The 115,343-nt window shown below is 50.4% G+C and carries 111 protein-coding genes, 1 tRNA gene and 3 pseudogenes (2 of these 115 running past the window's edge); 64 read left to right on the forward strand and 51 right to left on the reverse strand.

What is annotated here, in order from left to right; translation table 11 throughout:
* On the reverse strand, positions 1-204 hold the 5' portion of the coding sequence (gene rpmB / locus FHS77_RS06680) for a 50S ribosomal protein L28 (protein WP_184221587.1). It extends 93 nt beyond the left edge of the window; 204 of the gene's 297 nt are visible here — the first part of the coding sequence; its start codon is at positions 202-204; its stop codon lies off the left edge, out of view.
* Positions 205-550: 346 nt separating this feature from the next.
* Here rpmB and FHS77_RS06685 point away from each other — a divergent pair, with 346 nt between their 5' ends.
* Positions 551-1,339 (forward strand): DUF3108 domain-containing protein, encoded by a 789-nt coding sequence (locus FHS77_RS06685; protein WP_184221589.1) that lies wholly within the window; start codon positions 551-553, stop codon positions 1,337-1,339.
* A gap of 99 nt (positions 1,340-1,438) precedes the next feature.
* On the forward strand, positions 1,439-2,269 hold the full coding sequence (gene yddG, locus FHS77_RS06690) for an aromatic amino acid exporter YddG (protein ID WP_210307060.1): 831 nt from the start codon (positions 1,439-1,441) through the stop codon (positions 2,267-2,269).
* Here yddG and FHS77_RS06695 read toward each other — a convergent pair.
* Positions 2,264-2,689, reverse strand: a complete 426-nt coding sequence (locus FHS77_RS06695) for a MerR family transcriptional regulator (protein WP_184221593.1) — start codon at positions 2,687-2,689, stop codon at positions 2,264-2,266. The genes yddG and FHS77_RS06695 overlap by 6 nt on opposite strands.
* 71 nt (positions 2,690-2,760) lie before the next feature.
* On the opposite strand from FHS77_RS06695, the gene FHS77_RS06700 reads away from it, so the two are divergent.
* Positions 2,761-5,208 carry a heavy metal translocating P-type ATPase gene (locus FHS77_RS06700; protein WP_184221595.1) on the forward strand — a complete coding sequence of 816 codons (2,448 nt, stop codon included), beginning with the start codon at positions 2,761-2,763 and terminating at the stop codon, positions 5,206-5,208.
* 65 nt (positions 5,209-5,273) lie between these two features.
* Here FHS77_RS06700 and FHS77_RS16210 read toward each other — a convergent pair whose 3' ends face one another.
* The 6 genes from FHS77_RS16210 to dapF all read right to left on the reverse strand — a co-directional run bounded on the left by FHS77_RS16210 (position 5,274) and on the right by dapF (position 10,927).
* The gene (locus FHS77_RS16210) at positions 5,274-5,759 is read right to left on the reverse strand and encodes a hypothetical protein (protein WP_246431248.1); all 486 of its coding nucleotides are present in this window, start codon (positions 5,757-5,759) and stop codon (positions 5,274-5,276) included.
* Positions 5,760-5,769: 10 nt separating this feature from the next.
* The gene (gloB, locus tag FHS77_RS06710; protein ID WP_184221597.1) at positions 5,770-6,540 is read right to left on the reverse strand and encodes a hydroxyacylglutathione hydrolase; all 771 of its coding nucleotides are present in this window, start codon (positions 6,538-6,540) and stop codon (positions 5,770-5,772) included.
* Between the two features lie 84 nt (positions 6,541-6,624).
* Positions 6,625-7,281, reverse strand: coding sequence for a septation protein A (locus FHS77_RS06715; protein WP_184221599.1), 657 nt, complete (start codon positions 7,279-7,281; stop codon positions 6,625-6,627).
* Positions 7,278-8,636: a signal recognition particle-docking protein FtsY gene (gene ftsY / locus FHS77_RS06720; RefSeq protein WP_184221602.1), complete on the reverse strand. Its 1,359-nt coding sequence runs from the start codon at positions 8,634-8,636 to the stop codon at positions 7,278-7,280. The genes FHS77_RS06715 and ftsY overlap by 4 nt, the downstream gene beginning before the upstream one ends.
* A gap of 45 nt (positions 8,637-8,681) precedes the next feature.
* A complete protein-coding gene (gene mtaB, locus FHS77_RS06725; protein ID WP_184221604.1) occupies positions 8,682-9,980 on the reverse strand; it encodes a tRNA (N(6)-L-threonylcarbamoyladenosine(37)-C(2))-methylthiotransferase MtaB in 1,299 nt (432 codons plus the stop codon).
* Positions 9,980-10,927, reverse strand: a complete 948-nt coding sequence (dapF, locus tag FHS77_RS06730) for a diaminopimelate epimerase (protein ID WP_184221606.1) — start codon at positions 10,925-10,927, stop codon at positions 9,980-9,982. The genes mtaB and dapF overlap by 1 nt, the downstream gene beginning before the upstream one ends.
* Before the next feature lie 327 nt (positions 10,928-11,254).
* On the opposite strand from dapF, the gene FHS77_RS06735 reads away from it, so the two are divergent.
* From FHS77_RS06735 to lpdA, 10 genes are all read left to right on the forward strand, one after another.
* Positions 11,255-11,806: a protease inhibitor Inh/omp19 family protein gene (locus FHS77_RS06735; RefSeq protein ID WP_184221608.1), complete on the forward strand. Its 552-nt coding sequence runs from the start codon at positions 11,255-11,257 to the stop codon at positions 11,804-11,806.
* Positions 11,807-11,921: 115 nt separating this feature from the next.
* Entirely contained in the window at positions 11,922-13,079 is a 1,158-nt protein-coding gene (gene zapE, locus FHS77_RS06740; protein WP_184221610.1) for a cell division protein ZapE, read from the forward strand.
* 948 nt (positions 13,080-14,027) lie between these two features.
* The gene (gene mdh, locus FHS77_RS06745) at positions 14,028-14,990 is read left to right on the forward strand and encodes a malate dehydrogenase (protein ID WP_184221612.1); all 963 of its coding nucleotides are present in this window, start codon (positions 14,028-14,030) and stop codon (positions 14,988-14,990) included.
* Positions 14,991-15,089: 99 nt separating this feature from the next.
* Positions 15,090-16,286, forward strand: coding sequence for an ADP-forming succinate--CoA ligase subunit beta (gene sucC, locus FHS77_RS06750; protein WP_184221614.1), 1,197 nt, complete (start codon positions 15,090-15,092; stop codon positions 16,284-16,286).
* A 3-nt stretch (positions 16,287-16,289) separates the two neighbouring features.
* Positions 16,290-17,192 carry a succinate--CoA ligase subunit alpha gene (gene sucD, locus FHS77_RS06755; RefSeq protein ID WP_184221616.1) on the forward strand — a complete coding sequence of 301 codons (903 nt, stop codon included), beginning with the start codon at positions 16,290-16,292 and terminating at the stop codon, positions 17,190-17,192.
* A gap of 269 nt (positions 17,193-17,461) precedes the next feature.
* Positions 17,462-20,452: a 2-oxoglutarate dehydrogenase E1 component gene (locus FHS77_RS06760; RefSeq protein ID WP_184221618.1), complete on the forward strand. Its 2,991-nt coding sequence runs from the start codon at positions 17,462-17,464 to the stop codon at positions 20,450-20,452.
* A 57-nt stretch (positions 20,453-20,509) separates the two neighbouring features.
* Complete coding sequence (gene odhB, locus FHS77_RS06765) at positions 20,510-21,736, forward strand: 2-oxoglutarate dehydrogenase complex dihydrolipoyllysine-residue succinyltransferase (protein WP_184221620.1); 1,227 nt, start codon at positions 20,510-20,512, stop codon at positions 21,734-21,736.
* A gap of 82 nt (positions 21,737-21,818) precedes the next feature.
* Positions 21,819-22,469 (forward strand): LysE family translocator, encoded by a 651-nt coding sequence (locus FHS77_RS06770; RefSeq protein ID WP_184221622.1) that lies wholly within the window; start codon positions 21,819-21,821, stop codon positions 22,467-22,469.
* A gap of 114 nt (positions 22,470-22,583) precedes the next feature.
* Complete coding sequence (locus FHS77_RS06775; protein WP_246431260.1) at positions 22,584-23,090, forward strand: hypothetical protein; 507 nt, start codon at positions 22,584-22,586, stop codon at positions 23,088-23,090.
* Positions 23,091-23,207: 117 nt separating this feature from the next.
* A complete protein-coding gene (gene lpdA, locus FHS77_RS06780; protein WP_184221626.1) occupies positions 23,208-24,614 on the forward strand; it encodes a dihydrolipoyl dehydrogenase in 1,407 nt (468 codons plus the stop codon).
* Positions 24,615-24,692: 78 nt separating this feature from the next.
* Here the strand turns inward: lpdA and FHS77_RS06785 are convergent, their stop codons facing one another.
* Together FHS77_RS06785 and FHS77_RS06790 are read right to left on the reverse strand one after the other, a co-directional pair.
* Complete coding sequence (locus FHS77_RS06785) at positions 24,693-25,604, reverse strand: TraB/GumN family protein (RefSeq protein ID WP_184221628.1); 912 nt, start codon at positions 25,602-25,604, stop codon at positions 24,693-24,695.
* Positions 25,605-25,778: 174 nt separating this feature from the next.
* Positions 25,779-26,735 carry a tyrosine recombinase XerC gene (locus FHS77_RS06790; RefSeq protein WP_184221630.1) on the reverse strand — a complete coding sequence of 319 codons (957 nt, stop codon included), beginning with the start codon at positions 26,733-26,735 and terminating at the stop codon, positions 25,779-25,781.
* Between the two features lie 161 nt (positions 26,736-26,896).
* Here FHS77_RS06790 and rimM point away from each other — a divergent pair, with 161 nt between their 5' ends.
* From rimM to FHS77_RS06840, 10 genes are all read left to right on the forward strand, one after another.
* On the forward strand, positions 26,897-27,469 hold the full coding sequence (gene rimM / locus FHS77_RS06795; RefSeq protein ID WP_184221632.1) for a ribosome maturation factor RimM: 573 nt from the start codon (positions 26,897-26,899) through the stop codon (positions 27,467-27,469).
* An 8-nt stretch (positions 27,470-27,477) separates the two neighbouring features.
* Positions 27,478-28,179: a tRNA (guanosine(37)-N1)-methyltransferase TrmD gene (gene trmD, locus FHS77_RS06800; protein WP_246431249.1), complete on the forward strand. Its 702-nt coding sequence runs from the start codon at positions 27,478-27,480 to the stop codon at positions 28,177-28,179.
* Positions 28,179-28,535, forward strand: coding sequence for a DUF4260 domain-containing protein (locus FHS77_RS06805; protein WP_184221636.1), 357 nt, complete (start codon positions 28,179-28,181; stop codon positions 28,533-28,535). The genes trmD and FHS77_RS06805 overlap by 1 nt, the downstream gene beginning before the upstream one ends.
* Positions 28,536-28,752: 217 nt before the next feature.
* A complete protein-coding gene (rplS, locus tag FHS77_RS06810; RefSeq protein ID WP_184221638.1) occupies positions 28,753-29,190 on the forward strand; it encodes a 50S ribosomal protein L19 in 438 nt (145 codons plus the stop codon).
* Between the two features lie 431 nt (positions 29,191-29,621).
* The gene (gene leuC, locus FHS77_RS06815; RefSeq protein ID WP_184221640.1) at positions 29,622-31,031 is read left to right on the forward strand and encodes a 3-isopropylmalate dehydratase large subunit; all 1,410 of its coding nucleotides are present in this window, start codon (positions 29,622-29,624) and stop codon (positions 31,029-31,031) included.
* 220 nt (positions 31,032-31,251) lie between these two features.
* Positions 31,252-31,710 carry a GNAT family N-acetyltransferase gene (locus tag FHS77_RS06820; protein ID WP_184221642.1) on the forward strand — a complete coding sequence of 153 codons (459 nt, stop codon included), beginning with the start codon at positions 31,252-31,254 and terminating at the stop codon, positions 31,708-31,710.
* 329 nt (positions 31,711-32,039) lie between these two features.
* The gene (gene sdhC / locus FHS77_RS06825) at positions 32,040-32,438 is read left to right on the forward strand and encodes a succinate dehydrogenase, cytochrome b556 subunit (protein WP_184221644.1); all 399 of its coding nucleotides are present in this window, start codon (positions 32,040-32,042) and stop codon (positions 32,436-32,438) included.
* Between the two features lie 12 nt (positions 32,439-32,450).
* Positions 32,451-32,834, forward strand: a complete 384-nt coding sequence (gene sdhD, locus FHS77_RS06830; protein ID WP_374786217.1) for a succinate dehydrogenase, hydrophobic membrane anchor protein — start codon at positions 32,451-32,453, stop codon at positions 32,832-32,834.
* 8 nt (positions 32,835-32,842) lie between these two features.
* A complete protein-coding gene (gene sdhA, locus FHS77_RS06835) occupies positions 32,843-34,699 on the forward strand; it encodes a succinate dehydrogenase flavoprotein subunit (protein ID WP_184221648.1) in 1,857 nt (618 codons plus the stop codon).
* A gap of 15 nt (positions 34,700-34,714) precedes the next feature.
* Positions 34,715-35,494, forward strand: a complete 780-nt coding sequence (locus FHS77_RS06840) for a succinate dehydrogenase iron-sulfur subunit (protein ID WP_184221650.1) — start codon at positions 34,715-34,717, stop codon at positions 35,492-35,494.
* 279 nt (positions 35,495-35,773) lie between these two features.
* On the opposite strand, the gene FHS77_RS06845 is transcribed toward FHS77_RS06840, so the two are convergent.
* On the reverse strand, positions 35,774-37,030 hold the full coding sequence (locus FHS77_RS06845; RefSeq protein ID WP_184221652.1) for a ubiquinone biosynthesis hydroxylase: 1,257 nt from the start codon (positions 37,028-37,030) through the stop codon (positions 35,774-35,776).
* Positions 37,031-37,241: 211 nt separating this feature from the next.
* Here FHS77_RS06845 and tesB point away from each other — a divergent pair, with 211 nt between their 5' ends.
* The 7 genes and pseudogenes from tesB (at position 37,242) to FHS77_RS06875 (ending at position 43,724) form a co-directional block, all read left to right on the forward strand.
* Entirely contained in the window at positions 37,242-38,138 is an 897-nt protein-coding gene (tesB, locus tag FHS77_RS06850) for an acyl-CoA thioesterase II (protein ID WP_184221826.1), read from the forward strand.
* A 152-nt stretch (positions 38,139-38,290) separates the two neighbouring features.
* The gene (locus tag FHS77_RS06855) at positions 38,291-39,340 is read left to right on the forward strand and encodes a glycosyltransferase family 2 protein (protein WP_343060964.1); all 1,050 of its coding nucleotides are present in this window, start codon (positions 38,291-38,293) and stop codon (positions 39,338-39,340) included.
* A gap of 175 nt (positions 39,341-39,515) precedes the next feature.
* A pseudogene (locus tag FHS77_RS16480) lies at positions 39,516-40,092 on the forward strand (DNA translocase FtsK 4TM domain-containing protein); the annotation flags it as partial.
* Between the two features lie 236 nt (positions 40,093-40,328).
* A pseudogene (locus tag FHS77_RS06860) lies at positions 40,329-42,014 on the forward strand (DNA translocase FtsK); the annotation flags it as partial.
* Complete coding sequence (locus FHS77_RS06865; RefSeq protein ID WP_184221658.1) at positions 42,004-42,165, forward strand: hypothetical protein; 162 nt, start codon at positions 42,004-42,006, stop codon at positions 42,163-42,165. The pseudogene FHS77_RS06860 and the gene FHS77_RS06865, both read left to right, overlap by 11 nt.
* Positions 42,143-42,805, forward strand: coding sequence for an outer membrane lipoprotein carrier protein LolA (locus FHS77_RS06870; protein WP_374786218.1), 663 nt, complete (start codon positions 42,143-42,145; stop codon positions 42,803-42,805). Before FHS77_RS06865 ends, FHS77_RS06870 begins: the two co-directional genes overlap by 23 nt.
* 115 nt (positions 42,806-42,920) lie before the next feature.
* Positions 42,921-43,724 (forward strand): exodeoxyribonuclease III, encoded by an 804-nt coding sequence (locus FHS77_RS06875; protein ID WP_184221662.1) that lies wholly within the window; start codon positions 42,921-42,923, stop codon positions 43,722-43,724.
* A 19-nt stretch (positions 43,725-43,743) separates the two neighbouring features.
* Here FHS77_RS06875 and FHS77_RS06880 read toward each other — a convergent pair whose 3' ends face one another.
* Positions 43,744-44,532, reverse strand: a complete 789-nt coding sequence (locus FHS77_RS06880) for a class I SAM-dependent methyltransferase (protein WP_184221664.1) — start codon at positions 44,530-44,532, stop codon at positions 43,744-43,746.
* A gap of 43 nt (positions 44,533-44,575) precedes the next feature.
* Positions 44,576-44,773, reverse strand: a complete 198-nt coding sequence (locus tag FHS77_RS06885; RefSeq protein WP_246431262.1) for a hypothetical protein — start codon at positions 44,771-44,773, stop codon at positions 44,576-44,578.
* Between the two features lie 321 nt (positions 44,774-45,094).
* Here FHS77_RS06885 and aqpZ point away from each other — a divergent pair, with 321 nt between their 5' ends.
* Complete coding sequence (gene aqpZ / locus FHS77_RS06890; protein WP_184221668.1) at positions 45,095-45,781, forward strand: aquaporin Z; 687 nt, start codon at positions 45,095-45,097, stop codon at positions 45,779-45,781.
* Positions 45,782-45,819: 38 nt separating this feature from the next.
* Here the strand turns inward: aqpZ and FHS77_RS06895 are convergent, their stop codons facing one another.
* The 5 genes from FHS77_RS06895 to hemC form a co-directional block, all read right to left on the reverse strand.
* Complete coding sequence (locus FHS77_RS06895; RefSeq protein ID WP_184221670.1) at positions 45,820-46,293, reverse strand: tellurite resistance TerB family protein; 474 nt, start codon at positions 46,291-46,293, stop codon at positions 45,820-45,822.
* Between the two features lie 20 nt (positions 46,294-46,313).
* Entirely contained in the window at positions 46,314-47,906 is a 1,593-nt protein-coding gene (locus FHS77_RS06900; RefSeq protein ID WP_184221672.1) for a heme biosynthesis HemY N-terminal domain-containing protein, read from the reverse strand.
* Positions 47,907-47,917: 11 nt separating this feature from the next.
* Positions 47,918-49,375 carry a COG4223 family protein gene (locus FHS77_RS06905; protein WP_246431251.1) on the reverse strand — a complete coding sequence of 486 codons (1,458 nt, stop codon included), beginning with the start codon at positions 49,373-49,375 and terminating at the stop codon, positions 47,918-47,920.
* Between the two features lie 85 nt (positions 49,376-49,460).
* The gene (locus tag FHS77_RS06910) at positions 49,461-50,198 is read right to left on the reverse strand and encodes a uroporphyrinogen-III synthase (protein ID WP_246431252.1); all 738 of its coding nucleotides are present in this window, start codon (positions 50,196-50,198) and stop codon (positions 49,461-49,463) included.
* Positions 50,199-50,215: 17 nt separating this feature from the next.
* Positions 50,216-51,142, reverse strand: coding sequence for a hydroxymethylbilane synthase (gene hemC, locus FHS77_RS06915; protein ID WP_184221675.1), 927 nt, complete (start codon positions 51,140-51,142; stop codon positions 50,216-50,218).
* Between the two features lie 108 nt (positions 51,143-51,250).
* Between hemC and tsaD the strand changes: the two genes are divergently transcribed.
* The 9 genes from tsaD (at position 51,251) to FHS77_RS06960 (ending at position 58,605) form a co-directional block, all read left to right on the forward strand.
* Positions 51,251-52,363: a tRNA (adenosine(37)-N6)-threonylcarbamoyltransferase complex transferase subunit TsaD gene (gene tsaD, locus FHS77_RS06920; protein ID WP_184221676.1), complete on the forward strand. Its 1,113-nt coding sequence runs from the start codon at positions 51,251-51,253 to the stop codon at positions 52,361-52,363.
* On the forward strand, positions 52,360-53,346 hold the full coding sequence (locus FHS77_RS06925) for an NAD(P)H-dependent glycerol-3-phosphate dehydrogenase (protein WP_184221678.1): 987 nt from the start codon (positions 52,360-52,362) through the stop codon (positions 53,344-53,346). Before tsaD ends, FHS77_RS06925 begins: the two co-directional genes overlap by 4 nt.
* 15 nt (positions 53,347-53,361) lie before the next feature.
* Entirely contained in the window at positions 53,362-53,652 is a 291-nt protein-coding gene (locus FHS77_RS06930; RefSeq protein ID WP_184221680.1) for a YciI-like protein, read from the forward strand.
* 106 nt (positions 53,653-53,758) lie between these two features.
* A complete protein-coding gene (locus FHS77_RS06935) occupies positions 53,759-54,190 on the forward strand; it encodes an EVE domain-containing protein (RefSeq protein WP_184221682.1) in 432 nt (143 codons plus the stop codon).
* Between the two features lie 3 nt (positions 54,191-54,193).
* Entirely contained in the window at positions 54,194-54,889 is a 696-nt protein-coding gene (locus FHS77_RS06940) for a class I SAM-dependent methyltransferase (RefSeq protein ID WP_184221685.1), read from the forward strand.
* A 282-nt stretch (positions 54,890-55,171) separates the two neighbouring features.
* Entirely contained in the window at positions 55,172-55,855 is a 684-nt protein-coding gene (locus FHS77_RS06945; protein ID WP_184221687.1) for a response regulator transcription factor, read from the forward strand.
* Between the two features lie 34 nt (positions 55,856-55,889).
* A complete protein-coding gene (locus tag FHS77_RS06950) occupies positions 55,890-56,351 on the forward strand; it encodes a Crp/Fnr family transcriptional regulator (RefSeq protein ID WP_184221689.1) in 462 nt (153 codons plus the stop codon).
* A 204-nt stretch (positions 56,352-56,555) separates the two neighbouring features.
* A complete protein-coding gene (hisC, locus tag FHS77_RS06955) occupies positions 56,556-57,665 on the forward strand; it encodes a histidinol-phosphate transaminase (protein ID WP_184221691.1) in 1,110 nt (369 codons plus the stop codon).
* Between the two features lies 1 nt (position 57,666).
* Positions 57,667-58,605 (forward strand): prephenate/arogenate dehydrogenase family protein, encoded by a 939-nt coding sequence (locus tag FHS77_RS06960; protein WP_184221693.1) that lies wholly within the window; start codon positions 57,667-57,669, stop codon positions 58,603-58,605.
* Between the two features lie 69 nt (positions 58,606-58,674).
* Here FHS77_RS06960 and FHS77_RS06965 read toward each other — a convergent pair whose 3' ends face one another.
* Positions 58,675-59,691, reverse strand: a complete 1,017-nt coding sequence (locus FHS77_RS06965; RefSeq protein WP_184221695.1) for a DUF2125 domain-containing protein — start codon at positions 59,689-59,691, stop codon at positions 58,675-58,677.
* 124 nt (positions 59,692-59,815) lie between these two features.
* Here FHS77_RS06965 and FHS77_RS06970 point away from each other — a divergent pair, with 124 nt between their 5' ends.
* From FHS77_RS06970 to FHS77_RS06980, 3 genes are all read left to right on the forward strand, one after another.
* The gene (locus FHS77_RS06970) at positions 59,816-60,346 is read left to right on the forward strand and encodes a gamma-glutamylcyclotransferase (RefSeq protein WP_184221697.1); all 531 of its coding nucleotides are present in this window, start codon (positions 59,816-59,818) and stop codon (positions 60,344-60,346) included.
* A 132-nt stretch (positions 60,347-60,478) separates the two neighbouring features.
* Positions 60,479-60,769 carry a YggT family protein gene (locus FHS77_RS06975; protein ID WP_184221699.1) on the forward strand — a complete coding sequence of 97 codons (291 nt, stop codon included), beginning with the start codon at positions 60,479-60,481 and terminating at the stop codon, positions 60,767-60,769.
* The gene (locus FHS77_RS06980) at positions 60,739-61,077 is read left to right on the forward strand and encodes a DUF167 family protein (RefSeq protein WP_343060963.1); all 339 of its coding nucleotides are present in this window, start codon (positions 60,739-60,741) and stop codon (positions 61,075-61,077) included. The genes FHS77_RS06975 and FHS77_RS06980 overlap by 31 nt, the downstream gene beginning before the upstream one ends.
* Positions 61,078-61,150: 73 nt before the next feature.
* Here the strand turns inward: FHS77_RS06980 and ppa are convergent, their stop codons facing one another.
* The 5 genes and pseudogenes from ppa to ftsE form a co-directional block, all read right to left on the reverse strand.
* On the reverse strand, positions 61,151-61,681 hold the full coding sequence (ppa, locus tag FHS77_RS06985; RefSeq protein ID WP_184221701.1) for an inorganic diphosphatase: 531 nt from the start codon (positions 61,679-61,681) through the stop codon (positions 61,151-61,153).
* A 154-nt stretch (positions 61,682-61,835) separates the two neighbouring features.
* On the reverse strand, positions 61,836-62,636 hold the full coding sequence (locus FHS77_RS06990) for a lysophospholipid acyltransferase family protein (RefSeq protein WP_184221703.1): 801 nt from the start codon (positions 62,634-62,636) through the stop codon (positions 61,836-61,838).
* A 153-nt stretch (positions 62,637-62,789) separates the two neighbouring features.
* Positions 62,790-63,422 (reverse strand): annotated as a pseudogene (locus FHS77_RS06995) (YdcF family protein); the annotation flags it as partial.
* 115 nt (positions 63,423-63,537) lie between these two features.
* On the reverse strand, positions 63,538-64,536 hold the full coding sequence (locus FHS77_RS07000) for a cell division protein FtsX (protein WP_184221707.1): 999 nt from the start codon (positions 64,534-64,536) through the stop codon (positions 63,538-63,540).
* On the reverse strand, positions 64,529-65,188 hold the full coding sequence (gene ftsE / locus FHS77_RS07005; RefSeq protein ID WP_184221708.1) for a cell division ATP-binding protein FtsE: 660 nt from the start codon (positions 65,186-65,188) through the stop codon (positions 64,529-64,531). Before ftsE ends, FHS77_RS07000 begins: the two co-directional genes overlap by 8 nt.
* A gap of 364 nt (positions 65,189-65,552) precedes the next feature.
* Here ftsE and hpt point away from each other — a divergent pair, with 364 nt between their 5' ends.
* The gene (gene hpt / locus FHS77_RS07010; RefSeq protein WP_184221710.1) at positions 65,553-66,092 is read left to right on the forward strand and encodes a hypoxanthine phosphoribosyltransferase; all 540 of its coding nucleotides are present in this window, start codon (positions 65,553-65,555) and stop codon (positions 66,090-66,092) included.
* Positions 66,093-66,280: 188 nt separating this feature from the next.
* Here hpt and FHS77_RS07015 read toward each other — a convergent pair whose 3' ends face one another.
* From FHS77_RS07015 to argH, 4 genes are all read right to left on the reverse strand, one after another.
* Positions 66,281-68,836: a TIGR02302 family protein gene (locus FHS77_RS07015; RefSeq protein WP_246431254.1), complete on the reverse strand. Its 2,556-nt coding sequence runs from the start codon at positions 68,834-68,836 to the stop codon at positions 66,281-66,283.
* A 195-nt stretch (positions 68,837-69,031) separates the two neighbouring features.
* A complete protein-coding gene (lysA, locus tag FHS77_RS07020) occupies positions 69,032-70,297 on the reverse strand; it encodes a diaminopimelate decarboxylase (RefSeq protein ID WP_184221714.1) in 1,266 nt (421 codons plus the stop codon).
* A gap of 36 nt (positions 70,298-70,333) precedes the next feature.
* Positions 70,334-70,525 carry an LPS translocon maturation chaperone LptM gene (lptM, locus tag FHS77_RS07025; protein WP_184221716.1) on the reverse strand — a complete coding sequence of 64 codons (192 nt, stop codon included), beginning with the start codon at positions 70,523-70,525 and terminating at the stop codon, positions 70,334-70,336.
* Positions 70,526-70,605: 80 nt separating this feature from the next.
* Positions 70,606-72,006 carry an argininosuccinate lyase gene (gene argH / locus FHS77_RS07030; protein ID WP_184221718.1) on the reverse strand — a complete coding sequence of 467 codons (1,401 nt, stop codon included), beginning with the start codon at positions 72,004-72,006 and terminating at the stop codon, positions 70,606-70,608.
* A 64-nt stretch (positions 72,007-72,070) separates the two neighbouring features.
* Here argH and tlpA point away from each other — a divergent pair, with 64 nt between their 5' ends.
* Positions 72,071-72,742: a thiol:disulfide interchange protein TlpA gene (gene tlpA / locus FHS77_RS07035; protein WP_184221720.1), complete on the forward strand. Its 672-nt coding sequence runs from the start codon at positions 72,071-72,073 to the stop codon at positions 72,740-72,742.
* 10 nt (positions 72,743-72,752) lie between these two features.
* On the opposite strand, the gene FHS77_RS07040 is transcribed toward tlpA, so the two are convergent.
* Positions 72,753-73,235 (reverse strand): YaiI/YqxD family protein, encoded by a 483-nt coding sequence (locus FHS77_RS07040; protein WP_184221722.1) that lies wholly within the window; start codon positions 73,233-73,235, stop codon positions 72,753-72,755.
* 143 nt (positions 73,236-73,378) lie between these two features.
* Between FHS77_RS07040 and FHS77_RS07045 the strand changes: the two genes are divergently transcribed.
* Positions 73,379-74,245, forward strand: a complete 867-nt coding sequence (locus FHS77_RS07045; RefSeq protein ID WP_184221724.1) for a DMT family transporter — start codon at positions 73,379-73,381, stop codon at positions 74,243-74,245.
* 24 nt (positions 74,246-74,269) lie between these two features.
* Here FHS77_RS07045 and FHS77_RS07050 read toward each other — a convergent pair whose 3' ends face one another.
* Positions 74,270-75,133 carry a YihY/virulence factor BrkB family protein gene (locus FHS77_RS07050; protein WP_184221834.1) on the reverse strand — a complete coding sequence of 288 codons (864 nt, stop codon included), beginning with the start codon at positions 75,131-75,133 and terminating at the stop codon, positions 74,270-74,272.
* A gap of 158 nt (positions 75,134-75,291) precedes the next feature.
* Here FHS77_RS07050 and FHS77_RS07055 point away from each other — a divergent pair, with 158 nt between their 5' ends.
* The 7 genes from FHS77_RS07055 to FHS77_RS16370 all read left to right on the forward strand — a co-directional run bounded on the left by FHS77_RS07055 (position 75,292) and on the right by FHS77_RS16370 (position 80,229).
* The gene (locus FHS77_RS07055) at positions 75,292-76,131 is read left to right on the forward strand and encodes an SDR family oxidoreductase (protein ID WP_184221726.1); all 840 of its coding nucleotides are present in this window, start codon (positions 75,292-75,294) and stop codon (positions 76,129-76,131) included.
* 33 nt (positions 76,132-76,164) lie between these two features.
* The gene (locus tag FHS77_RS07060; RefSeq protein WP_184221728.1) at positions 76,165-76,362 is read left to right on the forward strand and encodes a twin transmembrane helix small protein; all 198 of its coding nucleotides are present in this window, start codon (positions 76,165-76,167) and stop codon (positions 76,360-76,362) included.
* A 3-nt stretch (positions 76,363-76,365) separates the two neighbouring features.
* A complete protein-coding gene (locus FHS77_RS07065) occupies positions 76,366-76,944 on the forward strand; it encodes a cob(I)yrinic acid a,c-diamide adenosyltransferase (protein WP_184221730.1) in 579 nt (192 codons plus the stop codon).
* 247 nt (positions 76,945-77,191) lie between these two features.
* Positions 77,192-77,941 (forward strand): electron transfer flavoprotein subunit beta/FixA family protein, encoded by a 750-nt coding sequence (locus FHS77_RS07070; protein ID WP_184221732.1) that lies wholly within the window; start codon positions 77,192-77,194, stop codon positions 77,939-77,941.
* A gap of 24 nt (positions 77,942-77,965) precedes the next feature.
* A complete protein-coding gene (locus FHS77_RS07075) occupies positions 77,966-78,895 on the forward strand; it encodes an electron transfer flavoprotein subunit alpha/FixB family protein (protein ID WP_184221734.1) in 930 nt (309 codons plus the stop codon).
* A 94-nt stretch (positions 78,896-78,989) separates the two neighbouring features.
* Positions 78,990-79,865, forward strand: coding sequence for a 3-hydroxybutyryl-CoA dehydrogenase (locus FHS77_RS07080; RefSeq protein WP_184221735.1), 876 nt, complete (start codon positions 78,990-78,992; stop codon positions 79,863-79,865).
* A gap of 235 nt (positions 79,866-80,100) precedes the next feature.
* Positions 80,101-80,229: a hypothetical protein gene (locus FHS77_RS16370; RefSeq protein ID WP_281383579.1), complete on the forward strand. Its 129-nt coding sequence runs from the start codon at positions 80,101-80,103 to the stop codon at positions 80,227-80,229.
* 83 nt (positions 80,230-80,312) lie between these two features.
* Here the strand turns inward: FHS77_RS16370 and cysK are convergent, their stop codons facing one another.
* From cysK to FHS77_RS07105, 5 genes are all read right to left on the reverse strand, one after another.
* Positions 80,313-81,311, reverse strand: coding sequence for a cysteine synthase A (gene cysK, locus FHS77_RS07085; RefSeq protein WP_184221737.1), 999 nt, complete (start codon positions 81,309-81,311; stop codon positions 80,313-80,315).
* A gap of 237 nt (positions 81,312-81,548) precedes the next feature.
* A complete protein-coding gene (locus tag FHS77_RS07090; RefSeq protein WP_184221739.1) occupies positions 81,549-81,974 on the reverse strand; it encodes a DUF1178 family protein in 426 nt (141 codons plus the stop codon).
* A gap of 18 nt (positions 81,975-81,992) precedes the next feature.
* A complete protein-coding gene (locus FHS77_RS07095; RefSeq protein WP_184221741.1) occupies positions 81,993-82,829 on the reverse strand; it encodes a carbon-nitrogen hydrolase family protein in 837 nt (278 codons plus the stop codon).
* 11 nt (positions 82,830-82,840) lie between these two features.
* The gene (gene grxC, locus FHS77_RS07100; RefSeq protein WP_184221743.1) at positions 82,841-83,104 is read right to left on the reverse strand and encodes a glutaredoxin 3; all 264 of its coding nucleotides are present in this window, start codon (positions 83,102-83,104) and stop codon (positions 82,841-82,843) included.
* Between the two features lie 75 nt (positions 83,105-83,179).
* Positions 83,180-83,986 carry a double zinc ribbon domain-containing protein gene (locus FHS77_RS07105; RefSeq protein ID WP_184221745.1) on the reverse strand — a complete coding sequence of 269 codons (807 nt, stop codon included), beginning with the start codon at positions 83,984-83,986 and terminating at the stop codon, positions 83,180-83,182.
* Positions 83,987-84,067: 81 nt separating this feature from the next.
* Between FHS77_RS07105 and FHS77_RS07110 the strand changes: the two genes are divergently transcribed.
* Positions 84,068-84,973 (forward strand): class I SAM-dependent methyltransferase, encoded by a 906-nt coding sequence (locus FHS77_RS07110; protein WP_184221747.1) that lies wholly within the window; start codon positions 84,068-84,070, stop codon positions 84,971-84,973.
* 1 nt (position 84,974) lies between these two features.
* On the opposite strand, the gene FHS77_RS07115 is transcribed toward FHS77_RS07110, so the two are convergent.
* The 5 genes from FHS77_RS07115 to FHS77_RS07135 form a co-directional block, all read right to left on the reverse strand.
* The gene (locus FHS77_RS07115; RefSeq protein ID WP_184221749.1) at positions 84,975-85,205 is read right to left on the reverse strand and encodes a hypothetical protein; all 231 of its coding nucleotides are present in this window, start codon (positions 85,203-85,205) and stop codon (positions 84,975-84,977) included.
* Positions 85,206-85,313: 108 nt separating this feature from the next.
* Positions 85,314-85,730: an 8-oxo-dGTP diphosphatase MutT gene (gene mutT / locus FHS77_RS07120; RefSeq protein WP_184221751.1), complete on the reverse strand. Its 417-nt coding sequence runs from the start codon at positions 85,728-85,730 to the stop codon at positions 85,314-85,316.
* Between the two features lie 53 nt (positions 85,731-85,783).
* The gene (locus FHS77_RS07125; RefSeq protein ID WP_184221754.1) at positions 85,784-86,569 is read right to left on the reverse strand and encodes a GNAT family N-acetyltransferase; all 786 of its coding nucleotides are present in this window, start codon (positions 86,567-86,569) and stop codon (positions 85,784-85,786) included.
* A 31-nt stretch (positions 86,570-86,600) separates the two neighbouring features.
* Complete coding sequence (gene argJ / locus FHS77_RS07130; RefSeq protein ID WP_184221756.1) at positions 86,601-87,842, reverse strand: bifunctional glutamate N-acetyltransferase/amino-acid acetyltransferase ArgJ; 1,242 nt, start codon at positions 87,840-87,842, stop codon at positions 86,601-86,603.
* A 214-nt stretch (positions 87,843-88,056) separates the two neighbouring features.
* Positions 88,057-88,980: a peptidylprolyl isomerase gene (locus FHS77_RS07135; protein WP_184221758.1), complete on the reverse strand. Its 924-nt coding sequence runs from the start codon at positions 88,978-88,980 to the stop codon at positions 88,057-88,059.
* A 301-nt stretch (positions 88,981-89,281) separates the two neighbouring features.
* Between FHS77_RS07135 and secA the strand changes: the two genes are divergently transcribed.
* From secA to FHS77_RS07155, 4 genes are all read left to right on the forward strand, one after another.
* Positions 89,282-92,008: a preprotein translocase subunit SecA gene (secA, locus tag FHS77_RS07140; RefSeq protein WP_184221760.1), complete on the forward strand. Its 2,727-nt coding sequence runs from the start codon at positions 89,282-89,284 to the stop codon at positions 92,006-92,008.
* Between the two features lie 211 nt (positions 92,009-92,219).
* Positions 92,220-93,503, forward strand: a complete 1,284-nt coding sequence (locus tag FHS77_RS07145; protein WP_184221762.1) for a GNAT family N-acetyltransferase — start codon at positions 92,220-92,222, stop codon at positions 93,501-93,503.
* Between the two features lie 93 nt (positions 93,504-93,596).
* Positions 93,597-95,210, forward strand: coding sequence for a phosphoethanolamine transferase (locus FHS77_RS07150; RefSeq protein ID WP_184221764.1), 1,614 nt, complete (start codon positions 93,597-93,599; stop codon positions 95,208-95,210).
* Positions 95,211-95,474: 264 nt separating this feature from the next.
* Positions 95,475-95,559: transfer RNA gene (locus FHS77_RS07155), tRNA-Leu, on the forward strand.
* A 143-nt stretch (positions 95,560-95,702) separates the two neighbouring features.
* Here FHS77_RS07155 and FHS77_RS07160 read toward each other — a convergent pair.
* From FHS77_RS07160 to FHS77_RS07205, 10 genes are all read right to left on the reverse strand, one after another.
* Positions 95,703-96,527, reverse strand: coding sequence for a creatininase family protein (locus tag FHS77_RS07160; protein ID WP_184221766.1), 825 nt, complete (start codon positions 96,525-96,527; stop codon positions 95,703-95,705).
* A gap of 17 nt (positions 96,528-96,544) precedes the next feature.
* Positions 96,545-97,933, reverse strand: a complete 1,389-nt coding sequence (locus FHS77_RS07165) for an amidase (protein ID WP_184221768.1) — start codon at positions 97,931-97,933, stop codon at positions 96,545-96,547.
* 30 nt (positions 97,934-97,963) lie between these two features.
* Complete coding sequence (locus FHS77_RS07170; RefSeq protein ID WP_184221770.1) at positions 97,964-98,938, reverse strand: ABC transporter ATP-binding protein; 975 nt, start codon at positions 98,936-98,938, stop codon at positions 97,964-97,966.
* Positions 98,935-99,957 (reverse strand): ABC transporter ATP-binding protein, encoded by a 1,023-nt coding sequence (locus FHS77_RS07175; RefSeq protein WP_184221772.1) that lies wholly within the window; start codon positions 99,955-99,957, stop codon positions 98,935-98,937. The genes FHS77_RS07170 and FHS77_RS07175 overlap by 4 nt, the downstream gene beginning before the upstream one ends.
* A complete protein-coding gene (locus FHS77_RS07180; protein WP_184221774.1) occupies positions 99,954-100,820 on the reverse strand; it encodes an ABC transporter permease in 867 nt (288 codons plus the stop codon). Before FHS77_RS07180 ends, FHS77_RS07175 begins: the two co-directional genes overlap by 4 nt.
* Complete coding sequence (locus tag FHS77_RS07185) at positions 100,820-101,770, reverse strand: ABC transporter permease (protein ID WP_184221776.1); 951 nt, start codon at positions 101,768-101,770, stop codon at positions 100,820-100,822. Before FHS77_RS07185 ends, FHS77_RS07180 begins: the two co-directional genes overlap by 1 nt.
* 137 nt (positions 101,771-101,907) lie before the next feature.
* Complete coding sequence (locus FHS77_RS07190) at positions 101,908-103,386, reverse strand: ABC transporter substrate-binding protein (RefSeq protein ID WP_184221778.1); 1,479 nt, start codon at positions 103,384-103,386, stop codon at positions 101,908-101,910.
* 38 nt (positions 103,387-103,424) lie between these two features.
* Complete coding sequence (locus FHS77_RS07195) at positions 103,425-104,171, reverse strand: glucose 1-dehydrogenase (RefSeq protein WP_184221780.1); 747 nt, start codon at positions 104,169-104,171, stop codon at positions 103,425-103,427.
* 31 nt (positions 104,172-104,202) lie between these two features.
* A complete protein-coding gene (locus FHS77_RS07200; protein ID WP_184221783.1) occupies positions 104,203-105,660 on the reverse strand; it encodes an aldehyde dehydrogenase family protein in 1,458 nt (485 codons plus the stop codon).
* Positions 105,653-106,330, reverse strand: a complete 678-nt coding sequence (locus FHS77_RS07205) for a GntR family transcriptional regulator (protein ID WP_184221784.1) — start codon at positions 106,328-106,330, stop codon at positions 105,653-105,655. The genes FHS77_RS07200 and FHS77_RS07205 overlap by 8 nt, the downstream gene beginning before the upstream one ends.
* Positions 106,331-106,664: 334 nt before the next feature.
* On the opposite strand from FHS77_RS07205, the gene FHS77_RS07210 reads away from it, so the two are divergent.
* Complete coding sequence (locus FHS77_RS07210) at positions 106,665-107,552, forward strand: DMT family transporter (protein WP_246431255.1); 888 nt, start codon at positions 106,665-106,667, stop codon at positions 107,550-107,552.
* Positions 107,553-107,565: 13 nt separating this feature from the next.
* Here the strand turns inward: FHS77_RS07210 and ubiG are convergent, their stop codons facing one another.
* Positions 107,566-108,315, reverse strand: a complete 750-nt coding sequence (ubiG, locus tag FHS77_RS07215; protein WP_184221786.1) for a bifunctional 2-polyprenyl-6-hydroxyphenol methylase/3-demethylubiquinol 3-O-methyltransferase UbiG — start codon at positions 108,313-108,315, stop codon at positions 107,566-107,568.
* Positions 108,316-108,502: 187 nt separating this feature from the next.
* Between ubiG and FHS77_RS07220 the strand changes: the two genes are divergently transcribed.
* The 5 genes from FHS77_RS07220 to FHS77_RS07240 form a co-directional block, all read left to right on the forward strand.
* Entirely contained in the window at positions 108,503-109,753 is a 1,251-nt protein-coding gene (locus FHS77_RS07220; protein ID WP_184221788.1) for an aspartate kinase, read from the forward strand.
* A gap of 189 nt (positions 109,754-109,942) precedes the next feature.
* On the forward strand, positions 109,943-112,213 hold the full coding sequence (ptsP, locus tag FHS77_RS07225; protein ID WP_184221790.1) for a phosphoenolpyruvate--protein phosphotransferase: 2,271 nt from the start codon (positions 109,943-109,945) through the stop codon (positions 112,211-112,213).
* 107 nt (positions 112,214-112,320) lie between these two features.
* Positions 112,321-113,394: a peptide chain release factor 1 gene (gene prfA / locus FHS77_RS07230; protein ID WP_184221792.1), complete on the forward strand. Its 1,074-nt coding sequence runs from the start codon at positions 112,321-112,323 to the stop codon at positions 113,392-113,394.
* The gene (prmC, locus tag FHS77_RS07235; RefSeq protein ID WP_246431256.1) at positions 113,391-114,263 is read left to right on the forward strand and encodes a peptide chain release factor N(5)-glutamine methyltransferase; all 873 of its coding nucleotides are present in this window, start codon (positions 113,391-113,393) and stop codon (positions 114,261-114,263) included. Before prfA ends, prmC begins: the two co-directional genes overlap by 4 nt.
* Before the next feature lie 316 nt (positions 114,264-114,579).
* On the forward strand, positions 114,580-115,343 hold the 5' portion of the coding sequence (locus FHS77_RS07240) for a DUF4167 domain-containing protein (protein WP_184221794.1). The gene runs 196 nt beyond the window's last position; 764 of the gene's 960 nt are visible here — the first part of the coding sequence; it begins with the start codon at positions 114,580-114,582; the stop codon falls past the right edge of the window.

Genomic DNA, 115,343 nt, shown 5'->3' on the forward strand with positions numbered 1-115,343 from the left:
GAATGCATCAAGGCCACCGCGATGTTCTACTGAACGCAGAGCATTGGCGGAAACACGCAAACGGAAGCTCATGCCCATTGCGTCGGACATCAGGGTTACGTTGCAAAGGTTTGGCAAAAAGCGGCGACGCGTCTTGTTGTTCGCGTGGCTGACGTTGTTGCCGTATTGGACCGCTTTACCGGTCAATTCACAAGCGCGGGACATTTTGGTCTCACCTTCAAAATTCTGTTTCTCAAGGCCCCGACCTGAATGCCCGAACTAATGCACATCACAGCGTAAAACTGCTGCTGGCGCGCGATATCGGACAGGCGGCCTAAAGGGAAAGTTGCGTTTCTATAGTGTCCGGAGCGCAAACAGTCAAGTCGCTTTGCAACGTCAAGGCTATTTTGCTTGGTCTACCTTGCCACAAAAGATCGGCTTAACGCTCTTTATGCGGCATAAGTTAACGAAACATAACTTTGCCTGTTTTACCTGTTTCAGCTCTCAATACAAGTTTTAAAGGATAAAATTGCTGCAAATATGGTCTGAATCACCGCTCGGAGGCCTGTTCATGATGAAAATGAAGTTTTTATTGGCAGGGTTTGTTGCTGGCATTAGCCTGATTTCGCAAAGTGCAGGCGCACTTGCTGATGATATTTATACCACCCAATATAGAATCTCTGTAATCGGTTTAACGATTGCGCGTGCCAATACTCAAACGCATATCGGGCAAAATTCTTATCGTTTGAAAGGTGATTTTGCCAGTTCGGGAATCGCTCGTATATTTGATCAGACAGATGGAACTTTATTGATTGCCGGCAAAGTCAACAAAAGCGGCTTTCTGCCCGATTCTTATCATTTGCAATATCAGCATAAGAAAAAGGCCAAATCGACCAGCATAAGTTTTAGCAACGGGCAGGTGACAGGTACCGAAAATTCGCCACCGGTGAAAAAGCGCGATCCTTGGGTGGAGCTAACCCCTGCACAGCTCAAAAACATCACCGACCCGATTTCAGCGATGATGATCAGGGCCAAATCCCCGCAGGATGTTTGTGCGCAAGCTCTAAGAACCTTTGATGGTCAGACACGGGCTGATTTACGTTTGTCTTATACGGGCAAGGGCAGATACACCACACTGGGCTTTAAAGGTGAAACAGTGGAATGTACGGCGCGTTTTGTGCCGGTTGCCGGTTATCAAAAGGACAAAGAATCAATTAATTATCTGGCCAATAAGAGCCGGATCAGTATAAGTTTTGCCACACTGGGAAATTCAGGCATTTATGCTCCGGTTGAGGCGCGAATTGGCACAAAAATAGGAACAGTTAAAGTTTCAGCCATGCGTTTTGAAAAAATAAACTGACCGCAAGCCAGCAAGCTGAATAAGCTGGTCAGGGGAAGCGGTCAGGGGGATTGAACGGGAGGGGATGTGGCAACACTGGTTGGCTTTGCAGCCATTATTATGTGGGCTTTGCTCGCTTTATTCACGGCTGGGTCAGGTCAGGTGCCGCCATTTCAGCTTTCTGCAATGACTTTTGCAATTGGTGCTTGTCTGGGCATTCTATCATGGATCTGGCGACCACAAGCGATTAAAAAACTTTGCCAGCCCGCAATTGTGTGGCTGGTGGGCGTGGTCGGGTTGTTTGGCTATCATTTTTTATATTTCACTGCTTTGCGCAATGCACCGCCGGTGGATGCCAGCTTGATTGCTTATCTCTGGCCGCTGCTGATTGTGGTCGGCTCGGCATTGATGCCGGGTGAAAAGCTTAAATACTATCATATTGCCGGAACGCTGCTCGGGCTTGGTGGCATGGTGCTGGTGGTGACCAAAGGCGGCGGGGTGGGCTTTGAGGCGCGTTACGGTTTTGGCTATCTGATGGCAGCCCTTTGCGCGGTGACATGGGCCACTTATTCGTTGCTGTCACGCCGTTTCAAACAGGTGCCGACCGATGCTGTCACAGGCTTTTGTATGGCAACAGCATTATTGTCTTTATTGTGTCATTTGTTGTTGGAGCAAACCGTATGGCCGGAAACGACCGGCCAATGGATTGCTATTGTGGGCTTGGGGCTTCTGCCGGTGGGCGCTGCCTTTTATGCATGGGATTACGGCGTTAAGCGCGGCAATATTCAGGTTTTGGGCGCTGCCAGCTATGCAGCCCCTTTATTATCCACGCTTGTGTTGATTGTGGCAGGGGCGGCAGAGCCAAGCTGGCGTATTCTGGCTGCTTGTTTGCTCATTACGGCCGGTGCGGTTCTGGCGGCAAAGGATATGATTTTTAAACGAAAATCATAAAGCCTGATGGTGAATGCACTCGTCATGATTGCTTAAAACTTCAATGACGCGGCATTCATCCACGCGGCCATGGGCGCAGCTTTCCAGCATTTTTTGCAATTCTGCTCTTAAAGCCGTGAGTCTGACAATGCGTTTTTCGACATCAATCAGCCTTTCACGCGCCAGCTGATCGGCGACCGTGCAAGGCTGATCAGGGTTATCCTGTAATTGCAGCAAAGCGCGGATGGCATCGACTTCAAAGCCGAGCTCACGCGCATGTTTGATGAAAATCAGACGGCGGATATCAGCCTGCTCATAAAGACGACGATTGCCTTCACTGCGCTCAGGAACAGGAATGAGGCCGGACTGCTCGTAATAGCGGATTGTCGGCACTTTGACGCCGCTGCTAGCTGAAACTTCGCCAATGGTGAAATTTGTCATCTTTTGCTCTTGCTCCTCTAGTCACTAGAGGAAGTAAGCTGTTCTCAATTAAGATTCAAGGAGCAGTCATTATGGCAGGGGATTCGAGCGGAAACAGCCAGCAAATCCGCTATCAGATTGAAGGTATGGATTGTGCATCCTGCGCAACCAAAATTGACACAGCCGTGCGCCGCGTTGAAGGCGTGGAAGATGTTTCGGTATCGGTGACCAGTGGGTCGATGAAGGTCAGCTATCTGGGTGACCGCGATGCAGAAATTATCAAAAAAGTGCAGAGTCTTGGCTATAAAGTCAGCCGTGATGCACCACAGACAAATAATGTGACTGAAAAACGCTTTCAGATTGAAGGCATGGATTGCGGCTCTTGTGCCGGCAAGGTGGAAACAGCAATGCGCCGCATTAAAGGCGTTGAGGCGGTTTCTGTGTCGGTCACCAATGGTTCAATGACGATCAGCACCGCGGCTAACCTTGATGCTGAGATCATGAAAAAGGTGCAAAGCCTGGGCTATAAAATTGCTCTGGCTGATACATCGCTTGCCGAAGTAAAAACACAGGCGCATTGTCACGACCACGACCACGACCACGACCACGACCACGACCATGGTGATGGGCATGGTCACTCTCATGCCGCAGCACCTGTTGCGGTGGTGGTTAAAAAAGCGCCGCCAAAATGGTGGCAGACAGCCAAAGCTAAGCTGATGTTTATCAGTGGTGGCGGTTTGGTTGGTGCTTATATTATTGGCCTTATTTATCCGTCTGTTGCACTTTATGCATTTCTGGCTGCCATGCTTTTGGGACTGGTGCCGATTGCCCGCCGTGCAGTGATGGGCGCATTAAACGGCACGGTGTTTTCTATCGAGATGCTGATGACGATTGCTGCTATTGGCGCGATCTTTATCGGCGCTGCAGAAGAAGCCGCAGCCGTTGTGTTTCTCTTTCTGGTGGGCGAATTGCTGGAAGGTGTGGCTGCTGGTAAGGCACGAGCCAGCATCCAATCTTTGAGCGATCTGGTGCCAAAAATCGCCTATCTGGAGCAGGGTTCCGGTACTGTTGAAGTGCCTGCCGATCAATTGCAGCCAGGTGAGACGATTGTTGTGCGGCCGGGGGATCGTATTCCGGCGGATGGTGAAATTATCGCTGGTGAAAGTGCCATTGATGAAGCACCTGTCACCGGTGAAAGCACGCCGGTTAATAAAGGTGAGGGTGAAAATATCTTTGCCGGTACGATTAACGGCGATGGCGTTTTGCGTGTGCGTGTCACTGCCGCTGCGGCTGACAACACCATTGCCCGTGTGGTGAAACTGGTGGAAGAGGCACAGGATGCCAAAGCGCCGACCGAGCGCTTCATCAATCGCTTTTCTACTTATTATACGCCGGGCGTTGTGGTGGTTGCAGCTTTGGTGGCACTCATTCCGCCGCTGTTTTTTGGCGGAAACTGGAATGAGTGGGTCTATAAAGGTCTGGCAATTTTGCTGATCGGTTGCCCTTGTGCATTGGTGATTTCAACACCGGCGGCAATTGCCGCTTCGCTTTCATCGGGCGCTAAGCGCGGCTTGTTGATGAAGGGTGGCTCGGTGCTGGAAACCATCGGTAAAATCACCGCCGCAGCTTTTGATAAGACCGGAACACTGACCGAAGGCAAGCCTAAGGTGACCGATGTGGTTGCCGGTGCGCTGCCGGAAGATGATGTGCTTAGCTTGGCGGCTGCCCTTGATGCAGGCTCAAGCCATCCGCTGGCCATTGCTATTGTCAGCGCCGCCGAAGCGCGTAACCTGACATGGCCGGACGTGATGCAAGGCAAGGCGATTGGCGGCAAGGGTGTTGCAGGTCAGGCGCAGGGTATGGAACTGTTCTTAGGCTCGGCCAAGGCAGCACGCGCTCAGGCCACAATGAGCGATGCGTTTGCAGCAAAGCTCACAGCACTCAACGATGATGGTAAAACTGTCTCTGTGCTGGTTGCTGACGGCAAAATCGCTGGTGCGATTGCTATGCGTGATGAGCCGCGTGCCGATGCGATTGCCGGTCTGAAGCGTTTGAATGCTTCAGGTATCCGCACCGTCATGCTGACCGGTGACAATCGCCGCACGGCGGAAGCTGTCGGACGTGATATCGGCATTGAAGTGCGGGCTGAATTGCTGCCGGAAGACAAGCAGAAGATCATTGCCGGCTTGCAAAAAGAAGGCCTGATCATTGCCAAAGTGGGTGACGGTATCAATGATGCGCCAGCACTTGCGACGGCTGATGTGGGCATTGCGATGGGCGGCGGCACGGATGTGGCGCTGGAAACTGCCGATGCGGCTGTCTTACATGGCCGTGTGTCGGATGTGGCGGAGATGGTGGAGCTTTCCAAGCGTACCATGCGCAACATTTATCAGAACATCACGATTGCCCTTGGGCTGAAGGCGGTATTTTTGGTGACAACCGTGCTGGGGATTACCGGTCTCTGGCCTGCTATTTTGGCTGATACGGGCGCAACCGTTCTGGTAACCATGAATGCGCTGCGGCTCTTGCGAGCCCGCTGATACTCTGAATATGACCATGAAAAAGCCGTCCTGAATAGTTTTCAGGACGGCTTTTTTGTCGGAGCTTATTCGCCCAATAATTGCAGGATACGTTCCTGATAGGTCTTGGCAAATTCCACATGTTCCGGATTGATGTCCTTGAGTTCATCAACCATTTGTTCTTCGTCTTCAGCCTCGGCACCTGCCAGCCCGCTCATCAGGGCAAAATATCCGGTGATATAATCACTGGCCGAAAGTTCGTGCTGATTGAGAACAGCCATAATCTCCGGCTTGGCTTCAACGCCTTTAATCAGCATGGCAATGGTTGGTTCCACTTCGCTGTCAGGTTCTGGCATAGCGGATTGGTCAAGTCCGCTCAGCGATGTTTGTACCGCTTCCATTTTGCTCAAGAATTCAGGTGTCAGTTTAAATGCATTAACCTCGGCCGGAACAGGCGGCGGAGCCACTTCAGAAAAGCTTTGTGCCTGTGCCGTTAAAGGCAGAGCGGTCATGCTGGTTGTTGTCAGAGTAAGGGCTGTGAAAACATGAAGCAGGAATGATTTTTTCAACATGATATGTCTCTTAAAAATTATCTTTTAAAGCGCGGATGCGGGTAAAAACCTGCTCATCACTCGCATCCGTCAGCGAAAGACGGGCACGGATTTGCCTATCGGATGCGCGCAGGAAAGGATTGGTCGCCAGTTCCCGTGCTATGCTTGTCGGCAATGTCAGCTGATCATTGGCGCGCAGGTGCGTGATTTCGGCAGCGCGTTGTTGCAAGGCTTCATTGTCGGGATCAATAGTCAATGCGAAACGGGCATTGCTGGCGCTATATTCATGGCCGCAATAAATGGCCGTATCGGCGGGAAGGGCGCTTAAAACTTTCAGAGACCGGAACATTTGCTGAGGTGTGCCTTCCAGCAAGCGCCCGCAACCAAGCGAGAATAATGTGTCGCCCGTAAAGGCTACTTTCGATTGCGGAATATAGTAAGAAATTTCGCCTTTGGTGTGGCCGGGGGTGCTGAGCACCTGCACTTCAAACTGGCCGAACCGGAAATTGTCACCATCATTTAAAGTCACATCAATTTCAGGGATTTTATCACTTTCCGCATGCGGGCCATAAATTTTCAGGCCGTATTTTTGCTTGAGAGCAAAATTGGCTTCCACATGATCATAGTGGTGATGGGTGGTGAAGATATAATCCAGCATCCAGCCGCGCCGTTCAAGGGCTGCCAATATCGGCGCTTCTTCCGGTGCATCAATGGCAGCGGTCAGATTATTGACCGGATCATGGATCAGCACGCCGATATTATCGCTGCGGCAGATGAATTGTTCGATTTCGAGTACGCCCATTTCCATCTCCCATAAATATCTTTCAGCGGCTCACCTGAACCGCTGAAATCTGACAAGCCGAAATGGCTAATCTGTGGCGAAAGTTTAGTTTTTCGCTTCTTCGGGCAGCGTATGTTTTTGAATGAGCGGCATTTGGAACAAGGTGAATAAAACCGTGATCGGCATAATGCCCCAAACTTTAAACCACACCCATGTGTCGGTGGAAAAACCGCGCCATACCACTTCGTTGACAACGGCCAAAAAGATAAAAAATACACCCCAGCGAAGCGTCAGCTTGCGCCAGCCTTCGGCATCCAGCTTGAATGCGGAGGCAAAAACATAGCCGAGCAGCGATTTTCCAAAGGCCAGACCACCCAGCAAAATCACACCAAAAAGGGTGTTGACGATGGTCGGTTTCATTTTGATGAAAGTGTCATTGTGGAGGTAAAGGGTGAGAGCACCAAAAACCAGCACTACAATACCCGATACTAATGGCATCACCGGCAGGCTGCGGGTGAGCGCCCATGAAATGGCCAGCGCAATAATGGTTGCGCCCATAAACAAAGCTGTTGCCATAAAGATCGGTTCGCCGATGGAGGCTAAAACAGGGAATTTTTCCCGTAGCATCTCACCGCGTGCATTGGTAAAGAAAAACACCATCAAAGGGCCGATTTCCAATGCCAGTTTCAGCAATGGGTTGATGTCGCTTTTTTCTTTGCCGGATGTTTGCGAAGGATCGCGTTCAAAAATTGGCTGGTTCATGACGCTACTCCTGCAATCGCTTTGGCAAAATCTTTGGCGGCAAATGGTTCAAGGTCATCAATACCTTCACCAACACCAATAAAATAAACGGGTAATTTATGTTTGGCGGAAATTGAAACCAGAATACCGCCGCGTGCCGAGCCATCCAGCTTGGTCATGACAAGACCGTTGACGCCTGCGATATTCTTGAAAATCTCTACCTGATTAAGGGCGTTTTGGCCGGTGGTGGCATCCAGCGTTTGTAACACTGTGTGTGGTGCTTCCGCATCATGTTTGCTGAGCACACGTACTATCTTGGCAAGCTCGTCCATCAGCTCGGCCTTGTTTTGCAAACGACCGGCGGTGTCGATAATCAGCACATCGCTGCCAGCTTCTTTGGCTTTTTCCCATGCGTCATAGGCAAGCCCTGCCGCATCGGCGCCAAGTTTGGAGGAAACAACCGGCGAGCCGGTGCGCTCACCCCAAATATGGAGCTGTTCAATTGCTGCTGCACGGAATGTATCACCGGCAGCCAGCATAACTTTCAAGCCGCCAGCGGTGAGTTTTGCGGCCAGTTTGCCAATCGTGGTGGTTTTGCCGGTGCCGTTAACACCCACGACCAAAATCACATGCGGCTTGTGCGACAGATCCAGTTCCAATGGCTTGGCAACAGGTGTCAGCACTTTTTCAATTTCCGCGCCCATGATCGCGCGCACTTCATCGGTGGAAACATCTTTGCCGTAGCGGCTGGCAGAGAGTGCATCGGTCACGCGCATGGCTGTTTCAAGGCCGAGATCAGCCTGAATCAGCACATCTTCCAGCTCTTGCAATGTATCATCATCAAGTTTGCGCTTGGTAAAAATGCCGCCGATGGAATCGCTTAAATTGCTGGAAGAGCGTGCCAGACCTTGGCGTAGGCGCTCATACCATGAGAGCTTCTTTTCAGGTTCCGCGACTGGCTCGGGCAAGTCTTGCTTGACGGCAACTGCTTTGCTGACCTGCACTTTGAGCGGCTTTGTTGCTGCTGGTGCTGGTGGTGCTGCTGGGGCAACCGGTGTAGGCGCAGGGAGTGGTGTTGGTTCAGGCTGTGGCTCTGGGGCTGCTTCAGCCACAGGTTCTTCGGCCTGAGGGGCTATCGCTTCAATAATAGCTTCCGGCGCGCCAGCTTGAGGCTCCTCTTCTATGTTTTGCTCAGGCTCGCTGACAACAGGGGCAGGGGCAACATCTTCTTCTGTCGGGTCTGGCGCAGGAGCAGCAGCCGGTTCTTCAACAGCCTCCGCATCTTCTGCAACAACACGATCATCGACTTGTTCTTCAACAAGTTCAGCCTCCTTCTTGCCGAAGGAAAACATTTTTTTGATAAAGCCGATTGCCATGGTCTGTCTTTTTCTTGTTCTGTTGAAGCTGCTGTTTCACTCTGTTTAAAGAGTGCTGGTCAGCAGCTTATCTTTATCATGCCCGATAATGCGGCGCTCAATGATTTTACCCGGTACATTTTCGGCATCATCTGCCGTAAATGCTGCCATGGTGAAGCCTTCTGTGCGACCGATACCAGCCTGTCCGTTGACGCTTTCCCGTTCAATCAGCAATTTCTGCACACTGCCGTCCAAAGCCTTCAAATGCGCAGCATAAGCACGATCTGCCTCTCCGCGCAAACGTGCAGCACGTTCTTTGACGATATCGCGCCGCACCTGCGGCATTCTTGCAGCCGGTGTGCCCTCACGCGGGCTATATGGAAACACATGTAAATGGGTGAGGCCGCAATCTTCAACGATCTTCATTGAATTTTGGAACATTGCTTCAGTTTCGGTCGGAAAACCGGCAATAATATCGGCACCAAAGACAATATCAGGACGGATTTGGCGTACAGTTTCGCAAAACTGAATGGAATCATCACGCAAATGACGACGTTTCATGCGCTTTAAAATCATATCATCGCCTGATTGCAAGGACAGATGCAGATGCGGCATCAGGCGGCTTTCATTGGCAAGTGCTTCCATCAGATCATCATCAGCTTCGATCGAGTCAATGGAAGAAAGACGCAGACGCTGCAAATCCGGCACTTGAGAAAGAACGGTTTTGACCAGTTTTCCAAGGCGTAAATTGCCTGGTAAATCAGGGCCGTAAGAGGTCATGTCAACGCCGGTGAGTACCACTTCCGCATAGCCATTATCGACCAGACGCTTGACCTGATCAACCACACCACCCATCGGCACCGAGCGGGAATTGCCGCGGCCATAAGGAATGATGCAGAACGTGCAGCGGTGGTCACAACCGTTTTGCACCTGCACAAATGCACGCGCCCGACCTTCAATGGCATCAACCATATGGGAGGCAGTTTCGCGCACTTCCATAATGTCGTTGACGCGGACTTTTTCAAACTGGTTGACGCCAAAATCCGGCAACATGCGATAGGAATTGGATTTCAGCTTTTCTTCATTGCCGAGCACCATGTCCACTTCGCCCATTGCGGCAAAGTTTTCTGCTTCTGTTTGTGCGGCACAGCCGGTGACGATAATACGTGCTTCCGGATTTTCGCGCCGTGCTTTGCGGATGGCTTGGCGTGCCTGACGCACAGCCTCGGAGGTAACGGCGCAGGTGTTGAAAATAATCGCGCCGTCTTTCAGCTCGCCTAAGCCCGCAGCATCGGCCTCGCGTTTCATCACTTCGGATTCATAGGTATTGAGACGGCAGCCAAAAGTTACGATTTCTACAGCCATTACACAGTACCTTTATTCGTCAATTTGCCAAAACGGCCAGAGGGTGAAGGAGCATCTGAGGATTGCTCATCTTTCTTCCCCTGATCACTTTTCCAGTGGCCGGTTTGCGGATCAAAAAGGCCGGAGAATTCCCATTCTGCAGGCCCTGTCATGATAATATGATCATCATCGCGCCATTCTACGGTTAAATCACCGCCCGGCAGATGCATTGTTACATATTGTTTTGTTTTATTTGTTATGACAGCACAGACGGCTGCTGCACAGGCCGCAGAACCGCAGGCGCGCGTCAATCCGGCACCACGCTCCCATGTGCGTAAATGAATGTCGTGCTCTGATGTTACTTGCGCAATCGAAACATTGACGCGCTGCGGAAAGAGCGGGTCATTTTCAATGATCGCACCAAATTGTTCTAATCGGTAAGACCAGACATCCTGATCAACCCAGAAGATGATATGCGGGTTGCCGATAGAGGCAAGAGACGGCATTTGCAGGCCGTATTTTTCACGCAAATCATTAAATATATCAGCTTGTGCAGTATCGCCGATATCTAGGCTTAACGGCAGATCCTGCCAGCCAAAGCGTGGAGTGCCCATATCAACGCTGATTTGAGTTCCGTCCAGCATTGCGGCGGTCAAAATGCCGGCAAGCGTTTCAAAGGTGAAATTTGTTTGCCGGGTTTCAGCATGGAGTGCCTGCACCACGCAGCGCGTGCCATTGCCGCAAGCTTGTGCCTGGGTGCCGTCACAATTGATAATCTCGATATAGTGATCGGTGTTTTCTGTGCGGGCATCATGAATGGCCATAATCTGATCAAACCGGGTGGCAGCATCCTGCGCCAGATAAACGGCAGCAGCCGGCGTGATGCGATCATCACGTCCGCGCATATCGGCAACAATAATTTGATTGCCTAATCCGTTCATTTTGGCAAAAGGTGCCATCTTGTTCATTTAGATTTCCGGTTTGATGATGAAAACAGGCTTCTATATGGGGGAAAAGACACGAAATTGCCAGTGTCTTGAACAGGCTTTGCGTGGATTGCGCTGACTGATTCTGCGATAAATGCGCTTCTTGAGTGTAAAAGTAGCGTTTTCAGCTTTTTAAGTGTGGCTGTTAAGCCCCAGTCTGTTTTAAAAAAGGCGATATGGCGGTTCAGCAACCCTGCCGCCTTAAAAAATCCATCAACAATGTTGCATTTTTATCTTATGCCTATTTTATTAGTAACTTGTAGATTATGGCAGGTGGAATAACATTCCTCTGACGCAATGGAGATCCGTATGGGAATTTCAAAAGCTAGCTTGCTCACTGTTGCAGTCGCGGGCATCCTGATGGCCGGTTGTCAAAGTTCCCGGTTTGATAATCAGAATTCAAGCTATCCGGCAGCACCATTGCGACCTGCACCTGCGGGCACTGTGCAAAAGCAGCCTTTGACACCTGCTAATCCGGATCAATTCCCGACTGCGCCAACAACCGGTATGGACGGTAATGTGAATGCAGGTCAGCCGGAAGGTGGCCAGCAGGTAGCAAGCCTGCCACCGGAAACCGCACCAACTCTCACCGCTGGCAGTGTTGCTGGTGTGTGGAATGCAAATCTCGGCGGGCAGAGCTGTAAGATTGCAACGCCGCAGACCAAATTTGGTCAGGGTTACCGCGCAGGTCCGCTGCGTTGCCCGGGCGAATTGGCAAGCCTGACCTCTTGGGCAGTGAGTGGCAAACAGCTTACTCTTTATAATGCAAATGGCGACACCGTTGCTTCGCTTTACTCGAGCGGTGCAAGCCGTTTTGACGGCCAGACATCCAGCGGTCAGCCGCTGAGCTTGTCTCGTTAATGATTGGCTTGGCTATTAAGCTTTAAGACAAAATTGCAGATATATGAATGGGGCACTGATCAGGTGCCCTTTTTCTTAAATTCTGTAGATGTGCAGATAGGATGATGATTTAGATATGTCGTTTGATGGCAATTTGAAGGCTTTCCCTTCTGTACGTGAGCACTATGAAGCTATGGTTCTGGCCGGTGATGTGGATAAAGATCCGGCTCAGCTTGAGTTGACTGATCTTTACGATCAGCTGATTAACGCTATTTGCAACAAGCGATTATCGCGCAAGTCGAGTGCGCTGGGGTGGTTGTTCGGGCGTAATAAACAGACGCAAAGCATCATTCATGGGCTTTATGTCCATGGTGAAGTCGGGCGCGGCAAAACCATGCTGATGGATATGTTCTTTCAGCTTTTGCCGATTGAACGCAAGCGCCGTGCGCATTTCAATGATTTTATGGCCGATGTGCATGATCGTATTCATGCCCATCGTCAGGCATTTAAAAACGGCACCACCAAAATTGAAGACCCGATCCTGCCGGTTGCTGACGCTTTAAGCGAGCAGGCTTGGGTTTTGTGCTTTGACGAATTTACCGTCACCGATATTACGGATGCGATGATTTTGTCGCGTTTGTTCGCGGCACTTTTCGAGCGCGGCGTGGTGCTGATTGCCACCTCCAATGTGGCGCCGGATAATCTTTATCGCAATGGCTTGAACCGTCAGCTCTTTTTGCCGTTTATCACTTTGCTGAAGCAATATGTACGCGTGATCAATTTGGATTCACGCACTGATTATCGTCTGGAAAAGCTTGATCTTCAGCCGGTCTATCTTTCGCCTTTAAGCAGTGATGCCGACAGGCAGATGGATGAGGCATGGGAGGCGCAGAAAGCAGGTGCAAAGGAAGAGCAGGCGATTATCCGTATTAAAGGGCGTGAAATTATTGTTTCACGCAGTGTTGCAGGTGCAGCGCGGTTTTCCTTTAATGAATTATGCGCCAAACCGCTGGCTGCTGCGGATTATATTGCCATTGTCAGCCAGTTTCCGACGATTTTTCTCGATCATGTGCCGGTGCTGGACTTGGCAAGACGGAATGAAGCCAAGCGCTTCATTTTGTTGATTGATACTTTATACGATCATCACGCAAAATTGTTTGTCTCAGCAGAGGCGGCGCCTGAGAAGCTTTACATTGCGCGTTCGGGAACGGAAGCTTTTGAATTTGACCGCACCGCTTCACGTTTATTTGAAATGCAGAGTGCAGAATATCTGGCGGCCGTGGAGCCTGCTTGATCTGGAATTTTGAGCTGATTTGCGCTTAACAACAGGGTGAGCGGGCTGGGTCTGTCGCCGGTTGTGATTTTGTGATAACTGCTCTATTCTAATAAATGAAAGCTGCAAAAGAGCCGGTAAAAACGGCTTTTGTGGCTGATTGTTGAGGTCGTGAATGATCGGGCAGAGCGATTGCATTAATACTGAACTGATCAGTCGCTTCATTGCCGATAATACCGCAGTTTTTAAAGACAAAAACCGGTTTCATATTTGTCTTATAAAACTGCTCTAATGCTTTCGTAGAACTGGAATTCTTTCCGGTTTTATCGGATGCAGGCACTTGTGTTGGTGGATGCGCTGCTTGAATGAGGATTGAAAGCAGGGACTACCGGTTTAAATGTATAAAGTCACAAGGTGATGCCGCGGGATTTTATACGGGAGTTGAGGTTGATCAGGCTGGAGAATAATTCCTTAAATTTGGATTAGTTTAAGGTAAAATTATGCTCTGATTTTAAAGTATTAGAGCGACCTTTATGTGCCAAGTCCGGCACATGGCGGTCTAATGCCTGAACGGGAATATCGCATGATTTTTTGTGCGTATTGCCGGATTAAACTTGGGAGGTTTGAGCAATTCGAAGATCTGCTAACAGCATGAAACAGCTGTCTGTTTCAGATTTTAAAGACGTCCGGAAACCTGTCCGGAGGTCGCAATTTTGCTGAAATCATCCCGCACCATTTCATTGGATTTTTTGGTTTTCGAAGCACAAAAAAGCTCTTTAGAGAATCAAGATTTTGACGTTTACGTAAGAACTTATAAATCTAACCGATTGAAATCATTGAGGTGAAATTTATTAGTTGAGTTATTCCCGGAAAGAGCTTAGTGAGCATCAGCGCTAAAGCTATTTCCGGGCTGTCGCCGGAGCTTGTTTCGGCGTTTCTGTGAATCACAGCTTGAGGAAAGAAACTAACATGGCACGCAGCAAGATTGCCCTAATTGGTTCTGGTATGATCGGCGGTACGCTGGCTCATTTGGCCGGCCTGAAAGAACTCGGTGATGTCGTATTGTTCGATATCGCTGAAGGTATCCCGCAGGGTAAGGGGCTTGATATTGCAGAATCGTCACCTGTTGATGGTTTTGATGCGAATTATTCCGGTACCAACGATTATAAGGACATCGCAGGCGCTGATGTTGTAATCGTGACCGCAGGTGTACCACGTAAGCCAGGCATGAGCCGCGATGACCTTTTGGGTATCAACCTGAAGGTTATGGAGCAGGTCGGCGCCGGCATTAAGCAGTACGCACCTGACGCTTTTGTTATCTGCATCACCAATCCGCTCGATGCGATGGTTTGGGCATTGCAGAAATTCTCCGGTCTGCCAGCCAATAAGGTTGTTGGTATGGCCGGTGTTCTGGATAGCGCACGTTTCCGCTACTTCCTCTCTGAGGAGTTTAAAGTTTCCGTTGAAGACGTCACAGCATTCGTGCTGGGCGGCCATGGCGACACCATGGTTCCGCTGACCCGTTACTCCACTGTTGCCGGTATTCCTTTGCCGGATCTGGTGAAGATGGGCTGGACAAGCCAGGAAAAGCTGGACCAGATCGTTCAGCGTACCCGTGACGGCGGTGCAGAAATCGTTGGCCTGCTGAAGACCGGTTCTGCATTCTACGCACCTGCTGCTTCTGCAATCCAGATGGCTGAATCCTACCTGAAGGACAAGAAGCGCGTTCTGCCGGTTGCTGCACAGCTTACCGGTCAATATGGCGTAAATGACATGTATGTCGGTGTTCCGACTATCATTGGCGCCAACGGTGTTGAACGCGTCATCGAGATCGAAATGAACGAAGCTGAAAAAGCTGAGTTCGAGAAGTCGGTCGCTTCCGTTGCCGGTCTTTGCGATGCTTGTAAGGGCATTGCACCGGCACTCAAGTAATCTGCTAAAAATGGCTGGTGGTATCACTGGCCATTTTTTAAGCTTTTCTGAAACGATCCTTGAAAACAAGAGATCGGGAAATCCGCAAAGGACATCCAGATGAATATTCATGAATATCAGGCCAAGCGTCTGCTGCACTCGTTTGGTGCGCCAATCGCCAATGGTGTGGCTGTTTATTCCGTTGAACAGGCGGAAGAATGGGCAAAAACGCTTCCTGGTCCGCTTTATGTGGTCAAGAGCCAGATCCACGCAGGTGGTCGCGGTAAGGGTAAGTTTAAAGAGCTCGGCCCTGATGCAAAGGGCGGTGTACGCCTTGCCAAGTCGGTTGAAGAAGTTGTTGCCAATGCAAAAGAAATGCTCGGCAACACACTGGTAACCGCACAGACCGGCCCTGCCGGTAAGCAGGTCAACCGTTTGTACATCGAAGATGGCGCAGACATTGAGCGTGAGCTTTATCTCTCCATGCTTATCGACCGCACCGTTGGCCGTCCGGCTTTTGTTGTCTCTACCGAAGGTGGCATGGACATTGAAGCTGTTGCAGAAGCAACACCTGAAAAGATCATCACTGTTGCGATTGATCCGGAAGCCGGTGTGACTGATGCTGATGCAAACCAGCTTGCTGATGCGCTGAAGCTTGAAGGCGAAGCCCGCGAAGATGCTTTGAAGCTTTTCCCGATCCTTTATAAAGCCTTCACCGAAAAAGACATGAGCCTGCTGGAAATCAACCCGCTCATCGTCATGACAGACGGCCGCATGCGCGTGCTGGATGCCAAAGTATCTTTTGACGGTAATGCTTTGTATCGTCATGCAGATATCATGGAACTGCGCGACACAAGTGAAGAAGATGCCAAGGAAATCGAAGCATCGAAATATGATCTGGCTTATGTAGCGCTTGATGGCAACATCGGCTGCATGGTCAATGGTGCAGGCCTTGCAATGGCCACCATGGACATCATCAAGCTTTACGGCGCAGAACCTGCAAACTTCCTCGATGTTGGCGGCGGCGCTACCAAAGAAAAAGTAACCGCAGCTTTCAAAATCATCACAGCTGATCCGGCTGTTGAAGGCATTCTGGTCAACATCTTCGGGGGCATCATGAAGTGCGACATCATCGCAGAAGGCGTGATCGCAGCTGTTAAGGAAGTCGGTCTGAAAGTTCCGCTCGTTGTGCGCCTTGAAGGCACCAACGTGGAACTGGGTAAGAAAATCATCAACGAGAGCGGTCTGAATGTTATTTCAGCTGACGATCTCGACGATGCGGCGCAGAAAATCGTCGCAGCAGTGAAGGGAAATTGAGGCATGTCCATTCTGATTAACAAGGACACCAAGGTTCTCGTACAGGGTCTGACCGGTAAAACCGGTACATTTCACACCGAACAGGCACTGGCTTATTACGGTACCAAGATGGTTGGTGGTATTCACCCTGCAAAAGGTGGTCAGAACTGGACCGGTGCTGAAGGCCAGACTCTGCCGATCTTCGCAAGTGTTGCTGAAGGCCGCGATGTCACCGGTGCTGATGCGTCTGTGATTTATGTGCCGCCAGCAGGTGCCGCAGCTGCGATCATCGAAGCCATTGATGCTGAAATCCCGCTGATCGTTTGCATCACTGAAGGTATTCCGGTCATGGATATGGTGCGCGTGAAGGAACGTCTGGCACGTTCGAAATCACGCCTCATCGGCCCTAACTGCCCTGGTATCCTGACCCCTGAAGAATGCAAAATCGGCATTATGCCGGGCAATATCTTCAAAAAAGGTTCGGTTGGCGTTGTGTCGCGCTCAGGTACACTGACGTATGAAGCAGTGTTCCAGACCTCCAACGAAGGCCTCGGCCAGACAACTGCTGTTGGTATTGGTGGCGACCCTGTAAAGGGTACAGAATTCATCGACATGCTGGAAATGTTCCTTGCTGATGATGAAACCAAGTCGATCGTCATGATCGGTGAAATCGGTGGTTCGGCTGAAGAAGAAGCTGCACAGTTCATCGCTGACGAAGCCAAGCGCGGTCGCAAGAAGCCAATGGTTGGCTTCATCGCAGGACGTACAGCACCTCCAGGCCGCACCATGGGGCACGCCGGTGCCGTCATTTCTGGCGGTAAAGGCGGAGCGGAAGACAAGATTGCTGCGATGGAAGCTGCGGGTATCCGCGTATCCCCGTCACCGGCACAGCTTGGCAAGACGCTCGTTGAAGTGCTGAAGGGCTGAGGATGAACGGCTCTCGTTAAATATTTCCCGGTTCCGGCTTTTAAGCTGGTGCCGGGATTTGCGCAATGAGGCGAGAATTTCAGTTCCGGACTAACTATTTGAATATTTGTATGAAACTGCCCTTAAATCGGCCTGATTTTTGAAGTTTTATACAGTCCTGATGTCAGGGGTGCCGCACAGTTCCGCCCTGACCGCGTGAGGGGAGAAAATTTCAACCCGCGCGAAGATGAACTGCTAAGAGGAGACGGGGCTCGGCCTCCGGATAAGTTATGGCAAGGCAAGAACAGGCTAACGACGTTTTCGCCCTCACTTCGTTCCTTTACGGTGGTAACGCCGATTATATTGAGGAACTATACGCTAAGTTTCAGGATGATCCGAATTCTGTCGATCAGCAGTGGCGTGATTTCTTCTCAGAACTGAATGACGATGCTGACGATGTGCGCAAAAATGCGCAGGGCGCATCGTGGACCAAGCCGAACTGGCCGCTTGCTGAAAGCGGCGAGCTGGTTTCAGCGCTGGACGGCAACTGGGCAGATGTTGAAAAACACGTCACCGACAAGCTGAAAGCCAAGGCAGGTAAAGACGCGAACACGGCACTGACCGCAGAAGAGCTGACACAGGCAGCCCGCGATTCCGTTCATGCCATTATGATGATCCGCGCTTATCGTATGCGTGGCCATTTGCATGCCAATCTGGATCCGCTTGGTCTTGCCGAAAAGCCAGATGCTTATAATGAGCTGGAGCCGGAAAATTACGGTTTTACACCGGCTGATTATAACCGCAAAATCTTCATCGATAATGTGCTTGGTCTGGAATATGCCACTATTCCGGAAATGCTGGCTATTTTGAAGCGCACCTATTGCTCGACCATGGGTGTAGAGTTCATGCACATTTCCAATCCGGCTGAAAAAGCCTGGATTCAGGAACGTATCGAAGGCCCGGATAAAGGCTTTGCATTTACCCCTGAAGGTAAAAAAGCAATTTTGTCGAAGCTGGTTGAAGCAGAAGGCTTCGAACAGTTCATCGATGTTAAATATAAAGGCACCAAGCGTTTTGGTCTGGATGGCGGTGAGTCGCTGATCCCTGCTCTTGAGCAGATCATCAAACGCGGCGGCTCCATGGGCTTGAAAGAAATCGTGTTTGGTATGGCTCACCGTGGCCGTCTCAACGTGCTTTCACAGGTTATGGGCAAACCACACCGTGCTATTTTCCACGAGTTCAAGGGCGGTTCTTACGCTCCTGATGATGTGGAAGGTTCAGGCGACGTAAAGTACCACTTAGGTGCATCATCCGACCGTGAATTTGACGGCAATGAAGTGCATCTGTCGCTGACCGCCAACCCGTCCCACCTTGAAATTGTCAATCCGGTTGTGATGGGTAAAGCCCGCGCCAAGCAGGATCTGCTTGTTGGCCGCACCCGTGATGATCTGGTACCGTTGACTGAACGTGTCAAAGTGCTGCCATTGCTTCTGCATGGTGATGCGGCATTTGCCGGTCAGGGTGTTGTGGCTGAGTGCCTGGGTCTTTCCGGCCTGCGTGGTCACCGCGTTGCCGGTACTGTCCACTTTATCATCAACAACCAGATCGGTTTCACCACCAATCCGGCGTTCTCCCGTTCGTCCCCATATCCGTCCGATGTGGCCAAGATGATCGAAGCGCCGATTTTCCACGTGAATGGTGATGATCCGGAAGCTGTTGTTTTTGCTGCAAAAGTTGCGATTGAATACCGCATGACATTCCACAAGCCAGTTGTGGTTGATATGTTCTGCTACCGTCGCTTTGGTCACAACGAAGGTGATGAGCCTGCGTTCACCCAGCCTTTGATGTATCAGGAAATCCGTGCGCACAAGACCACTTTGCAGCTCTATAGCGACAAGCTGATTGCTGAAGGTCTGGTGACACAGGAAGAAGTTGACCAGATGAAAGCGCAATGGCGCGAAAATCTGGAAAAAGAGTTTGAAGCAGGTCAGAGCTATAAGCCGAACAAGGCTGACTGGCTGGATGGTGCATGGACGGGCTTGCGCACTGCGGACAATGCAGATGAGCAGCGCCGTGGCAAAACCGGCGTGCCGCTGAAAACTCTGAAAGAAATCGGTAAGAAGCTGGTTGAAGTTCCAAGCGATTTCAACGTGCACCGTACTGTTCAGCGTTTCCTCGACAACCGCGCCAAGATGATTGAAAGCGGTGAGGGCATTGATTGGGCAACGGCAGAATCGCTGGCTTTTGGTACGCTTGTATCGGAAGGCAATCCGATCCGTCTTTCCGGTCAGGATGTCGAACGCGGCACCTTCTCGCAGCGTCACACCGTTCTTTATGATCAGCAAAACCAGAACCGTTACATTCCGCTGAATAATATTCAAAAAGGCCAGGCGATCTACGAAGCCATCAACTCGATGCTTTCGGAAGAAGCCGTGCTTGGCTACGAATATGGTTATTCATTGTCTGATCCGCGTGCGCTGACTCTGTGGGAAGCCCAGTTTGGTGACTTCGCCAACGGTGCGCAGGTGGTTTTTGACCAGTTCATCTCATCAGGTGAGCGTAAGTGGTTGCGTATGTCCGGTCTTGTTTGCCTTCTGCCGCATGGCTATGAAGGTCAGGGTCCTGAGCATTCATCCGCCCGTCTGGAACGCTTCCTTCAGCTTTGCGCCGAAGACAATATGCAAGTGGCCAATGTCACCACACCGGCCAACTACTTCCATATTCTGCGTCGCCAGATGAAGCGTGATTTCCGCAAGCCGCTGATCATGATGACACCAAAGTCATTGCTGCGCCATAAGCGTGCGATTTCGACCTTGAATGAACTTTCAGGCGATTCATCCTTCCACCGTCTGTTGTGGGATGATGCGCAATATCTGAAAGACCAGCCGATCAAGTTGCAGAAAGATGCGAAAATCCGTCGTGTGGTTCTTTGCTCCGGTAAGGTCTATTATGATCTTTACGAAGAGCGTGAGAGACGCGGTATCGACGACATCTATCTGTTGCGCGTCGAGCAGCTCTATCCGTTCCCGGCAAAGGCGCTCATCAATGAACTGTCGCGTTTCCGCGGTGCGGAAATTGTATGGTGTCAGGAAGAGCCGAAGAACATGGGCGCCTGGTCGTTCATCGAGCCTTATCTGGAATGGGTACTTGCGCATATTGATGCAAAATATCCGCGCGCCCGTTATACAGGCCGTCCGGCTGCCGCATCACCTGCAACAGGCTTGATGTCCAGACATCTGGAACAGCTTGCAGCATTCCTTGAAGATGCGCTCGGCTCTTAATGAGCCGGACGCCTTTCATCAGAATTTTCAGACTTGAGATCAACGGAAGATAAAACCATGGCCACCGAAATCCGCGTTCCTACACTTGGGGAATCCGTCTCTGAGGCAACCATTGGCAAATGGTTCAAAAAAGTCGGCGAAGCTGTCGCTCTCGATGAACCGCTTGTCGAACTGGAAACCGATAAAGTAACGATTGAAGTTCCAGCCGCCGCTGCCGGCGTTCTGGCTGAAATCACTGCACAGGAAGGCGATACTGTTGAAGTAAACGCTCTTCTTGGCCAGATTTCCACCGATGGTGCAGCTGTTGCAGCCGCTCCAAAACCAGTAGCTGCCGCACCTGCTGCTGCCGCTGCACCTGTTGCAGCATCAACAGGTTCAGCTTCTTCGGGCTTGGCAATGTCACCAGCACCATCCGCTGCCAAGCTTTTGGCTGAAAGCGGTTTGAGTGCTGATCAGGTTGCCGGTTCCGGCAAGCGTGGTCAGGTTCTTAAAGGCGATGTGCTTGATGCCGTTGCCAAGGGCATTTCAGCGGCACCTGTGGCAGCTCCGGCTGTTGCCCGTGCTGCTTCACCAGCTGGTGATGAAGTGCGTGAAGAACGCGTGAAAATGACCCGTCTGCGCCAGACCATTGCACGTCGTTTGAAAGACGCGCAAAACACTGCTGCCATGCTCACCACTTACAACGAAGTGGACATGTCTGCGGTTATGGATCTGCGTAAGCGCTACAAGGATATCTTTGAGAAGAAACACGGCGTGAAGCTCGGCTTCATGGGCTTCTTCACCAAAGCTGTTACTCATGCTTTGAAAGAACTTCCGGCTGTTAACGCTGAAATCGACGGCACCGACATCATCTACAAGAACTTTGCTCATGTGGGCATGGCTGTTGGTACCGATAAAGGTCTGGTTGTGCCGGTTGTGCGCGATGCTGATCAGATGTCGATTGCTGAAATCGAAAAAGAAATCGGTCGTTTGGCTAAATCTGCCCGTGACGGTTCGCTTTCTGTGGCCGATATGCAGGGCGGCACCTTCACCATCACCAATGGTGGTGTATATGGCTCGCTGATGTCTTCGCCAATCCTCAATGCACCGCAGTCGGGTATTCTCGGCATGCACAAAATTCAGGAGCGTCCGGTTGTTGTCGGCGGTCAGATTGTTATCCGTCCGATGATGTATCTGGCTCTGTCTTATGACCACCGTATCGTTGACGGCAAGGAAGCGGTAACCTTCCTCGTGCGTGTTAAGGACAGCCTGGAAGATCCGGAACGTCTGGTTCTTGATCTTTAATTCTTATAAGAGCGGCGGCTATTATAGTCGCCGCTCATTCTCTTGATTTGTTTGTTTCGTCGCACTTTACCGGGTCAGAACCATGCACGCATACCTGATCGAACTGGCATCATTGATGGCGATTTTTGCTTTTGCAGTGATTTCGCCCGGCGCTGATCTGGCTATGGTTATGCGACAAGCTATGGTGCACGGACGCAGACAAGCAATTATCACCAGTTTTGGTATTGGTGCGGCACTGATGATGCATGTGAGTTATACAGTGCTGGGGCTTGGCCTCATTATCTCCAAATCGATCTATTTGTTTAATCTGGTGAAATGGTGCGGCGTGGCCTATCTGGTCTATATCGGCATCAAGGCGTTGCGCTCATCGGGTGGTTTTGTGCAAATAAGCCCGGAGGGTGTTGCACCTAAAACACCGGAAAAACAGCAAAGCTTTATGAGAGCTTTCAGCCTTGGATTTGCAGCCAATGCACTTAATCCGAAGGCGGTATTTTTCTTCCTTTCGATCTTTTCAACTGTGGTGAGCGTTCATACACCGACAGAGATCAAGCTTGGCTATGGCATGCTGATGGCCATCTGCCTGATTAGCTGGTTTGTCTGTGTCTCATTGTTTATGACAACGCCGCATATGCAGGCAGCATTTGCGCGGGCGGGCAAAATGATTGATCGGGTCAGTGGTTTGGTTTTTATCACGCTGGGACTGAAACTGGCCACAGAAAAGGCCCATATGTAAAAGCATGTAATTTTCGATGATTTGTATGAATGGCGCGGACTTGCATGAATGACGGGAAACCCGAGGAGAAAACATATGAGCTGTTATCGCAGGATTTCTAAAACTCTATCTGTGATGCTATTGGCAGGCATTGTGGCTGCTCCGACAAGCGCTTTTGCAGCCTGCATGCAAAATCGTGCGGTTTATACCGATCGCGATGATAATTATACGCTGACCTTTCGTCCTGAAGAGTCGAATGATTTACAATTCAGCCCTGCGCCGACCAATGAATTTACGATTGTTTCCAACGAAAAGCCGGACTTTAAACTAACCGGCTTGGTGGTTTGGCCGGAAGAGGCGGTCAAGCGTCCACTGGCGATGATTATGTATAATTGCGGTGATGCGGGAGCATCATCTGAAGATCTGGAAGATTGCAGCATCTGGCAGGGCGTAGTTTATGCGCTGAAAGAGGCAGCTGAAGCTGAACCATTGCCAAAGGCGGAAGAGCCTGCTGCCCAGACAGTGCTGTTTCCTGACCTGCTTGGTGCGCTGGATGCTTATGACTTTGGCGAGGCCAAGCCTGCTGAACCGCTGACATGGGAAGCGTTCCGCTTCAAAACCTGCACGCAGGAAGCTGAATAAGTTTAAAACTGCCTGACAAGGCAGATGTGAATAGCAATGACTCACTGGGTTTGAGCCGTGAGTTACCAACCATCAAAGGGCAGTTATGCCCTCGTTGAAAGTAAAGAGGATTATTGAATGTCTTACGATGTCGTCGTCATCGGAACCGGACCAGGCGGTTATGTGGCAGCTATTAAAGCCGCGCAGTTAGGCCTTAAAGTAGCGGTTATTGAAAAGCGTAAGACATATGGCGGCACCTGCCTCAATGTTGGCTGCATTCCTTCAAAGGCGCTGCTGCATGCTTCTGAAGTTTATGAAGAAGCCGGTCATTCTTTTGATGCGCTTGGCGTTGAAGTGAGCAAGCCGAAGCTGAACCTGGAAAAAATGCTGGCGCACAAAGACAATACGGTCAAAGCAAACGTCACCGGTGTTGAGTTCCTCTTTAAGAAAAACAAAATCACCGCTTTCACCGGCACCGGTAAAGTGGTTGCACAGGGCAAGGTTTCGGTCACATCCGAAGATGGTAAAGTTGAAGAACTGACCACCAAAAATATCATTATCGCAACTGGCTCTGATGTTGCCGGTATTCCTGGTGTTGAAGTTGCCTTCGATGAAAAGATCATTGTTTCTTCAACCGGCGCTCTGTCTTTTGACAAAGTACCGGAAAGCATGATCGTTGTTGGCGGCGGCGTTATCGGACTGGAACTCGGTTCCGTCTGGTCACGTCTTGGCACCAAGGTTACCGTTGTTGAATATCTCGACAAGGTTCTGGGCGCGATGGACGGTGATGTGTCCAAGCACTTCCAGCGCATGATGGAAAAACAGGGTCTGGCTTTCAAGCTGGGTGCGAAAGTCACCGGCGTTGAAAAAGCCGGTAAAGGCGCGAAAGTGACCTATTCGCCGGTTAAAGGCGGCGATGCCGAAGTGCTGGAAGCCGATGTGGTGCTGGTTGCAACCGGTCGTCGTCCTTACACGGATGGTCTGGGTCTTCAAGAGGCAGGTGTGGCGCTTGATGAACGTGGCCGCGTTGCGATCAACGATCATTGGCAGACCAATATTGCCGGTATTTATGCCATCGGTGACGTGGTTAAAGGCCCGATGCTGGCGCACAAAGCTGAAGATGAAGGCGTCGCCGTTGCTGAAATCATCGCTGGTCAGGCAGGCCACGTGAATTTTGATGTTATTCCGGGCGTTGTTTACACCCAGCCGGAAGTAGCTTCTGTTGGTAAAACCGAAGAAGAGCTGAAAGCTGCCGGCGTTGAATATAAAGTCGGCAAATTCCCGTTCACTGCAAACGGCCGTGCACGCGCTATGCAGCACACCGATGGTTTTGTGAAAATTCTTGCAGACAAAGCTACTGATAAAGTTCTGGGCGCACATATCCTTGGCTACAATGCCGGTGAAATGATCCATGAACTGGCCGTGCTGATGGAGTTTGGCGGTTCTTCAGAAGATCTGGCACGTACCTGCCATGCGCATCCAACCATGTCGGAAGCTGTGCGTGAATCGGCCATGGCTACATCTGGCAAGCCGATCCATATGTAATTTGCATTGTGTAAATGAGAAAAGCCCGGATATTTCATCCGGGCTTTTTTTGTTGTGATATGCGGCGGGATGCGCTTGTTAGTTCAGCGATACATTCTCGACGGTAAAGCCTTGGGCACGTAACAATTCCACGAGGCCGTCTTCGCCTGGCAAATGCAATGCGCCAACAGCCATAAAAACATCGCCGTGATTGAAGAAAGTCAGGCCACGCTCCACCATATTGTGATTACGTTTGTTGATCATGATCTCTTCAAATTTTTGATAATCCTCATCATTGAGACCGTCTTCATCAAGAGCCTGCAACACAGGTGCCATCAGTCCGATGCGCCCTTCGAGATAAAGATGGGTGAGGGTTTCCATAAAATCATCAATCTCTTCGATTGAACGCACACTTGCGAGCAAGCCTTTGTGATGAAACTCCATCGGCAGCGCTTTCATCGCTTCCAATTGTTCTGCTGCGGTCTCCAGCCCGACGAGATCTTTATCCTGCTCCTGTGCACGTTTTGCCAGCATCATATCCAGCGCGACTTTACCTTGTGCCTGATGCACGCTTTCACATTGCGGTATGCTCAAAAGATTGGTGACTATCCACGGCTGAAGCTTGTCAAAGGCGGCGAGGCTGAGATTTCGCTTGGACAATTGCTGGCGAATTTCCAGTTGCTCCTCGTCGGAAAACAGTTTGGACAATGTGTCATTGCCCTGCATTTGGATGAGATCAGGCTGGTTGCTCAGAATTTTATTGATAAATGGCGGATCAAGAACATCGGTGGTTTCGATGATGACTGTTTCGGACTTGTCCAGCAATTCCAAAACCTGCGCCGGCGCATTGGAAATACGCGGATCGCTCAGATGCATTGTACCGAAAAGATAAGAGGTTTTTACATCCGGCTTGGTTACTTTCCACAACAGGCCGGAATGGTTGGGCGTTTTTTCAGCTTCACTTTGCAGTTTTTGATAAGTGTCAGGATGTTTCTTAGTGAAATCCGGCAACAGATTTTTAACCGGCTTACAGCTGCTTACTGAAGCCTCTTGCGCATGAGATTTTTGCGCGAATGCAAATGTGCTTGCTGCAAATAATAGCGTTAGCGTTAAAAAACGCGCGGGGGTTTTGAAGTGATGCCACATATTTTTCATGTGGCGAATATAGGGGTGAAACTTGCAAAATTACATACGCGGATGGGCTTTATCGTAAATTTCCAATAAGCGATCCGTATCTACACCGGTATAGACCTGGGTGGTGGAAAGGCTGGCATGGCCAAGCAATTCCTGAATGGTGCGCAAATCTCCGCCGCGCCCTAATAAATGGGTCGCAAAAGAATGGCGCAAAGCGTGCGGTGTGGCGCTGTCCGGCAGACCAAGAGCGGAACGCATTTTCTGCATTTCACGCTGGATGATGCCTTGTTGCAAGCGGCCACCTTTGGCACCGCGAAAAAGCGGTTGATCGGCACTTAAATCATATGGGCAGAGTTTGCGATAATCGGCCACGGCACGGTGGATGACGGGCAATAGCGGCACCATCCGGCTTTTGCCGCCCTTACCGGTGAGAACGATTGAACGCTCGTTGGGATCATTGAGCGCATCCCCGTTAAGGTTGAGCGCTTCTGAGATACGCAAACCGCAACCATAAAGCAGTGTCAGCACGGCTGCATTGCGGGCGGCAATCCACGGTTCTTCCGCCAGTTGCTCGATTGTACTGACAACTTTAAGCGCATCTTGTGTGGTCAAAGGCTTTGGCAAAGATTTTGGCTGTTTGGGTGCGCGGATAGCGCTTGCCCCTGCCGCATTGGCAAGGCCACGGCGTTCCAGATGGCGCAATAGCGAGCGCACACCGGCAAGGCCGCGTCCAAGCGTGCGCGCACCGGCACCATCATTACGGCGATTGGCTAAAAATGAGCGTAAATCTGCAACCCGCAAAGCGCTGACATCTTTCAGGCTTGGCGGTTCACCAAGGTGACCGGTTAAAAATTGCAGAAACTGGCGTGTGTCGCGTTCATAGGCTTGCAACGTATTGTCAGAGAGGCGGCGCGTTTCGCTTAAGCTTTTCAACCATTCTTCACGCGCAGCCTGCAAATCTGCGCGCGCTGGGATCAGAAATTCTTGTGATTTGGAAACTGTGCTCATGCGCTTTAAAATATGCCGTTTGATGAGTTAAGCGATGCAACTATTGTGCCATTGAGTTATTACTCAGAGCTTACATATTATTTTTTCAATCAATTATCTTGGACTTTGCCTGAAGATTGGTTAATCGGAAGCAAACTCTTTGATGCATGTTAGGAACCATCATGTCGCGTCCGGAAAACCCTGTTCAACTTGCCGTTATCGGTGCTGCACACGGCATACGTGGTGAAGTGCGGGTCAAACCCTATACAGAAGATCCGCTGGCGATCGGTGATTATGGTCTGCTTTATGATAAGCAGGGCAAATCTTATGAAGTGCTGGATGTGCGTAACGCGAAGACCGTGGTCATCGTTCGTTTTCGCGGTATCAATGACCGCAATGCTGCCGAAGCATTGAACGGCACAGAATTATTTATTGATCGTTCGCAATTGTCGGAAGATCTGGATGATGACGAGTTTTATTATGCCGATCTGATTGGCTTACAAGCCTATGACAAGCAAGGCAATAATCACGGTCGTGTCCATGCTTTGTTTGATTTTGGTGGTGGTGATCTGATTGAACTGCGTCTAACAGGGCGCAAACCAATGCTTATTCCGTTTACCGAAGCCGCAGTCACCGAGATTGATCTGACCAATGGCAAGATCATTGTTGATCCTTATGCGGCAGGTCTTATTGCCGATCAGGACGATGATTATCCTGACGATGGCTATGATGATGAACGCGATCGTGAAGTATGAGCGCTGATATGACATTGAAAAAATTTCAGGCATCGGTGCTGACGCTTTATCCGGAAATGTTTCCGGGCCCTTTGGGTGTGTCCCTGGCTGGTAAAGCTTTGAACGATGAAAAATGGTCACTGGAAACCGTTCAGATTCGTGATTTTGCTGAAGATAAACATCGCATGGTGGATGATACGCCGTCAGGCGGCGGTGCCGGTATGGTGATGAAAGCGGATGTGGTGGCAAGAGCTATCGATTCGGTTGCCGATCATCGTCCGAAATTGCTGATGAGCCCGCGCGGCAAACCATTGACGCAAAAACGCGTGCGCGAATTGGCGGCAGGTGATGGCGCAATCATCATGTGCGGGCGCTTTGAAGGGCTGGATGAGCGGGTGATTGAAAGCCGCGAACTGGAAGAGATTTCCATCGGGGATTATATTCTCTCGGGCGGCGAAACCGCTGCTATCGTGCTGCTTGATGCCATCGTGCGCTTATTACCAGGTGTCATGGGCAATCAGGAATCAGGGGAAACCGAAAGCTTTGAAACAGGGCTTTTGGAACATCCGCATTATACCCGTCCGCAAGTGTGGGAAGGGCGCTCCATTCCTGAGGTGCTGACTTCGGGCAATCATGGTGCGATTGATAAATGGCGCCGTGTTCAGGCCGAAGAGATCACCAAAACACGCCGCCCTGATTTATGGGAAGCTTTTAAAGGCATCAAGAAATAATGCAGATTTTGCGTCGCGCAGAATATGGGGCGGTTTTACTGATTGCTCTATGGTTTTATGCAATCAGCGGCGCAAGCTGGTGGCTGTTTGCGCTTTGTTTTCTGGTGCCGGATTTTACCATGACCGGTTATGTTTTCGGTAATCGGGCAGGGGCGGTCATTTATAATATCGGCCATAGTTTTTTGGGCGTGATTGCTCTGGCTACATTCATCCATATCTACGATCAGGAATGGTTGTGGCCTTATATGCTGATCTGGTTTGCGCATATCGCTTTTGACCGGATGCTAGGTTACGGGCTGAAATATGTGTCGAGCTTTCAGGATACGCATATGGGTTCTATTGGCAGGCAAAAATAATAAGGCCATAAAAACTTGCGATCTGCCTGTGCCCGCAGAGTTGATTATGTCACGTTAATAGTGTATTGCGACGCCAGTTCCGGAAGAATCCGGACGTTCGCTAAATCAATAAATGGTGAACCGCCCCTGCTGAAAAGCATAAATTTGTGGCCATGTTGCTACAAGTGAAGCGTTGGGCGCTCTGGCTGTTTGAGAAGAACTACTAAGGATCAGAACGATGGATATCATTAGCCAGCTCAACGCTGAACAGGTTGCTAAAATCGAAGAAAAGCGCAAGCTGCCAGATTTTCAGCCAGGTGACACTGTACGTGTTATGGTTCGCGTAACTGAAGGTACACGTACACGTGTACAGGCTTACGAAGGCGTTTGCATTGCACGCGCTGGTGCAGGCCTCAACGAAAACTTCACAGTTCGTAAGATTTCTTACGGTGAAGGCGTTGAACGCGTATTCCCGGTTTACTCCCCACTGGTTGAAGGTGTTGAAGTTGTTCGTCGCGGTAAAGTACGTCGCGCCAAGCTCTACTACCTGCGCGGCCTGACCGGTAAAGCAGCTCGTATTGCTGAAAAGAAAGACAACCGCACCAAAGCAGAACGCGAAGCTGACAAGCTTGCTGCTGCTAAGGAAGCCGCTGCAAAAGCTGCTGCTGCTGAATAAGATCAGCAAAAATGATTATAAAACAGGCGGCCTTCGGGTCGCCTTTTTTATTTGCTGAATTTGCAAAAAATTATTACTCATTCCGACTCAATTAAAATGCGTGAAAATGCATGATGAAAGAAAACTGAAATGCAATTTCTCAGCGCTGAATGATGTAAAACAGGGGCTAAGCTACAGGAATTACTGCTGCTGCGGCTTTTTACCCCGCCTGAATGGCTCAAAATGCGGGTTTTACAGCGTTTTTCGCTATTCTTGCTGGCCGTAATTCTGCTATAATCTAGGCGCAAACGAAGTTTTTTGCATGTTTTCGGTCGGTTTTGTTTCGGAATCTTGCTGCGACACCCTGTTGCGCTTGCTGTTTCTTGACGAAACCGTGCTGTCAGTGCATAGACAATCATTATTTTTTAGAACCGTTCAAAGGATACTCCGCAATGAGCGCGCCGCGTACACTTTATGACAAGATTTGGGACGATCATCTGGTGGATCAGCAGGATGATGGTACCTGCCTCCTCTACATTGACCGCCACCTTGTCCACGAAGTGACAAGCCCGCAGGCTTTTGAAGGTCTGCGTATGACAGGACGTAAAGTTCGTCATCCGGAGCGCACTTTGGCTGTGGTTGATCATAACGTGCCGACTTCGCCTGACCGTGTAAATGGTATTAAAAACGAAGAAAGCCGCATTCAGGTTGAAGCACTGGCGAAAAACGCTGCTGATTTCGGCGTTGAATATTATTCCGAGCGCGACAAGCGTCAGGGCGTTGTGCATATCGTTGGTCCGGAACAGGGCTTTACACTGCCGGGCATGACCATTGTTTGCGGCGACAGCCATACCTCAACTCACGGTGCTTTCGGCTCTCTGGCACATGGTATCGGTACATCTGAGGTGGAACATGTTCTGGCAACCCAGACCCTGATCCAGAAAAAGGCTAAAAACATGCTGGTGCGTGTGGATGGCAAACTGGCACCGGGTGTAACCGCTAAAGACATAACACTTGCAATCATCGGTAAAATCGGCACCGCTGGCGGTACTGGTTATGTGATCGAATATGCCGGCGATGCAATCACCTCCTTGACCATGGAAGGCCGTATGACGGTCTGCAATATGTCGATTGAAGGCGGTGCACGCGCTGGTCTGATTGCACCCGACGATACAACATTTGATTATATCCGTGGCAAGCCGCGCGCCCCGCAAGGTGAGCAGCTTGAACAGGCAATCGCTTATTGGAAGACCCTTCGCTCCGACGAAGGCGCTCATTTCGATAAGGTTGTAACCCTCGATGCGGCTGAAATCTCACCGGTTGTTACATGGGGTTCTTCGCCGGAAGATGTGGTTTTCGTGACCGATGTGGTACCAAATCCGGATGACATTAAGGATGACACCAAGCGTTCATCCAAATGGCGTGCGCTGGAATATATGGATCTGAAGCCGGGCACCAAGATCACCGATATCGCGATTGATCGCGTCTTTATCGGTTCTTGCACCAATGGCCGTATTGAAGATCTGCGTGACGCCGCGCGCATGGTTGAAGGCAAGAAAGTTGCCTCTACCGTCAATGCGATGATCGTTCCGGGCTCGGGTCTTGTAAAAGAAATGGCTGAAGCTGAAGGTCTGGACAAGATTTTCATCGAAGCAGGCTTTGACTGGCGTGAGCCGGGTTGCTCCATGTGTCTGGCGATGAATGATGATCGTCTGGCACCGGGTGAACGCTGTGCTTCCACTTCAAACCGAAACTTTGAAGGTCGTCAGGGCTTTAAAGGCCGCACTCATCTGGTGTCGCCTGCTATGGCTGCAGCCGCTGCTGTTGCAGGTCATTTCGTTGATATCCGCGACTGGAAATAATCCACATCTGCGGATGAGTTTTAAAGGGGTGCAGTTTTATCTGCACCCTTTTTTATTAAGGCATAAGCGATAAATAGCGGGCTTTTACCCGTGACGTAAAAGCGCTTCGCACTTTTGTCTGAAATGCTTTAGAAAGAAAGTCAGTTTGGAATAGTAAGACGATTGTACTTGAAACTGGTTTATACAGATTATGCATATATGATTTGGAGGACTGACCTAAATGTCGAATGAGCATGCTTTTGATATTGCTTTGTTGCATTTGCGCGATGCCCATGAATTTGCACCTTTGCTGGCAAGTTACGCGCAAGCTTTGAAGCGCGGCGCACCACGCCGTCCCGATGAATATTATGCCGAGCATTTGTTGCAGGATCGCAGCGCCGAAATTTTAGGCGCGCGCCTGAATGGTCAAATCGTCGGCTTCTCGATTTTCTACGATTTGCCGGAGCCGGTATCAGGTATGCGTGCAGGGCAGGTCGATCACATTTATGTGCATCATGAGCATCGTGGCAAAGGTATTGCCAAAGCATTGATTGATGTGCTGGCTGATAAAGCGGAAGAACGTGGCTGGAGCAAGCTGATGCTGAATGCGCCGCGCGTGCCGGAAGATGGTCGCAAACTTTATGAGCAGGTAGCAACCGCTGCCGACTGGTCCAGCTATGTGATTCGCTTCGGCGTTTGAGAAAAGCATGTGCCGGATATGGTGTTAATAAGTTGATTTAAAACAGCAACTTTTAAGGGGTTCCTGTTTTAACCGATTGAAGTGCACTGAATGGCGGATTTTCGCAGAAGCTGCGACTAAATGTTTAAATCTAAGCCAAAAGCGACTTTGACGTGGTCGCAAAAGAGCAGTAAACCACCAAGTAGATGATCGTATTTTGCGATCTCAACGTATTTTACCCGATCGGGTGCGCAAGTGAGGATTGGATTGCGCACCAATGTCTTTAATGGTTCGTGGATTTACGAGCCCTTATGATCGGGACGTTACGCAAGGGAAGCCTACGAAAAGCCATGACACAACCCACATCAACGCGTCAGCGCCCTTTATCTCCCCATTTGTCGGTGTATCGCTGGACCATCACGATGGCCATGTCGACACTGCACCGCCTGACCGGTATCGCACTTTATGGCGGTACTGTGCTTTTGGCCATCTGGCTGCTGTCAGCTGCAATCAGCGAAGAATGCTTTAATGCAGTCAACGTAGTTTACGGCTCAATCATCGGCCGCTTTATCCTGTTTTGCTACACATGGGCTTTGTTGCACCATATGGCTGGTGGCGTGCGCCACTTCATCTGGGATATGGGCGCTGCGATGGAAAAACATACCGCTTCCAAGATTGCATGGGCATCATTGATTTTCTCACTGGCTGCAACCGTGCTGGTCTGGGTTATCGGTTACTCGGTGCGCTAAAAGGAGATGACTATGAAAGATATGCGTACTCCTCTTGGTAAGGTTCGCGGGCTCGGTTCTGCTAAAGAAGGCACCGGCCATTTCTGGGCGCAGCGTATGAGCGCTGTGGCTCTGGTGCCGCTGGTTCTTTTCTTTGTCGGTTTGGTCGCCTCCTTGAACGGCGCTGATTATGCGACAGTGAAAGCAACACTTGGTCATCCGGTGATTGCCATCATCATGGCGCTTTTCATCGTAACGGGTGCCTACCACATGCGCCTTGGCATGCAGGTTGTTGTGGAAGATTATATTCATAGCGAAGGCATGAAGATCCTGCTGGTTATGCTCAACACATTCTTCTCGTTTGTGATTGGCTTTGCCGGTGTATTTGCGATCCTCAAGCTCAGCTTCGGAGGTTGATAAGCCCGATGGCTAAAACAGAAAATAAAGCAGCAGGCGCTGATAAAGTTAAATTTGGTGGTCGCACATATACCTATGTGGATCATAAGTTTGATGTGGTTGTTGTTGGTGCCGGTGGTGCGGGCTTGCGCGCAACACTCGGTATGGCTGAGCAGGGTTTTAAAACTGCCTGTATCACTAAAGTTTTCCCGACCCGCTCGCACACTGTTGCGGCGCAGGGCGGTATTGCTGCATCCCTTTCCAATATGGGGCCGGACTCATGGCAGTGGCACATGTACGATACCGTCAAAGGTTCGGACTGGCTCGGCGATATGGATGCGATGGAATATCTGGCGCGTGAAGCACCGGCTGCAGTTTATGAGCTGGAACATTACGGTGTACCGTTCTCGCGTACCGAAGAAGGCAAGATTTATCAGCGTCCGTTCGGCGGTCATATGCAGAACTTTGGTGATGGCCCGCCGGTACAGCGCACATGTGCTGCTGCTGACCGTACCGGTCACGCAATTTTGCACACACTTTACGGCCAGTCTTTGAAAAACAATGCGCAGTTCTTCATTGAATATTTCGCGCTTGATCTGATCATGACCGACGGTGTTTGCACCGGTGTTGTTGCATGGAACCTCGATGACGGCACCATCCATCGCTTTTCAGCCAAAATGGTTGTGCTGGCGACCGGTGGTTATGGCCGTGCTTATTTCTCCGCAACATCAGCCCATACCTGCACCGGTGACGGTGGCGGTATGGTTGCACGTGCTGGCCTGCCTTTGCAGGATATGGAATTTGTTCAGTTTCACCCGACAGGTATTTACGGCGCAGGCTGCCTGATTACCGAAGGTGCGCGCGGTGAAGGCGGCTATCTGGTCAACTCAGAAGGTGAGCGCTTCATGGAGCGTTATGCGCCTTCTGCCAAGGATCTGGCATCACGTGACGTGGTTTCGCGTTGTATGACACTGGAAATCCGCGCTGGTCGCGGTGTTGGTAAAGATAAAGATCATATCTACCTGCATCTTGATCATCTGGATCCTGAAGTTCTGCATGAGCGCTTGCCGGGTATTTCGGAAAGTGCCAAGATTTTTGCCGGTGTTGATCTGACCAAAGAACCAATTCCGGTTATCCCGACTGTTCACTACAATATGGGTGGTATTCCGACCAACTATTGGGGTGAAGTGCTGAACCCGACCGAAGCTGATCCGCATCGCGTACAGCCTGGTCTGATGGCTGTTGGTGAAGCCGGTTGTGCTTCCGTTCACGGTGCAAACCGTCTCGGCTCCAACTCGCTGATCGACTTGGTGGTCTTTGGCCGTGCGGCTGCAATCCGCGCTGGTGAAGTGATCGACCGTGATGCAAAAATTCCAGCCATTAATGAAGCAGCCTGTGATGTGATCATGGAGCGCTTTGATCGCCTGCGTTTTGCCAATGGTTCCACACCAACGGCAGTGCTGCGTGATAAGATGCAGCGCACCATGCAGGAAGAAGCGGCTGTGTTCCGTACATCTGAATCCCTGAAGGAAGGCTGTGTCCGTATGGCCGCCATCTGGAAGGAAATGCCGGATATTAAAGTCACTGACCGTTCGATGATCTGGAACTCCGATCTGGTGGAAACACTGGAACTGGAAAACCTGATGGCGAATGCGATCACCACTGTGGTGGCAGCAGAAGCCCGCAAGGAAAGCCGCGGCGCGCATGCGCATGAGGACTATCCGGATCGTGATGACGTCAACTGGCGCAAGCACTCTTTGGCATGGCTGTCGGAAAATGGCGACGTCAAGCTCGGCTATCGTCCGGTACAGCTTGAGCCACTCGTCAAAGAAGAAGACGGCGGCATCAGCCTTGAAAAAATCGCGCCAAAAGCGCGTGTATATTGATCGGGGGACAGAGCATTGGCTGAATTAGCACTTCCCAAGAATTCGCAGATTAAACAGGGTAAAACCTGGGAACGCCCGAGCGGTTCAAATAATCTGAAAGAGTTTAAAATTTATCGCTGGTCGCCGGATGATGATGAAAATCCGCGCATGGACACTTATTTTGTCGATCGCGATGATTGCGGCCCGATGGTTTTGGACGGTCTACTTTGGATTAAAAACAAAGTTGACCCGACCCTGACCCTGCGTCGTTCATGCCGTGAAGGTATTTGCGGCTCTTGCGCCATGAATATTGACGGTGCCAATACGCTCGCTTGTACTAAGGGTATGGATGAGATCAAAGGCACAGTTAAGGTTTATCCTTTGCCACATATGCAGGTGGTAAAGGATCTGGTGCCAGATATGAGCACATTCTATGCTCAGCACCGCTCCATTGAACCATGGCTGAAGACCGTTTCCCCGGAACCTGCGAAAGAATGGCTGCAGAGCCATGAAGACCGCGCCAAGCTTGATGGCTTGTATGAGTGCATTTTGTGTGCTTGCTGCTCGACATCTTGCCCGAGCTATTGGTGGAATGGTGACCGCTATTTAGGTCCTGCCGTTCTGTTGCAGGCTTATCGCTGGTTGATCGACAGCCGCGATGAAGCAAAAGGTGAGCGTCTGGATAATCTTGAAGATCCGTTCCGTCTCTACCGCTGCCACACTATTATGAACTGTGCGCAGACTTGCCCTAAGGGTCTGAACCCTGCGAAGGCGATTGCCGAAATCAAGAAGATGATGGTTGAGCGCCGCGTGTAATCGCGGCAATCTCCTTCTTTTTTATTTCCCTGTCGGCCATAGGCCTCGTCGCCTCTTGTTTAGTTCCCACTCGGCCTTTGGCCTCCGCGCCTCTTGTTTAGTTCCCACTCAGCCTTCGGCTTCGTCGCCTCTTGGCTGAAATCAAGAAGATGATGGTTGAGCGCCGCGTGTAATCGCGGCAATCGGCCTGTCTCTTTTCAGACGGGTTCGGGCTCTTGAAAATTTCAATAAAAAAGGCAGGGATTTCCCTGCCTTTTTTATAATTTAAAACCCGTAAGTTTAGATTTGCTCACCTTGCAAAAGGCGCGGAATATCTTGTGTCAGGCCGGAGGCTTGGCGAATGAAGAATTGTTTCAAGCTTGGCAGGCGATCCACCAGCCCCAGGCCGATGGTGCGGGCAGTGCGCAGCGCCAGATGGTCGTTGGAGAACAATCTGGTTAAAACATCGCTGGTGACGCCCATGCGTACCGTATCAAAACGGCGCCATGCCTGATAACGCTCTAGGGCTGCAAAGGAACCGATATCGAGGCCCAGACGATCAGTTTCGACAATCACCTGTGCAAGTGCTGCGGCATCTTTAAAGCCCAGATTTAAGCCCTGACCCGCAACAGGATGAATACGGTGTGCCGCATCACCAACAAGCGCAAAGCGTGGTTTGACAAATTCGCGTGAGAGCGAAAGCCCAAGCGGGAAGGCGCGCTTCATACCTTCGACGCGCAATGGCCCCAGATGATGGCCGAAGCGTTGTTCTAATTCAGCTTCAAAGATGAAGTCATCTTGGCTGATTAAGCGTTCGGCATCAGCTGTGCGTTCGGACCACACCAAAGAACATCGATTGCCTTTCAGTGGCAAAATGGCAAAAGGGCCTGACGGCAGGAAATGTTCAATGGCCACGCCGTTATGCGGTTTTTCATGGCTGACATTGCAGACAATGCCGGACTGGCCATATTCCCAATCAACGGTTTTAATACCGGCCAGATCGCGCAGTTTCGATTTTGCACCATCTGCTGCTACCAGCAATTTGGTGTGAATGGTTTCACCCGTTGAGAGATGAACCTGCACTTCTTGCGGTAGTGTTTCAAAACCATCAACACTGGTTGCTTCAATAAATTTGATACCCAATTCACCCGCGCGTTTGTGCAGGGCACCATTGAGAACACGATTTTCGACCATATGGGCAAAAGGTTCACCAGGCTCCACTTCACCGTCAAAGGTCAAAAAGACAGGGCGCACAGGGTCGGATGTGCGTGAATCTGTAATGACCATTTCAGTGATTGGTTCAGCTTCCGGCAGGATTTCTTCCCAGCAGCCAAGCTGGTTGAGCATACGGGAGGCTGCCGCTGCAATCGCGGAGGCGCGCGGGTCTTTTTTCCATGCACCGGCTGGCGCACCATCAACAATGGTGACGTTTAAATGTGGCGAGGCAGCTTTGACAGCAACTGCGGTGGTGAGCCCGACATAGCCAGCACCCGCAATTACCAGATCGGCTGTCAGGTCAGCTTGCTCTGTTTTGGCTTGGCTTTTTTTAGCGCTCATGTCCGGCATCCTTTTTGCAGTTCTTATGCACACATGCATATTCGCATTTACTACATGATATCACAAGCAAAAGGCATAGTTTGTTGTCGCAGCAATTTTGACGCATTTTGCTTGACCATCTTTGACGATAACGTGCTTTGATCATTGATTTTAATAATCAAACCTCCATAAGTCGTCGCCCTTTATATGTGTTTCGGGAGTTGTTTTGTCTATGTCACATGATGCGAACCCATCGGCTAATTCTGCCCCGTCCGCAATGCAAAAACTTCTCACCATTCTTGATCTGGAGACGTTGGAGCATAATCTTTTTCGCGGTAATAGCCCGCAAGTGGGTTGGCAGCGTGTGTTTGGCGGGCAGGTGATCGGGCAAGCCTTGGTGGCGGCACAGCGCACTGTCGATAGAGATAAGTTTGTCCATTCTTTGCATGGTTATTTTATGCGGCCGGGTGACCCGTCTATTCCGATTATTTATGAGGTGGACCGGATTAGGGATGGCGCGAGCTTTGCTACGCGCCATGTGTTGGCAAAGCAGCATGGCAAAGATATTTTCACTCTTTCGGCTTCTTTTCAGTTGGATGAGCCGGGGCTTGATCATCAGATGCCTATGCCGACCGGCGTTGTCATGCCGGAAGTATTGCTCAGCGACGGCGATATGAAAGACAAGTTTTTGAATAAAGCGCCGCCTGCTGTGCGCAAATATTGGGAGCGGGAACGTCCGGTTGAAATCAAGCCGGTATCACTTGATCATTATTTCTCGCGTGAAAAATTGGAGCCGCGCCAGCAGGTCTGGGTGCGTGCAGTGGATGTGGTGCCGGATGAGCGAACATTACAGGCGGCAGTGCTGGCTTATCTGTCGGATATGACATTACTTGATACGTCTTTATTTGCGCATGGGCGTTCGATTTTTGATCCGGATTTGCAGATTGCCAGCCTTGATCATTCGATGTGGTTTCACCGGCCATGTAAACTGGATGATTGGCTGCTTTATACGCAAGACAGCCCCAGCGCTTCCGGTGCACGAGGCTTTACGCGGGGCTCCTTCTATACACGCGACGGAATATTGATCGCATCGGTAACGCAGGAAGGATTGATCCGGGTTCGCAGATAAACCATCTATAATTAATCACATAGATAGCAACTTAAGTTGAGTGAGTTATTCGTTGCCATTAGTAGGCAAGTATTGTTTTAAACTGCGGCTTGGTGTAGCAAAGATATTTGTTCAAACTAGATGCCCCGCTTGGGGTAAAGTTATGGTCGGAAGTGAAGAATAGTAATTGTAGTTTTGTCAAATTAAGTATCCTCGTTCCGTGCTATAATGTTTCTAAATACATAGATGAGTGTTTGGATAGCATCGCAGATCAGATTACGAACCAATGTGAAGTCATCATTTATGATGACGGCTCCACGGATGATACTGCTGAAAAAATTAAGCAACACAGAATTGTTAAAGGATTGGATGCGTGCTTAATCTTGGCGCAAGAAAATGGCGGCATCAGTGTTGCACGCAATAATTTGCTGGAACATGCTCGCGGTCAATATATTTGGTTTGTAGATTCTGACGATAAAATTTTAGACAATGCAATTTCGAACGTGTTGGGGTGTATCGCGCAGCATCAGCCCGATATATTATTTTTTGATTATAATGCGTGGTTCCATGATCCTACTCCGCGTATGATACGTAAGGGCTTTCAGCGCACTAGTTTTGATGGGAAACCTGGCTTCTATCAGAATACAGATGATGGGTTGTTATATAACGCGACGATGAAAAGTACGAGGTTACACCCGTGGTCAAAGATTTATAGGCGCACTCTTTTTAAAAACGGGACAGAGTTTCCGGTTGGAAAAATATTTGAGGATGTGACCGTTGTGCCTCTTTTATCTGCATATGCAGAAACAGCTTTTTATCTGAACCAGCCGCTCGTAGCCTATCGTGCCCGTGAAGGAAGCATATTGTCGTCACTTCGTGCCGATAAAGAAATAGAAAGTCTTAGGGCTGTTAAAGAATTTAAAAACAGATATGAAAAAAACATAGGCGCTCTAAGCAAAAAATCTCACTTGATTACCACATATTTTGCAGCCTTGCAGTTGCGCCATATCATCAAGTCAATTGCTAAACATCCGGATAAGCAAGAATCTGCATTCTTGATTGAACAATGTCTGCATGAATTTAAAAGCATACATGGAAAAAATACATTCTATGCTCTTTATGCGTGTTTGCGTGAGGGGGATTTTTTCCATTTCATACATTGTTCAAAGCGTTTGATACAGGCGCATCTTATTTGCTGGTTTAATAAGCAAAAAAAGGCCTGAAGAAGCAGATTGAGAATATTGCTGATTTGATAGTGTTAGGTAGTCGGCTCCTGCGCGATGGTTAATGACGTCTTAACTATCGGTGTTTTATGATGTCCCGAATCTGCAAAATTAACGTGTTTGGCATGCTGGTTTTGCAGGAGCTTAAAGAGCAGGGTTATTCAGGACAGATTTCATGCGGCAGGGATATCCGGTCAACGATGAACGGCTAAATGGTGACAGATTACGATTGATGACGCTGTTGCGGCGTCAGGTCGATATTCTGCTCGGACTATTTTTGCTGGTTCTGGTCGGTTTGGCGATCGGCGCGCTGGCTACATGGAATGTGACCGATCCGAGTTTTAGCCATGCAACATCGCAAGAGGCGACCAATGCGCTTGGCTATCCGGGTGCGGTTTTTGCCGATTTCGCCATGCAGTTTTTGGGGCTCGCCAGTGTGACAGCCCTTTTGCCCTTAGTGTTCTGGGGCATTTTGCTGATGGTTCAGGGTAAAATCGGCCGTCTGCCAAAAAGAATTATGGCATGGATTTTATCGGCATTACTGTTTGCCGCTATTGCCAGTTGTTTTTCTGTACCGCCAAGCTGGCCGATGCAGATCGGCTTGGGTGGTGTTTTCGGTGATATGATGCTGAAACTTCCCGGTCTTTTTCTGGGTGCGTTTCCGCATGGTGCTATCGCTTCTGTCATCGCACTGGTCTTACTATTTCCCGCTATTTGGCTTTGTGCTTTTGCCGGTGGTCTGACAGGCCGTAAAAACGGCCTGATTAAATCTGGTGCACTGCCTGCCGATGATGCCGAGCAGGACGACTATGATTATTACGATGAAGAGGATGACGAGCCGGCACCGTCGCGCTTCCAGTTTGTCGGAGCTGTTACCCATTGGTATTTAAGTGCACAGGCACTGATGCGTCGTTTGACTGGTTCGACCAAGAAGCGTGATGCGCGCCGTGATGACGATCCTTTCGGGGATCTGCGTGGTAGCGGTCGTCGTCGTGAGCCTGGGTTTGGTGGTGATGATATTGCTCATGATGAACCGCCATTTGCTATGGGTAGTGATGATGATGTTTGGTCGGATGAGGATCAGCCAGCACCGGTCACGCAAACCGCTCAGCGTGCATCTTCAAGCCGTAGCAATGCCCGTGCCGCGCGTGGAAAACGCAGCGGCGCTTTCGAGCTGCCGTCTTTGCAATTATTGGCAGAACCGAAGGCGGTAATGCGCGATGCCACGCTGTCGAAAGATGTGTTGGATCAAAATGCCCGTATGCTGGAAGGTGTGCTGGAAGACTTTGGTGTGCGCGGCGAAATCATCAGCGTTAAGCCGGGGCCGGTGGTAACGCTTTATGAGCTTGAGCCTGCACCAGGTATTAAATCATCGCGTGTTATTGGTTTGGCCGATGATATCGCCCGCTCGATGAGCGCTATTGCTGCACGTGTGGCGGTAGTGCCGGGGCGTAATGCTATTGGTATTGAATTGCCAAATCAGAAGCGTGAAATGGTCTATTTGCGCGAGATGCTGGCCAGCCGTGACTTTGAACAGAACAAAGCAAAGCTGGCGCTGGCGCTGGGTAAAAATATCAATGGCGAACCGGTGATTGCCGATATTGCCAAGATGCCTCACGTACTCGTTGCGGGTACGACTGGCTCGGGTAAATCGGTGGCAATCAATACGATGATCTTGTCGCTGGTCTACCGGATGACGCCACAGGAATGCCGCCTGATTATGATTGATCCGAAAATGCTGGAATTGTCGGTTTATGACGGTATTCCGCATTTGCTCACGCCTGTGGTGACGGATCCGAAAAAGGCGGTTGTCGCGCTGAAATGGACAGTGCGCGAGATGGAAGAGCGCTATCGTAATATGTCCAAAGTGGGCGTGCGTAATATTGATGGCTTTAATGCCCGTGTCGCGCAGGCGCAAAAACGCGGCGAATCCATTTCCCGTACTGTTCAGACCGGTTTTGACCGGAATACTGGTGAAGCTATTTACGAGACAGAAGAGCTCGATTTGCAGCCAATGCCATATATCGTCGTTATCATCGACGAAATGGCTGATTTGATGATGGTTGCGGGTAAGGATATTGAAGGTGCGGTGCAGCGCTTGGCACAGATGGCGCGTGCGGCGGGCATCCATGTGATCATGGCAACACAGCGCCCGTCGGTGGATGTTATTACCGGTACGATTAAAGCCAATTTCCCGACCCGTATTTCCTTCCAGGTCACTTCTAAAATTGACAGCCGCACCATTTTGGGTGAGCAGGGCGCCGAGCAGCTGCTTGGCATGGGTGACATGTTATTTATGGCTGGTGGCGGACGTATTCAGCGTGTTCACGGGCCATTTGTCGGCGATGAAGAGGTTGAACAGGTCGTGCAGCACCTGAAGAGCCAAGGTGTGCCGGAATATCTGGATGCCATTACTGAAGATGATGAAGATGAAGGAGTGGGGCCTGGGGGCACTTCCAATCTGGAAGATTCCGACGATCCTTATGATCAGGCCGTGGCTGTCGTATTGCGGGATAAAAAGGTCTCGACCTCTTATATCCAGCGTCGTCTTGGCATTGGCTATAACCGTGCGGCCACCATTATTGAACGGATGGAAGAAGAGGGGCTGATCAGTCCGGCCAATCATGCCGGTAAGCGCGAGATTTTAGTGCCGACCGACGGAGATGATTATTAAAGCCATGCACTTGAAAGTGCCTGAAAGTGATTATGGCAATGGTGATAAGCAGCGCCTTACTAACGACAAACTGGCGACCTACATAATATCTGATGATAATGAAAAGAGAGATTTGGAAGCGAATGAATATGCTGTTTTCCAAGCTGGTTGATAAAGTAAAAACGATCTCTGTTGCAGGAACACTTTGTGCAGCTGTTGGTATGAGCTTGCCGATGGCGGTTATGGTTCCTGTTAGTGCACAGGCGCAAGATGCCAATCAGCAAGCGCAGAAAATTGCAGATCATTTTTCCGGCATTCGCACTATGACAGGTGAGTTTGTTCAGTTTGGCCCGAAGGGCGACCAGCAGGGCGGCACATTTTATCTTGAGCGTCCGGGTAAAATTCGCTTCAACTATGAAAACTCGCCGATCCGTGTGATTTCCGATGGTCAGTCTGTGGTGATTAACAATCGCAAACTCGATACATGGGATCAGTACAAACTGTCGACCACACCGCTTAAAATGTTGCTCGATGATCGTATTGATTTAGGCGGCGGCCGCCTGAAACAGATCAAACAAGAGCCGGATATGACCACTTTGGTGGTGGGTGATAAGTCGATTTTTGGTGATTCAAAAATCACCATGATGTTTGATCCCAAGACCTATGAGCTGAAGCAGTGGACAATCACCGACGCACAAAACCTTGATACCACGGTAATGGTTTTCAATGTGCGCACCGGCGTTCGCTTTACCGATGATATGTTTAAAATCGACTATCAGCGCATTGCCATGAAGGGCAAAAAAAATAACTAACAAACAGGTAAACCGCTTTTGTCCGTCTCTATTGTGGATGCGTGAGAAGAGCGGTTTTTATTTTTGACTTTAGTGCTACTGTGCTCGCGTTTTTTAATGAAAGCGAGTGAGCGAAATGGCATTTTCTGTTGCGACCTGGAATATCAACTCTGTGCGCCTGCGGCTGCCTTTGGTCGAGCAGTTTTTGCAAACCTATCAGCCTGATGTTTTGTGCTTGCAGGAAACAAAATGTCCGGATGATTTATTCCCTCATGATGCTTTTAAAGCGCTTGGCTATGAGCATATCGCGATTAGCGGCCAAAAGGGTTATCACGGTGTTGCAACGGTTTCGCGCCGTCCTTTGAGTGATGTGAATGTGATCGGTTTTTGCGATATGGGCGATTGCCGCCATTTAAGCTCGGTGGTGGAAGCCGGCAATAAAAAAATCCGCATCCATAATTTTTATGTGCCTGCAGGTGGCGATGAACCAAAGCCGGATATCAATCCTAAATTTGCTCACAAGCTTGGTTTTCTGGAAGAAATGCGTGATGTCGTTGCTGACCAAGGCGACGGTTTTTCGTCTATTCTGGTTGGTGATCTCAATATTGCGCCACTGGAAAACGATGTATGGTCGCATAAGCAGATGCTTAAAATCGTCAGCCATACGCCGATTGAAACCGAAACGCTGGAAGATCTGCGTGTCAAAGGTGGTTGGAGCGATTTGATGCGCCATCTTATTCCGGCGGATCAAAAAATTTACACGTGGTGGAGCTACCGCGCCAAGGATTGGGATGCGTCAGATCGTGGCCGCAGATTGGATCACGTCTGGGGCTCACAGGATTTGGAAAATCACATTAAAGATTTGCAGGTTCTGCGTGAAGCGCGCGGTTGGGAGCGTCCGTCTGACCATGTGCCGGTAATCGCGAGCTTTGATCTTTAATTGCAATTCTCATAAGTGGTCAGGTGCTTTGTGCCTGACCGTTTTTATTTGCTTTAGTTAGAGCTGCATTTTTAGCCGAGCCGCGAGCAGTGCCTTGCGGGGTGAGAACCGGCACAAAAACCCGCCGTGAAGTGCGCCTTGCTACAGGCACTCCTTGATAAAGTCGCTTTTGAGCCTCCACCACCAAAACACCGGCAAAGGCAGGCCAGCATGTGCGGGCAATCCGCTCCAGCCCTGAGACAGGCTTTTGCAGCCAGCTTTTTGAAGTGGGTGGAAAATGCAGGGCATCTTTGGTGGCTGTCACAGTAAAATTGGCTTCACGCAGCGCGGACATGATCTGGCCGCGACTATAAGGTCGGCCGCTGCCAAAAGGCGTGTGCTCAAAACGTGCCCAGATACCGCGTCGGTTTGGCACGACAATCAAAAGACGGCCATTGGGTGCAAGCACGCGCCACATTTCATTGAGTGTCTCGGCCGGGTTTTCAGAAAACTCCAGTGAATGCACCATCAGGATGCGATCAATGGAGGTGTCCGGCAGCGGCAATTCTTCATCAAAAACCAGAGCCGTGGTGTTTGCTTGCCGTTGTGGCCACGCAACAGCACCCTGACCGGCAGGCATGAAGGCAAATGTGCGCTCTGCATCGCCTTTGAAGCGGTCAAGAAAAGGCAGCGTATAGCCAAGCCCCACAAGGCGCTCATCGGGCATACGCGTCCACAAGGCGCTCAGTGTCATGGTGATGGAGCGCTCGGCCATCATGCCCAGTTTGCTGTCGTAAAAAGAGCGCAGAGCAATAATATCAGGATGCATGGGCGTTACTGTAGAGCATGCATCGTGAAAAACATAGGCATGATTATTGCCAGCAGCCCAAGTTCTGGCCTTTGAGATTGTGGCTGTCGATTTCAACGATCAGGCGCGGATCTTCGCGCATCAGAAAAAGTGAGGTGCGCTTTTTGAGATCGATTTTTTCCCAGCCCGCACATTCCGTCGGCATAATTGTTTTATCGAGTGTGATTTTTTCGGCATAGGTATTAACGCTGCACCCCTGCATGAACGCCAGCAGCGGCAGTAAAACAGCTATAGGCCGGATATGAGATGATGATAACACGCTAAAATCCATTTTTTGTGCATTCTCGCAACGTTTTAAGACAGACTTAATGGCTCCTAATAATAAAGAGCATTTTTTAGTAGTCTATAATTAAATAAGCCTGTAGTCGACTGTTTTGTTAATTCATCCACTGATGTAGCATAAATATAATATTACATAAATATTGTGAATTGAATACATTAAATCATCGCGTAAGTTAACAGTAATTATTTGTTTAAAAATTTTTTTATAAAAACATTACTTTAATTTCTAAAGGATTAATGCATGATTAATAAATTGTCGGCTGAGTTCATCGGCACTTTCTGGTTGGTTTTTGGCGGTTGTGGCAGCGCAATTCTGGCTGCAACATTTCCTGAGCTTGGCATTGGCTTTTTAGGCGTTGCCTTTGCTTTCGGTTTAAGTGTGCTGACGATGGCCTATGCGGTCGGGCACATCTCCGGCGGCCATTTCAATCCGGCAGTGTCGCTTGGGCTTATGATCGGTGGCCGCATGCAAACCCGTGAGCTTTTGCCATATTGGGCGGCGCAGCTGGCGGGGGCGGTAGCGGCTTCACTGGTGCTTTTCATCATTGCTTCCGGCAACGACACTTTTGCACCTGAAAGCTTTGCTTCGAACGGTTATGGAGACTTGTCACCCGGTGAGTTTAATATGGTTTCCGCACTGATTATTGAGATCGTGCTGACCGCATTTTTCCTGCTGATCATTTTAGGAGCAACATCCAAACAAGCGCCCAAAGGCTTTGCGCCGATTGCCATTGGTTTAAGTTTGACGCTTATTCATTTGGTGTCGATACCGGTGACCAACACATCCGTTAATCCGGCGCGTTCCACAGGCGTGGCACTATTTGCTGAAACAGCCGCCCTTAGCCAGCTATGGCTGTTTTGGCTGGCACCATTATTGGGAGCGGCGCTCGGCGCCATGATGTGGAAAGTCTTCCTCGGCAAAGACTAAAAATTGCAGCCTTTGGTACGGGCTCATAAGAACCGGATTTATGCTTGCGGGCAAAAGCGTTTTTCAACGCGCTGCTGGATGGTCATGCGATCCGGTTCTGCCACTTCCAGCAGATCGGCCAGCCGCCACATCACGACATCTTCCAGCTCATGAGCTTCGCCGTCGCTGTAAACCATCTCCCACATCAGTTCGATAAATTCGAGCCGTGCAGCCTGATTGAGATGACGTTTCAGCACCATCGAAAATCCATAAATATCGATAGCTTCCTGATCGGCTTTTTCTGCAGCTTGAATCAGGCGCTCGACTGCTTCCCGGGGCAGGGCATAAGCTTCTGACAAGGTGCGGTAGAGCACATCGCGTTCTGTTTCACGACGATCGCCATCTACATCCATGACGTGTAAAAGAAGGGCTGCTGCTGCCAGACGGGGATCGTCATCAGAAAAATTCTCAGCAGGCTCGCCCATGACGCTCTGCTGAATGTCTTTCATAAAATCAAGTAACCGATCTAGCATGCAGTTCCCCGATGAAGCGCTTAAAATAAGCGCATATTATTAGTTTTAATGGCGCCGACATCATCCGGATGCACACCCGGATCATCCACAACCGTCAGCGGAATGTCACGTTTATTGTTTTTGTCAGATTTGGGCGCCGTGGGTTTGACGGTTTCGGTTTTGCTTGCTTCAGTTTTCGGTTCGCTTGTTTCGACGACAGCCTGTCTGGCTGGTGTAACAGGTTTAACCGGTGTGAGATCAAGCACTGGGGGGGCTTCCGGCAAATCAGCGTTGCCGTCTGGTTCTCCCATCACTTCTTGCGGCTCTGATTCAATCATCGGAGTCAGCTCTTCCACCGGCACTTTCCATTCAAAGCTATTTAAGCGACCGGTAACGGGTGAAACCGGAGCCCATATTTGCGACACATAACCATCGGCTGTCCAGACCGGATCGCGCGGCGCTTTAAGTGCTTTGCCAAGCCATTGGCGCACCAGCCCCTGATCGCCGCTATCGGCTTCTTCAATATCGGCAAGCAACAGATAAGCGCTTTTTCGCGGCGCGGCATTCAAGACCTGCTCAACCTGATCGCGTGCCACGTTGAACTCATTGGCATCATAAGCAGCCCGTGCCAAAGCCAGATTGCTTTCAACATTATTGTTGCGCAGTGACACCAGATGTCGCGCGCGTTTCAAGCGGTCATGGGCAGTGTCGCCACTGCGGCCATGCACATAAACATCGGCAATCTCAGGATGCGGCTCTTTCTTCCACGCAGCTTCCAGAATTTTGGATGCTTTGCGCACTTCGCCTTGGGCAAAAAGAGCGCGTGCAGCAATGACAGATGCCGGAATGAGATCAGGATTAAGCTTATGTGCTTCCAGTGCAATGCTGCGTGCTTCAAGCGGCTCGGTTTCAAGCTTAGCCATGGCTTTGGCAGTCAGCAGGGCTGCGCGTTCTTTTTTGGCAACTTCTTTGCTTTGACGCAGTGATTGTTTGCGAGCTTCAACCAGATTAAGCGCTGCATCCCAATTGCCTTGGGCGCAAAGCTGGCCAAGAACGGCAGAAGATGCCCATTCAAGCTGCGGTGCATGGCGCACCGCTTCGGCCGCATAGTTGCGGGCGGCGTCATAGGCACCCATACGCAGCGATTCAATATAAAGACCGCGCAAACCCAGCAAACGTGTTTCAGGGTCTTCCACCATCGCTTCAAACCCTTTGCGGGCATCATCGGCACGGCCTTCGAGCATGGCGGTTTGTGCTTCCAGCAATTTGATCAGCGGTTCCTGATCCGCACTGATCAGTTTCGCCGCTTGTGCGGTCATACGACGTGCGGCTTCTGCGTCACCGGCGCCGGCTGCAATCAGGCCGGTGGATAAGGATTGATAGCCGCGGTCGCGCTTGCGGGCACGAAAATGACGGCGCAAAAGATGCGGCGATTGATAGATGTTTTTGATCAGCCACCAACACAGCATAAAGCTTGCAACAATGGCGACAATGCTGGCCGCAGCCACCATCAGGCTGATTCGATAGCGCTGGCCGCCAAACATCATCACCAGATCACCAGGTCGATCAGCCAGCCAGCCAAAGCCTAAGCCTAAGGCGACAATAATCAGCACATAGATAAAAATTCTTATCATGCGAGCGCTCCTTATTGTGCAGCCTGAGGTGTGTCTGCATCCGTTTTCGGTTGCAGGCTTTGGGTCATCAGACGGGTAAGCAGCTGATCGGCATCACGGCGCAGTTTCATCTGATCGGCAAATTCCTGACTGACCGCTTTGGCGTCGGTCGGGAGTTGTTCCCATTCATTAATGGCGCGTTCCAGATCTGCCGAATGCAGTGCTGATTCCATACGGGCCGTGGTCGGGCCAACACCTGTGCCGCTGACATCACCGACAGGGCGCACGCTGATGAGTCCTTTGGCGCTTGCCATCAGCTGCTCCCACAGGCCGGCATCAGCGGCAGGTTTATTGGCAGTTGCAACAATTTTATCGGCCACAGGATTAAACCACGCATTTAAATCCGACACGGTCGGAATGCCTGTATTTGCATGCTGACTAAGCGTTTCAATTGATGGATCAGACGGGCGCAGAGAGGTGAAGGTTTCCAGTTCGCTCACATAAGAGCCACCGCGATCAATGGCATTTTTAAGGGAATTGGCCGCAATCAAAGCTGCCACATCAGGTTGACGCGATGTCTCGGAGATTTTCTCCTGCAACGCAGAAAACTGATCCTGCAATGCGGTGATTGAGCTTTGATCAGTGGAAACATTGGCGGCGGCTTCACTGGCTTTTGAAGATGCTGTCGCAAGTTGTGTTTCCAAGGCTGCAATTTTAGCGGTTAATCCATCAATATCGGCATCGACATTAGCACTGGTTGCGGCTGGCAGATTGTCGATCTGTTTTTGCAGCGCATTCAGTTTTGCCGTTGTGGAATTACTAAGCTCGTTAAGTTTCTCAGCTGTTGCTTGGGTAAGATTGAGCGCTTGTTCCAGTTTTTGCTGTCCGGCCTGATCGAGCGATGCTGTTACTGGTGCAATTTTAAGCGCTGCAATTTCTTGCTCTATATGTGCTAATTGCTCGGCAGTAACGCGGGCACCGGGAGAGGGGATAACATTGCCCCATTGCAAAGCCGCAGCCCCCGCCAAGGCAATTACGCCGCCTGCAATGCCTGCTATCAGATTGGAACCGGTATTGCGGGTGTTTTTCACCGTTGCCGGTTTTGAAGCCGGATCGTTTGTTTTTGCCGATGCACTGGCCGATGTACTGGAAGCAGTGCTTGATTGCGGTTTTGGTTCGGCCTGCATATGGGATTGTGACACGGAACCTGTTTCCTTTAATCTATCGGGCTTTGCTGTGTTTTGCTGTGCTGGTGCGGCGGTTGGTTTGGCAGCCGGTGATTTCGGCGCTTCAGTTTTAACCGTGCTTGGGCGGGCGGTTTTTGCTTTGGTAAAATCGCCGACCGGTTCTGCTTCATGGGGGTGTGGCTTCGGGTTCACTGCGTCACCTGTTTCCTGGCGCGGTGCGGGATCATGCTCGATCGTCACGGGTTTGCGTGTTGACTTTGAGTGTCGCGGTGTTCCGGATTTTGCCATTGGTCCTCTCGTCATGATTAGCGCAGCAATTAGCAATCTATATGGTCGGCAACTTAGCAGATATAACCTTGATATGAAGGAATCGTTGCCTCATTTTTCATTAAATATGCTGAAATAGCCTAAAAATTCCGTTTTCATCGGGATGATCGGCAGAAAAGCTGTTGTTTTTCCAGTGTTCGGGCAGAAGTTCAGCCACGCGCGGTGCTATGCAGAAAAACTTGGTATCGGCCTTTAAAAGCGGTTCTGCTCTCTGTTCTTGCAAATGTTTCAGGCTGCTGGCGGCAACGCCGGAATATAATAACACTGCCGCATATGGCTGATTGATAATCGCATCCGGTTGGAAATTCGTCGCGACCGTATCATAAATATCATAAGTACGCATGATGATGCCGGTCGCGTGAACGCGCTCTTCAAAAACAGGCTGGCGCACGCGTCCGGCCAGATAGATGATATGTGCCTGAGGCGGCAAATGAGCGGCCAATGTTTGTGCCAGCCGCACCGCATCGCCGCCGCCTTCAATGACCGTTTGGAAGCCGTATTCACGCGCCACTTCTGCGGTGCGCACACCGACGGCAAAAAGCGGCAGATGTTTTAAGCCTTCAAGGAGTGCCGGATCGGCATGGCGAAAAGCATTGATGCTGGTGGCGGTGACCGCCGCATAATCCAGCATCTCGACGGTGGGTGACAACCCTTGTGTTTTAGTTAGTGGAAAAACATCCGCGATAAATCCCGCCTCTTGCAAAAGACGAGCAGTGCGAGCTGCCGCTGGTTGCGGCCGCGTCACTAAAATGCGCCTTCCTTTGCCTTCCGGCAGTTTTACCGAGGATGAAATTTCCAAATCAGCCAATCCTGATCTTACCAGTCTTTGAAAAAGTCGGGGCCTGCCATGGCACGTACGCGCTTGGCTGCATCTTCACCAATCGCAGCCGCATCGGCGATGGAGCCTTCGCCGCTGACATGATGTGCCTGTGTGCCATCAGGGGTGAGAATCATACCATTAAAGCGCAATTGTCCTTGATCGATGATCGCAAGGCCGGCAATCGGTGTGCGGCATGAGCCATCAAGATGGCCTAAAAATGCACGTTCACATGCAAGAGCAATTTGCGTTTCGCGGTGGGCAAGAGGAGCCAGCAGCGCATCAATGCGGGTGTCACCGATACGGCTTTCAATGGCAATTGCACCTTGGCCGGGAGCTGGCAGAAAATGTTCCGGCTCCATCAGGTCGGTGATGACATCTTGTAGCCCAAGACGGCGCAAACCGGCAGCGGCCAAAAATGTGCCGTCCACTTCGCCTTCTTCTAATTTGCGCAAACGGGTTTGCACATTGCCGCGATACATGACGATTTGCAGATCAGGGCGCAAACGGCGAATGAGCGCCTGACGGCGCAAAGAGGATGAGCCAACCACAGCACCTTGCGGCAAATCAGTGAATTTTTTGACATTGCGGCCGATGAAAGCATCGCGCGGGTCTTCCCGTTCCAGATAAACCGACAGATGCAAACCATCCGGCAGCACAGTTGGAATATCTTTGGTGGAATGGACTGCTATATCAATTTCGCCAGCATGGAGTGCTTGCTCAATTTCTTCGGTGAACAAACCTTTGCCACCAATTTCTGCTAAAGGGCGATCCTGAATGCGATCACCGGCGGTGGACATCGGAACGATTTCAATGGCCTCTTCAGGCAGGCCGTGGGCTTCCTGTAGGCGGCGGCGCGTTTCATAGGCTTGAGCAAGCGCGAGCTTGCTGCCGCGCGTGCCGATCTTCAAGGATGCTGTTTGCATATTCATTCGTCCATGATACCGGGTTGCATAAACTTGTCATAATGTGGTTTAGCCTATGGCCTAACCAAAAATCCCCTCGGGGGCAACAAATTCAGGGTCTAATCGCAAATGCGCGTGCTTGGAATAGAGACGAGTTGCGACGAAACAGCCGCAGCTATAGTCGAACGGGATGAAAATGGACATGGGACAATTCTGTCCAATGTCGTGTTGAGCCAGATTGCCGAGCATGAACCCTATGGTGGTGTCGTGCCGGAAATCGCTGCCCGTGCGCATGTGGAGGCTCTGGACAGGCTGGTGAAACAGGCTCTTGCTGAAGCAAATTGTGAGCTTGGCGATGTGGATGCCATTGCTGCAACCGCAGGCCCCGGCCTCATTGGCGGGCTGATTGTTGGCCTGATGACCGGCAAGGCGCTGGCCTTGGCCGAGAAGAAACCATTTTATGCGATCAACCATCTGGAAGGCCATGCGCTGACAGCGCGCCTCACCGATGGACTGAGCTATCCTTATTTATTGTTGCTGGTTTCCGGTGGTCATACCCAGATGGTGCTGGTGCGTGGTCTTGGCGATTATACCCGCCTTGGCACCACGATTGATGATGCATTGGGCGAAGCTTTTGATAAAACTGCCAAACTGCTGGGGCTGCCATATCCGGGCGGACCTGCCGTTGAGCAGGCGGCCTTAAAAGGTGACCCGAAGCGTTTTTCACTGCCGCGACCGTTAAAAGGCGAGGCACGGCTTGATTTTTCCTTCTCCGGTTTGAAAACCGCAGTGCGCCAGACCGCAACAGAAATCGCGCCTTTAAGTGAGCAGGATGTTGCCGATATTTGCGCAGGCTTTCAATTGGCTGTTGCCGACACATTGAGTGATCGTGTCAGTCGTTCTTTGAAACGCTTTAGGCAAGAATATCCCGACAAGCCAATGCCGGAACTGGTGGTGGCAGGTGGGGTTGCTGCTAACAAAGCTTTGCGTGCTGCTTTGCAAGGTCTTTGTGATCGCTATGGTTTCCGCTTTGTCGCGCCGCCGCATAATTTATGCACCGATAATGCCGCAATGATTGCGTGGGCTGGTGTGGAACGTGCTTGCCAAGATAAAGAATTTGATCAAGACGAATCATTTGGCAAAAATGGTGATCCGCTTGATATTGCGCCACGTTCGCGCTGGCCGCTGGATCAGAAATCCGCGCCATTAATCGGAACGGGACGCAGAGGAGCCAAGGCATGACGAAAGATTTAAAAGTTGCTGTCCTCGGTGGCGGGGCATGGGGAACGGCACTTGCCGTGATGGCTGCTAATAATGGCCATCAAACGATGCTTTATGCCCGCGATGCGGCAACGGTTGAGGATGTTAATCGCAACCATCAAAATCAGCGTTACTTAGGCGATATTGTGCTGCCTGCAAGCGTGCATGCGAGTAGCGAAGCGGCAGAGGTTTTGAGCGGTGCTGATATTGTTTTGTCGGTTATTCCGGCGCAGGCAATGGGGGCAGCTTTAGCTGAAATGGCTGAGCTTATTCCGCAATCGGCACCGCTGGTTTTATGCGCTAAAGGCATTGAGCGCAGCACTGGCCGTTTGATGTCGGAAGTGGTGAGTGAAGTTTTACCAACGCATCAGCTTGCCTCGCTATCAGGCCCAAGCTTTGCCACCGATGTGGCGCGCGGACTGCCAACGGCTGTGACCATCGCCAGCAAAAATATCGCCATTGCCGATCAGGTCTCTGTTGCTTTATCCGGGGCTGCATTCCGCTGCTATTCAACGGATGATCTGACCGGTGTTGAAATCGGCGGTTCATTGAAAAATGTGCTGGCTTTGGCCGCCGGTGCAGCAATCGGGCGCGGTCTTGGTGCAAGTGCACAGGCCGCACTGGTGACCCGCGGCTTTGTTGAATTGCGTCGTATCGGCCACAAAATGGGCGCTCGCGCTGAAACAATTATGGGCTTGTCGGGCTTGGGTGATTTGATGCTGACCTGCTCATCACCGCAATCGCGCAATTATTCTTACGGTATGGCTTTGGGCGCTGGTGAAGATCTGTCGCGCCGCCCATTGGCAGAAGGTGTGGCCACAGCTCCTATTGCAGCGGAGCTTTGTCTCAAATATCAGATAGCCGCACCTATCATTGATGCAACGGCTGCGCTTTTGGCCGGCGAAATCACTATTGATGATGCAGTGACCGCTTTGATTAACAGGCCGCTGAAAATAGAAGATTAAAAACGGGAGTGAACTATGCTTTTTGCAATTCTTTGCAACGATAAAACCGATCATCTGCAATTGCGTATGGACACACGTCCGACCCATGTGGAATTCTTGAATGGTCTGGGTGATAAGTTGAAATTTGCCGGTCCTTTCTTGGATGGTAATAACAAGCCGAATGGCAGCCTTGTTGTGATTGAAGCAGAAAGCCAGGCAGATGCCGAAAAAATTGCAGCCAGTGATCCTTATGCGGTTGCAGGATTGTTTGAATCGGTCACAATCCGCCCGTGGAACTGGGTTTTCAATAATCCATCTGCTGCTTAAAAAGAATTTGGCTCTTATCAGAGCTTATTAATCGAAATTGAAACCGGAGTATAAGCTCCGTTTTTTCACGCGTTTGACGTCTGTTTTTCCGGAAAGGATGCGGCCAATGGCTAATTACTGGCTTTTTAAATCGGAACCATTCAAATGGTCTTGGGAAATGCAAAAAGCCAAAGGTGCGGCCGGTGAAGAATGGGACGGCGTACGCAATTATCAGGCGCGCAATAATATGCGTGCCATGAAAATTGGCGATAAAGCTTTTTTCTATCATTCCAATGAAGGTTTGGAAGTCGTCGGCATTGTCGAGGTCAACGAGCTTTCGGCACCTGATAGTACCACTGACGATCCGCGATGGGATTGCGTGCATATTCGCGCTGTGTGCGATATGCCAAAGCCGGTGACCTTAAAAGCCGTGAAAGCCAATCCGGCTTTGGAAAAAATGGCGCTTGTGACTTCGATGCGTTTATCTGTTCAGCCTGTTTTGCAAGACGAATGGGATGAGGTTTGCCGCATGGGTGGCCTTGATCCGAAAAGCATTTAAACGATGAAAAGTGATGCGCGAGATGCCACTTTGCAGCCAAAAGGCGAGCGCATCACATTGTTTATTTTAGAAAATACCAGCCTTCAATATTTAGATTTTGTACCGGAATTGCAGCTTTATCTGGCCGATGAAGCGCATGACCTTTGGCATAAAACCGAAGAAGAGCTTGCAACTATTGGTCTGCCGCCGCCGTTTTGGGCTTTTGCCTGGGCTGGCGGGCAGGGCGTTGCCCGTTATATTCTCGATCACCCTGAATTGGTGCGTGGTAAAACTGTTTTGGATTTTGCATCCGGTTCGGGGTTGGTGGGTCTTGCAGCGGTGAAAGCAGGCGCGCAATCGGTTATGGCAACTGATATTGATGTTTTTGCCATGCCGGCAATGGCGCTTAATGCGGCAGTCAACGGTGTTGAACTATCGGGCACATCCGACAATCTGATCGGGCAGGATCACGGCTGGGATGTTGTGCTGGCGGGTGATGTTTTTTATGATAAGCCTTTTGCTGATATTTTGATGCCTTGGTTTCAAAAATTGGCAAATCGCGGTGCACTGGTGCTGATGGGTGATCCGGGGCGTGCTTATCTGCCAAAAGATGATTTGGCTGAACTGGCATTGTATCAGGTGCCTGTCACCCGCGCTTTGGAAGACGCAGATGTGAAAGAGACGCGTGTCTGGTGTTTCGCGGATGCGGCGCAAAGCTGATGAGTGCCATCAAATATATGTGATTTCATCAAATAGACACTATCATAATGAAATAGCTATATAAATGTAGGATGCATCTAAACCGGTGCTGGTGCTGAATTTTTGAGACAGGCTGTTTTGACAAATGAAAGTTTTTCGAGCTTAAGAAAATATCTTCTGTAAGTAGAATCGTTTTTTGTCTTTCACGGCTTCAACTTGTTGATAATCAGTGTCATAAATAGAAAAATGTTAGCTGAAGCATATTCAGGCTGATCGCTATCCGGCTGAAGAAAGAGGACAGGTATGACGAACCGCACTATTCTCATTGTTGATGATGATGAAGATTTGCGCGCCATTCTGGTCGAGCAGTTAGAGCTCGCCAAAGAATTTCAAATCCGGCAGGAAGCAACCGCAGCTAAAGCCATGGAAGCGATCAAAGGTAATATCATTGATCTATTGATTATGGATGTCGGCTTGCCGGATATGGATGGTCGTGAAGCGGTGAAGCAATTGCGTCTCAGCGGCTTTAAAGCACCTGTTATCATGCTGACCGGTCATGACACCGAAGCTGACACGATTTTGGGGCTGGAATCAGGCGCTAATGATTATGTCACCAAGCCTTTCCGCTTTGCTGTCCTTCTCGCACGTATTCGCGCTCAGTTGCGCCAATATGAGCAGAGCGAAGATGCGACCTTTGTGGTCGGGCCTTACACCTTCAAGCCAGGGCAAAAATTATTGCTCGACGAGAAGGGGGTAAAAATCCGCCTGACCGAAAAAGAGGCGGCGATTATCAAATATCTATACCGTTCCGGCACCCAAGTGGTGGGGCGTGATGAGCTTCTGGAAGAGGTTTGGGGCTATAATTCCGGTGTGACAACGCACACGCTTGAAACCCATGTTTATCGTCTTCGTCAGAAAATCGAGAAAGATCCGTCAAATGTTTCGCTTTTGGTGACAGAAAGCGGGGGATACAAACTTGTGCCATGATGGAATAAGTCTGTCGAAAGTGTAAAAGAACTCTATGGCACTTGATGATGATATTCGCATCTTAGGCAAAGTTGGGCTGTTCGAAACCTTTAACGGCGAGCAGTTGCGTCTGCTTGCCTTTGGTGCGGAGCGCTTGGTTCTGCGTCCCGGACGTGAATTATTTCATGAAGGGCAAAGTGCGGATTGCGCTTATATAATTGTCTCCGGCCATATAGTTTTGTTTCACCGGTTGAAGCATGAGCGCATTCCGGTGCGCTCTGTGCATGTCGGCTCCATCATTGGTGAAATGGCATTGATCGCCCAGACCGACCGTTTAACCGGTGCTTTGGCAGAAGAAGAAACGGAAGTTATCCGTCTCAGCCGCACGGTTTTCCGTCGCATATTGGAAGAATATCCGGAGCTGGCCGCCAATCTTCATCAGCGTATCAGTGAAGATTTGAACAAGATGGTGGCGGATATTGAACAGATCGCTCATCACTTTAACGCGCAAGACTGAATCTTTTCAGGTCATGCAGCCGGTCAAAACGTGCCGGATGCGGTAAAAATGCCATTTCCGGCGCTGTTCTCTCGTTTGGTTTAAGGTTTTGCTCGACTTGTCTGTAGTGGCAGTTTATGCCGCTATGATGCATTTGCTATGCATGCAGACTGAGAATGCAGATTTTTCCTTAATCACTGTAGTTTCATTTGACGGAACAGAATGATGACCAACGATCAAAACCTCAATCGCCCTACTCCTAAAGCCGGTGTCATGGACATCGCTGCCTATGTGCCAGGTAAGGAAACTGTTGAAGGTGTTGCTAAGGTCTATAAGCTCTCCGCCAATGAAACCCCGTTAGGGCCGAGCCCGCATGCGCTGGAGGCCTATCGGCACGCCGCCGAACGGCTCGCCATTTATCCGGACGGTCAGGCAACCGTGTTGCGTCAGGCAATTGCCCAGACCCACGGCCTGAACATGGATAATATTATTTGTGGCAATGGTTCAGATGAATTGCTGGGGCTGATCTGCCATGCCTATTTGTCGGTTGGTGATGAAACCATCATCACGCAACATGGTTTTGCGATTTATGAAATCCAGACCAAGGCATCGGGCGCCAAGCCAATCACCGTGCAGGAAAAAGATTTGCGTGTTGATGTCGATGCCATTCTGGCAGCCGTGACACCGCGCACAAAAATTGTTTTCATTGCTAACCCTGCCAACCCGACCGGCACTTATCTGCCGTTTGAAGAGGTTAAGCGTCTGCATGCCGGTTTGCCAAAAAACGTCATTCTGGTGCTGGATGCCGCTTATTCGGAATATGTGCGCCGCAATGATTATGAGGCTGGTGTCGAGCTGGTATCTGCCAATGAAAATGTGGTGATGACCCGCACTTTCTCTAAAATCCATGGTCTTTCAGCGCTGCGAGTGGGCTGGGCTTATGCGCCTGTTCATATGATTGATGCGATGAACCGTATTCGCGGGCCATTCAACATGAATTCGGCAGCATTGGCTGCCGGAGCAGCTGCAATCCGCGACCGCGATCATGTTGAAACTTCCATTGCTTATAACAGCAAATGGGCTGAATGGCTGACTGAAGAGCTGACCAAAATGGGTTTGCAGGTCACACCATCGGTTACGAATTTTCTGCTGATCCACTTCCCTGACGATGCAGCCAAATCGGCTGTAAAGGCAGATGAGTGGCTCTCTTCCTATGGCTATATTTTGCGCCGTGTTGGGGGATACGGGTTCCCTAATGCGTTGCGCCTGACTATCGGCCCGGAAGAAGCCAATCGCGGTGTAATCGCCGCACTCAACGACTTTATGAAGCAGTAAAATGTCTGAACCACAATTTAACAAAATTACACTTATCGGCATCGGCCTGATCGGGTCTTCCCTGGCGCGCGTTATTCAGCGTGAGGGCTTGGCCAAACATGTAACCATTGCCACCCGCAGTCCGGAAACGCTTAAACGTGCAGAAGAACTGCAATTGGGTCATGCATACACGACAGATAGCGCCGAAGCCGTGCGCGATGCTGATCTGGTGATCATCTCTGTGCCGGTCGGCTCCTCCGGTGCGGTTGCACGCCAGATTGCCGGATCGCTTAAAGCGGGTGCCATTGTTACCGATGTTGGCTCCACCAAGGCTTCTGTGATTGAGCAGATGCAGCCGGAATTGCCGGACACAGTGCATTTCATTCCCGGCCATCCGATTGCCGGAACCGAATATTCAGGCCCCGATGCCGGTTTTGCCGACCTCTTTATCAATCGCTGGTGCATTCTGACACCGCTGCCGGATACGGATAAAGCCGCACTCGACAAATTGTCAGCTTTCTGGGAAGCCTGCGGTTCGCGCCTTGATCATATGGAGCCGCAGCATCACGATCTGGTGCTGGCGATAGTTTCGCATCTGCCACATTTGATTGCTTACAATATTGTTGGCACAGCCAGCGATCTGGAACGTGTGACCAAATCGGAAGTGATTAAATACTCCGCTTCCGGTTTCCGTGATTTCACCCGTCTTGCCGCCTCTGACCCGACCATGTGGCGTGATGTTTGCCTGCATAATAAAGATGCCATTTTGGAAATGCTGGGTCGTTTCTCGGAAGATCTGGCATCGCTGCAACGCTCCATTCGCTGGGGTGATGGTGATGCGCTTTATGATCTCTTCAGCCGTACGCGTGATGTGCGTCGCGGGATTATTGATGCAGGTCAGGAGGTGGATGCACCGGACTTTGGCCGGCAGGCAGCTGTAAAAGAACCGGTTAAAAGCTGATAATTGTCATTTAATTAAAAAACCGCCTCTCTGATTATTAAAGAGGCGGTTTTTTTATGCCTGAAGTTTTTAAAGGCTCGGCAAACGACCAAGCGGGATAAAGCCGGCATTGGCCTTGCCGTCTTTGATGGTGACATCCAGTGTAGGATTGCCGTTTTCATCTTTTGGCATGGCTGAAATTGCAAAAAGCAGCGTTGCGATATTGTTGCTCTCTTCGGGGAAGAGAGTTTGAGCGACTTGTGCAAGTGCTGGCGGGTTTGTTAGTGCGATTTTGATCTGGCCGTTAATTTCGCCATCGTAATTAACGGAAAACGGCCCGCTTAGTGAAACAACCGCGCCATTGGATAAGGAAATCATTACTTGTTTGATTTCACCTGACTGGCCGCGCAAATTTTCCGGAAATGGCAGATTGCGATTGTCGAGCAGGTTTTGTGAATCGAATAAAGCGATATTCACCAACCCGTCGATTTCCGGCATTTTATTGCGATTGATGAGCTGTGCTGCAAATTCAAGTCCGGCAAAACGGCCATCAAGATTGAAATTATTATCTTCATTGGAGAGCTTAATTTCCAGCTCCTCCAATTTGGACAAGAGTTCGCTGGCCGTTGGTTCGCTACGCAGTGATATGTTCAGATCAAAGCTTTTGAGCGAAATTTCGGTTGGAAAAGGCTGTGCCAAACGTGCATTGGACGTAAAGCTGTTCCAGTCAATTTCCAGCGGTTCCAGCCCGGGTAAATTGATAAAGGCAGGGCCGGTCAGCTGATTATTGAGCGACATCGGCGCATAGATTGCAGAGCCGGAACTAAACCGGCCAGCCATGAAGGAAATGCCTTCGGACTTTTGCTGCCATGAAATGCTTTCGCAAACCACATCAAGCTTCAGCGGATAACCGCTGGTTTTCAAGTTTTCACATTGAACATTAATGCCTTTGGCTGTCAGCCCTTTAAGGTCGCTGGCAGCGCGAATTTCCACTTTGTTTGCCAGATAAAACCAGCCGGCGGTATAAAGAGCAGCGACAAGAGCGAGCAAAACATAAAGCAGTTTGAGCTTTTTGCGCGATGGCGCGGCAGGTTGTGTCATAGACATTATAAAACGGCCTTATGCTCAATCGTGATGTTACAGATTGATTTGCAAACTGATCTGACGGATGTTTGTAGCGTAACATAACAGCGCTTCGCAATGAGGCCAGCATAATGATTGAAAAAATACTATGAAAGATTTTTGGGTTTTTGGTTATGGTTCGCTTATGTGGCGGCCGGGTTTTGATTTTATAGAAAGCAAACGGGCACGTTTGCACGGATTTCATCGTAATTTATGTATTTATTCGCATGTTTATCGCGGTACAGCCGAAAATCCGGGCTTGGTGCTTGGTTTGGACGAGGGCGGCTTTTGTGATGGTTTAGCTTTTAAAGTGGCTGGCAATGAGAGCCAAAAGGTTGTGGACTATCTACGAGAGCGTGAGCAGGTCAACAATGTCTATCTGGAAAAAAACCAGACGGTTGAACTGGAAGGCGGCTTAATTGCAGAAGCGATCGTCTATGTGGCTGATTGCAACCACGCGCAATATGCAAGGGCTTTGAGTGCGGAAAAGGCAGCAGGAATTGTGGCTTCAGCTTCAGGCAATGCCGGACCGAACCATGAATATGTCAAAGCTACATTGGAGCATTTGCAGCAAATGGGTGTGCGCGATGAGGAGCTGGAGCGCGTTTGGCATTATGTATGTCTGCGGCAGTCAAAATGAATTTACAGGTTTTAGCTCTTGTTCTGCCATTAGCCAGCCGCTAAATAATTACAAAATCAGAGCGATCATTGTCTGGTGGCGCTTTTTACCAATGTCTTTGACTTCAAGTCATACATCTTTATGGAGATATGAATGATCGCATTATTTGAAACAATCGATATGGCGCTCAATCTTTATACATGGATTATTATCGCCAGTGCGGTTTTTTCGTGGCTCTATGCTTTCAATGTGATCAATTCGAGCAATCGTTTTGTCGCGTCGCTTGGTGAGTTTTTATATAAAGTAACCGAACCGGTTCTGCGCCCGATCCGAAATATTTTGCCTCAGATGAGCGGTATTGATATTTCGCCGGTGATCCTGCTTTTCATCATTTTCTTCATCCGCCGCTTCATGTGGACCACATTGCTGCCGATGGTGCTGTGAGCATCAGTTTTTACCGGCTTGAAAAAGAGGGGGTAACGCTTTTTGTGCGCCTTACCCCCAAAGCTGCTAAAGACGCAGTGGAGGCCGTTATAACAAGCGCTGACGAGCGTTGTTACTTAAGTGCAAGGGTGAGGGCAGTGCCGGAAAAAGGGCTTGCTAATAAAGCACTGGAAAAGCTGCTGGCGAAAACCCTGAAACTACCGGCAAGCACAATCTCGGTTGATGCTGGTGCCACCTCACGGGTTAAGCAGATTTTCATCAGAGGCGATCCCGCAGACTTGGCTGGTCGTCTCGATCAATTGGCATGAGATAAGCCTATAAAAAAACTGCCGGTGAAAACCGGCAGTTTTTTTGTATTCTTTTAAAAACTCTTGAGAAAACTCAAGCGCCTTTAGCGCGTTCAATCGCTTCTACGATCAGCTTGCGTGCGTAATCTTCATCGCCCCATTCGCCGATCTTGACCCATTTACCAGGTTCCAGATCTTTATAATGTTCGAAGAAATGTGAAATCTGCTGCAAGGTGATTTCCGGCAGATCTGAGTAGTCGTGGATTTTTTCATAACGACGGGTCAGGTGCGGTGATGGCACAGCAATGATTTTTTCGTCCTTACCGGCATTGTCTTCCATGACCAGAACGCCGATCGGGCGAACATTGATCACGCAGCCGGGAATCAGCGGACGGGTGTTGCAGATCAGAACGTCGATCGGATCGCCGTCATCTGAGAGGGTGTGCGGAACAAAGCCGTAGTTACCCGGGTAGGTCATCGGCGTATAAAGGAAGCGATCAACGATCAGTGCGCCTGCATCTTTGTCCATCTCATATTTAATGGGATGTCCGCCGACCGGAACTTCAATAATGACGTTGATATCTTCGGGAGGATTGGAGCCGATGGAAATGGCATCAATATTCATGACGTATCCTTTCGTTTGGCGTTCTGATATCGGGTTTCACAGCATCACGCAACAAAAACGAATAATGCAAAAAGCGGCGAATTGTCGTTATGTGCATGAAGCGGTGCGGGGTGTTATCAGGCGCTTATATTAAGTGAGTGTGATGATGGGATGATTATTTGTCTGTTTTCACCGGAAAACCAAGCTCTTTCAGGCGATTAACCGCTGTTGGCGGCATAGGTGGCGGGTTTTTATCTTGAGCGGCTGCAATCAGCAATTCATCGCAAGCGTTCTCAGTGTCGCGGGTTAGGCGTTCGAGAAATTCTTGTTTATCAAGGCCTGCCGGAATAACCGGCAGAACACGGGCACGAATAGAACCGGGATAGCGGAAAATGGAACGGCGCGGCCAGTAAAGTCCGGCATTATGAGCAATCGGCAGCACTGGCAGATTAAGTTCGGCATATAGATGCGCAACGCCATATTTATATTGCGGTTCAGCACCTGGCGCACGACGTGTGCCTTCCGGGTAGATCAGCACCTGACGGCCTTCTGCTATGGCTTTTTCGGCACCTGTCGTGATGGATTTGAGCGCCTTGACGCGTGAACCGCGATCAACGGGGATCATTTCCATTTTTCCCACATACCAGCCGAAAACAGGAATACGCATCAGCTCGCGCTTCAGGATCATCACCGGATCGTCAAGATAAGGCAAAAAGGCAAACACATCCCAGAAGGACTGGTGTTTGGGGGCGACGATATAAGCGCCTGCCGGAATATTTTCCAAACCTTCAATGATAAAATTGGTGCCGGCAATTTTCTTTTGCAGCCAAAGACTGCTGCGTGCCCAGAACTTTGGCACGAACCATGCTTTTTTGCGTGGCATGAGAAAGTAAATCGGCGTCCACAGGATCATCTGGAGGATCATGCTGAGGTAGAAAAAGAAGTTAAACAGAAGTGACCTGACCGCAGTAAGCATAATTATTCAGTCTGTCTCCTGAGTGCTGATGGTGTAAATATCCGAACAGCAAAAACTCCTACAGATATTATCAGGAAAATGCCAGATTAATGTTAGCATAGCATCTGTGCAGATAAGCAGGAGCAGAGATTGAGCCTTGATTGAGTTTTATGATTATTGCTCTATTTGCTCAGGCCCGCCAAAAACGGATAGTTCTGTCAGGTGAAAAAGCGCGCCGAGATATTTGACATATTCGGTCAAAAGCACGCGCAACACATCGCCCTGAGTAACCCAATTCGTATTGCGCAGATCGCTGTTGACCACCGGATAGGGAATGAATTCCACATTATCCATCAGGCGTGAAAGCTCTAAAATAGAGCGCGGCATGTGGTAGTTATTGGTTACTACAATCACCCGCTTATAATTATGCGAGCGGATCCATTGCGCACTCTCAGTCGCATTGCCGATAGTGTTGAGGGCTGTTCTGTCGAGATCAATGCAGCAATTCAGCAAAGCCTCATTGGCAATAGTCACCCGTTGCAGCGCTTTTTTATTGGTGGTCGGATGTACACCACTGATGAGCAGTCGCTGGCCTTTTTTATCTTGCAGCAGTTCAATCGCCACATCAAGACGCGCCTTGCCGCCGGTTAAAACAATAATGGCGTCTGCCGGTTCCAGATCAGCAGGGGGAAGCATATTGCCGACTTTTTCGCTGAAGATGAAAAAGCCAACTGCCAGCACGATAATGCAGGATAACAGTATAACTGATATGGGCCGGAACCGTCGCATAATACGCCTGATAAGGGACATCATCCGATTAGTCCCTTTTAGCTCGGCAGTCAGTTGAAAAATAAAAATGGAGCATAATCACTGTGCGGCTCTGGTTGTAAAAATATGGTTCTTGTCATGTATTATTGCCAGATTAAACCGAAGTTCCGGGGCCGTCCATCTGTGATAATTGACGGATGACAGTGATGCGGCTTGTCAGCATGGTGAGCAGGCTGACCATGAAAATAATAATGGCTGCGCCAATATATCCCTCGCGACCGATCACAAAATTACCAAACATTGCTGCCGCCTGATCGCCCTCCGGTGTGGCCATGCGATTGTTTGACCACCAAGAGACAATGAAGAATATTGCCATAGCAAATGCGCCACCGCACAAGGCACCTTTTAGGGCTGTGCGGAAGAAATGCCATTCAAATTCCCGTGCGACGGTTTTGGATTCGGCACCGATAAAATGCAGCACTTCGATAATATGGCCATTGCCGGACATGGCGCCGCGGGTGGCAAAAATTACGGTCAGGATTGTTGCCGACATCACCAGTGTGAGAACGCAAATGCCGATGAATACGGTTGTGTGAGCCATAGATGCTAAACGATCAATCCATGTGCGGTGATCGTCAAAACTGGCACCTGCTACCTGCTTGATAAGCTCTGCGCGAATGGCGGCAAAGTCCGGCGGTGCGTTTTCGTCAATGGTTACGACGACAAGACGGGGAACCGGCAGCTCATCCAGATCGAGACCTGTGCCAAGCCAAGGCTCCAGCAGGCGCGCTGTGGCTGCACGATCAACAATGCGGGTGCTGAGCACGCCGGCGAAACTTTGTGCGATCTGACTGGCATCCAGCAATGATTTCTCGATATCCTGTCCGTCAAGCGGCCGGATTTGAATGGTTGCTTCACGCGCAATCTGGCTTTGCCATGTGGTGGCAGAATCACGCACCAATGTCACGCCGCCAAGGGTGAGGCAGGCCAGAAAGGTCATGATGGCAATGACAATCACCAAAGCCGTGCCGGTGACACTACCGTCTGGCACAATTGGAGTGGGGCCTTGTTTGCGCTTGCGTTTACCGACGGCTACAAAAAGCAGCTCTTTAATGTCGGCCAGATGATCGCTCAATTTTGATTGTCTACTCATAAATATCAAGCCTGCCCTGATCCAGAATCATACGACGGGCATCGACCTGATCCATCAAAGACAAATCATGGGTTGCGATGATCACCGCAGTACCGGAGCGATTTAACTCTGCAAAGAGGCGCAACAAACGTTTGGCAAGCGGGGGGTCGACGTTACCGGTCGGCTCATCGGCGAGCAGTAGTTCCGGCTGATCAATCAGTGCGCGCGCAATAGCAACGCGCTGTTTTTCACCACCCGATAAAATCGGCGGCAGTACATGCATACGGTCGCCAAGGCCAACCCAGTGTAAAAGTTCTTCCACCTCAGCGCGATAAGTTGCTTCTTCTTTGCCGCGCACGCGCAATGGCAGCGCTACATTTTCATAGGTGGTCATATGATCGAGCAGGCGGAAATCCTGAAACACGATACCGATACGGCGGCGCAGCAGCGGAATTTCTTTGCGCTCAAGCCCGCTGATATCTTTGCCGAAAATATTGATAAGGCCGCGCGTTGGCTTCATCGCCATGAATAACAAGCGCAAAAGCGATGTTTTACCCGCACCCGAAGGGCCGGTTAAAAACTGGAATGAGCGCGCAGGGATGTGAAAGCTGACGTCCCGCAGGACTTCAGGCCCCATGCCATAACGCAAACCTACTTTTTCAAAGCGAATCACCGCATGTTTTCCTTGAGGCTTTTCTCATTCAATATTGATCCTGAAGACCATTGCCCCTGATGGTTAACCTTCCGTTAATTTCGCTTGTTTTTATTGTTTAAAAACGTGCAATTTTTTGACGGTGCCGGCTAAAAATCATCGCCTGCTAAGGCTGAGCAAAAGCAGATTTTATCGTCTATTTTCCGAATTCTCATTTTGCATGAACCGCTTCTCGGATGGATGAAGCGAAAGACTATGCAAAAAACACAGCTAATATGACGAGAACAGGTGCTTTTTCCTAAAATTATGCTATATACGCGGTGAGATTGTGGCTGTGAATGCTTTCGCAGCCCTTTATTTTTTTAACTTACGGAGAACCGGCACGATGCCAGAAGTCGGCGGCAAGACACTTGAAGTACTGTTCAGTGCCGAACAGATTGCGGCTCGCAATGTTGAAATTGCGCGCGATATCGCAGACCGCAATTTTCATAATCTTTTGACTGTATCCATTCTCAAAGGATCATTCATTTTTGCTGCGGATTTGATCCGTGCAATGCATGATGCTGATGTGGAGCCGGATGTGGAATTCATCACGGTTTCCTCTTACGGAACAGGCAAAGTCAGCGGCGAAGTACGCTTGTTGCGTGACATCGACAGTGATGTGAAAGATCGCGACGTTCTGCTGATTGATGATATTCTTGAATCCGGCAAGACGCTTACTTTTGTACGCGATCTGATGCTGGAACGCGGCGCGCGCAGTGTCAGCATTGCAGTGCTGCTGGATAAGCCGGTACGCCGTAAAATGGATATTGAAGCTGATTTTGTGGCTTTCGAATGCCCTGATTATTTCGTTGTCGGCTATGGCATGGATGTGGCGCATGCGTTCCGCCAGTTGCCTTATGTCGGCCGTGTGATGGGCGAATAAGATTTAGCCTGTCTTTGACAGATTAAAGCCGCTGTGATGATGATCACAGCGGCTTTTTATTGCCTGAAGTTTTTCGGGATGCGCTTTAGAGCGTCATATGCCAGACTTGGCACACAAAGGTTGCTCTGACACTTTAAAATCAGAGCATAATTTTACCTTAAACTGATCCGAGTTTAAGGAATTATGCTCTAATCAAATTTCAACAGGCGCTCCAGATAGTCTTTTTCCATCTGCGGGCTGAGGGCATCGCCAAGACGGCGGCGGATTTCATCCAGAATTTCGCGCGCACGCTGAATGTCAATCTCGCCCGGTATTTTGGTGTTGTCGCCAAAATCAGGGCCGGTTTGGCCTTGGTTGCGGCCAAGCGGATCTTTGCCTGCCTGATCTTCACTCGGCTGGCCGTTTTCACCCTGACCCTGACCTTCACCTTGGCCCATGGCTTCCTGCATTTTTTTCATCATGTCACGGCTGCCGCGACGCAAAGCATCAAGGGCGGATGCCTGATCATCATTGGCCTGCGCACTTTCATTGCGCCCCAAAGCATCACCCGCATTGCCCATGGATTTTTCTGCGTCTCTAAACTCTTTCGACGGATCAATGCCTAAAGCTTTCAGGTCCTCGGAGAGTTTCTTCAATTCCGATTGCAGCTGTTTCTGCTGGCGTTGCAGGTTTTTCATCGCCTCTTCAATATCGGGCGAAATAGGGGGCTGTGTGCTCTCGGCATCTTCGTTTTCCGAGAAGAAATCTTCATCATTATCGCCGAATTGCTGCTGCATGCGCTGGTCGAGCGAGAAGGTTTCATTCATCATCTGCTGCTGGCGTCGCATCAGTTCGCCAAGCTTGTTCATCTGATTTTGCATCTGGCTTTGCTGGCTCTGGCCACCTTGGCCTTGCTGGCCGTTTTGTCCCTGTGCCTGACCTTGCCCCATTTGCAGGTTATTCATCAGGTTTTCGAGTTGTGACAGCAATTGCTGTGCTTCATCACGCGAGCCCTGACGAGCCAGATTTTCAATTTGGTCCATCATCTTTTGCAGGTCTGAAGGGGATAAAGTCCGCACATTGGCATTGGGTGGTAAAGCAGGGTTTTTATTGTTTTGCTGGCGCTGGGCAAATTCTTTCAAGAAGGCGGCCATCGCCTCGCGCAGCTCATTGGAAAGTTTGGCAATCTCTTCTTGCGAGGCACCGTTTTCAATCGCATTGCGCAAAGCTTCTTGAGCCATGCGCAGGCGCTTTTCAGCAGCCGACAAATCACCGTCTTCGATGCCGCGTGCCACTTCCCACATATAATCAACGACATTGCGCAGATCATCTTCGGAATGTGCAATGGCCAAGCGGGTGCGGATGGTGCGGAGCCCTAAGAAATGTCCGGCATTTTTAATGGTGTCGGCAGGGCGCAGCATTACGGCATCAAGCATATCTAAAACATGCTCATTTTGCATGGCATCCATTGCCAGAATGCGGCGTTGTTCAGTGATGGCTTTTGCAAGAGGATTGGTGAAAGCGCGCTCAGGCAGGGTGATGGTGCGGCTCTCGCTATAACCGACCTGTCCGGCCTGATCGTTAACCACAAGGGTCAGCTCCACTTCACTGCCAGCCCATGGATGCATTGTCAGGTCTTTGACCGTGCTTGCATCTTCGGTGCCTTTGCGGGGCAGGGACAGCGTCAGTTCCGGCGCTTCATAAAGCATCAGCGTTTCATGATCATCGGCTTCAAGTGGTGTGATTTCGGCATAAGCGGAGGCGACCGGATAATCATCGGTGACTTTATAATGCAGTTGCAAAGTGCCGTTGCGGGCTTGGTCGGGCGCTTTGGTAAAGCTGATTTGTGGCAATTGATCCGGCGTAACAGTAAACTGCCAGGATTGGCTGCGCTGATTGACCGTCAACTTCACGGTCTGACTGTCATTCAATTCATATTGGAAATTGCGTGTATCTGCCGTGGGCTTGGTTTTGCCTTGTTCTGCTTCGTCTTCGGTCAGCTCCGGTTGAATTGTTTCGCTTTTGCCGTTTGTGTCTTCTGCGATCAGGTATTCACGGGCGCTGCCCGAAATGCGCAATGAAAAGATACTGCCTTGCGGCACACTAATAGCTGCCTGCTCATCCGTATTCGCATTGAGAAAAATAGGTGCCTTGCCGGTATAACGCGGCGGTGTCACCCAGGCGTCAATACGGGCTGCCACTTGCTCTTTGGCTTCCGGCAAATGCACCATATCGATAAGGCGGCCACCTTTTGACCCGTAAGAAAAGGCAAAAGCAGTAACAAACAACAATAAAACCAAGGCGCGGATACCAAGCGGATCACGCTCGGCAATGCGTGTATCAGGCAGGCCGGTTTGCAGATTCTTTAATTGGCGCGCCATGCGGCGCTGATGTTCGCGCCAGAGAGCCTGCGCTAAAGGATCATCACCGGTCGCAATTCTGTCTGTTTGTGTCGTCAGCGGCTGATGCGACAGCGCGTTGATCGTTTCAATGCGCTGATTGACCTCTTTTTCAGATGGAATGCGGACACGGGCAGGCAGAAAAACTGTTACAATCGCTACCACAAAAAGCAGGCTGAGCACGGTCAGATGCAGCCAATAAGGCATATGATGAAAAAGGCCGAACCAGCTTAATGATGCCAATAATGCCAATGTGATGAGAAGCGGCAGTAAAAGCGGCCACATACGCTCGAACAATATCGTGAAAAATACACGCAGGCGTATTTTCCGAAGTTCGTCCTTTGGCTTGTGATCAGGCAAAGCCATTCTCATCTTTCCGGTTCATATCTCTTCGGCTCATTTTCCGGCTGCGCCTTGGCCTTCTCGTTTGCGCAACAATAACATGCATCATGGCAAAGACGAGGCTTGGCCTTAAAAAAATGCATGCAACTTGTGCGAAAATGCCAAAGGCGACCTATCCGGTTGATAATGTCCGGACAGGTCTTGATTGCGGATTGCTGCTTAAAGCCAATCAGGAATGCTGTCCTGCGCGATCAGCTCTTCATAGCTGGTGCGCGGGCGCACAACATGGAAGCGATCACCATCGACCAGCACTTCCGGAATAAGAAGACGGGTGTTGTAAGTGCTTGAAAGAACAGCACCATAAGCACCGGCAGTGCAAACAGCGATAAGATCACCCGGATTTGGACGTGCCACTTCACGGTCTACACCCAGATAATCGCCGGTTTCGCAAACAGGGCCGACAAAATCGGCATGAATGCGCGGCGCATTATCGTCAGCTTCCACCACCGGGCGGATACCGTGATAGGCTTCATACAAGGTCGGGCGGATAAGATCATTCATCGCCGCATCAACAATGATGAAGTTTTTGGCATCACCATCTTTAACATAGATCACTTCAGTGATCATAATACCGGCATTACCGACAATCAGACGACCCGGTTCAAAAACTGTTTTCAAACCCAATGGGCGGATATGTTTACGCACGATTTCCGCGTAAGCATCCGGCAATGGCGGCGGGTTATTGTCGTCGTGGTAAGGAATACCCAGACCACCACCCATATCGACATGATCGATCTGGTGGCCGTCTGCCTGCAATTCACGCACCAACTCTGCCATTAAGGCAAAAGCATCATCAAACGGTTGCAGATCAATGATCTGGCTGCCGATATGCATGTCAATACCGGTGACTTTAATGCCCGGCAGTTCGGCGGCGCGCTTATAGGCTTCACGCGCACGCACACGCGGAATGCCGAATTTGTTTTCGGATTTACCGGTGGAGATTTTGGCGTGGGTTTTGGCATCCACATCCGGATTAATGCGCAAAGAAACAGGCGCTACTTTGCCCAGAAGCACAGCGCGTTCCGACAGGAGTTCCAGTTCCGGCTCGGATTCCACATTGAAGCAATAAATGCCTGCATTGAGCGCGAAATCCATTTCACGCGCAGATTTTCCAACGCCTGAATAAACGATTTTTTCGGCAGGAATACCGGCAGCAAGTGCACGACGCATTTCACCTTCAGAAACCGTATCCGCACCAGCACCCATTTTAGCCAGTGTTTTCAACACGGCCTGATTGGAATTGGCTTTCAGCGCATAGGCCACCAATGGCTGCATATCGGCGAAAGCTTCCGAGAATACGCGGAAGTGGCGCTCGATCGTTGCGCGGGAATAGCAATAAAAAGGCGTGCCGACAGCATCGGCAATGTCGGAGATCTTCACATTTTCAGCATGGAGAACGCCGTCTTTATATTCAAAATGGTTCACGGACTTCAGTCCTTAAAATTGAAAGGGTTAAACGTCTTACGGGATCAGCTTGTCGAGGATGAATGGCTCATCCCTGGCAGGTTTGGGAGCCGGTTCTGTGCGCCCGTACTCATCAGTCACAATGGCAGAAGGTGGCAGCTCCAGCGGGCCTTTACGACCGCAAGCCGTGAGAGTGCCTGCTATAAGCAGTGTGACTAATGCTGAGAAAATTACTTTCCGGCTCGTCATTGTTTGACCTTTAAAGCTTGGGTTTAACCCTTAATACGTATTTCGAAGCAGCCCGCTTGGGGTGAAGTAAAGCCTGAAGATCAGGCTTTAACAATCCGCTTCTTCCAGTAACGGATCTGACGGCGCACTTCCTGCGGGGCAGTTCCGCCGAAAGACTGACGGCTTTTAACCGATTTGTCTACGGTGAGGAAATCAAACACAGCATCGGTGATGCCGGAATGGATTTCCTGCAACTCGGCAAGGCTGAGCTTCGACAGGTCAACTTTTTTGGCTTCAGCCGCTGCAACAGCACGGCCGGTGACATGGTGCGCCTCACGGAAAGGCATGCCCAGTTCACGCACCAGCCAGTCGGCCAGATCGGTTGCAGTGGAATAGCCGGAGCCCGCTGCCTTTTTCATTGATGCGGTGTTGATGGTGATGTCACGCACCATGCCGCTCATGGCAGCAATGCTGAGTTCCAAGGTTTCTGCGGCATCAAAGACGGCTTCTTTGTCTTCCTGCATATCTTTGGAATAAGCCAGCGGCAGGCCCTTCATGACAGTCAGAAGGCCAACGAGCGAACCGGTGATACGGCCCGTTTTGGCGCGCACCAGTTCGGCAGCATCCGGATTTTTCTTTTGCGGCATGATGGAAGAGCCGGTGGAGAAAGCATCGGACAGACGCACAAAATTAAACTGCGGTGTCGACCAGATAACGATTTCTTCAGCCAGACGCGAAAGATGGGTGGCGCAGATCGCAGCAACAGAGAGGAACTCCAGCGCGTAGTCACGATCAGACACGCTGTCGATGGAGTTGCGGGTCGGCTCACGGAAGCCAAGTGCTTCTGCGGTCATATGACGGTCAATCGGAAAACCGGTTCCGGCCAGTGCAGCAGCGCCAAGCGGTGATTCGTTCATGCGTTCAATGGCATCACGTACGCGTGTCAGATCACGGCCGAACATTTCCACATAGGCCATGCAATGATGGCCAAAAGTGACTGGCTGTGCCGTTTGCAGATGGGTAAAGCCGGGCATAACGGTAGCCGCATGTTCTTCGGCACGTTCCAGAAAAGCTTCAATCAGGTTTTTCAACGCGGACGCTGTTTTTTCCAGCTCTTCTTTAACCCAGAGGCGGAAATCCAGCGCTACCTGATCATTACGCGAGCGCGCAGTATGCAAACGACCGGCAGAGGCGCCGATCAGTTCGGCAAGGCGTGCTTCAACATTCATGTGAATGTCTTCAAGCTTGCGGGAGAATGTGAATTTACCGCTTTCGATTTCGGCCAGAACAGCCTTCAGGCCATCAACGATTTTTGCGTGATCTTCGCTCGCAATAATGCCGGATTTAACCAACATGTTGGCATGCGCAATGGAGCCGCGAATATCCTGACCATAGAGTTTTTGGTCAAAACCGATAGATGCGTTAATCTCTTCCATAATCGCATCGGGTCCTGAGGCAAAACGGCCACCCCACATCTGGTTGCTTGATTTTTGTTCGCTCATGCTCGTATGCCTCAGGCTTAACGGTAAAATTATTATAAGACGAAATGGCAGGAAACAGCGACAGATGACCAATATTCTGAGACAACCGAGAATCATCATACTGGCAGCCGTCGCAGGTGTACTCGCCGGTGTAGGGGCGGTATACGTGATGGAACGCCCTTCTGGCAATGATATTAGCGCAAACCTTGCCACAGGAAATAGTGATCAGGACAAGTTTTGTGCGGCAAAAGCCGGTACATTACAAAAACTGGATGCTGCGGCGGGTGGAACTGTGGCTGCCATGCGCGCAGCCGACAAACCGATTTCGCTGGCGCATCTGGAATTTTCTGATCGCGACGGCAAAAAAATGACACTCGGAGATTTCAAAGGCAAAACGCTGCTCGTCAATTTATGGGCGACATGGTGTGCCCCTTGCCGTGAAGAAATGCCGGCACTTGATAAGTTGCAGCAAATGAAAGGCGGCGATGATTTTGAGGTGGTTGCCGTTAATATTGACACCGGAGACAATACCAAGCCGGTTGGTTTTTTAAATGAAATCGGCATTGAACATCTGGCGCTTTATCGTGATGCAACATTGAAAAGCTTCAATGATCTGAAGCGTAAAAATCTGGCCTTTGGCCTTCCGGTAACATTGGTGGTTGATAAAGACGGCTGCCAGATTTCATCTATGAACGGGCCGGCCGAATGGGACAGCCCCGAAGCGATCAAGCTGATCGAGGCTGCGCACTCTCTTTGAGCGGGGCGCTTTAAGGTTTGAAACCTTCTCTTTTAAGCCTTGTGATTGCTTCTTCGAGACTTGATAAAAAGCTGGAGCGGTCACGCGCTGAAAACGGGGCAGGGCCGCCGGTGACCTGACCGGAAGAGCGCAGGCTATCCATCAGATTGCGGGTCGCCAGCGTATTGCCGATATTATTGGCTGTATGCAATTTGCCGTTAGGTGCAATGGTGATGGCACCTGCATTGACCGAGCGGCTTGCCAGCGGGATATCGGCGGTGATGACAATCGAACCTGGGCGGGCGCGTTCTGCAATCCAGTCATCAGCGACATCAAGGCCGCTTGGCACAACAATGCGCTCAACATGGGTCAGATCTCGCGGGATCATCATGTAACTATTGGCGACAAGCAGCACTTTGACACCGTGACGTTCAGTTACTTTATATATTTCCGCCTTTACCGGACAAGCATCGGCATCAACAAACAATATGATTTGATTATTATCTTCGCTCATGGCGCAGCAATGGCAGTTAATAGCTATGGCTGCAAGGCCACACTCGCGGACTAGTTGCAAAAAGCGGCCAGAAATAGCTTGGTGCACCTGACATCCTATGATCTGTGCTGAAGCCGTGCTTTTATGTCCAAGGTAAAAAAATCATGTTAGTCCGCTTGTTTCCGGTGTTCTTTGTGTTTTTGTGGGCGACTGGTTTTATCGGTGCAGGGCTTGCCATGCCTTATGCCGAACCTTTCAGCTTCATGACGGTTCGCTTTATTTTTGCCGGTTTGATTTTTGGTATCTGGGCTTTGAGCAGCGGGGTTGTCTGGCCAAGGCGAAAAGCTTTTGTGCAGGCTGGTATCACGGGTTTGCTGATCCATGCCATTTATTTGTCGGCGATTTTTTGGGCGGTGCGTCATGGTTTGCCAGCTGGAATCGTAGGGTTGGTTTCCGGTTTGCAGCCAATGATAACACTTTTGATTGCTGCAATATTTCTTGGCGAGCGCATTAAGCAACAACAGGTTTTGGGGCTGGTTGCAGGCTTTATAGGCGTTGCCATGGTGATCTCGCCCAAGCTTTCAGCAGGTTCTGATGCGATTGATCCCGTGACATTGCTTGCAGCTCTTATCGGTGTTTTGGCGATCAGTTCGGGTACTGTTTGGCAAAAGCGCTTTGGCAGTGCCATGGATTTGAAGGCTGGCACAGCCATTCAGTATCTGGCTGCCGGAATGTTCACGCTTATTTGTGCGGTGCTGTTTGAAACCGGCCGGTTTCAGCTTACATCTGAGCTCATTATTGCGCTTGTCTGGTTAACCATTGTGATTTCAGTGGGCGCGGTGCTGGCTTTGATGGTGATGATCCGCGAAGGCGCTTTGTCGAAAGTATCGTCGCTGTTTTATCTGGTGCCTGCGGCGGCCGCCATCATGGCCTATGTCTTGTTTGGTGAAACTCTAAATTTGTTGCAGATTGCGGGCATGTTGGTCACGACAATTGGTGTCGCTTTAACCGGCATTCAGCGTAAGCCTTAAGAACTTTGCCAGCGTAATTGCCAGTTAATTATCCGCTAGTTCCGGTTGTTGCTGGCGTTTGCGATAATTCATAATGGCTGTGTTGATTTCTGCACCTATAATAAAAATTGCAGAAATCATATAGAGAAACACAATCGCCACCATGATCGAGGCAAGACCGGCATAGGTGGTGACGTAATTGGCAAATGTTTCCAGATATTGCGCAAAAGCCATGGCACCGGCCAGCCATGCGATCAATGTCAGCACAATGCCGGGCAGGATATCGCCCAAAGTGCGTTTGCCGGCAGGCAACCAGATATGGACGGCAAAAAGCGCTAAAATCAGCACTGTGACGGCAATGAAATAGCGCCAGAAGCTGATTGTGCCGGCAAAGAGGTCAATATCGGGAAACCATTGCACGGCAATGCGGAAGGCGAGTGGTGCTAAAATCAGCAGGAAACTGATCACCATCAGTGCCAAAGTACCAAGCAGCACAAAGCCCAGACTTTGCAGGCGGCAGAAGATGATTGAGCGTGTGTCAGTGACACGATAGGCGCGGTTGAGCGCAATGCGCAAAGCTTCCACACCATTGGAGGCAAAGTAAGCGGCGGCAATCACACTGAGGGTCAGAAGTCCGCTGCGCTGCACGGTCAGCACATTTTTCACTTCATTGGCAATTGGTCCGGCGATAGCGGATGGCCAGATATCAAAAACAATATGGACGGCTGTATCAGCAAAAGCTTGCGCGCCTAAAAATGAAGCCAGTGTTGTAGCAAAGATCAAGAACGGAAAAAGCGCCATCAGGCCGGATAATGCAATATGACTGGCAAAGGCCCAGCCATCATCCGAGTTGAAGTGACCGACAGCATCAAAAATAACTTTGGTGAGGAAAGTTTTTACTTTTCGCATAGCGCCAAAATTATCCTTAGGGTTCGGCATTGTTATTCCATAAATCTTAAGCGCAGGTCTGGCATGACTACTATAAGAAAGAAAGACCTAATCGAATCGTTTAATCACTTTGCTGACAGTTTCGCCAAGCTTTGGGCAGATGAGGGATAAGAAATTTTATGTCATCCATGCTGCAAAAAACAATTATCATCACCGGTTGCTCTTCAGGTATCGGCGCTTATGCAGCGCGTCAGCTGAAGGCGCTCGGCTGGCGGGTGTTTGCCACTGCCCGTAACAGTCAGGACATTGAAGCACTGGAACAAGACGGACTGGAAGCTTTTTATCTGGATTACAGGGATGAAGCTTCAATCGAAGCGCTGGTGAAGGTGGTCTTGGAGAAAACCGGCGGTACATTAGACGCGCTTTATAATAATGGCGCTTACGCTTTGCCCGGTGCTGTTGAAGATTTGCCGCTGGATGCTTTGCGTGAATTGTTTGAGGCTAATTTCTTTGGCTGGCATAGTTTGACGCGTAAAATTGTGCCGGTGATGCGCCGTCAGGGGCATGGCCGTATTGTGCATTGCTCCTCTATCCTGGGACGTGTGCCGATGAAATGGCGCGGTGCTTATGTTGCCTCCAAATATGCGCTGGAAGGCTTGATGCTGGTGCAGCGAATGGAATTGCAGGGCACCGGCATTGAGGTTTCGCTGATTGAGCCGGGGCCGATTGCCACGCGATTTACCTATAATGCGGCAAAACAGGCAGAAAAACATATTGATATGGCGGCATCAGTTCATCATGATCTGTATTTGCGCCAGATGCAGAAATTGAAATCCGGTGGCACGCAATCAAAAGACAAGCTTGGTCCCGAAGCTGTTTTTGATGTATTGCTGCATGCATTGGAAGCAGCTAAGCCACGGCCGCATTATCTGGTGACACGTCCGGCGAAGCTTGGTGTGATCGCTCAGCGGTTTATGCCGATGCGCTGGTTTTATAAAATGCTGTCGGGTCAGTCTTAGACGTCTTACAGTGATAAACAAAATGGGTGGATGATGGATAGTCTGTTAAGATATGGCGCGATGATTGCGATGGCCGCGGTTGCCTTCGTACTGTTTTTAGGTCTGCGCAATTTGATGCGTGGCGGTGATGGCAATTACTCCAACAAAATGATGCAATTGCGCATTTTCTTGCAGTTTGTGGCGCTGGTGCTGATTGTTGCAACAATTTATTTCAGCCGTCAGGCAGGCTAATTCATGGTCAAGCTCAATAAGATTTATACCCGCACCGGTGATGATGGCACAACAGGGCTGACCACTGGTGCGCGCCGCAAGAAAAGCGATCTGCGTGTAGAAGCCTACGGTACGGTGGACGAGACCAATGCCTGTGTCGGCATGGCGCGTTTGCATCTGGAAGCCTATCCGGAAATTGATGCCATGCTATCGCGCATTCAAAATGATTTGTTTGATTTAGGCGCAGATCTTTCCGCGCCCGACGATGGCACTGTGCTGCCCTATGAACCTTTGCGCATTGTGGCCTCTCAGGTGGAGCGTGTGGAGGCAGATATTGATGCGCTGAATGCGCATCTCTCACCGCTTCGTTCTTTCATCCTGCCGGGCGGGTCGGCGGCGTCCGCCATGCTGCATCTGGCGCGCACTGTCTCGCGGCGTGCCGAGCGTTTGATGGTTGCTTTAAGTGATGTTGACGGTGAAGTCGTATCTCGTGAAGCGCTGCAATATATCAATCGCTTGTCGGATTTTTTCTTTGTCGCATCGCGTGCGGTGAATGAAAATGGCGCGCTTGATGTTTTGTGGGTGCCTGGTCAAAACCGTTAAGGGAAGCTAAAAACGCTGATGAAAATCAGCGTGAGCAATGAACCGTTATCTTTAATGTCGCTTTCGGCGTTATCTGATTGACGGAAAGCAGAAGCGTCATTACGTTTCTGTCAAATTTATCGCCAAACTCATCAATTGTGTGAACAGGCTTCTGATGGTGGTGAAATCGGATGAAGATGCCAACAGGATGTTTATGCGAAGTGACAATTATCATTTTGCAGCATGGATGAAATGAAAGGTTATGTGGATGAAAATCCTCGTCGCAGTTAAGCGTGTCGTCGATTACAACGTGAATATCCGTGTCAAACCTGACGGAACCGGCGTTGAACTGAATAATGTAAAAATGTCGATGAACCCGTTTGATGAGATTGCGGTTGAAGAAGCAATCCGTTTGAAAGAAGCTGGCAAAGTTTCTGAAATCGTTGTTGTTTCAATCGGTCCGGCACAGGCACAGGAAACATTGCGCACCGCATTGGCGATGGGCGCAGACCGTGCCATTCTGGTTAAAACCGATGATCAGGTTGAGCCTTTGGGTGTTGCCAAAGTGCTTAAAGGTGTCGTTGAAGCTGAACAGCCGAATATGGTGTTTTTGGGCAAACAGGCCATTGATGATGACAGTAATCAGACCGGCCAGATGCTTGCTGCGCTTCTCAACTGGGCGCAGGCTACATTTGCTTCCAAGCTTGAGCTTGGTGAAGATCAGGCAACTGTTACCCGTGAAGTTGATGGCGGCTTGCAGACCATCAATGTTAAACTCCCTGCAATCGTCACTGTTGATCTGCGCTTGAATGAACCGCGTTATGCGTCCTTGCCGAATATTATGAAGGCGAAGAAAAAGCCGCTGGATGAGAAATCACCGGCTGATTTTGGTGCCGACATTGCCCCGCGCCTGAAGGTTTTGAAAACAGAAGAACCAGGTGGCCGCAAGGCTGGCGTCAAAGTGGCTTCCGTTGCCGAGCTGGTAGAAAAGCTCAAAAACGAAGCCGGCGTTTTGTAAGTTAAGGATCAAGGATTTATACTGATGGCTATTCTTCTGTTTGCTGAACATGATAATGCAACCTTGTCCGATCAAACTGCAAAAGCATTGAGCGCCGCACAGGCGATTGGTGGGGATGTGGATGTTCTGATTGCCGGTCAAAATGCGCAAGGCGTTGCTGATCAGGCGGCAAAACTTCAAGGTGTGCGTAAAGTTTTGTTGGCGCAGGCTGATGTGCTGGAAAACCGTCTGGCAGAGCCGGTGGCAGCACTGATCGTTTCGCTTAGCGATGGTTATGATACGGTGATTGCTCCTGCGACCACTAACGCTAAAAACATCTTGCCGCGCGTTGCAGCTCTTCTGGATGTGGCGCAGATTTCTGAAATCATGGAAGTGGTTTCGGCTGATACTTTCAAGCGTCCGATCTATGCTGGTAATGCGATCCAGACCGTGCAGTCAACCGATGCTAAAAAAGTTATCACTGTGCGTACGGCTTCTTTCTCTGGTGTGGGTGCTGGCGGTTCTGCCAGCATTGAAACAGTTGCCGTGGCGGCTGATCCGGCTCTGTCTTCTTATGTTGGTGCTGATCTGTCCGGTGGTGAACGTCCTGAACTGACCTCTGCCAAGATCATTGTGTCCGGTGGTCGTGCATTGGGTTCGGAAGATAAGTTCAACGAAGTGATCCTGCCATTGGCAGATAAGCTCGGGGCAGCCGTTGGTGCATCGCGCGCAGCCGTGGATGCGGGCTATGCACCCAATGACTGGCAGGTAGGCCAGACCGGTAAAGTGGTCGCGCCTGAACTTTATATTGCTGCCGGTATTTCCGGTGCCATTCAGCATCTGGCCGGGATGAAGGATTCTAAAGTCATTGTTGCGATCAACAAAGACGAAGAAGCGCCGATTTTTCAGGTGGCTGATTATGGTCTGGTGGGCGATCTCTTTACGATCCTGCCGGAACTGGAAAAGGCGCTTTAATTTTCTGTCAGAACCTATTTGGTTCTGACAAATTTTATCAACGGCTTTAGCCCTGACTGAGTGACAGCAGGGCGTTTATTTGGAGGATGTTACGGTGGCGATTAAGACAGTGGGAATTATCGGTGCCGGACAAATGGGCGGCGGAATTGCGCATGTCTGTGCGCTCGCCGGATATACTGTGCTGCTTCATGATGCTGATGCTGAGCGTCTGGAAAAAGGTATTGCCACCATCAATGGTAATATGGCGCGTCAGGTGGCTTCCGGTAAGCTGGAAGATACGCAGCGCAGTGAAGCGATGAAAAAAATCCTGCCTGCCAAAGCCATGGAAGATCTGGCTGGTGTTGATCTGGCGATTGAAGCGGCCACTGAAGACGAAGATATTAAGCGTAAAATCTTTGCCTCCCTTTGCCCGATCCTTAATCCGGAAGCGATTTTAGCAACCAATACCTCATCCATCTCCATCACCCGACTGGCAGCAACCACTGACCGGCCGGAGCGTTTTATGGGTATTCATTTTATGAATCCTGTGCCGCTGATGAAACTGGTTGAACTGGTGCGCGGTATTGCAACGGAAGAAGTGACCTTCAAGGAAGCGCAGGCTTTCGTACAGTCGCTGGATAAAACCATCACTGTTGCGGAAGATTTTCCGGCCTTTATCGTCAATCGTATTCTGCTGCCAATGATCAATGAGGCGATTTATACGCTTTATGAAGGTGTTGGTTCGGTGGATTCCATTGATACCGCCATGCGACTTGGTGCCAATCATCCGATGGGGCCTTTGCAACTGGCAGATTTTATCGGCCTGGATACATGCCTGTCGATCATGCAGGTGCTTTATGACGGGTTGTCAGACAGCAAATATCGCCCGTGCCCGTTGCTGGTTAAATATGTTGAAGCCGGCTGGTTGGGACGCAAAGCCGGTCGCGGTTTCTATGATTATCGCGGTGATGAACCGGTGCCGACACGTTAAGTTTGGCTCGGATATAGCAAATTTTAATGGCGCTGGTGCTTATGCATCCGGCGCCATTTTTGTTTTCTGATTGTGGATAACAATCAATGAAATTTGCTTTAAGATTTCATTAACCTTCACTGTTCAGTGTGTATTCATCTTTAAATGCTAAATATTTGATTAATGAAGGTGTTAAAATTTAACCCATCATTGCCTATTATTGGCTGTAAGTGATTGATTATTGAGGGTGAAGACGATGAGCATTCTTGTTCACTTGCGCGAAAGCGTAAACGTCATTCGTGAGTTCGTGGTGCCGAGCTATCGTCCGGAACGTCATTATATGCGTGGTCCGGGGCCAGCTTGTGCGGCGCGTGTTGCACGATGAGGAAAACAACAGACTATTTAATATAAAAGCCCGGTTTCGATTACGAACCGGGCTTTTTCTTATTCGTGCTTGGGAGGCACTGATTAGTCGTCCAGACCTTCAAACAGAGCGGTGGAGAGATAACGCTCGGCAAAGGAAGGAATGATGATGACGATGTTTTTGTCTTTATTTTCGGGACGTTTGCCCACTTCGATGGCGGCAGTCAGTGCCGCACCCGATGAAATGCCAACCGGAATACCCTCAACGCGTGCCAGTTCGCGGGATTTGGCAAATGCGTCTTCATTGGAAACCTGAATGATTTCATCGTAAACATTTGTGTCCAAAGTTTTTGGCGCAAAACCTGCACCAATGCCTTGGATTTTATGCGGGCCTGGTGCGCCACCGGAAAGAACGGGCGAATCTTTTGGTTCCACGGCAATCACTTTAAATTCAGGCTTACGGGCTTTCAAAACCTGTCCCACACCTGTGATGGTGCCACCGGTGCCAATAACGGAAATCAGAATATCGGCTTCGCCATTGGTGTCGTTCCAGATTTCCTCAGCGGTGGTTTTGCGGTGGATTTCAGGATTGGCCTGATTTTCAAACTGTTGCGGAATAATGGCATGGGGTGTGCTTTCAGCCAGTTCCTCGGCCTTGGCAATCGCACCCTTCATGCCTTTTGCGCCTTCCGTCAGTACCAGTTCGGCACCAAGGAATTTAAGCAGCTTGCGGCGCTCAACCGACATGGTTTCCGGCATGGTCAAAATCAGACGATAGCCTTTGGCGGCGGCTGCAAAAGCCAGCGCAATACCGGTATTGCCGGAGGTTGGTTCAATCAGTGTGGTCTGGCCTGGCACGGCTTCGCCTGAGGCTTCCAGCGCTTCAATGAGCGCCAGACCGATACGGTCTTTGACGCTTGCCAGCGGGTTGAAAAATTCAAGCTTAACGAGAAGATTGGCGACGACGCCATGTTCACGCGCGAATTTATCAATGCGCACCAAAGGTGTGTTGCCGATCGTATCAAGGATCGAGTCGTAAACGTGACCACGGCCGATCTGCTGGCCGGTTTTTTGGTTTGAGGTTTGGCTCTCTGATTTCGACATTGTTAGATCCTTGTATGTTAGACCCGTGATAAAATCTTGTTTTCTATTGCCGGAGATTTTAATCGAAAGGCTTGCAGACACAAGTTTTCGCCTTGCGTATAAATCTATATATGAGGCATATAATTCCAATATTAAAGTTTATTAGAAAAATATTTCCCGAAAATTCGAGCAAGACTAAGCAGTCAGGAAAATATCTTATTCCTGATTGCTATTGTTTAAAAGTATAATTTTGATTGATCAGTTTTTGTCTTCAGGCAAAGCCGGAAGCGGCATAATTTCAATGCCTTCGTCAACAAGCGATGTCACATCATCGGCTGTGGCTTCGCCATAAATGCCGCGTTGTTCCGTTTCGCCATAATGGATTTTGCGTGCTTCTTCGGCAAATTTATCGCCGACATAATCGGCATTCTCACGCACTTTGCGTGCGAGATCCTGAATGTCGTTCAGAATTTTTTTCTGCGCTTCATCCATACTGACCGCGATTTGCTCTTTCTTGCGACCCGTTGAGACAGACGGTGCCATCAGTGCTTTTTGCACACTCTGCGAGCCGCATTGCGGACAGGTGACGAAACCGCTTTTCAGCTGCTGGTCAAAATCATCATTGTTTCGAAACCAGGCTTCAAAATGATGGTTACTGGCACAATTAAGCGAAAAGCGGATCATTTCTCTTGTTTTAGTCCCTTATGCTTTGACAATTTGGGTGGTGAACTGACGTGCATTGGCAAGGTTAGGAATTTTTTTGCGCGCAAGCACAGATTCATTCACATCAATATCGGCCACAATCACGCATGGCTCGTCATGGTCGGCTTCGGCCAAAATCGTGCCCCATGGGGAAACAATGATCGAGTGACCATAAGTGCCGCGCCCGTCTTCATGAAAACCGCCTTGAGCGGCAGAGATCAAAAAAGCACCATTTTCAATGGCACGGGCGCGCTGCATAATATGCCAGTGTGCTTCACCGGTCTGGCGTGTAAAGGCGGCTGGCGCTGTCAGCAGATTGGCACCGCGCAAAGCCTGTGCCTGAAAGAGCTGCGGAAAGCGAATGTCGTAGCAAATGCCCATGCCGATATTGGCAAGCGGGGTTTCAACAACAATGGCTTTGTCGCCCGGCTCATAAGTGGCGGATTCACGCCAGCTTTCACCATTGTCCAAATCCACATCAAACATATGGATCTTATCATAGGTGGTGATTTTCTCACCTGTGGGTGCAAAGATCACACCGCGATTGGCTGCCTTCTGGTCAGCCGCACGAATGGCGGTGGAGCCGATATGCAGGTAAATGCCATATTGTCTGGCAAGCTCTGCGGCTGCAAGAAAGACCGGATCATCGGCTTCGTTGCGGATGGTGGCGAGCAGCACGTTTTTATCGCGCTGAAACCCGCCGGTCGCTTCAGGGGTTTGCACATAATGAGCACCTTGGCGCGCAGCTTCGGCAACAAGTTGCTTCAGCGTTTCAACATTGGTGTTGATATCATTGCCGACACGCATCTGAATGGCGGCTGCGCGAAAAGTGCTCATAGCTTTATCCCTTATAGTGTTCCACTCTCCAAAAGTCCGTCCAGTTTGCCATTAGCTTCCAGCGCATGCAAATCATCACAGCCACCAACATGATAATCACCGACAAAAATTTGCGGGAATGTGTTGCGGCCGGATTTTTGCTGCATTTCTGCACGCAGTTCCGGTGTGGCACCGGCATTGATTTCGTGAAATGCAACGCCCTTTTGGGTCAGCAAATCTTTTGCTCTGGTGCAATAAGGGCAGCCCGGACGGGTATAAATTGTAACATCAACCATGATTAACTCCATTGTTGATGCTCATATATGCTTAAATTGCCTCAACCGAAAGCCCTTGTTGCTATTACTTAAACCTTAGATTTGTTCAGGCAAGACACGGCTGAAGGTTAAAACGTCTACGGATTGTGCCCCGTGGCGCAGTAAGGTGCGGGTGGCAGAGCGCACGGTGGCACCGGTTGTATAAACATCATCAATGAGCAAGACCCGCCGCCCGCGAATGTGGATATCGCCTTTGTCCGGCACTTTAAATGCGCCATCAACATTGCGCTGGCGTTCTTTACTGCGCAAGCCTGTTTGCTGGACGGTGTTGCGGGTGCGGATTAAAGCCTCAGCGCAAAAAGGTTTGTGTGCAGATTTGGCAAGACTGCGCGCCAGTTCTGCCGATTGGTTGTAGCGGCGTTGCCATAAGCGCCAGCGATGCAGCGGCACGGGAATAATCACATCGCAATCATCAAGCAATTCTCGCCCCGCCCGCGACAACCATTGCGCCATCCATGGCGCTAAATCGGTGCGGTCATAAAATTTGAGTGACACAGCCATGTGCTGCGCGGCCCCCTTATGCAAAACGGCAGAGCGCAGACGTTTGAAAGGAGGCGGATTGGCGATTGCCTCGGCACATAAAAAATGCGAGCCGAAATCATGGGCGAAAGGTGTGCCAAGCACCGGACAATAGGGCTGCTCGATAAAGCGGATTTCGTCCCAGCAGGCAGGGCACAAAGAGCCTGGATGTGAAACATGACGTTTGCAACCGATGCAGGTGGGCGGAAATAAAATATCGGCAGCCGCTTTCAAGGCTTTTGCCGCATGGGCGGAAAAGTTGAAATTCAGCCTTTTCGGCTCTTCATCATCGTCATTATTTTTCAAACTGACATGGTTTGTCATTGCATTCGCTCCCGATCGAACGCATGTAACACTTAAGTCACCATGCCAGAAGAAATGCAGATTGTAAAAGGCGGATCATAAATGTCGGGTAGCGGAATTTTTGACCGCCAATTGATGTTGCAGTTTCAAAAGCGTGCATTGGCAAAGCCTGTTGCGGGGGCTGACTTTTTGCTTGAGCGCAGCGTTGAAGATGTACTTGATCGTTTAAGTGCCGTGGAAAGACAGTTCAGTACCGGCGTGGCGCTGATGGGGTATACAGATGCTTTGGCGCGCGGCTTGCAACAATCCGGCAAAGTGGAGAAGATCATCCGCATTGAGCAGGGTGACTTCTATTTTCAAGGCAGCGACTCAGCTTTTGAACATGGCGTGATTGAGCCAAGTGAAATTCTGCCCTTGGAGCCGCAAAGCGCTGATCTGATCGTCTCTTTGATGTCTTTGCATCTCATCAATGATCTGCCGGGAATGCTTATTCAAATTGCGCGTGCATTGCGCCCCGATGGTTTGTTTCTGGCAGCCTTTTCCGGCACCGGAACTTTGGGCGAGTTGCGTGAAAGCCTGATGCAGGCTGAGATTGAATTAAGTGGCGGCGCTGCGGCACGTATTGCGCCTTTTGCCGATATCAGAGATGCGGGTGCTTTGTTGCAGCGTGCTGGTTTTGCGTTGCCGGTAACAGATGTTGACACGGTGACGGTGCGCTATAATTCGATGTTTGATCTGCTTAAAGATATCCGCGCCATGGGGATGCAAAATATTCTGGTTGACCGCTCGAAGAAGCCGCTGACGCGCAGCGTTTTCATGCGGGCAGCGCAAATTTATGCCGAGCGCTTTTCTGATCCGGACGGGCGTGTCAGGGCGAGCTTTTCAACATTGTGGATGTCAGGCTGGAAGCCGCATGAATCACAGCAAAAACCGTTAAAGCCCGGTTCTGCAAAAGCCTCGCTGGCAGACGCATTGCAGCAGCTTCAAGTCAAGCCGGAAGACGGTTAAATCAGTTACGGATTGAGCCTGTTTTGGTCATGTCGATGCCTTGCGGGAACAATGCCTGCATATCCTGACGATTGGCGCGTTCATTCATCAATGGGATGATAATCATGCCAAGAGCAAGAGCTGCTGAACCAAACAATAATGCAATGCGCAAAGCACTGCTTTTGGCGTTAGAAATTGGACGATAGGACAGGTCAAAGTCGATATCGTTGATATTTTTTTGTTGTTTACCCATTACTCAAAACTCCGGGTTTTACCAACCGCAGTGTCGCGTAATGAAGTGAAAGATAAATTAACAAAATCGCATAGAGCGATGCTTGTTACAGTTAATCACAAAAAGATTTTACAACAAATCACATAAAATAGGGATGAGCGGTTCATCAGCGGGTGGCATCGGATAATCGCGCATGTCACGCGGCCGCACCCATTTGATCGCCTGCCCCTCCATGCCGCGAGCAATGCCTTCATAGCGGCGGCAGATATAAAGCGGCATCAACAGGTGAAAATCATCATAAGTATGGCTGGCGAATGTGAGCGGCGCCAGACATTCAGCCTTGGTGATAATGCCAAGCTCTTCCTGTAATTCTCGAATGAGGGTTTCTTCCGGTGTTTCACCGGCCTCTACCTTGCCGCCGGGAAACTCCCACAAACCCGCCAGCTGCTTGCCTTCAGGGCGCTGCGCCAGCAAAACGCGGCCGTCATTATCCACCAATGCACAGGCGGCCACTAATAAAATACGGCGTTGTTGGGTGTTGCTCATGGTCGTCTCATTCATTTCAGATAGTTGGCTGCATTCAAAGCGCGCTCAATAGCTTAAGGCATTTCGCGGTAGGAATAGCGATAGCTCTCACTAAAGCCCAGTTTACGATAAAGTGCCAATCCTGCAAGATTGCTTTCTTCGATTTGCAGCCATGCGCGCTTGGCACCTTGTTGCTGCGCCCATGATAAGCCGCAGGCAATAAGTGCTTCAGCCCACCCTTGGCGTTGATGAGCTGGCTTGGTTGCTAAATCAAAAAGACCAGCCCACGCATAATCTTTTACACATAGGCCGGCAGCCACTGACTGGTCGCCTTTTTTGGCAATCATCATCGCTTTGGCAGGGCGGATTTGGCTTAAAATAAGTTCAAGAGCAGGCAGAAGTGCTTTTTGTTCTGCAAGGCTTTTGCCATGTGCTTCCAGCGAGGCTTGGGCATAAGTCGCAATATCATCGCTTATGGTGATATCAGCCGGATCGCTGGCGAAATCCGGTGTAATCGAACGCATCATCGTGATGGTTCGCCCTTTTTCCACCCAGCCCAGCTCATCCAGATATTGGGTGAGCTGTGGTGCAGCAAGCGGAGACAGGCGGAAAACCGGACGTTTTCCGGCCTGCTGGAACATGTCCTGAATCGCAGCCACGCGCTCATCAAGATTATGAAAATCGCCCGGATCAAGCGGGTTAACCGAGTTCAGCCGCTTGGACTGATGATCCGGTGTCAGACGGATGGCCCAGCTCCCGCTATAGCGCACCTGACTTGCAGGCCATGCGCGAAAGCCCAAAGCTTCAAGCTGGCGTACAATTGTCAGATCAGGTGTTTGTGGCATAGCGGAGCTGGTCATTATCTGTTTTCTTTTTCAGGATGTGCTGTTGTTAACTGCGATAGTCGCCATTGATCGCGACATATTCTTTGGTCAGGTCGCATGTCCAAACCGTTGCTTTGCCGCGGCCAAGACCAATATCCACACGGATATAAATATCTTCGCCCTTCATATAATCGGAAGCAGCGGCCTCCGAATAATCCGGATCACGTTCGCCCTGATGTGCCACACGGATATCGCCAAACCAGATTGTAAGCAAATCGCGCTCGGCTGGTTCACCGGCTTTACCAACGGCCATGACGACGCGGCCCCAATTGGCGTCTTCACCGGCGGCTGCGGTTTTCACCAATGGTGAATTGGCAATGGAAAGAGCGATTTTCTTGGCGGAAGCGGCGGATTTTGCACCGGTCACTTCAATTTCAAGCATCTTGCGAGCGCCTTCACCGTCGCGCGCAACCTGAATGGCAAGCGACTTCAACAGGCGGTTCAATGCTTTTTTGAACTGGTTGAGGCGTGTGTCTTTGATATCGGTGATCGCTGGTGCGCCGCGCTCGGCAGCGGTGCCGGTCGAAAACAGCATTAAAGTGTCGGAAGTGGAGGTGTCGCTGTCAACGGTCATCGAGTTGAAGGTCGGATCAACGCCTTTAGAGAGCATGCTCTGTAACACTTGCGACGAGATCGGCGCATCAGTAACGATGAAGGACAGCATGGTGGCCATGTCCGGTGCAATCATGCCGGCGCCTTTGGCGATACCATTGATGGTGACAGGCACTTCGCCGATCAGCACGGTTTCGGTTGCAACCTTCGGATAAGTATCGGTGGTCATGATTGCTTTGGCGGCTTCCGTCCAATAATTATCGACGGCATTTTGTGCCATGTCGCCCAGCAGATGCGAGAACTTGCTGGCATCTAATGGCTCACCGATCACGCCGGTGGAAGCGAGGAAAATTTCGGTGGTCGAGCAGCCGATAGCCTGAGCGGCGGCTTCTGCGGTGGCCTGCGTGCTGGCGCGGCCTTTGGAACCGGTGAAAGCATTGGCGTTGCCGGAATTGACCACAACGGCGCGCGCTTTGCCGTGAACGAGGTTCTGGCGGCAGAAATCAACCGGAGCAGACGGGCATTTCGAGCGGGTGAATACACCTGCAGCTTCTGCCGGCTGATCAAAAATCAGCATCATAACGTCTGTTCGGCCTTTATATTTGATACCCGCTTCAGCGGTGGCAATACGCGCTCCTTTAATCGCGGGCATCGCCGGATAATGTTTTGGAGCAAGCGGAGAAATAGGTGCCGACATGATAGCCTCAAATACTGGTCATGATATGTGATTGTGAATTTTTCTGCTTTTAAAGCAATCAATCTCTGCATCTCTTATGCGGCTTTTCCAAGCCTTTGCATAGAGATACCTTGTGCGGGACGTAAAAAAACGGGCACTTTCAAAATCAATTAAAAGCACCCGTTGTATTTTTGTCTTTTCAGGCCGTTATTTTATGCCCGATGCCAATGCAAGTTTACTGCTTTGCAGCTTCTTCAGCATCCTGTTCGGCTGCTGCTTCCTTCATGGCTTTTTCAACAGCCGGATCATCATAGGTGATCTTCATGCCATTGCGCAGGTCTTTGATCATGGTGACATAACGCTCACGCATAATCATCGAACGGATTTCGTCTTTAACCTGATCAAATGCCGGTGGCTGCTTGGCGCGCTTGTCTTCCAGCTTGATGATGTGGAAACCAAACTGTGATTCGACAGGCTCTTTGGTGTAGCTGCCCGGTTCCAGCGCAAATGCGGCTTTTTCGAATTCAGGCACCATCATGCCTTCGCCGAAATAGCCCAGATCACCACCCTGTGCGGCAGAACCGTCAGTGGAGTTTTCTTTGGCCAGATCTTCAAACTTGGCACCGCCATCCAGTTTCTTGATGATTTCTTCCGCGTCTTTTTTCTCTTTTACGAGAATGTGACGGGCACGAACTTCGTTTTGAGCAGGCAGAGCTGCAATTTCTTTGTCATAACGCGCGCGAGCATCTTCATCGGAGATCTTGTCAACGATTTCAGCTTTGAAAACTTCGTTATGCAGTGCACGGTCTTTCAAGAAACCCATGCGACGCTTGAATTCTTCTGTCTGGTCGAGCTTGTTTTTTTCGCCTTCAGCAGCCAGCGCTTTGATGTCGATGAGCGCAGCCAAGGCTGCCAAACGGCGCTGTTCAACCGGCAGGCGGCCAAATTGCGGATCCAGATCGGTTGCAGCCTGATCGACTTCGCCTTGCGTGATGGCGATACCATTGACAGTTGCCAGAACTTTGCCCGGTTCATCTTTTTCGGATTCGGCCGCAGCAGGAGCCGGAGCGGCTGTTTCCTGTGCGATAGCTGTGCCCATTACGCCACCTAAAAATGCTGTTGCAGCGAGAAGGGCAAGGCTTTTACGGTAAAGTGTCATTAAAAATTCTCCATTGAAACCGTCTACCGACCTGATAAATACGGCATAATTTGGCCTTAAAAAGCATCTGTTATCATAGATGATAACGCGCTACTACGTTGACATCACGCAATCCCACTCTTATCTCTCCAACGGCTTTGCGTCCAGTAAGCTTGCTTTTGTTTGCATGAAGGTTCGAAAATTGCGCCGTTTGGTTGCGCGCGAATGTTGTGCATTGTGATGCAAGTGCTTAGATTGACGTAGATAAAAGCATTTTAATGCCGGTAGTTTAGCTGGCTGAACGGACAGGAAAGGACCAGGAATGGTCAGCTTTGGCGGTCTCGCCCGTAAGATTTTCGGCTCATCTAATGACCGCCGTGTCAAAAGCATGCGTCAGCGCGTTCAACAGATTACAGCGCTTGAAAAGAATTATGAGGCACTCACAAACGAACAGTTGCAGGCAAAAACCGCGGAATTCCGCGCCGCTTTGGCCAATGGTAAAACTGTTGATGATTTACTTCCAGATGCGTTTGCCACGGCCAGAGAAGCCGCAAAACGTGTGCTTGGTATGCGTCCCTTCGATGTGCAGCTGATTGGCGGTATCGTGCTGCATGAGCGCGGTATTGCTGAAATGCGTACCGGTGAAGGTAAAACTTTGATGGCAACCTTGCCGGTTTACCTCAACGCGCTTGAAGGCAAAGGCGTTCACGTCGTAACGGTTAACGACTACCTTGCCGGTCGTGATGCCCAGACAATGGCGAAGCTTTACAACTTTCTTGGCCTCACCGTTGGTGTGATCGGTCATGGTATGGATGATGATCAGCGCCGGGCTTCTTATGGTTGCGATATCACCTATGCGACCAATAACGAACTTGGTTTTGATTATCTGCGCGACAACATGAAATATGAGCGCGCCCAGATGGTGCAGCGCCCGCATCATTACGCGATTGTCGACGAAGTTGATTCGATTCTCATCGATGAAGCCCGTACGCCTTTGATTATTTCCGGCCCGCTGGAAGATCGCACTGATTTTTATAACCTCATCAATAATTTTATTCCGCAATTGTCTGCGGAAGATTTTGAAGTGGATGAAAAAGCCAAAACGGCGATCTTTACCGAGGTCGGTACTGAACGCATGGAGCAGCTTTTAGCTGAAGCCGGACACCTGAAGGGTGAAGGTCTTTACGATATTGAGAATGTCGCCATCGTGCACCACCTCAATAATGCGTTGCGTGCGCATACCTTGTTCCAGCGCGATAAAGATTACATCGTTAACAATGACGAGATTGTCATCATTGACGAATTTACCGGCCGTATGATGCCGGGTCGTCGTTATTCCGAAGGTCTGCATCAGGCTCTGGAAGCCAAGGAAGCTGTTAAAATCCAGCCGGAAAACCAGACGCTGGCTTCGATCACCTTCCAGAATTATTTCCGCATGTATACCAAACTTGCCGGTATGACCGGTACGGCTGCAACGGAAGCGGAAGAATTCGGTAATATTTATGGTTTGGAAGTTGTAGAAATTCCTACCAACCTGCCGGTTGCCCGTATTGACGACCATGACGAAGTTTATCGTACGGTTGAAGAAAAATACAAAGCGATTGTGCGCGATATTCTTGAAGCACATGCGAAATCGCAGCCTGTACTGGTTGGTACGACTTCGATTGAAAAATCGGAAATGCTGGCAGAGCGTCTGCGCAAAGACGGTGTCAAAGATTTTCAGGTGCTGAACGCCCGCTATCATGAACAGGAAGCGTTCATTATTGCGCAGGCCGGTGTGCCCGGTGCCATTACTATTGCAACCAATATGGCCGGTCGCGGTACTGATATTCAGCTCGGCGGCAATCTGGAAATGCGGGTGCAGCGAGAACTGGCTGATATGCCGGAAGGCGCTGAGCGCGAGCAAAAAATTGAAGCGATTAAAGCTGATATTGCTGTGTTGAAAGAAAAGGCATTGGCTGCCGGTGGTCTTTACGTTCTGGCAACAGAGCGCCATGAAAGCCGCCGTATCGACAACCAGTTGCGTGGTCGTTCCGGTCGTCAGGGTGATCCGGGGCGCTCGAAATTCTTCCTGTCATTGCAGGATGATCTGATGCGTATTTTCGGATCTGATCGTATGGACGGTATGCTCCAGAAGCTGGGTCTGAAGGAGGACGAAGCAATCGTCCATCCATGGATCAACAAAGCACTGGAAAAAGCCCAGAAGAAGGTGGAAGCGCGTAACTTTGAAATGCGCAAAAACCTGCTCAAATATGATGATGTGATGAATGATCAGCGTAAGGTGATCTTTGAACAGCGTCTTGAAATGATGGATAGCGAACATCTGACTGATGCCGTTACCGAAATGCGCCATGAAGTGATTGAAGACATGGTGGCGTTGCGTATCCCTGAAAACGCTTATGCAGAAAAATGGGATATTGCCGGTCTTAAAGAAGATGTCGCAAAAACCTTGAACCTTGATCTGCCTGTTGAAGAATGGGCAAAGGAAGAAGGTATTGCTGAGGAAGAATTCCTCAATCGCATCATGGAAGCTGCTGACAAAGCCGCAGCCGACCGTGCCGAGCGTTTCGGCGAACAGATTATGACCTATGTGGAAAAATCTGTGATCCTGCAGTCGCTTGATAATCTGTGGCGCGAACATCTGGTTAATCTGGATCATTTGCGCTCAGTCGTTGGTTTCCGTGGTTATGCGCAGCGCGATCCGCTGAGCGAGTATAAGACGGAATCTTTTGAACTGTTCCAGGCCATGCTCGGCAATTTGCGTGAAGTTGTTACATCGCAGCTGATGCGTGTGGAACTGGTGCGTGAGGCAGCCGCAGAACCTGCGCCGGAACTGCCGGTCATGAGCGGCAGTCATATTGATAGCTCAACCGGTATGAATGATTTTGATCCGGATGCCTGGGCTGAACATCAGGAAGATGAACGGATTATTGACCCTTCGAGCCGCGATGCATCTGACCCGCGCACATGGGGTCGTGTCAGCCGCAATGAGAGCTGCCCTTGTGGTTCTGGTAAGAAGTACAAGCATTGCCACGGTGCATTTGACTAATATTGATTAAGTTTGGCGCTGGTGCAGCCAGCCTCAAGCCTTTGACTTAAAGCCGCTGCGCCGATTATGATCGGCCAGCGGCTTTTTGTTTGCTTTTTATTAAGCTTCTGTTTTGTCTTTATTTTAAAGGGTTTCCCCTATAGAGGCTTAAAAATACTTACCTTTATGGCGGGGTTTTACTGCTCTATTGCGTAATTCAAAGGGGATTCAAATGGTTGTGCATCCATTGCTTGAGGAGAAAGCGCAAGGGGCAGAGGGTGTGTCGGCTGATGAGCCTAACACCTCTGAACGTCCTGTTGCCCGATCAGAAGCAAGCGAAGGCTATGGCGCACAACGCGATATTCCGCGTAAATTAGATATTTATGCTGCCTCTGCCGGTTATGAATTACGCAACGAACTGGACTTTTTAAGCAAACGCACTATTGAGCCGAATATTTTTTATAATGCCCGTTTTCTGGCACCTGCCATGCCGCGGCTGGAAGACCGCATCATTCGTTTTATGGTGATGCGTGACGAGAATGAAGAGCGCAGCCGCTTGCGCTTTGTCATGCCCTATACGATGGAGCGTTTAGGCTGGGGCAGTGGCCAGACCATGCTGCGCGCATGGACAACCCGTTTTTCCCCGCAGGGCACACCTCTGATCGATCAGGATGACCCGTCAGGCGTTGTCGATGATTTGTTTGACATCTTAAGCCGCAAACATCTGCAATTGCCGCAGGTGATGGTTTTTCCGCATATGCGCACCAATGGAGCCGCAACGAAAACAATCCGTGAAGTTGCCCGTCAGCGCCAGTTGCCCATGCAGGTGCTGGAAAATGCACCGCGCCCGTTTCTGATCAGTGACCTGACGGGTGAAGACTATTTCCAAAAACATCCTACCGGCGGGCAGGCGATGCAGATGCAGGCTTTACTGGAAAACCTGTCGGAACTTGGCGATGTGCAATATACCGTTAGCACCGGTATTGAGGATATCCGGCTTAAATTTGAGCGGTTCATTATTTTGGAAAACCGTACGGAGCGTACCAAGCAAAAGACGAAAATCGTTGGTGATCGTTACCGCGAGGCTTTTGCCCGTGAAGCAGTCAATAATCTGGCTGAGCGCGGTGCCGTACAGCTTCATTCATTGGAATTGAACGATAAAACTATTGCTGCAGCTATTCTTTTTATTGAAAACGGTGATGCATGGTTGTGGAAGAGCGCTTGTTCCGAAAGCTTACGCTCGTTTATGCCGGATAGTCTGTTATTGCAGGAGGTGGTTAAGCATGTTCTGGCCAATCCGGCAATTAAGCGGCTGGATGCCTGCACACTGACCGAGCATCCCTTGCTCAATACCATCTTCAATGTGCAAGAACCGCAAGAGACGCTGATTATCGGCTTGCACAAGGATGCGCATCGCTTAGCGGATAAGGCGACAGCAAAAGTCAGGTTTCGCAATCAAAGCAGTGCCTTAAAACGAATGCTGCGTCAGGTTGCACGCACTATTAAATTGGTATGATCTTGCTATAGTCTCTGCAGCGAATTGACATAAAAAAGCTTAAATTCAGGCAAAGACAAGCTGAAATTTGCTTAAATTCAGAAAGCACCATTGATGCGTTTTCCCCGCCCTGTAATCTCCAGCGGTTTCTTGTGTGTATTAACCGCTCTGTATCTGTTGTTCTTTAACAACAGGACTTTTTGGACACTTATTTTACAGTATTTTGACGGCCAGCTGATGAAGGTGGTTGTGATGGCAGTGGCTTTATTACTGCTGCATATTGCCATTCTGGTGCTATTTTCTGCACAATATGTCATTAAACCGTTTTTGATCTTGATGGTGATGACTGCGGCAGGTGGTTCTTATTTCGGTGAAACATTTGGCACCATCATCACCCGTAATGTGGTTGAAGCGACTTTAACCACCACCGCCGGTGAATCACGCAACCTCATGACCACAGGTTTCATTACCCATATGGTGCTGTACGGGCTTTTACCGTCGTTGCTGATTGTGTGGGTGCGCATTAAGCACCGGCCGATTTTCAAAAAAATATTGGTCAATACGCCGGTTATTTTGGGCTGTGTCGTTGGTTTTGTGGTGCTGGTGGCGTCGGATTTCGGCGCTTATTCGTCAATGTATCGTATGCACCGCAATGATATTATGGCACGCCTTGTACCTTATAAACCGGTTGCCAGCACGGTTGATTATTTCGTCCGGCATTATACTGAGCGCCATATTGTTATGCAGCCGTTGGGGCAGGATGCAGTCCAAGAAACCGTAGCGCTGCCTGAGGGCAAAAAACTGCTGACTGTTGTCGTGGTGGGGGAAACTGCTCGGGCGCAAAATTTCAGTCTTAATGGTTATAATCGCGAAACCAATCCTGAGCTGAAAAAGCGCGAAGTGATCGCCTTTACCAATACGACCAGCTGCGGCACTGAGACCTCTGTATCCGTGCCTTGCATGTTTTCGCCTTTTCCGCGCAAAGATTATTCCAGCGCCAAATTTAAAGGCTCTGAAAACCTGCTTGATGTTTTGCAATATGCGGGCGTGAAGGTGGAATGGTGGGAAAATAATACCGGCGATAAAGGTGTTGCTGACCGCTCGAAACTGATTGATCTGCAAAATTCGTATGATCCGAAATATTGCGAGGGCGGTGAATGCCTTGATCAGATTTTGTCGGATTATCTGCGGGATCATCTGAAGGATTTTGATGGCAACACAACGCTCGTTCTGCACATGACCGGCAGCCACGGCCCTGCTTATTATATGCGCTATCCGCCGGAAATGGCGCAGTTCAAACCGGAATGCCGTACGGCGGAATTCTCGGAATGTGAAGATAGCCAGATCGTCAATGCTTATGACAATACAATTCTTTATACGGATAAGATTTTGTCGCAGATCATTGATATTCTCAAAGCCAATGAGGACAAGTTTGTTTCCTCAATGATTTATATGTCCGATCACGGCGAATCATTGGGCGAGCGCGGTCTTTATCTGCATGCGGCTCCTTATTTTATCGCGCCTGATACACAGACGCATATTCCGTTCATCACATGGTTCTCGCCTGATTATCAGGCTGTGACGGGTACGGATTTGTCATGCTTGCGTGCCAGCACCGCTGAGGAAGCATCGCATGATAATCTTTTCCATACAGTGCTGGGCATGATGAATGTGAAAACATCCGTTTATGACCGTTCACTTGATCGTTTCGCGGCCTGCCGGAAATAGGCAAATGACAACAACAGACAGAGCGGTTTATGATTCTTTTGACGAATTTACCGCTCTGTTGCTGCATCATTGATGTGTTTTTCAAAAGCAAACAGGGTGTGAAAGGTTTAAGCGCTCATAAATCTTGAAAAAAATCATTTTAGTGCATGAAGTTTTGTCAGTTGTGATTGACCTTAAGAGACGAAGCCGTTATATCCCAAACCGCTACCGAACATTAGTTCCCCGTTCTGGTTACAGGACGTACCCTCGGTAGTTTATAAATGTGCGGGTGTGGTGGAACTGGTAGACGCGCTGGATTCAAAATCCAGTTCCGAAAGGAGTGTCGGTTCGATTCCGACCACCCGCACCATTTCTCTTTCAAATCAAATTATCTTAAAATTGATATAGTTATTTTAAACGCGCTGTTTTGTGCCGTGCTTTATCTGTCTGCAAAATTTATCAGCAATTTTGCGATATGAAAAAGGCGGCCTATTGAGCCGCCCTTCAAGATATTTAGTCAGCTTTGCCAGCTGTTGTTTCCAGCCCGCGATTAGCGCGCCAGACAGGATCCGGACGTGACCACAGAGCAGGATTCCTGATGGCATCAGCCAGTGCTTTTGCTTGCACACTCAGGAAGCGTTCGCCTTTTTCAGCACTTGCCAGACGCGGGTCACCCCATGTTCCGGTGATCGGTGCGCGTTCCGAGAAAGAATAAAAGCGTGAGAAACCGTCCGGCGCATGCACAGGCTCCGGTGCCTGCTGCATGGCTTCATCCAGCTTGTCAGCCTTCACGCAATCACCGGCAATCGCCATCATCACGGATGTTTCACCTTCACAGGCATGTTTGGGTGCGGTGTCGGATTCAAAAATGGCCGCGGTTTCTTGCGGTGCCAGAAACCAAGGAGTGGTGGCAACAATCGGCAGATCATAAGTCACTGCCAATTCACGCACCGCCACGGCCAGCGGATCGACATTGCCGCCATGACCGTTCACGATAAGGAGCCTCGCAAAGCCCAAAGCTTTCAGCGATTTGACGATACCGCGCAGCATGGCTTCATAAGCCTGATAATCAACGGTGATGGTGCCACCAAAAGGCAGGTGATGTTCGCTCATACCAAGCCAGAGGCCGGGCAATACTGCAACAGGCACATCTTCTGCCACCAGTTTGGCGGCACGGATAGAGGCGGCACTGGCACTTGCTGTATCGGTAATCACCGGTAGGTGGGGGCCGTGCTGTTCCAGTGAGCCCACAGGCAGAATAGCCAGTGCATTGCCGCGCTCGGCGATGCTGCGCAGATCAGGGGCAGTCATACGCGCCCATTCAACTTCAATCGACATGTTTATGTTCCCCATGTTTAGGCGATTGTTGGCCAAGGTTTTTGTGACGGGCGCATATCTTCATAGGCTTTTGCCATGCGAAGTACGCCCAGATCATCAAAGCGCTGTCCGAAAATTTGCAAGCCGATTGGCAGGCCATCAGTGGTGTAGCCACAATTGACCGAAATGGCTGGCTGCTCCGACATGTTCATCGCTACAGTGAAAGCAATATGCTCGAACGGCTTTTGCGGATCATTAACAGGGGACGCCCAATGTGCCGGATAGGTTGGCATCGGCGCGGTTGGCGAGATGATGAAATCAAAGTGCTCCGATGCTTTCAGGCAGGCGTGACGCATCGCATCCATCTGCGCAAAGCCGGTATAGACATCCATACCGTCCAGATCTTTGGCGGTTTCTGTCCATGCAAAAATATATGGCAGGATTTTTTCCTGATTTTCGCGGCTCATTTTGGAAACATCATTCCAGGAACGTGCGCGCCAGAAACGATCAAGACCATCAATCATGGTGCGATTGAGAAACGGCTCAATCGGTTCGACAATGGCACCGGCATCGGCAAAAAGTTTGGCTGCTGCTTCAACAGCAGCTTTAACCTGCGGCTGTACCGGCTCACCAAAACCTGCATCCAGCCAAAGACCGATTTTTTTGCCCTTGAGATCCATGTCCAGATCCATCCAAGGCAGATCCTGATAAGGCAGGCTCATGCCGTCACGGCGGTCTGGTAAAGATAGCACAGACATATAAAGCGCATTATCAGCAACGGTGCGGGTCATTGGCCCTGCAACACGGCCTAAAAAGGCCGGATCAATAGGGATGCGGCCGAAAGACGGCTTCAAACCGACAATACCGCACCAGCCGGCAGGCAGGCGAATGGAGCCGCCAATATCTGTGCCAATATGCAATGGACCATAACCGGCAGCAGCAGCAGAACCGGCACCGGCACTGGAGCCGCCCGGATTGGTATCAAGGTTCCAAGGGTTACGGGCGAGCTCATGGAAGCTGGAAAGGCCGGAAGACAACATGCCTAAATCCGGCATGGTTGTTTTACCCAAAATAACACCACCGGCTTCGCGGGTGCGGGCAGCAGCAGGTGCATCTTTGGCGGCTGGTGTCATATCAGAGGCTGCACAACCAAGCGGCACGGCGGTGCCTTTGGTGGCGATATTTTCTTTGATCGTCAGCGGTACACCGTCAATGGCACCGGCAGGCGCACCTTGCATCCAGCGGGCTTCAGACTGTTTGGCAGCTTCACGCGCAGCGGATGGATCAAACGCCCACATCGCATGCAAAGACGGCTCATAAGCCTCAATACGGGTGATAACCGCTTCTGTAACATCGACAGGAGAAAGGTCTTTGGATTTATAGGCCGTAACAAGTTCAACAGCGGACAGATCAGCAAGATTTGTCATGGTTTCTCCTCAAAAACATGGATGTAAATGTCAGGCAAAATGGCAGCGGGCATACCAGCCTTGCTGGATTGTTTTTTGTGTCGGGGCTTGTTGCAGGCAGATCGCCTGAGCCATCGGGCAGGCTGGCGCATAAGCGCATCCCTGACCGGTAGATTCGGTGTGAACGGCAACCACATGCTCACCTGCTGGCTTCGATCTTTTGCGCCGTCCTGAAAACGGCTTCGGCACGGCATTAACAAGCGCCTGCGTATAAGGATGGCGCGGATTGTCAAAGACCGTATTGGTCGGGCCTTCTTCGACAATACGCCCCAGATGCATCACGGCAACGCGGTCAGTAATCACCCGCACAACGCCCAAATCATGGCTGATGAAGAGATAAGACAGGCCGAATTTATCCTGCAAATCCATCATCAGATTGAGCACTTGCGCCTGAATGGAAACGTCGAGCGCGGAAACCGGCTCATCGGCCACGATCAGGGCAGGGCGGGTAATAAGCGCACGCGCAATCGCGATACGCTGGCGCTGGCCACCGGAAAATTCATGCGGATATTTGTCCGCTGATGCAGGAGGCAGACCAACGGCCTCCAGAACCTCTTGCACACGGGCTTTGCGTTCAGTGGCTGAGATATTGCCTTCCAGCGAATTGATCGGCTCTGAAATAATGCGCTGTACAGTGTGGCGCGGATCAAGCGAACCATAAGGGTCTTGGAAAATCGCTTGAAACTGCTTGCGTGCTTGGCGCATGGCAGTGCGATCAAGCGCATAAATATCCTGATCCTGAATGATCACCTGACCTGATTGTGGTGGTTCCAACCCCATCACAGCACGGGCAAGGGTGGATTTGCCGGAGCCGCTTTCACCGACAATGCCTAAGCTTTCACGCGGGTTCAGCTCAATGCTGACGCCGTGCAAAACGCGTAAATGTTTAGGTGCAGAAAAGATCGAATGGCGCGGCATCGGATATTCGCGTACGACATCTTTGACCTGAAGCAGTGGTTTACTCATGCCACGACCTCATCTTCACGTGGGAAAAAACATGCAACTTTATGGGCAACAGAAGCCGTTGCTTCATCGGAGCCGTTGAATGCTAATAATGGTGGCACGCTTTCGCGGCATTTCGCTTCAACAAATGAGCAGCGATCGGCAAAAGTGCAGTTTTGTTTGCGATGTAACGGATCAGGCACCACACCCGGAATAGCGGCCAGACGCTGACGGCTGCGGCTGCCATCTTTGGTGGTTAAAGCCGCACCATGCGGTGAGGCTGCAAAAAGACCACGCGCATAAGGATGCGCCATGCGCTTGAACACTTCTTGCGTGTCACCGGTTTCAACAATCCGTCCGGCATACATCACGGCGAGCTTGTCGGTCATTTCAGACACCACACCCAGGTCATGGGTAATCAGCATCAAAGCAGTGCCGGTTTCATCAACCAGATCATCAAGCAGATCGAGAATTTGTGCCTGAACGGTCACATCCAGTGCAGTTGTCGGCTCGTCGGCAATCAACAAATCCGGTTCACAGGCAATCGCCATCGCAATCATTACGCGTTGGCGCTGACCACCGGAAAGCTGATGCGGATAAAGATCAAGGCTGAAACGCGGGCCCGGCAGACCAACACGGTCAAGCAACCGGCGGGCTTTGGCTTCTGCGTCTGCGCGGTTTTCGCCCAAATGGAGGCGGCGGCCTTCAGTGATTTGCGAACCAATGGTTTTGACCGGATTAAGCGCAGTCATCGGCTCTTGGAAAATCATGGCAGCACGGCGACCACGCATCGTGCAGCGCTCATTTTCCGACATAGTGGTGAGGTCTTGCCCGTCAAAGCGCAAGGTGCCGTTGACCTGCATCCGGTCGGGCAGCAAGCCCATCACTGCCAAAGCGGTGATGGATTTGCCGGAGCCACTTTCGCCAACGATGCCTAAACGGTCGCCGCGATTGAGCGTCATGGTAATGTCGGTGAGAATATTGACCTGACGTGAACCGATAGGCAGGCTCACATTCATCTGGTTGATTTCGAGCAGGCTCATCTTTGCCTCCTGACGCGCGGATCAAGCGTATCGCGCAAGCCGTCACCAAGCATATTGAGGCCGAGAACCGCAAATGTAATGGCAAGGCCGGGAAAAATCGCAAGCCACGGCGCATCGTAAATATAAGTCTGGGCATCATTCAGCATTTTGCCCCAGCTCGGCATCGGCGGTTGTGTGCCAAGGCCGACATAAGAAAGTCCGGCTTCCGCGACGATCGCGAGCGCAAACTGAATGGTTGCCTGCACAATCAGCACATGGCCGATATTGGGTAAAACGTGATCAAGCGTAATGGCAATATCGCCGCGTCCTGCGCAGCGTGCTGCCATGACATATTCACGCTTCCATAAGCCCAATGAAGCGCCGCGCGTAACACGCGCAAAAACCGGAATGTTGAAAATACCGATAGCAATCATCGCATTAACTGCACCAGGGCCAAAAATGGCGGTGATGATAACGGCAGTTAACAGAGACGGAAACGCAAAGGCCAGATCGGTTGAACGCATAACGAAACCATCGATCATGCCGCCGCGTGCGGCTGCATAAGAGCCGAGCGGAATACCGATACCGGCACCTACCGCAACGGCAATGATGGAAACAGCAATGGAATTACGCGCTCCCACCATAATCATCGAAAAGACATCGCGGCCAAAGGCATCGGTGCCGAACCAATGGACACTGCTTGGCCCTTGCAACTTGTCTTTAATGTTGAGGCCGGTTGGTGAAAACGGCGTCCAGACATAAGAAATCAGTGCCATTGCAATCAGCAGGCCGGTGACGATACAGCCGATCATCAGGCTGCGGCTTAAGCTAATGCCGGAAAGTACTTTGCTGATTTTGGATTGGTTTACGGTCACGTCGCTCATCAGTGACCTCCTGTCGAAAGACGTGGATCAAGGAAGCCGTAAGCCAGATCAACCAGAAAGTTGACGGTAATCACACTGGCCGCCAAAAGCGTGACCAGAGATTGTACGGTGATGAGATCGCGCTGCGCGATGGATTGGAAAATCAACCGGCCAACGCCCGGCAGATTGAAAACATTCTCGATAATGATGGTACCTGCCAGAAGAAATGAAAACTGCAAGCCGATGATGGTGACAACAGGGATCAGCGCATTGGGAACGGCGTGTTTCCAAAGAGCGTGACTGCGTGTCAGTCCTTTGGCGCGTGCCGTACGAATGAAATCTTCGCCCAAGGTTTCAATGACCGCCGATCGGGTGACGCGCGCCAGAATGGCAGCAAGCGGCAATGCCAGTGCAACAGCAGGCAAAATCAGCGAGCGTAAACCCTTCCATAAACCATCTTCCCAGCCACCAAAGCCGGAAGCCGGAAACCAGCCAAGCTGCAAAGCAAAGAGCAAAATCAGCAACAGGCCGAGCCAGAAGTTAGGAATAGCCACGCCCACTTGTGCAACGCCCATACCGGCGACATCAAAAGCCTTGCCGCGCTTAGAGGCAGCGATAACACCGAGCGGAATAGCTAGAATCACGGAAATGCTCATGGCCAGAACGGCGAGCGGCAATGTGACCAGAATACGCGGGCCCAATAATTCGCTGATCGGCACGGAATAAGTGTAGCTGACGCCAAAATCGCCGACAACAAAACCGGAAATCCATGTGAGATAACGCGACCATAAAGGCGCATCGAGGCCAAGTTGCTTTTGCAGCGCGGCCAGTGTTTCAGGCTGCGCATTAATGCCAAGCATAACGGCTGCCGGATCGCCCGGCAAAACCTGCATCAGCAAAAAAACGATCACTGAGGCAGCAAGGGTCGTGAGTATTAATGAGACAAAACGTCCAGAAATATAACTCAGCAAATTTTGTCTCCCGTTTCTTAACCCCTCCCGCCTTTGTATTTTAAAAGGCGGGAGGGATAATTTTTACTATGCTCTAAGTTTTTGTTTTATCGCATTATCCGACGCAAAACCGTTTTACACTTTTGCTGGAAATGCTTTTAATCAGCCCAGTAAGCGGCAGTCAGGTCATTTGCCGGCAATGGCAGATTTTTCCAGACGCCTTGTACTTTCTTGTTCCAGACACCGATTTTCGGCAGTGCATAGAGGAACACATTTGGCTCGTCTTCCGCGAGTTTACGCTGCAACTGGCCTAACAACTCCAGCTGTTTGGCTTCGTCTGTTGTTTCCGTATAGGTCTTGTAGAGAGCGCTATATTCCGGATTTTTATAGTTGAAGTAGTATTTATCGCGGGCGTAAATATCGAGGTCGCGTGCTTCTGTGTGGCCGATAATGGTCGCTTCATAATCCGCACGTTTGAAAACCTGATCGAGCCACTGGGCAAATTCCATCGGAACCAGATTAACCTGCAAGCCGATTTCGGCGAGCATGGCTGCAATGATTTCACCACCGCGGCGCGAATAAGCCGGAGGCGGCAAGGTGATGGTAAAGCTTGTGCCTTCCGCAACACCTGCTTCTTTAAGCAGCTCTTTTGCCTTGGCAATATCATATGGATAGACATCGGTCAGGTCGATGTAACCTGGCTCTGCCGGTGTGGAATGGGAACCAATGGCGGTGCCATAACCCGATGATACAGCATCGATAAATGCATCGCGATCAATTGCATGAGCCAATGCCTGACGGAATTTGACATTGTCAAATGGTGCGCGCTCATTGTTGAGTGACATCACAACTTTACCAGCGGTGCTGCCCACTTCTACATGCAGGTTTTCGTCGCTCTTGAAGCGGTTAAGCAGTTCCGGTGCCTGAAACTCTGCAAAGAGATCAATGTCACCAGCCATTACGGCAGCAGCTGCCGCAGACGGATCACTGACAAAACGGAAGGTGACGCCTTCAAGCTTTGCAGGAGTGCCCCAGTAATCAGCGTTCTTTTCAATTTCAACGCGGTCACCTTGTACCCAGCGTTTGAATTTGAAAGGACCTGTACCAACCGGATTGGTCTTGTTGTTTTCAGCCGATTGCTTGCCGATCATCACCGCGTCGCCCCAGCCCATACCAAACAGGAAGTTCGAGGCCGGACGTTTAAGTGTAACCACTGCGGTGGCAGGATCAGGGCATTCGGTTGATGCGATTGGTTCAAACAAGCCTTTTTGGGCATTGGTTGAATCTTCGGCCACCGCACGTTCATAGGAGAACTTGACGATAGAGCAATCAAAAGCTTCGCCGTCATGGAACTTCACGCCTTCACGCAGCTTGAACGTGTAGGTTAGATTGTCCGGTGAAATGGTCCAGCTTTCAGCCAAGGCTGGCTGCACAGAGCCATCTTCTGCAATGCGTACCAGACCTTCATAAAGGTTGGCATAAGTCACGCGGCGGATGGCGGATGCAGCATTGGCTGTCGGATCGAGACCCGGAGGCTCAAGCACCTCGCCCACCACCAGATGATCTTTGGCGAAAGCGCCGTTGATGGATGCCAGCATGGCCGCGGAGACCAAACCGGCAAATAGTTTCTTGTTCATTATACCCTCCCTTATAATCGTTGTTTTAGGCAGCAGAATTAAATCGAACGTCCGCCGTCAACATCTAAAGCAACACCGGTGATCATGCTAGCCTGTGGTGAGCACAGATATGCCGCAGCCTCGGCCAGATCTTCCGGCTTGAGCAGACGGCCAAGCGGAATGGATGCGCGGAATTTAGCACGAATTTCTTCTGTGTCTTCACCCATAAAGGTGGTTAGAAGCGGTGTTTCACCGGCAACAGGATTGAGTGCATTAACGCGGATGTTAAAGGCCGCCAGTTCAATCGCCAGTGCTTTAGTGGCGCTGACAACCCAGCCCTTGGTGGCATTATACCATGCAAGATTTGGACGCGGACGGTTGGCGCCAGTCGAAGCGATATTGAGAATGACACCTTCGCCATTTTCCTTGAAGTGAGGCGTAATGGCACGCACGGCCAGATAGATGCCGCGGATATTCACACCGATGATACGGTCAAACTCGTCTGGTTCTACCAATTCGGCATTTTGCGGCTTATGGCCAATACCGGCATTGTTGATGAGAATATCGATACGGCCGAATTTTTCGATTGTCGCAGCAATGGCCGCGTTAACATCGGCTTCTTTGGCAATATCAGCGGCAATAGCAATGGCATTGGCACCGATTTCTGCGGCAACACGTTTCGCACCTGCTTCGTCACGGTCAACAACAGCAACCTTAGCGCCGCCTTCAGCAAAGCGCTTGGCCATGCCTTCACCAAAACCAGAACCCGCACCAGTGATCAGGGCGATTTTATTTTCAAGAGACATAATCTCTTCTCCTCGAATTCTATATAAATAATTAGCCGTGATAGAGCGAAATGGTTTTCAGGCTGGCGAAACCATAAAGGGCTTCGAAACCTTTTTCGCGGCCATGACCGGAACGCTTTACGCCACCGAAAGGCAGTTCCACACCGCCACCGGCACCATAATTATTGATGAAAACCTGACCGGACTGCACAGCATGTGCCATGCGCAGCTGACGGGCACCGTCATTAGTCCAGATACCGCAAACGAGGCCAAAGTCGGTGCCATTGGCGAGGGCAATTGCTTCTTCTTCGGTGTCAAACGGCATGATGACCTGTACGGGCCCGAAGATTTCCTGCTGTGCCAATGGATGATCGGCCGGTACATCACGCACCAGTGTTGGCAGCACATAGGCACCGTTTTCAGGAGTGCCGTCGGCCATCTGACCTTGAGCCGCAATGGTGAGGCCGTCTTTTTGTGCAAGTTCAATAAAACCGTCGACGATTGCTTTCTGGCGATCGGAAACGACAGGGCCGACAGACGGATCGCTGAGAGCTGAGCCGACTTTAAGCGCACGGTAGCGTTCAGCCATTTGCGCGACAACAGTTTCGTAAACTGCGCGCTGCACCAAAATACGTGAAGAAGCCGAGCAGGTCTGTCCGGCGTTTTGAATACCGGCATTGACGAGAAACGGTAATGCGCGTTCCAGATCGGCGTCGGCAAAGACGATTTGCGGGGATTTTCCGCCCAGTTCCAGCGTAACAGGTACGGCATGTTTGGCTGCTGCTGCCTGCACAGCTTCACCTGTGCGAAGCGAGCCGGTGAAGGAAATATGATTGATGCCAGCATGGCCGGAAAGGGCAGCACCTGCTTCCAGACCAAGGCCGGTCACGATATTGAGTGCACCTGCCGGAAGACCTGCTTCCTGAGCAATACGGCCAAATTCTAAAATGGTGAGGCATGCTTCTTCAGCAGGCTTAACCACGGCAGCATTACCCATGGCCAAAGCTGCACCCAGTGAACGACCGATGATCTGCATCGGATAGTTCCACGGAATAATATGACCGGTAACGCCAAGCGGTTCGTAAACGGAAAGCACGGTGAAACCATTTTGATATGGCAGTGTGTCGCCATGAACTTTATCGGCAGATGCGCCGTAAAATTCCAGATAACGCGCCAGAGCCACCACATCGGCACGAGCCTGTGTGATTGGTTTGCCGACATCTTTGGCTTCGAGTTCTGCCAAAAGATCAATCTTTTTCAACACAGCTTCCGACATGCGATGCAGAACGCGACCGCGTTCGGTTGCTGTCATCTTGCCCCATTCGCCGCTGAGCGCTTTGCGCGCACTTGCAACGGCCAGATCAATATCGGACTGAGTGCCACGGGCAATCAATGCCAGATCACTGCCGTCTGACGGGTTTTTAAGTGTCAGAACTTCACCGGAAACGGCATCCTGCCAGTTATTGTTAATGAAGTTGCCGTAACGGGGAAGACTGTTGTTATTAGACATTCTTAAACTCCAGATCAGGCCGTTCGGCCCGTAGTCTTGCAGATGTGGCACGGATATGTGAGCGGGCGAGATTTTCAGCGGCATCACCATCGCGGGCGGCAATGGCATCAAGAATCAGCCTGTGCTCGGAAACCGCATGCGGCGCGCGATCAGTTGATAAGGAAAATGCAGGTGCGAAAACCTGCGAGGTCATGCGCAAAAGCGGAATGAATGCATGAAGCGAAGAATTGCCGCTCGCATCCATGATCACCATGTGAAAATCGACATTGGATTGGGTATAGGCTTTAGGATCCCATGGAGCGACCGTCGCAGCCTGTTCTTCAATCAGTCTTTGTAAGGTGTCGATCGTCTCAGAGGTGGCGCGTTCTGCGGCAAAGCGGGCAGCAACACCGTCAATCACTTCACGCAATGCGTAAGCATCAAGCAGACGGGGAAGGTCAGCACTGGCAACGCGCGCGCCTTTGCCTGCCTGATGCACGACAAGACCGTCCCGCTCAAGCACGCGTAAAGCTTCACGCAGAGGCGTGCGGCTGATGCCGAATTCTGTTGCGATATGCTCTTGGCGTAAAATGGTGCCGGGTGCGTAGTCGCCCGCATAAATACGCTCTCGCAGTGTTTCTGCAACTTCATCGAGCAAGCGGGTTTGGCCACGCCATTCAAAAGCTGACAATAGCTCTCCCCCTCCTGAGATTAGTGTCATATCCTTGGTTTTTGGATACTACATCCTGGATACAAAATGCGTCAATCGGAAATATTCGTATTCTTGAAGGTTTTTTTAAGCTCAAAAAACGCCTGAGAAATGGCTTAAACGTAATTTTATTTCAAAATATAGATTTTGAGCTGTGTGGCTGGCCGGTGGTTTTGTAAGAAAATTATCTTGTGCGCTGTTTTATCAAATTAAAGTGACCAACAGGCTTTTCAGAAGATTTAAGTGCTGTAATGATTTCAGTTAAAAGGCGCAGTCAAAATACATAAGCGATCAGGTAAATATAAGGTTGACCTCAATGAATCAGTTAATGCAGTCAGCCTTATTTTTATTGGTTGCAACCGGTGCCATGCTGGGGCTGACTTTGCCTTTTGGTAAAATCGCTGCTTCGTTGCATATTTCACCTTTCATGTGGGCCTTTGTTATTTCGGCAGGGGCAGGGCTGATCTTGCTGGGATTTTTGCTGGCAAAAGCGCGCTTTTTAAACTTTACCGCGCATCATCTGCGCTATTATTTTATTGCTGCCGCCGTTTCTTATGCTTTGCCGAATGTGATGGTCTTAACGGTTATTCCGCATTTGGGCGCTGGCTTTACCGGTATTATGTACACACTATCGCCGGTCACCACATTATTGCTCTCGGTTGTATGCGGCTTAAAACGCCCGAATTATTTAGGCATTACCGGCATTGCGGTTGGTTTCTTAGGTGCGCTTCTGGTGGCAATCACCCGTGGTGAGACCGGCTCTGTTGCCGAGCCTTTATGGCTCATTGTGGCACTGCTTATTCCGGTGGTTCTGGCTGTTGGCAATGTGTACCGCACCATTGACTGGCCGCAAAATGCCGATCCGGTCGAGCTTGCCTGTGGCTCACATCTGGCCGCAGCACTTTTACTGATTGTCAGCATGCTGTTTGTGGAAGGCAGCTTCCCAATCGGCCAGTTGATGGCCGCACCTTGGATGGTGATTATTCAGGCAGCCGTATCGGCTTTGATGTTTACGCTCTATTTCCAGCTGCAAATCGTTGGCGGGCCGGTTTATTTGAGCCAGATGGGCTATGTCGCGGCTGCCATCGGGCTGATTTCAGGCACGCTCTTTATGGGGGAGCATTATCAGATGCTGACATGGTTCGGAGCGCTGGTCATAGCCTTGGGGGTTTTCTTTACCACCAAGGCACAACGTGCAAAATAAGCCTCATGCTTCGTTATGCATCAGGGCGTTTGGCCAGCAACATATAATTGACATCCAGATCGCGGGAGCGGCTCCAGCTGTCAGTCAGCGGGTTGTAAGTAACACCGAGTTTGTCAGTCACTTGCAAACCGGCTTTGCTGAGCGCTGTTTCAAGTTCACCCGGGCGCACCAGCTTTTCATATTGGTGTGTGCCGCGAGGCAACCAGCGCAGGATATATTCCGCACCCCAAATCGCGAGACCAAGCGCTTTTAAGGTACGATTGATGGTGGCGACAAACATGATGCCGCCAGGTTTTACCATTTCGCTGGTGGCAGACATGAAGAGATCGACATCGGAAACATGTTCAACCACTTCCATATTAAGCACGATATCAAATTTTTCGCCGGCCTCGGCCAGCGCTTCGGCAGTTGTGGCGCGGTAGTCAACATCCACACCGCTTTGTTGCGCGTGAATTTTGGCTACTTCAATATTGGTTTCTGAAGCATCGGCACCAATAACGGTTGCGCCCAGTTTTGCCATTGGCTCGCAAAGCAAGCCGCCGCCGCAGCCAATATCAAGAATGCGCAAACCCTCCAACGGGCGTGCCAGCATCGGATCACGGTTAAAATGGGCGCAGGCCATTTCTTTAATATAGGCAAGCCGTGTCGGATTGAACTTATGCAGCGGGCGGAATTTGCCCTGCGGGTCCCACCATTGGGCTGCGATTCGCGAGAAGTGCTCAATTTCAGCAGCGTCAATTGTGGTGCGTGATGTTTCGCTCATAATCGTCTCCATGGCTTTCCATCATGGACTTGAACGGCAGAAAAAGAAAGTCAAGCAAGAAATCACTTGAGAACCTTGCGGATTGCTCACAATTTAGGTATGTCACCCGCGGATTGTCTGCTGAGCAACAAAATAATGTTTCAGCAGGCTCAGGTGAAATTTTCAGAATTCGGGACGTATCCATACCATGGCGCGCATCGTGATGAAATTCGGCGGCACTTCAGTAGCCGACATCGACCGCATCCGTAATGTGGCACGACATGTTAAACGTGAAGTAGACGCAGGCAATGAAGTGGCTGTTGTTGTTTCGGCGATGGCCGGAAAAACCAATGAGCTGGTTTCATGGACGCGTGAAGCTTCCGCAATGCATGATGCCCGTGAATATGATGCAGTGGTTGCCTCCGGTGAGCAGGTTACCGCAGGCTTACTGGCTATTTGCTTGCAGGGTATGGGCGTACACGCCCGCTCGTGGCAGGGCTGGCAGATCCCGATCCGTACCGATAATTCCCATGGTGCGGCCCGTATCGTTGATATTGACGGTTCATTCCTGATCGAACGTTTCGGCGAAGGACAGGTTGCAGTGATTGCAGGCTTTCAGGGGATTGGCCCTGATAACCGCATTGCAACACTTGGCCGCGGTGGTTCGGATACATCGGCGGTGGCGATTGCGGCCGCTGTGAAGGCAGACCGCTGCGATATTTATACCGATGTGGATGGCGTTTACACGACCGATCCGCGCGTGGAACCAAAAGCGAAGCGTCTTTCAAAGATTTCTTTTGAAGAAATGCTGGAAATGGCTTCTCTTGGTGCCAAGGTTTTGCAGGTTCGCTCGGTCGAACTGGCTATGGTACATAAGGTTCGTACCTTTGTACGTTCAAGTTTTACGGATCCTAATGCGCCGGGCATGGATGATCCTATCAACCCTCCCGGAACACTTATTTGCGACGAGGAAGAAATCGTGGAACAGCAGGTTGTGACCGGTATCGCTTTTGCCAAGGATGAAGCTCAGATTTCATTGCGCCGTGTTGCTGACCGGCCAGGTGTGTCGGCAGCTATTTTCGGCCCTCTGGCGGAAGAGCGTATCAATGTCGATATGATCGTTCAGAACGTATCTGAAGATGGTACCAAAACAGATATGACATTCACCGTTCCGTCCGGTGATCTGGAAAAAGCGGTTAAAGCGCTTGAAAAGGTCAAGGGTGAAGTGGGCTGTGATGCTGTTCAGTCAGAATCAGGTCTGGCGAAAATTTCGGTCATCGGTATCGGTATGCGCTCTCACGCTGGTGTTGCAGCGACAGCTTTCCGTGCTTTGGCTGAAAAAGGCATCAATATCCGTGCAATCACCACCTCTGAAATCAAAATTTCTATTTTGATTGATGGCCCTTATGCAGAACTGGCAGTTCGCACTCTGCATGGTGTTTATGGTCTGGATAAATAAGAAAAAACACTTTTGTTCCTCTAAGCCGCGTTTTAGACTCTAGACGCGCGGCTTAAAAAATGCCCAAAAGGATTGTCGACGTGTTACTTGCATAGTAAGACGTCGACATTATCTTGTCTGGTTCGTGATTTGGCCGCCTTGCAAAAGGCTAATGCCGCCATGAACCATTAAAGGAGCATTCGATCGCCTATGCGTGAGCTGACGACCGGTCCCCGTGTATTGCTCAAGCGACTTCGCGAATTAATGGCGGAGGCGTTGGAGCCACAGGTGCGTCTTGATCGCATTGTGAACGAAATCGCGAAAAATATGGTCGCGGAAGTTTGCTCCTTCTATGTTCTGCGCACGGATGGTGTGCTGGAGCTTTACGCAACAGTTGGTCTTAATCCGCAGGCTGTGCATCTGGCGCAGTTGCGTCTGGGGCAAGGTCTGGTTGGCACGATTGCCGCCACAGCGCGCGCACTTAATCTGACCGACGCTCAAAGCCATCCGGCGTTTGCTTATCTGCCGGAAACCGGCGAAGAAGCTTATAATTCATTCCTTGGTGTGCCTGTTTTGCGGGCTGGTCGCACACTTGGCGTTCTTGTTGTGCAAAATCGTACCAAGCGCGCTTATCGTGAAGACGAAGTGGAAGCGCTTGAAACCACGGCAATGGTGCTGGCGGAAATCATCGCCACCGGTGATGGCACCCGTTTGGCGCGTGCCGGCATCGAGCTTGATCTCGGCCGCTCCATGAGTTTTACCGCCGGCGGCTATAATGATGGTGTCGGGCTTGGCCATGTGGTGCTGCATGAGCCGCGCATTGTCGTCAATAATCTTTTCAACGAAGACAGCGAAGCAGAAATCAAGCGTCTGGAAGACGCGATAGGTTCGTTGCGTCTTTCCATTGATGATATGTTATCACGTCGTGAAGTGGCAACCGAAGGTGAGCACCGTGAGGTGCTGGAAGCTTACCGGATGTTTGCGCATGATCGCGGCTGGGAGCGCCGTCTGGAAGAGGCGATCCATAATGGCCTGACCGCAGAAGCAGCCGTTGAAAAAGTGCAGAGCGACACGCGCGCCCGCATGATGCATCTGACCGATCCGTATATTCGGGAGCGCCTGTCGGATTTTGATGATCTGGCTAATCGTTTGCTGCGCCAGCTGATGGGACATGATGCCAAGACCATAGCTGAAAGCATGGTCAAGGATGCCATTATTGTGGCGCGCTCAATGGGTGCTGCTGAACTTCTTGATTATCCGCGTGAGCGTTTGCGCGGGGTGGTGCTGGAAGATGGTGCGGCTACCAGCCATGTGGTTATTGTGGCGCGCGCCATGGGTATTCCGGTTGTCGGGCAAGCCAAAGGCGTTGTCTCGATGGCTGAAAATAATGATGCGATCATTGTTGATGGCGATTCCGGTATTGTTCATTTGCGCCCGCAATCGGATGTGGAAGCAGCCTATGCTGAAAAAGTGCGCTTTCGTGCGCGCCGTCAAAAGCTTTATCAGGAATTGCGCGACAAACCTGCCATCACTTTGGACGGCGAAAATATATCGCTTTACATGAACGGTGGTTTGCTCGTTGATCTGCCGCAATTGGAAGCATCCGGCGCTGTCGGTATCGGGCTTTTCCGCACTGAATTGCAATTCATGATCGCCTCGACTTTCCCGCGTGCTGAACAGCAGGAGCGGCTTTATCGCTCGGTGCTGGAAGCCGCAGGTGACAAGCCGGTAACCTTTCGTACGCTTGATATTGGCGGCGATAAAGTATTGCCATATTTCCGTTCGACCGGTCAGGAAGAAAATCCGGCAATGGGTTGGCGAGCCATCCGTTTGACGCTTGATCGTCCGGGGCTTTTCCGCACCCAGTTGCGCGCACTTTTAAAAGCTTCCGGCGGGCGCGAGTTGCGCATGATGCTGCCAATGGTGACGGAAGTGGCGGAAGTGAAAGCGGCACGCGAAATTATCGAGCGTGAAATACGGCATCTGTCACGCTTTGATCATCTGCTGCCAAAAGTTGTCAAGCTTGGGGCGATGATTGAAGTGCCCTCACTGCTCTGGCAGATAGACGAACTGATGGAATCCGTTGATTTTGTCTCGGTTGGTTCCAATGATTTGTTCCAATTTTTAATGGCGGTAGATCGCGGTAATTCGCTGATTGCCGATCGTTTCGACCAGTTGTCACCAGCATTTTTGCGTGTATTGCGCCATATTGTGGAATCAAGCCTGCGCCATGATACGCCGGTCACTTTGTGTGGTGAAATGGCTGGGCGTCCATTGATGGCGATGACATTGATCGGACTTGGTTTCCGCTCGATTTCGATGTCGGCCGCAACCATCGGGCCGGTGAAAGCCATGCTTGGTGCATTGGATGCCAGCAAGCTCAACACGCTTTTGCAAGGCGAGCTGGATAAGCATAATGTTGCGCATTCTTTGCGTGAATTGTTACTGAACTTTGCGCACGATAACGATATTCCGTTGTAGCCAGGCTGTAAGCTTTCCCACGCGTTTTCGTTTATTTTTGCCATTTGGCTCAAAAAAAGGCGGGTTTTGACCGCCAATTTTCAATATTTTTGTATCGGACTTAACTTATGATCGCATTGCCGCAGGACCGTATGGACCAGCTTCTGAAACGTTTTTCGTTGATTGAAAGCCAGATGGCTTCCAATCCGGATTCGGAAACCTATGTGAAGCTGGCATCCGAATATTCGGAACTGGAAGAAGTGGTAGGCAAAATTCGTGAACTGGCCTCAGCGCGTGAAGAAGTGCAGGAGCTGAGCCTGATGAAGGAAGATGCCGGCACGGATGCGGATATGCGTGCGCTGGCGGCAGAAGAATTACCAGCCCTTCAGGAGCGCGTAGGTGTTTTGGAGCAGGAAGTGCAAATCCTGCTATTGCCAAAAGATGCAGCCGACGAGAAAAACGCGATTTTGGAAATCCGTGCCGGAACCGGCGGTTTGGAAGCGGCACTTTTTGCCGGTGATTTGTTCCGTATGTATGAGCGTTACGCATCGGAAAAAGGCTGGCGTGTGGAGCTGGTGAGTTCCAGCGAAGGCGATGCCGGTGGCTATAAAGAAATTATCGCGACTGTTTCGGGCAAGGGCGTGTTTTCGAAACTGAAATTTGAATCCGGTGCGCATCGCGTGCAGCGTGTGCCGGAAACTGAAGCGGGCGGGCGTATTCACACCTCTGCTGCAACGGTTGCAGTGCTGCCGGAAGCGGCAGATATTGATATTGAAATCCGCAATGAAGACATCCGCATTGATACAATGCGTGCGTCGGGTGCTGGTGGACAGCACGTCAATACTACCGACTCTGCAGTGCGTATCACCCATATTCCAACCGGCTTGATGGTGGTGCAGGCGGAAAAATCGCAGCACCAGAACCGTGCCCGTGCGATGCAGATTTTGCGTGCCCGTCTTTATGATATGGAACGGCAAAAGGCGGAGAGCGAACGTTCCGAAGCGCGCCGCAGTCAGGTGGGTTCAGGGGACCGATCTGAACGTATCCGCACCTACAACTTTCCGCAGGGACGCGTTACCGATCACCGCATCAACCTGACGCTTTATAAGCTTGATCGGGTGATGGAGGGCGAGTTGGACGAATTGGTGGATGCGCTGATTTCTGATCATCAGGCCGCGCTCCTGACTGAGCTTGGTGAATGAAGAACGTCCATCAAATGCAGCTGGGACAGATGTTTGCGCAGATGCGCGATGCTTTTATGGCAGCCGGAATTGAAAATCCGGCCATTGATGCGCGGTTTTTAACCGAATGGGCAAGTGCCACGTCGCGCATGGATATGATCAGCCGGCCAGATCAAATCGTTGATGCGGATAAAGTGGCGCTTTGGCAAGCTGCTTTGGAGCGTCGTTTGAGCGGTGAGCCGGTGCATCGCATCATAGGCGCGCGTGCTTTCTGGGGGCTGGAGTTCCAGCTTTCGAAGGATACGCTGGAGCCGCGCCCTGATACCGAAGCTTTGATCGAATTGGTGCTGCCGGTTGTGGAGCAGAAAGCGCATGCAAGCCAAGTGGTGGACGTGCTGGACTTGGGCACCGGCACGGGGATCATTGCTATCACATTGCTGCATCAATGTGCGAAGGCGCGTTGCGTGGCAGTGGATATAGCGCAAGATGCTTTGAGCACCGCGCGTATTAATGCTGAAAATGCCGGCGTGTCTTCACGCCTTGCCGCACTACACAGTGATTGGTTTGCTAATGTGAGCGGGCGCTATGATGTGATTACATCAAACCCGCCTTATATACCGCATCATGAAATTGCCGCACTTTCACGCGAAGTTCGCGAACATGATCCTATGGCCGCGTTGGATGGCGGCGAAGACGGACTGGATTTTTATCGCTCTCTTGCGAAGCACGCTGCAAATCACTTATATGATGAGGGTGTGATCGCCATTGAAATCGGTGCAGGTCAGTTGCCTGACGTGGAAAAGATTTTTAATCAATATGATTTCAAGCTTACGCAAATCAGTAAAGATCTCGGCGGACATGAACGGGCGCTGCTTTTTGAAAAAGCTTAAAAAAAGCGAAATGATGCAGATAATTGACAGGCAATCAATAAAAACGCTTGGAATTTCCGCAAAATCTGTTTAGGTTCCGGTCACCGTCCGAAATTTTGGTTTTTGACTGCACCGCAAAGTGCAAGACCGCTAGAGGTCTGGAAAACGGGGTCTGAAAACAGGCCGGTTAAGTTTTAAACGGTACGTACCACATTCAGAGCATTACACAGACTGGGATATTAGGGTGCACTCCCTTCTGTAGCTCAAACTGCGAGACCCGTTGATCTTTTTGATCGCGCAGGTCTTAAGCGCCCTTAATCTGAAAAGAGATATGAGTATGAGGCCAGCACAGCAGAACAGGCGCATGCGTGGACGGGGGAACAACAATAACCGTAAGGGTCCCAATCCTCTGACGCGTAATTATGAAAGCAACGGTCCGGACGTGAAAATCCGGGGCAATGCACAGCATATCGCAGAGAAATATGCAACTCTGGCAAGAGATGCTCAGGTTTCCGGTGATCGCGTGATGGCTGAAAACTACCTGCAGCATGCGGAACATTATACCCGCATTATTTTGCAGGCGCAGGCACAAAATCCGCAGCATTTCCAGCGGGATGAAAATTTTGATGACGAAGCCAGCGATGATGAAGAGCAGAGCTTTGCCGCCACATCATCGAATAACGGCCATAATGGTTCCTCGTCGCAGGAAGTAAATGGTAGCGGTCCGCAGCCTTTCATTGAAGGCACTCCGGCTGAAGTCGTTTATGATGAAGATAATGGCGGCAATGCACGTTCTCATGAACAGCGGGCTAACGAACAACGCAGCCAGAACCGCGATTATAACCGTGACAACCAGAACCGCGACAATCAAGGCCGTGATAATAATGGCAGAGATCGTGATCAGCGCCGCATTCAGCGTCCGCGCCGTCCGTCGCGCTTCGAACAGCACAGCAATCCTGTTGCCCCGGATGCACCACAGCCTGTCACGCATTTTGCTGAAGGCGCCGAGCAGCCGGAAGTAAAAGAACAGACGGTTGTCAAAGCTGTTGAAGTTGCTCAGGAACAACCGGTTGCTGTAAAAGCAGAACCAGTTGTTGAGCC

It is taken from the genome of Paenochrobactrum gallinarii (assembly GCF_014205685.1).
GTDB classification, from domain to species: Bacteria; Pseudomonadota; Alphaproteobacteria; order Rhizobiales; family Rhizobiaceae; genus Paenochrobactrum; species Paenochrobactrum gallinarii.

Bases quoted from the DNA above. Each gene is read 5' to 3' on its own strand.
- FHS77_RS06685 (WP_184221589.1), top strand. From the start codon at position 551: ATGATGAAAATGAAGTTTTTATTGGCAGGGTTTGTTGCTGGCATTAGC.
- yddG (WP_210307060.1), top strand. From the start codon at position 1,439: ATGTGGGCTTTGCTCGCTTTATTCACGGCTGGGTCAGGTCAGGTGCCG.
- FHS77_RS06695 (WP_184221593.1), bottom strand. From the start codon at position 2,689: ATGACAAATTTCACCATTGGCGAAGTTTCAGCTAGCAGCGGCGTCAAA.
- FHS77_RS06700 (WP_184221595.1), top strand. From the start codon at position 2,761: ATGGCAGGGGATTCGAGCGGAAACAGCCAGCAAATCCGCTATCAGATT.
- FHS77_RS16210 (WP_246431248.1), bottom strand. From the start codon at position 5,759: ATGTTGAAAAAATCATTCCTGCTTCATGTTTTCACAGCCCTTACTCTG.
- gloB (WP_184221597.1), bottom strand. From the start codon at position 6,540: ATGGGCGTACTCGAAATCGAACAATTCATCTGCCGCAGCGATAATATC.
- FHS77_RS06715 (WP_184221599.1), bottom strand. From the start codon at position 7,281: ATGAACCAGCCAATTTTTGAACGCGATCCTTCGCAAACATCCGGCAAA.
- ftsY (WP_184221602.1), bottom strand. From the start codon at position 8,636: ATGGCAATCGGCTTTATCAAAAAAATGTTTTCCTTCGGCAAGAAGGAG.
- mtaB (WP_184221604.1), bottom strand. From the start codon at position 9,980: ATGGCTGTAGAAATCGTAACTTTTGGCTGCCGTCTCAATACCTATGAA.
- dapF (WP_184221606.1), bottom strand. From the start codon at position 10,927: ATGAACAAGATGGCACCTTTTGCCAAAATGAACGGATTAGGCAATCAA.
- FHS77_RS06735 (WP_184221608.1), top strand. From the start codon at position 11,255: ATGGGAATTTCAAAAGCTAGCTTGCTCACTGTTGCAGTCGCGGGCATC.
- zapE (WP_184221610.1), top strand. From the start codon at position 11,922: ATGTCGTTTGATGGCAATTTGAAGGCTTTCCCTTCTGTACGTGAGCAC.
- mdh (WP_184221612.1), top strand. From the start codon at position 14,028: ATGGCACGCAGCAAGATTGCCCTAATTGGTTCTGGTATGATCGGCGGT.
- sucC (WP_184221614.1), top strand. From the start codon at position 15,090: ATGAATATTCATGAATATCAGGCCAAGCGTCTGCTGCACTCGTTTGGT.
- sucD (WP_184221616.1), top strand. From the start codon at position 16,290: ATGTCCATTCTGATTAACAAGGACACCAAGGTTCTCGTACAGGGTCTG.
- FHS77_RS06760 (WP_184221618.1), top strand. From the start codon at position 17,462: ATGGCAAGGCAAGAACAGGCTAACGACGTTTTCGCCCTCACTTCGTTC.
- odhB (WP_184221620.1), top strand. From the start codon at position 20,510: ATGGCCACCGAAATCCGCGTTCCTACACTTGGGGAATCCGTCTCTGAG.
- FHS77_RS06770 (WP_184221622.1), top strand. From the start codon at position 21,819: ATGCACGCATACCTGATCGAACTGGCATCATTGATGGCGATTTTTGCT.
- FHS77_RS06775 (WP_246431260.1), top strand. From the start codon at position 22,584: ATGCTATTGGCAGGCATTGTGGCTGCTCCGACAAGCGCTTTTGCAGCC.
- lpdA (WP_184221626.1), top strand. From the start codon at position 23,208: ATGTCTTACGATGTCGTCGTCATCGGAACCGGACCAGGCGGTTATGTG.
- FHS77_RS06790 (WP_184221630.1), bottom strand. From the start codon at position 26,735: ATGAGCACAGTTTCCAAATCACAAGAATTTCTGATCCCAGCGCGCGCA.
- rimM (WP_184221632.1), top strand. From the start codon at position 26,897: ATGTCGCGTCCGGAAAACCCTGTTCAACTTGCCGTTATCGGTGCTGCA.
- trmD (WP_246431249.1), top strand. From the start codon at position 27,478: ATGACATTGAAAAAATTTCAGGCATCGGTGCTGACGCTTTATCCGGAA.
- FHS77_RS06805 (WP_184221636.1), top strand. From the start codon at position 28,179: ATGCAGATTTTGCGTCGCGCAGAATATGGGGCGGTTTTACTGATTGCT.
- rplS (WP_184221638.1), top strand. From the start codon at position 28,753: ATGGATATCATTAGCCAGCTCAACGCTGAACAGGTTGCTAAAATCGAA.
- leuC (WP_184221640.1), top strand. From the start codon at position 29,622: ATGAGCGCGCCGCGTACACTTTATGACAAGATTTGGGACGATCATCTG.
- FHS77_RS06820 (WP_184221642.1), top strand. From the start codon at position 31,252: ATGTCGAATGAGCATGCTTTTGATATTGCTTTGTTGCATTTGCGCGAT.
- sdhC (WP_184221644.1), top strand. From the start codon at position 32,040: ATGACACAACCCACATCAACGCGTCAGCGCCCTTTATCTCCCCATTTG.
- sdhD (WP_374786217.1), top strand. From the start codon at position 32,451: ATGAAAGATATGCGTACTCCTCTTGGTAAGGTTCGCGGGCTCGGTTCT.
- sdhA (WP_184221648.1), top strand. From the start codon at position 32,843: ATGGCTAAAACAGAAAATAAAGCAGCAGGCGCTGATAAAGTTAAATTT.
- FHS77_RS06845 (WP_184221652.1), bottom strand. From the start codon at position 37,030: ATGAGCGCTAAAAAAAGCCAAGCCAAAACAGAGCAAGCTGACCTGACA.
- tesB (WP_184221826.1), top strand. From the start codon at position 37,242: ATGTCACATGATGCGAACCCATCGGCTAATTCTGCCCCGTCCGCAATG.
- FHS77_RS06865 (WP_184221658.1), top strand. From the start codon at position 42,004: ATGATTATTAAAGCCATGCACTTGAAAGTGCCTGAAAGTGATTATGGC.
- FHS77_RS06870 (WP_374786218.1), top strand. From the start codon at position 42,143: ATGCTGTTTTCCAAGCTGGTTGATAAAGTAAAAACGATCTCTGTTGCA.
- FHS77_RS06875 (WP_184221662.1), top strand. From the start codon at position 42,921: ATGGCATTTTCTGTTGCGACCTGGAATATCAACTCTGTGCGCCTGCGG.
- FHS77_RS06880 (WP_184221664.1), bottom strand. From the start codon at position 44,532: ATGCATCCTGATATTATTGCTCTGCGCTCTTTTTACGACAGCAAACTG.
- FHS77_RS06885 (WP_246431262.1), bottom strand. From the start codon at position 44,773: ATGCAGGGGTGCAGCGTTAATACCTATGCCGAAAAAATCACACTCGAT.
- aqpZ (WP_184221668.1), top strand. From the start codon at position 45,095: ATGATTAATAAATTGTCGGCTGAGTTCATCGGCACTTTCTGGTTGGTT.
- FHS77_RS06895 (WP_184221670.1), bottom strand. From the start codon at position 46,293: ATGCTAGATCGGTTACTTGATTTTATGAAAGACATTCAGCAGAGCGTC.
- FHS77_RS06900 (WP_184221672.1), bottom strand. From the start codon at position 47,906: ATGATAAGAATTTTTATCTATGTGCTGATTATTGTCGCCTTAGGCTTA.
- FHS77_RS06905 (WP_246431251.1), bottom strand. From the start codon at position 49,375: ATGACGAGAGGACCAATGGCAAAATCCGGAACACCGCGACACTCAAAG.
- hemC (WP_184221675.1), bottom strand. From the start codon at position 51,142: ATGCAAACAGCATCCTTGAAGATCGGCACGCGCGGCAGCAAGCTCGCG.
- tsaD (WP_184221676.1), top strand. From the start codon at position 51,251: ATGCGCGTGCTTGGAATAGAGACGAGTTGCGACGAAACAGCCGCAGCT.
- FHS77_RS06925 (WP_184221678.1), top strand. From the start codon at position 52,360: ATGACGAAAGATTTAAAAGTTGCTGTCCTCGGTGGCGGGGCATGGGGA.
- FHS77_RS06930 (WP_184221680.1), top strand. From the start codon at position 53,362: ATGCTTTTTGCAATTCTTTGCAACGATAAAACCGATCATCTGCAATTG.
- FHS77_RS06935 (WP_184221682.1), top strand. From the start codon at position 53,759: ATGGCTAATTACTGGCTTTTTAAATCGGAACCATTCAAATGGTCTTGG.
- FHS77_RS06940 (WP_184221685.1), top strand. From the start codon at position 54,194: ATGAAAAGTGATGCGCGAGATGCCACTTTGCAGCCAAAAGGCGAGCGC.
- FHS77_RS06945 (WP_184221687.1), top strand. From the start codon at position 55,172: ATGACGAACCGCACTATTCTCATTGTTGATGATGATGAAGATTTGCGC.
- FHS77_RS06950 (WP_184221689.1), top strand. From the start codon at position 55,890: ATGGCACTTGATGATGATATTCGCATCTTAGGCAAAGTTGGGCTGTTC.
- hisC (WP_184221691.1), top strand. From the start codon at position 56,556: ATGACCAACGATCAAAACCTCAATCGCCCTACTCCTAAAGCCGGTGTC.
- FHS77_RS06960 (WP_184221693.1), top strand. From the start codon at position 57,667: ATGTCTGAACCACAATTTAACAAAATTACACTTATCGGCATCGGCCTG.
- FHS77_RS06965 (WP_184221695.1), bottom strand. From the start codon at position 59,691: ATGTCTATGACACAACCTGCCGCGCCATCGCGCAAAAAGCTCAAACTG.
- FHS77_RS06970 (WP_184221697.1), top strand. From the start codon at position 59,816: ATGAAAGATTTTTGGGTTTTTGGTTATGGTTCGCTTATGTGGCGGCCG.
- FHS77_RS06975 (WP_184221699.1), top strand. From the start codon at position 60,479: ATGATCGCATTATTTGAAACAATCGATATGGCGCTCAATCTTTATACA.
- ppa (WP_184221701.1), bottom strand. From the start codon at position 61,681: ATGAATATTGATGCCATTTCCATCGGCTCCAATCCTCCCGAAGATATC.
- FHS77_RS06990 (WP_184221703.1), bottom strand. From the start codon at position 62,636: ATGCTTACTGCGGTCAGGTCACTTCTGTTTAACTTCTTTTTCTACCTC.
- FHS77_RS07000 (WP_184221707.1), bottom strand. From the start codon at position 64,536: ATGAGTAGACAATCAAAATTGAGCGATCATCTGGCCGACATTAAAGAG.
- hpt (WP_184221710.1), top strand. From the start codon at position 65,553: ATGCCAGAAGTCGGCGGCAAGACACTTGAAGTACTGTTCAGTGCCGAA.
- FHS77_RS07015 (WP_246431254.1), bottom strand. From the start codon at position 68,836: ATGGCTTTGCCTGATCACAAGCCAAAGGACGAACTTCGGAAAATACGC.
- lptM (WP_184221716.1), bottom strand. From the start codon at position 70,525: ATGACGAGCCGGAAAGTAATTTTCTCAGCATTAGTCACACTGCTTATA.
- argH (WP_184221718.1), bottom strand. From the start codon at position 72,006: ATGAGCGAACAAAAATCAAGCAACCAGATGTGGGGTGGCCGTTTTGCC.
- tlpA (WP_184221720.1), top strand. From the start codon at position 72,071: ATGACCAATATTCTGAGACAACCGAGAATCATCATACTGGCAGCCGTC.
- FHS77_RS07040 (WP_184221722.1), bottom strand. From the start codon at position 73,235: ATGAGCGAAGATAATAATCAAATCATATTGTTTGTTGATGCCGATGCT.
- FHS77_RS07045 (WP_184221724.1), top strand. From the start codon at position 73,379: ATGTTAGTCCGCTTGTTTCCGGTGTTCTTTGTGTTTTTGTGGGCGACT.
- FHS77_RS07050 (WP_184221834.1), bottom strand. From the start codon at position 75,133: ATGCGAAAAGTAAAAACTTTCCTCACCAAAGTTATTTTTGATGCTGTC.
- FHS77_RS07055 (WP_184221726.1), top strand. From the start codon at position 75,292: ATGTCATCCATGCTGCAAAAAACAATTATCATCACCGGTTGCTCTTCA.
- FHS77_RS07060 (WP_184221728.1), top strand. From the start codon at position 76,165: ATGGATAGTCTGTTAAGATATGGCGCGATGATTGCGATGGCCGCGGTT.
- FHS77_RS07065 (WP_184221730.1), top strand. From the start codon at position 76,366: ATGGTCAAGCTCAATAAGATTTATACCCGCACCGGTGATGATGGCACA.
- FHS77_RS07070 (WP_184221732.1), top strand. From the start codon at position 77,192: ATGAAAATCCTCGTCGCAGTTAAGCGTGTCGTCGATTACAACGTGAAT.
- FHS77_RS07075 (WP_184221734.1), top strand. From the start codon at position 77,966: ATGGCTATTCTTCTGTTTGCTGAACATGATAATGCAACCTTGTCCGAT.
- FHS77_RS16370 (WP_281383579.1), top strand. From the start codon at position 80,101: ATGAGCATTCTTGTTCACTTGCGCGAAAGCGTAAACGTCATTCGTGAG.
- cysK (WP_184221737.1), bottom strand. From the start codon at position 81,311: ATGTCGAAATCAGAGAGCCAAACCTCAAACCAAAAAACCGGCCAGCAG.
- FHS77_RS07090 (WP_184221739.1), bottom strand. From the start codon at position 81,974: ATGATCCGCTTTTCGCTTAATTGTGCCAGTAACCATCATTTTGAAGCC.
- FHS77_RS07095 (WP_184221741.1), bottom strand. From the start codon at position 82,829: ATGAGCACTTTTCGCGCAGCCGCCATTCAGATGCGTGTCGGCAATGAT.
- grxC (WP_184221743.1), bottom strand. From the start codon at position 83,104: ATGGTTGATGTTACAATTTATACCCGTCCGGGCTGCCCTTATTGCACC.
- FHS77_RS07105 (WP_184221745.1), bottom strand. From the start codon at position 83,986: ATGACAAACCATGTCAGTTTGAAAAATAATGACGATGATGAAGAGCCG.
- FHS77_RS07110 (WP_184221747.1), top strand. From the start codon at position 84,068: ATGTCGGGTAGCGGAATTTTTGACCGCCAATTGATGTTGCAGTTTCAA.
- FHS77_RS07115 (WP_184221749.1), bottom strand. From the start codon at position 85,205: ATGGGTAAACAACAAAAAAATATCAACGATATCGACTTTGACCTGTCC.
- mutT (WP_184221751.1), bottom strand. From the start codon at position 85,730: ATGAGCAACACCCAACAACGCCGTATTTTATTAGTGGCCGCCTGTGCA.
- FHS77_RS07125 (WP_184221754.1), bottom strand. From the start codon at position 86,569: ATGACCAGCTCCGCTATGCCACAAACACCTGATCTGACAATTGTACGC.
- argJ (WP_184221756.1), bottom strand. From the start codon at position 87,842: ATGTCGGCACCTATTTCTCCGCTTGCTCCAAAACATTATCCGGCGATG.
- FHS77_RS07135 (WP_184221758.1), bottom strand. From the start codon at position 88,980: ATGACACTTTACCGTAAAAGCCTTGCCCTTCTCGCTGCAACAGCATTT.
- secA (WP_184221760.1), top strand. From the start codon at position 89,282: ATGGTCAGCTTTGGCGGTCTCGCCCGTAAGATTTTCGGCTCATCTAAT.
- FHS77_RS07145 (WP_184221762.1), top strand. From the start codon at position 92,220: ATGGTTGTGCATCCATTGCTTGAGGAGAAAGCGCAAGGGGCAGAGGGT.
- FHS77_RS07150 (WP_184221764.1), top strand. From the start codon at position 93,597: ATGCGTTTTCCCCGCCCTGTAATCTCCAGCGGTTTCTTGTGTGTATTA.
- FHS77_RS07160 (WP_184221766.1), bottom strand. From the start codon at position 96,527: ATGTCGATTGAAGTTGAATGGGCGCGTATGACTGCCCCTGATCTGCGC.
- FHS77_RS07165 (WP_184221768.1), bottom strand. From the start codon at position 97,933: ATGACAAATCTTGCTGATCTGTCCGCTGTTGAACTTGTTACGGCCTAT.
- FHS77_RS07170 (WP_184221770.1), bottom strand. From the start codon at position 98,938: ATGAGTAAACCACTGCTTCAGGTCAAAGATGTCGTACGCGAATATCCG.
- FHS77_RS07175 (WP_184221772.1), bottom strand. From the start codon at position 99,957: ATGAGCCTGCTCGAAATCAACCAGATGAATGTGAGCCTGCCTATCGGT.
- FHS77_RS07180 (WP_184221774.1), bottom strand. From the start codon at position 100,820: ATGAGCGACGTGACCGTAAACCAATCCAAAATCAGCAAAGTACTTTCC.
- FHS77_RS07190 (WP_184221778.1), bottom strand. From the start codon at position 103,386: ATGAACAAGAAACTATTTGCCGGTTTGGTCTCCGCGGCCATGCTGGCA.
- FHS77_RS07195 (WP_184221780.1), bottom strand. From the start codon at position 104,171: ATGTCTCTTGAAAATAAAATCGCCCTGATCACTGGTGCGGGTTCTGGT.
- FHS77_RS07200 (WP_184221783.1), bottom strand. From the start codon at position 105,660: ATGTCTAATAACAACAGTCTTCCCCGTTACGGCAACTTCATTAACAAT.
- FHS77_RS07210 (WP_246431255.1), top strand. From the start codon at position 106,665: ATGAATCAGTTAATGCAGTCAGCCTTATTTTTATTGGTTGCAACCGGT.
- ubiG (WP_184221786.1), bottom strand. From the start codon at position 108,315: ATGAGCGAAACATCACGCACCACAATTGACGCTGCTGAAATTGAGCAC.
- FHS77_RS07220 (WP_184221788.1), top strand. From the start codon at position 108,503: ATGGCGCGCATCGTGATGAAATTCGGCGGCACTTCAGTAGCCGACATC.
- ptsP (WP_184221790.1), top strand. From the start codon at position 109,943: ATGCGTGAGCTGACGACCGGTCCCCGTGTATTGCTCAAGCGACTTCGC.
- prfA (WP_184221792.1), top strand. From the start codon at position 112,321: ATGATCGCATTGCCGCAGGACCGTATGGACCAGCTTCTGAAACGTTTT.
- prmC (WP_246431256.1), top strand. From the start codon at position 113,391: ATGAAGAACGTCCATCAAATGCAGCTGGGACAGATGTTTGCGCAGATG.